The sequence below is a fragment of the Curtobacterium subtropicum genome, assembly GCF_030362975.1.
In the GTDB taxonomy this organism is placed as follows: Bacteria; Actinomycetota; Actinomycetes; order Actinomycetales; family Microbacteriaceae; genus Curtobacterium; species Curtobacterium subtropicum.
In genome coordinates this window covers 343417-454517 of sequence record NZ_JAUCMM010000002.1, presented here as the reverse complement: position 1 = coordinate 454517, position 111101 = coordinate 343417, and the positions used below count along the sequence as shown (strand labels likewise).

Sequence of the window (111101 nt, the reverse complement as noted above, 5' to 3'; positions counted from 1 at the left end):
GCCGCGCGTCAGCGCGCCGCGCGGGCGCGCGCCGCGCGGCGCGCGTCAGCGCGCGGCGGCCGCCAGGCCGTGCGCGGCGGCGACGGCCTCGTTCACGACCTGGCCGGCGTGCACGTTCACGCCCTTCGCGAGCGCCGGGTCCGCCGCGGTCGCCTGCTCCCACCCCTGGTCGGCGATCGCGATGGCGTAGGGCAGCGTCGCGTTCGTCAGCGAGATCGTGCTGGTGCGCGGTACCGCTCCCGGCATGTTCGCGACGCAGTAGTAGACGGCGTCGTGCACGAGGAACGTCGGGGCGTCGTGGGTGGTCGGCCGCGAGCCCTCGAAGCAGCCGCCCTGGTCGATGGCGATGTCGACGAGCACCGACCCCTGCCGCATGTCCGCGACCATGGCGTCGGTCACGAGCTTCGGCGCCGAGGCACCCGGGATCAACACCGAGCCGATGACGAGGTCCGCGTCACGCAGCGCGTCGGCGATCGCGTGCGAGGACGACCGCAGCGTCGTGATCCGCCCGTCGAACCGGGCGTCGAGCGCGCGCAGCCGCGGCAGGCTGATGTCGAACACCGTGACCTCGGCGCCGAGCCCGAGCGCCATCGTCGCAGCGTGCTCCCCCGCGACCCCGCCGCCGATGACGACGACCCGACCGCGCGGCGTCCCGGGGACACCGCCGAGGAGCAGCCCGCGGCCGCCCTTCGTCCGCATGAGCTGGTCGGCACCGACCTGCACGGACAGCCGGCCGGCGATCTCGGACATCGGCGACAGCAGGGGCAGCGAGCGGTCCGGCAGCTGCACGGTCTCGTACGCGATGGCGGTCGCCCCGGAGGCCACGAGCGCGTCGGTCAGCGGACGGTCGGCCGCCAGGTGCAGGTAGGTGAAGAGCACCTGACCGGGGCGGATCGAGGCGTACTCGGAGGCGACCGGCTCCTTGACCTTGAGGACGAGCTCCGCCTGCTCCCAGACCTCGGCAGCCGTGTCGACGACGGTGGCGCCCGCGGCCCGGTACTCGTCGTCGGAGAAGGACGATCCAGCTCCGGCGCCGGACTGCACCAGCACCTGGTGACCGTGCAGCGCGAGCTCGCCGACCCCCGCCGGCGTGGCCGCGACGCGGTACTCGTTGTTCTTGACTTCGGTGGGGACGCCGATCAGCATCACGGACTCCTTCGTGGGCGGTGCAGGACCCTTCCACGATGCGTCGGGGTTCGTTACACGAGCGTTTCCGCCGAACATCTGCGTGGTCGAAGTGCGTTCGGTTACACGAGATTCGGTCGGAGCCGCTCCCGCAGCCGGCCGATCAGCGCGTTCGGAGCGATTCGCTCGGCAACTCCCCGAAGCGTGCGCGGTAGGTCGCAGAGAACCGGCCGAGGTGCCCGAACCCCCACGCACGGGCGATGTCCGCCACGCTGGTCTCGTCGCGATCACCGCGGACCAGGTCCGCCCGGGCGCCGTCGAGCCGCACGCTGCGCAGCAGGTCGCCCGGCGTCTGGTCGAGGTGCCGTCGGAGCGACTGCTGCAGTCCGCGAGGGCTGAGCCCGGCGGCGGCGGCGATCTCGGCGGTCCCGATGGCGTCCCGCGCATGGGCGTGCACGTACTCCAGCGCCAGCCGCAGTCGGGCGTGCTCCGGACCGTTGCCGGTCACCGTCGACTGCCAGCGCTCGCGGTGCGGGAAGGCCTCGACCGCGGCGGTGGCGAACGCGTCGACGATGCTCCGTCGAGCCGCCGGCGTGAGCGTCTGGTCGGCACCGAGCCAGATCCGGGTGTGCTCGCGGACCGCCGCCTGCCAGACACGCATGCCCTCGGCCGTCGGGCGCCGGAGCGGGTCGAAGGCGAAGGCGTCGTCCCCGACGAGCGCCCGGAGGTGCGCACGGTCGAGCTCGACGAGGTTGACGCCGATGTCCCGGTGGTGCAGCTCGTACCGGTCGGGCAGCACGAGCGGCACCCCGGGTTCGAGGTCGACCGACCGGCCGTCGACCGTCAGCGTGCTGGACCCGGCGCGGAGCCAGGCCACCAGGAACTTGTCGTCCACGGCGCTCTCCGTGCGGAGGTCCACCAGGAAGCGCGACGACCGCAGGGACAGCAGCTCGTCGCCCACCCCCGCGAAGTCCCACATCGGGCGGTTGCCCGTTCGACGGACGCGGGGCGTCCGGAAGTCGTAGTCGGCCGTGAAGAACGCCAGGGCCTCGTCGACGTCGGTGCCCACGATCCGCCGGAAGGACCGACCGTCCGGGGTCGTCGGAGTGGTGCGGTCGGACTCCACCCAGTCGGGGTTCTCGTGAGAAGGCACCATGCACCAGAACCTACGGGGCACCACCGACAAAGTAGGTCGGCAGGTGACACAGGTCCCGCCTCACGGCTGCAGGATCGCCTGCCCGACGCTCTCGTCGAGGATGAGGTCGGTGACCAGTCCGGCGGCGAGCGCACCCCGGAGGGACGCGGCCTTCGACCGGCCGGCCACCACGCAGACCCGCCGTGGCGCCCGCTTGATGGTGTCGAGGTCCGGCGCTCCTGCACGGGCGTTCACCCCGATGTCCTTCCAGGACCCGTCGGCCCGGTAGAACACGGTCGAGACGTCCCCGACGACGCCCGCCTCGGAGAGCTCGTCGCGGTCGGAGGGGTCGAGGTACCCGCCGGAGTACACGTGCGAGGGCACCGGCGCCTGCGGGGCCCCGACACCGAACACGACGAGGTCCATGCGTTCGTGCAGGTCGAGCACCCGGCGGATCGAGCGCTCGCGGAACAGTGCCTCCTTCGTCGCCGGGTCGTCGAAGAACGCCGGCACGGGGAACTGCTGCACGAACGCGCCGTACGCCTCGCCGAAGCGGCGGAGGATCTCCGATGCGTAGACGATGCCCGTGGTCCGGGTGTTGGCGGCACCGTTGATCTGCACCACGGTGGAGCCGTGCGTGGTCTTCGGCACGAGGTAGCGGCTGACGGCGCTGACGGTCGAACCCCACGAGATGCCGATCACCATGTTCGACTCGACGTACTGCGTCAGGATGCGCGCGGCGGACAGCGCCACCCGCTCGAGCCGGTCGACGTCGCTCGTGTGGTCCGGCACCGGGACGACGTGCGCGTGCACCCCGAACCGGGCGCGGATGTTCCGGCTGAGCGCGGCCGCCTGGTCGAGGGGCGAGCGGATCTGGATGTCGACGAGCCCGGTGTCCCTGGCGTACTTCAGCAGCCGCGACACCGAGGACCGCGAGGTCCCGAGCTCGTCGGCGATGGCGTCCATCGTCAGGTCCTGCAGGTAGTAGAGGTGTGCGGCGCGCAGCGCCTGCTGCGTGCGCATCGGCTGAGCCGCATCGCTCATGGTGCTCCGATCGGTAGAACGCCACCATGCACGGACGTGCACGGCCTCTGCAACCCCTGTCGCGCCTCCCGGCCGTCCGTCCCGCCGCCGACGCACCGCGACGACACGTGTGCTGCACGTTCGTGCACGCGAGTTGCCCGCCCTCCCACCCGGGAGCACCATCGAAGGCGTCCCCACGGAACCGACCAAGGAAGCGACGCACCATGTCGAAGAAGACGCAGCCCCGGAAGACGGTCAGCGCGCTCACCGAGCGCCCGAACGCACAGGTCCTCATCGTCGGTGGCGGCATCAACGGCATCGCCACCTTCCGCGACCTCGCCCTGCAGGGCGTCGACGTCGTGCTCGTCGAGCGCGGCGACTACGCCGGCGGCGCCTCGGCCGCGTCGAGCCACATGATCCACGGTGGCATCCGGTACCTCGAGAACGGCGAGTTCCGCCTGGTGCGCGAGAGCGTGCAGGAGCGCAACGGCCTCATCCGCATCGCCCCGCACTACGTCAAGCCGCTGCAGACGACGATGCCGATCTTCTCGACGTTCTCCGGCATCATGAACGCCCCGCTGCGCATGCTCACCCACAAGCAGCGCTCGACCAAGGAGCGTGGCGCGGCCCTCATCAAGATCGGCATGACGATCTACGACTCCTTCTCGCGCGACGGCGGCTCGGTGCCGAAGCACCGCTTCCTGACGAAGAAGGCGGCGCTGGCGGACATGCCGGCGCTGAACAAGGACCTGAAGTACACGGGCACCTACTACGACGCCTCGGTGCACGAGCCGGAGCGCCTCGCGCTCGACGTGCTGAAGGACGGCCTCGCCGCGGCGCAGGGCATCGGCAGCGCCGCGTCCGCGCGGGCGGTCAACTACGTCGAGGCCGCCGGGACCCGCGACGGCGGCGTGGTGCTGCGCGACCGTGAGACCGGCGAGGACTTCGTGTTCACCGCCGACGTCGTCGTGAACGCCTCCGGCCCGTGGACCGACCTGACCAACCAGGCGTTCGGCGGCGAGACGAAGTTCATGGGCGGTACGAAGGGCTCGCACATCGTCGTCAAGAACGACGAGCTGCTCGAGGCGACGAGGGGCCGCGAGCTGTTCTTCGAGAACAACGACGGCCGCATCGTCCTCATCTACCCGCTCAAGGGCCGGGTGCTCATCGGGACGACGGACATCGACGCGGACCCGTCGAAGCCGGTGACCACGACCGACGAGGAGATCGACTACTTCTTCGGCCTGGTGAAGCACGTCTTCCCGCAGATCGAGGTCACCCGCGACCACATCGTCTACAGCTACTCGGGCATCCGCCCGCTCCCCCGCCACGAGGACACCGCCCCGGGCTTCGTCTCCCGCGACTACCGGATCGTCGACACCCCGATCGCCGGGCTGCCCGGCACCACGGTGCTGAGCCTGGTCGGCGGCAAGTGGACGACCTTCCGCGCCCTGGCCGCGCACCTGTCGAGCGACGTCACCACGAAGCTCGGCGTCACCCGGAAGGTCGACACGACGGGCATGCCGATCGGCGGCGGCAAGGACTTCCCGACCACCGACGCGCAGCGTGCGCTGTGGATCAAGTCGCACCGGGACGGTCTCGACGAGCAGCTCGTCGACGGCCTGCTCGAGCGCTACGGCACCCGTGCGGCCGAGGTCGTGGACGTCCTGACCGACGGTCCGGTCGAGCCGCTCGAGTCCGACCCGTCGCTCACCCGTGCCGAGGTCGCGTACTTCGCCGAGCACGAGCAGGCCGTGCACCTGGTCGACGTCGTGCTCCGTCGCACGAACCTGGCCTTCGTCGGCGGGGTCACCATCGACCTGCTCGACGAGCTGGCGGACGTGCTCGCCGACACCCTGGGCTGGAGCACCGAGGAGCGCGCGGACGAGGTCCAGCGCACGCTCGACGTGCTGCGCGAGTCGCACGGCGTGATCGTGCCGCTGCACACGACGGCGCAGCCCGCGTAGTCCACGCGGCCCCTGACGGACGGGAGGCGCGGGGGGCGGGGGGCCCGCGGCCCCCGCGCCTCCCGTCCGTCGTGTGGTTCCGCACCCGTACACCGCACACGTCCCGGCACGCCGGCGTCCCGGCGAGCCACCGCTGTCGCGACGAGACGCCGCCGGTTCCGACGGCGTCTCACTCAGGTGGAGGCGTCTCGCGCCGACGCCGGCGTCTCAGGAAGCGTCCCGACCGTCAGAACGCGTCGCCGGTCGGGTCCGGCGCCGTCCGGTCGATCAGGTCCTCGCCTCCGACGGGCTCGCCCTCCCAGTCGACCAGGCGCCAGCCGTCCTCGAACGACCCCTCGACCTCGACGATCCCGGTGTTCTCGAGGTGCCGCTTCGTGCCGAACTCGTCCGGGGTGTTCTGCGCCGCCGCGCTGGCCCACGTGCGGATCGCCGCGCCGTGGCTGAACGCCGCAGCGACCTCGACGCCCGTGTCGAGGATCTGCCGCACGGCGTCGTCGTAGCGCGCAAAGAACTCCTCGCCGCTCTCGGCCCCGGGCATCCGGCTCGCCCGGTCCCCCGCCGACCAGCCGTGCACGGTCGAGATGTACAGCTGCACCGAGGTCCGGTCGCGCCTGCCCTGCAGGTCCCCGGCCTCGATCTCGCGTAGCCCGGGGAGCACGACGGGTTCCACGCCGAGCGCAGCGGCGAGCGGCGCGGCGGTGACCTGCGTGCGGACCATCGACGAGACGAACAACCGCTCGATCCCGCGGTCGGCCAGGGCGGCGGGCAGGGCATCCGCCTGCTGCTGCCCGAGCTCGGTGAGCCCGGGGCCGGGTACTTCGGCGTCGAGCACGCCGTCCACGTTCGCAGGGGTCTGGCCGTGCCGGATGAGCAGGAGTCGCATGCGCCCCACCCTACGGACGGCCGGTGACCTACCCCTGGCGGGCCTTCCACCGCGGATCCCGCTTGTTGATGACGTACACGCGGCCGCGACGTCGCACGATCTGCGAGCCGGGGATCTTCTTGAGCGCCTTGAGCGAGTTGCGGACCTTCACGGGTCTCCTTCCTGCACCGCCTCCTTGTTGAGAACGGTTGTCATATAGGGTACTCGACATGCGCCCTGCAGCAACCACCCTCGTCACCGCCCTGCACGATGCCGACGCCGTCCGCGTCGCGCGCCGGATCAGCAGCGGCCACCGGATGCACGTCCAGGGCGATGCCCTCGCGGCGGCCAGGGGCATCGCCGCGCGGCGCGACCGGCTCGACCGCGTGTGCGGACCGGACGCCGACCACGACCTCGTCGTCACGCTCGCGCCGGACGTCGACGTCCGTGCGGTCGGGATGCTCCTCGCGAACGCCGCCCGATCGGAGACCGGCGACGACCGGGTCCTGCGCCACGTGGTCGCCGTGCTCCGGGCGGACGACGTCGCCCACCTGCTCTGGTCCGACGTGGACGACGCCTTCGTCGCGGCCGAGCGGGTGGTCTCCCTCGTCGAGTACGCCACGGTGATCGCGCTCGAGCGGGTCGAGCCGCTGTCCGGCCGACGACGCCGCGCCCTCGTGTCCCTCCTCCACCGCATCGCACCGCACGCGGTGATCGTCGCGGCGCCCACCGTGCGCAGCGCCCGCGACCTGCCGGCGTCGAACGGCGGGGCGGCCCGGCTCCTGGCGTCCAGCGCGGGGTGGATGCGCGCCCTGTCGACCGACGCCGCCCGGGCGGACACGGGGCGTGACCCGCAGGACGACCTGGTGACGATGCGGTACCGGGAGCCGCTGCCGTTCCACCCCGGACGACTCGCCGACGTGATCGCGGACGACCTCGCGGCGGGGGCGAACGGCCGGGTCCTGCGCTCGAAGGGGTTCTTCCGACTGGCGTCCCGGCCGGACCACGTCGGCTCGTGGTCGAGCTTCGGCGCGATGCTCGCGCTGGACCCGACCGCGAACCCGTCGTGGGACGAGGACGCACCGGTCGGTCAGGCGATCTGGTTCGTCGGCGAGCGCCTCGACGTGCACGCGATCGAACGCGCACTGGACGGCGCGCTCCTCACGTCGGAGGAGCTGCTCGCCGGGCCGGACGTCTGGCGTCGGTGGCCGGACCCGTTCCCGGTGTGGCCGGCGCTCGACCCCTCGCACGAGCACCGGCGCGACTGACCGGTGCGCGACGACGCACGCGTCGATCGACGCGTGCGTCGTCGCAGACCGCGCGCCGCGCCCCGCGCCCCGGACGACCGACGCCCCGCGCGCCGTGCCCCGGACGACCGGCGCTGCACGCCCTCAGCGCCGGGCGGTCTCCGCGATCCCGTCGTGCGCCGCGAAGGGCAGGTCGCCCAGGTCGAGGTTCGGGTTCGTGTCCTGCGTGAGCACGAGCTCGCGCGCCTCGGCCTCGGACTCCACCGCGGGCATCGACCCCGGGAGCGGCCGCTGCGACGACTCCCGCATGCAGAACACGCCGATCGCCCCGACGATGCTCATCGCCACGAGGAAGTACGCGGGCGCGAGCTGGTCGCCGGTCGCGGTCAGGAGCGCCTGCACGATGAGCGGCGTCGTCCCGCCGAACACCGCGATGGCGATGTTGTAGGCGAAACCCATGCCGCCGTACCGGGTCGACGTCGGGAAGAGCGCGGGCAGCGAGGCCGCCTGGTTCGACACCCACAGCGCGGTCATCAGCGCCAGCAGCCCGAGTCCGGCCAGGGTCGACCACTGCGCACCGTGGCCGATGAGCAGGAAGGCCGGGACGGCGAGCACGACCGTGGTGCCGGCGCCGATCCACATCACGGTGCGACGACCGATCCGGTCGGAGACGCGACCGGCGACGGGCAGCATCACCGCGAGCAGCACGAGCACGGGGATGGTGAGGAGCGTGCCGTCGATCGCCGAGTACCCGAGCGAGTCGGTCAGGTACGTCGGCATGTACGAGGTCAGCGCGTAGCCGACCGTGTTCGAGGCACCGACGAGCATGATCGCGATGACGATGGGGCGCCAGTGGTCCCGCACCATCGCGAGCACGTTGGCGGGGCGACCACCCTCGGCGGCCTCGCGGTCCGAGGTGGCGGCCTCCTGTGCGGCCTGCGTCGCCTGGAAGACCGGCGACTCCTCGATGCGCAGGCGGAACCAGATCGCGACCACGCCGATCACACCGGCGAGCAGGAACGGCAGCCGCCAACCCCACGCGGTCATGGTCTCCTCGCCGAGCGTCACCTGCAGCACGGTCACCACGGTGGCGCCGAGCGCGAAGCCCATGTAGCTGCCGAAGTCGAGGATGCTCGCGAAGAAGCCGCGTCGACGGTCGGGTGCGTACTCGGTCACGAAGGTGGTGGCACCGGCGTACTCGCCACCGGTCGAGAAGCCCTGCGCGAGCTTCAGCACGACGAGCACGACCGGGGCGACCGCGCCGATGGTCGACCATGCCGGCAGCACCCCGATCAGGAACGTCGACGACGCCATCAGGATCAGCGTCGTGGCGAGCACCTTCTGCCGTCCCAGCCGGTCGCCCAGCCGCCCGAACACGATGCCGCCCAGGGGTCGCGCGACGTAGGTCGCCGCGAACACCCCGAGGCTGAAGAGGATCTGCACCGACGGTTCGGCCGTGGGCAGGAACACCTTGCCCATCGTGACCGCCAGGTAGCCGTAGACCCCGACGTCGTACCACTCCATCGTGTTGCCGACGACCATCCCGCTGACGGCCCGGCGCATCATGCTCTTGTCGACCACCGTGACGTCGCTGACCCGCAGACGTCGGGGCGGTCGGGTGGTGGTACTGCTGGGGTCGGAACCCATACGCGATCTCCTCGTGGTGGGGACGGGCCGATCGGTACCGGCCCGGAACAGCCAGCAACGGTACCGAGCGACCGACATGTCACTGGCCGGGGATTCACAGGTACCGGCGTGTCACCCGGACGGGGGTCACGCCCGATCCGCACGACGATGCCGATCGGCCCGGAGGTCACGACGCGGTAACGTCTGCCCCGTGGCGATCGAACCGGACACGAAGAACTGGACCTGGGTGATCGGGACCGCATGCCCCGACTGCGGCTTCGATGGGGCGACCCTGGCGTTCCGCGACGTCCCGTCGGTCATCGCCGAGAACGCTGCCGCCTGGCCGGAACAGCTCGCCCGTCCGGACGTCCGGAAGCGCCCCGACGACCGCACTTGGTCGCCACTGGAGTACGGCGCGCACGTCCGCGACGTCCACCGGAAGATGACGGAACGGCTCCGGCTCGTGCTCGCCGAGGACGACCCGGCCTTCCCGAACTGGGACCAGGACGCCACCGCCGTCCAGGACCGCTACGGCGAGCAGGACCCCGCGGTCGTCGCCCGGGAGCTCACCGATGCGGCCCGTGACGCGGCGGCCGCGTTCGCCGCCGTCCCCGACGGCGCCGTCGGACGGACGGGGCGGCGCTCGGACGGCAGCGCCTTCACGGTCACGACCCTCGCGACCTACTACGCGCACGACCCGGTGCACCACCTGTGGGACGTGCGCCGAACCGCCCTCCGCACGGGGTGACGGACGGGAGGCGCGGTGCCGGCCCGCACCGCGCCTCCCGTCCGCCCCTGGTCGCCTCGCGACTCAGGCGAGTGCGTCGAGCAGGGCGCGCGCGGTCGCGGCGTCGGTCACCAATTCGTTGATCATGCCGGCACGGACGGCACCGATGATGCTCGGCACCTTCGCCGATCCGACGGCGACGCCGACCGCGTGCGGGACACCGGCGAGGACCTCGCGGGAGGTCCGGACCATGCGCTCACTGCCGGGGAACTCGATCGGGGACCCGTCGGCGGCGAAGAAGTTGAGGCAGACGTCACCGGCGGCCTGGTCGAACACGGCGTCCTCGACCGGGATCCCCCGCGCGAGGGCATCGCGTGTGGGGGTCGGTGCGCCGACGCCGAGGATCGCACCCTTCGCCCGCCCCCACAGGCCGATGACGTGCTGGAAGGCGGGGTCCTCGTCGAGCGAGGCCCGCATCGCGGCCGACGGCAGGGCCTGCGCGAACAGGAACGCCGGGATCGCGCCGGAGTGCTCCGCGGCCGTGCGGGTGATCTCGTTCGTCTGGAACCAGGGCATCGGGTCCGCCTGCCCGCCGACGGTGGGGACGAGCTGCACGCCCGCGAGCGGCGGCATCCCCGTCTGCGCGACGTCGTAGACCGTCCGCCCGGACGACACCAGGACCGCGTCGCCCGGGGTGAGCCCCATCCCCTCGACCGCGGTCGCGATCGGGGCGGCCAGGTCGGCGCCGAGCGTCGCCTGGTGCGTCACGGCCGCCAGGTGCACGGCGCGCAGCCCGAGCACGACCTGCAGCCGTTCGGCGAGCGCGACGGTCTCGTCCTGGAAGGGGTCCACGACGTCGATCCGGACGAGGCCGGCGCGGCGCGCCTCGGCGACCAGTCGGCTCACCGTGGGTCGGGAGACCCCGAGGCGGGAGGCGATCTCGACCTGCGTGGCGTCCTCGAGGTAGTACATCCGGGCCGCCTGGTAGACGGTGTCCAGCGGGAAACGGGCCCGCGACCCCTCGGTGCCGGTGGTGCTCTCGGAGGACATGCTGCGGCACCCTTCGGATCGGTCGGACACTCGGATCGTAGTCCGACCGAGGGTCACCGGATCGTGAACCCGCCGTCCACGCGGAGGTCGGCGCCGTTCACCATCGCGGCACCGTCGCTCGCCAGGAACAGCACCGCGGCAGCGATCTCGGCGGGGGTCGCGAAGCGGCCGGTCGGGATCTCGTCCTGGTGCCGGATGCCCGCCTCGTTCGCCCAGGCCGCACGACCCAGGTCGGTGAGCACGACCGTCGGCGAGACGGTGTTGACCGTGACACCGCGACCGCCCCACTCGAGCGCGAGCACGCGGGTCAGGCCGAGGACGCCGGCCTTCGACGCACAGTAGGCGGCGTGCCGGTCGAGGCCGACGTGGGCCGCCTGCGACGCGATGTTCACGATGCGTCCGGTGCCGGCGGCGAGCATGTGCCGCCCGACGGCCTGCGCGAGGCGGAAGGTCCCGGTCAGGTTGACGTCGAGGGTGCGCGCCCACGCCCCGGCGTCGAGGTCCTCGGCGGCGTCGAGCGCGACGATGCCCGCGCAGTTCACGAGCACCTCGATCGACCCCGCGGCGTCGACGACCTGCTGGACCGCGGCCGCGACGGAGCCGTCGTCGGTGACGTCGCACGCGAGGCCGAGGTGCTCCCCGGCCGTGACGGCGGGCAGCTCGGCGGCGGCCGCCGCCGAGGGGTCCGCACGGACGTCGACGATGGCGACGCGGGCACCGCGGGAGGCGAAGGCGTGCGCGATGGCGTTCCCGATGCCGGACGCGCCGCCCGTCACGACCGCGGTCCGGCCGGTCAGGTCGTTCGTCAGGTCGACGGTCCCGGGCCCCGGACGCAGTGCCGCGGCGAAGTCGGGGACGTCGGCGGTCCCGGTTCCGGTGGCGGTGGCGCTGTCGACGGCGTCGGTCATGGTCGCTCCCTTGCGATGGATCGAGGTGGTGTCGGAACGATAGCAGAAATTGTGTTCTGGACATCTGTTCCGACAGGTGTACAGTCGTCGCCGAACCATCGGAACGGGCGCCCCGCCCGGCTGACCAACGGAGGACCAGCACATGTCGACGACGACGACCGAGACCCCGGCGCAGGGTGACGCGCACCTCGAGATCCCGACCACGATGCGCGCCGTCGTGGTGCACGGGCCCGGTGACTACCGGCTCGAGGAACGCCCGGTGCCGCAGCCCGGCCCTGGCGAACTGCTGCTCCGCACCGACGCCGTCGGCATCTGCGCGAGCGACCTGAAGTGCTACCACGGCGCCGCGAAGTTCTGGGGCGACGAGAACCGGCCGGCGTGGGCGGAGGCCGATCGGATCCCCGGCCACGAGTTCGTCGGGACGATCGTCGCGGGTGACGACGCCGCGCTCGCGAAGCGCGGTGTGATGCTCGGCGACCGGATCGCGTGCGAGCAGATCGTCCCGTGCTGGGAGTGCCGCTACTGCCTCGAGGGCGCCTACTGGATGTGCGCCGTCCACGACATGTTCGGGTTCAAGGGCTTCGACGGTGCGATGGCCGAGTACGTGCTCGTCCCGGCGAAGGCCCTGACGCACCCGGTCGACCGCGCGTTGCCGGGCCAGGTCGCCGCCTTCGCCGAGCCGCTCTCCTGCGCCTTCCACGCCGTCGAGCGCGGCGAGATCAGGTTCGGCGACACCGTGGTGATCGCCGGCGCCGGCCCGATCGGCCTGTCCGCCATCGCCGGTGCCCGTCAGAAGAACCCGCTGCGGATCATCGCGCTCGACGTCGTCGACGACAAGCTCGCGCTCGCCCGCAAGGTCGGTGCAGACCTGACGATCAACATCGCGCAGGAGGACGCCGTCGCCCGGGTCAAGGAGCTCACCGACGGCTACGGCGCCGACGTCTACATCGAGGCCACCGGACACCCCTCCGCGGTGCCCCAGGGCCTGAACCTGCTCCGCAAGCTCGGCAGGTTCGTGGAGTACTCGGTCTTCAAGGACGCCGTCTCGGTCGACTGGTCGATCATCTCCGACGACAAGGAGCTCGACGTCCGCGGCGCCCACCTCGGCCCGCACACCTGGCCGGCGGCGATCAAGCTGCTCGAGTCCGGCACGCTGCCGATGGACGAGATCTGCACGCACCAGTTCCCGCTCGAGGACTTCCAGCAGGCCCTCGACCTGGTCGGCGACTCCGCCGGTGCGTCGGTGAAGGTGTCGATCATCCCGTCGCTCTCGACGCCCACCACGTCCGCCCCGACCGCGTCCGCCACGCGGGCCTGAGCGCCGAGGAGTCCCGCGATGTCGACGACGACCGCGCGCACCACGACCGCGCCCACGACCACCGCCGCCCGCCCCGAGGGCCGACTCGACCGGATGGGCATCCCCCGCCCGCTCGCCCTCGGCTTCGTCGCCGTGCTCGTCTTCATGACCGGCAACGGCGTCGAGTCGAACTTCATCACGCCGCACATGGTCGCGGTCCTCGGCAGCCCCGAGGCCACCGTCGCCACGATCGTGACGTTCTACAGCCTCGCCGCACTCATCGGCAGCTACGTGTCCGGCGCCCTCTCCGACCTGGTCGGGCCGCGCCGGGTGATGATCCTCGGGTTCGCCGTCTGGGTGGTCTTCGAGGTGCTGTTCCTGCTGGCGCTGAACGTCGAGAGCGTGCCCTTCGCCGCCGTCGCCTACGCCCTGCGCGGCTTCGGCTACCCGCTCTTCGCGTTCGCCTTCCTGGTGTGGGTGAACATCACCACGCCCGTCGAGCGCAACGGCGCGGCGGTCGGCTGGTTCTACGTCGCCTTCACCGGTGGCCTGCCGACGCTCGGCTCCCTGTTCGCCATCGGGGCGATCCCGGTGTTCGGTGGCGGGACGATCGGTGAGACGGGCGCGATGATCGCCTCGATCGGCCTCGTGGTCGCCGGGTTCCTCATCATGCTGTTCGGTGTCCGCCTGCCCAACGGGTTCTCGCGGATCGCGCCGGACGGCGAGAGCGCCTGGCGGGTCCTGACGAGCGGCATCCGGCTCACCGCCACGCGACCGAAGATCCTGATGGGTTTCCTCGTCCGCCTGATCAACACCGCACCCGAGTTCGGCATGTTCGTCGTGCTGCCCGCCGTGATCGCGAACGACCGCGGCTGGGGCCAGAGCCGCTGGCTGCTCATGACCGTCTGCGTCTACGCGACGAACATCCTGGTGAACGCGCTGTTCGGCTGGGTCGGCGACCGCATCGGCTGGCAGCGCACCGTCAAGTGGTTCGGCATCGTCGGCTCCGCGACCGGGCTCGTGGCCTGGTGGTACGTGCCGCAGCTGGTGCCCGCCGGGTCCGACTGGGGCTACGTGCTCTCGGTCGTCGCCGGCTGCGTGTTCGGGTGCCTGCTCGCGGGCTTCGTCCCGATGGGCGCGATCATGCCGGCGCTCGCCCCGGAGCACAAGGGTGCTGCGATGGCGATGTACACCACGGCCGCCGGGGGCGCAGCGTTCCTCGGCACCGGCGTCGTCGCCGCGGTCTTCGCACTCGGCGGTGGCGGCCAGGCGGTCACGTGGACGTTCGTCGGCCTCTACGCCTGCGCGTTCGTGATGATCCACTTCCTCGACGTGCCGCAGGGGCGCCCGCACCGCGGCACCCGCTGACGCACGTCGACCCGACTCCGGGCGGCGGTGGCCGTCCCACCGCCGCCCGGTCCCCCGACACGACCCGACCGCAGCACCCGACCGACGCACCCGGTCGTCCGACCCGATCCTGACCCCATCCACCGGACCCCGGTCCACCGCACGACAGGAACGAACCCCATGACCACCATCCACGACGACCCCGAGGACTTCGCCGAGGACCAGCTCGCCGGCTGGCTCGCCCTGTACGCCGACCGCGTCCGCGGTGTGCACGGCGGCGTCGTCGCACTCCCGACGGAGGGCGCCGAGCGCCAGGTCGCCGTCGTCGTCGGCGGCGGCTCCGGCCACTACCCCGCGTTCTGCGGCGTCGTCGGTCCGGGCTTCGCCACCGGAGCCGTCGTCGGCAACGTCTTCACCTCGCCCTCGGCGGCGCAGGTCTACTCGGTCGCCAAGGCCGCCGACCAGGGCCGCGGTGTCGTGCTGTCCTTCGGCAACTACGCCGGCGACACCATGAACTTCGGACTCGCCGCCGAGCGGCTCCGCGCCGAGGGCATCGACACCCGGATCGTCGTCGTGACCGACGACGTCGCGAGCGCGGACGAGGTCACGAAGCGTCGCGGCATCGCCGGCGACTTCTCGGTCTTCAAGGCGATGGGTGCCGCTGCTGCCGCCGGCGCCGACCTGGACGAGGTCGAGCGCGTCGGCACCGCCGCGAACGCCGTCACCCGCACGATCGGCGTCGCGTTCTCCGGCTGCACCATGCCCGGCGCCACCGAGCCGCTCTTCTCGGTCCCCGACCGCCACCTCGGGCTCGGGCTCGGCATCCACGGCGAACCCGGCATCCAGGACGTCCCGGTGCTGCCGGCGCGGGAGCTCGCCGCGCTGCTCGTCGAGCGTCTGCTGACCGAACGACCCGAGGGCGCCGGACCGCGGGTCGCGCCGATCCTCAACGGCCTGGGCGACACGAAGTACGAGGAGCTCTTCCTGCTCTGGGGCCGGGTGCTGCCCCTCCTCGAGGACGCGGGGCTCGAGGTCGTCGAGCCCGAGGTCGGCGAACTGGTCACGAGCCTCGACATGGGCGGGTGCTCGCTGACGCTGCAGTTCCTCGACGACGAGCTCGAACGCCACTGGCGCGCCGATGCCTACACGCCGGCGTACCGCAAGGTCGCCGCACCGGTCGCCGCGCTCGTGCCGGCCACGGCCGTCACCGAGGCCGCCGCGGAGGCGACGGTCGTGCCGGAGGCGACCGGCGCCTCCCGGCGGGCCGCCGAGACCGCGCGCGCCGCCGTCGAGGCGATGGACGTCCTGCTCCGCGAGCAGGAGGAGACGCTGGGCCGCATCGACGCGGTCGCCGGTGACGGCGACCACGGCCGCGGCATGGTGAAGGGCATCGGTGCGGCCCGTCGCGCCGTCGAGCAGACCGACCGGGAGGCCGGGGTCGCCTTCGTCCTCGGCCGTGCCGGCGAGGCGTGGGCCGCGTCGGCCGGCGGCACCTCCGGTGTGCTGTGGGGTGCGGCGATGGAGGCGTTCGGCCGTGCGCTCGGCGACGACACCGAGCACGTGGACGCGCCCGACGTCGTCGCGGCCGCCCAGGCCTTCGCGGACTCGATCGTCCACCTCGGCGGTGCGTCCCGCGGTGACAAGACCCTGCTCGACGCCCTGCTGCCGTTCGTCGACGAGCTGCGGTCCCGGATCGACGAGGGCGCCGACACGGCGGACGCCTGGCGGGCGGCGGCCGAGGTCGCGGTCGAGCAGGCGGCGGCCACGGCGGACCTGCGGCCGAGGGTCGGGCGTGCCCGGCCGCTGGCCGAGAAGAGCGTGGGGACGCCCGACGCGGGCGCCACCTCGATGGGGATGGTCCTCACGCGGATCGGCGAGGTGCTCGCGGTCCGCGCACGACGCGAAGGAGTGGACGCATGACGTTCCGGTTGGTGGTGGGCTCGGACGACGCGGGCTTCGACTACAAGGAGGTCATCAAGCGTGACCTCGAGGCGGACGACCGCGTGGCGAGCATCGTCGACGTCGGGGTGGACGCCGACGGCCACACGGCGTACCCGCACGTGGCGGTGGACGCGGCGCGGATGGTCGCGGACGGCGAGGCCGACCGGGCGATCCTGGTCTGCGGCACCGGGCTCGGGGTGGCGATCAGCGCGAACAAGGTCCCGGGCATCCGGGCGGTCACCGCGCACGACTCGTTCAGCGTCGAGCGCTCGGTCCTGTCGAACGACGCGCAGGTGCTCTGCATGGGGCAGCGCGTGATCGGGCTCGAGCTCGCACGGCGGCTCGCGAAGGAGTGGCTCGGGTACGAGTTCGACTCGACGAGCGCGAGCGCCGAGAAGGTCGCGGCGATCTGCGGCTACGACGGCTCGGTGCCGGTCGGCACCGACGCCGCGGGGGCACGCGGCCGCTGAGTCCGCGGATCCCCAGCGCGCTGCCGGGTCCGCGGATCCCCAGCGCGTTGTCGGGTGCGCGACGTACGGTGCTCGCGCACCCGACGCTCCACGGTGACGCCGCTCGTGCACCCACCGCACCACCGAAGGGGACCCGATGAAGAAGTCAGCCTGGCTGCCCGCCGCGATCGCCCCGGTCGTCGTGGCCGGAGCGATCGCCGCGCCCGTCATCGCGAACGCGGCGGCCGACCCGGTCGCCGGCACGGACCCGAGCGCGGCGGACGTGCTCGCGAGCATCGCCTCGTCGCGGGACGCGCAGTACTCGGGCACGCTCTCGCAGACGAGCGACCTCGGCCTGCCGGAACTCCCCTCGGGCAGCGGTGGGTCCTCGCTCGAGGGCGATGCGTCCGACGTCCTCGGACTGCTCACCGCGTCGCACACCGCACGCCTGTACGTCGGCGGCGAGGACGAACAGCGCTTCCAGCTGACGCAGCAGCTCGCCGAGCAGGACGTCGTCCGCAACGGGTCCGACGTGTGGACGTGGGACTCGGAGGAGCGCACGGCCGTGCACCTGACGCTCCCGGCCGGTCCGGACGCTCCCACGGCAGGCGCGACCACGCCGGCGCAGGCCGCCGAGCGCGCGGTCGCGGCGATCACGCCGAGCACCCGGGTCTCCGAGCCGACGACGGTCCGTGTCGCCGGTCACGACGCGTGGCAGGTCACCCTGAAGCCGAGGTCCGACGACACCCTGGTCGGCAGCGTCCGGCTCGCGGTGGACCAGCAGACCGGGCTCCCGCTCCGCGTCACCGTGACGGCGGCCGGGCAGGACGACCCGGCGTTCCAGGTCGGCTTCACGAGCCTCGACTACGGCGCACCCGACCCCCGACTGTTCGACTTCACGCCGCCGGCCGGGGCGGACGTCACGACGAAGGACCTCTCCGATGCCCGGCCGCACACGCAAGGCGGTCGCGCGCACGGCGGCGACGGGACCGGTGTCCGGCCGACCGTGACCGGGTCCGGCTGGGACACCGTCGTCGAGCTGCCGACGGGTGACACCGGTCGCGCCACCCAGGACACCGACGCATCAGCACTCCTCGACCAGCTGACGAAGCCGGTCGACGGTGGCCGCGCGCTGCAGACGTCGCTCGTGTCGGTGTACCTGACGGACGACGGACGGGTGCTCGCCGGTGCCGTGCCGGTGTCCGCACTGGTCGCCGCCGCGAAGTGACGGGAGCACCGCAGCCGGGCGAGGCAGCACGGCAGTCGGCCGAGGCAGCACCGCAGCCGGGCGCGGCGACGCGGCAGCCGGCCGACGCCGCGCCGGAGCTCGCGGTCCGCACCGAGGGGCTCGTCAAGGTGTTCCGGAAGCAGCGGGCCGTTGACGGCATCGACCTGGCCGTGCCGCGCGGGTCGGTCTTCGGGTTCCTCGGCCCCAACGGCTCGGGCAAGACCACCACGATCCGCATGCTCCTCGGGCTGTCCTCGGCGACGAGCGGCACGATCGAGGTGCTCGGCCGGCCCGTCCCCGGCGCCCTGCAGGAGGTCCTGCCCCGTGTCGGCGCGCTCGTCGAGGGCCCGGCTGCGTACCCGTACCTGTCCGGACGCGCGAACCTGCAGCGGTTCGACGCCGCCGACCCGAGCTCCGACCCGCGCACCCGTCGTGACCGCGTCGCGGCCGCCCTCGAACGCGTGGGACTCACCCATGCTGCGGACAAGAAGGCACACGCCTACTCACTCGGCATGAAGCAGCGACTGGGGCTGGCGAACGCCCTGCTCGCGCCGCGCGACCTGCTCGTGCTCGACGAGCCGACGAACGGCCTCGACCCGCAGGGCACGCGCGAGGTCCGGAACCTCATCCGCTCGCTCACCGACGACGGCACCACGGTGTTCGTGTCGAGCCACCTGCTCGCCGAGATCGAGCAGGTCTGCACGCACGCCGCCGTGATGCGGAGCGGACGCCTCGTGGCGCAGGGGTCCCTCGACGACCTGCGAGCAACCGGTGGCCGGACCGTCACCGTGCGGACCCCGGACGTCGGCGAGGCCTCCGCGGTCCTCGTCCGGATCGGGCTCTCCCCCCGGCGCGACGCCGGTTCGGACGCCCTCGTCGCGGACCTGCCCGCCGACCTCGAGCCCGAGACCGTGACGGCGGCGCTCGTCCGTGCCGACGTCCGCGTCCGCGGCATCGCGCTCGGTGGTGGCACCCTCGAGGACCTGTTCGTCGCGCTCACCGGGGAGGGCTTCGATGTCGCAGCCTGACACCGCGCGCCGACGGACGCGGCCCTTCGCCCTGCTCGGCTCCGAACTCGCCCTGCTGTTCCGCCGTCGACGGACGTGGGCGATGCTCGGGGCGCTCGCCCTGGTGCCGGTGCTCATCGCGGTCGCCGTCCGCCTGACGACCGACGGCAGCTCGGGCGGCCCGGCGTTCCTCGGCGACATCACGAACAACGGCCTCTTCGTCGCCTTCACCGCACTGACCGTGTCGATCCCGCTGTTCCTGCCGCTCACGGTGGGTGTGGTGTCCGGTGACACCGTCGCGGGCGAGGCGTCACACGGCACGATCCGCTACCTGCTGGTGGCGCCCACCGGGCGGCTGCGCTTCGTGCTCGTCAAGTACGCGGGCGCCGTCGCGTTCTGCCTGGCCGCGACGCTCCTCGTCGTGCTCGTCGGGGCGGCGGTCGGCGCGTTGCTCTTCCCGATCGGGCCGGTCACCCTGTTGTCGGGGACGCAGGTCGGTGGCTGGTCGTACGCCGGCCGCGCCGTGCTCCTGGCGCTGTACGTGACCCTGTCGATGCTCGGACTGGCCGCGATCGGGCTGTTCGCCTCGACGCTGACCACGGTGCCGGTCGGGGCGATGGCCGCGACGGTCGTGCTCGCCGGGGTGTCGCAGGTGCTCGACCAGCTCCCGCAGCTCGACTGGCTGCACCCGTTCCTGTTCTCGCACCGCTGGCTCGGGTTCGGGGACCTGCTCCGCGACCCGATCTCGTTCGACTCGTTCGGGTCGAACGCGGTCCTGCAGCTCGGGTACGTCGCCGTGTTCGGTGCGCTGGCGTACGGACGGTTCGCCACCAAGGACGTCCTGAGCTGACCGACCGGCCCCGCGCACGGATCGGGCCCGGCCTCCCGCAGGAGTCCGGGCCCGATCGGTGGGGGCTCAGGCCTTCGGGCTCGCCGACCCGCCCGCCATCGTCTCCGTGTCCGCCCCGCGCTGGTCGGCGTACCGGTCGCGCAGGTCGCGGGCCTTCTCCGACCGGTACCAGTCGAGCCGGGCGCCGGTCTCGACGGTCTGCATGCCGATGACGACCTTGCCGCGGGACCGCATCTCGGCCAGGTCCTCGTACGCGTCGACGATGTACTCGAACGGGTAGAAGCCCGAGATGAGCACCTGCACGCGACGGTCCTGGACGGCCTTCGCGAGCAGCATCAGCAGGTCGCGGGCCTCCTCGTCGTCGGCCGGGGCGCGCAGGAACCGGATCTCGACGTCGCGGCGGTGCTCGGAGGTCACGAGTCGCTCGGCCGGCACACCGAGCCGCGCAGCCAGGTCCGCCGCACCGCCACCACCGTGGTTGTCGATGAACGCGGTGATCGGCCGACCGGCCGCCATCTCGCGGATGCGGTCCTCCTCGCCGTCGCCGTACGCGACGGGCAGGGTGCCGATCTGCCGCAGGTAGTCGTGGTTGCGCGGGCTGCCGAGCGCGATCACGGTCGCACCGGCGTCGTGCGCGAGCTGGCACTCGATGTGCCCGACGCCGCCGGCCGCGGCCGAGATGACGACGGTGTCGTCCGGTCCGAGGCGCAGGTTCCGCACGATGGTCGCGGCGGTCGCGCCGGCCAGGTACAGGCCACCCGCGACCTCCCACCCGACGTGCTCCGGCTTCTTCACGACGGCGCCGCGGGGCACGCGGACCCACGTCGCGTGGGCACCGCCCTCCGGGGCGTGTCCCATGACCTCGTCGCCGACCTTGAGGTCACGGACCTCGGCGCCGCGAGCGCGGACGATCCCCGCGAAGTCGACGCCCTGGTGCGCGGGGAACTCGAGGTCGATGTGGTCGCGCAGCTTCCCCTCGCGGAGGAACCGCTCGACGTGGTTGAGACCGGCGGCGACGACCTCGACGACGACGTCGCCGGGGCCGGGTTCGGGACGTTCCTGCGGGACGAGGTCGACGACGTCGAACCCGCCGTACCGGTCGTACTGCACGGCACTACCGATGCGCATGACTGACTCCTTCCGTGGTCATGGCTCCGGTGTACTCGCGCCGACGGAGCGGTGTCCGTGAGCGAGGGGTACCGGCCGGTCGGCTGCGCGCGGCGCGGCGCGCTGCTGGCGCGGTGACGCGTCGAACCACGGAGGCGACATCGAACCAGCCCCGGCACCTGGTTCGGTGTCGGGAACGTGGTTCCACGGACGGGACGCGTGCCGTCGTCGGACGGGAGGCGCGGAGCGAGCGGGCGGCGTGCCTCCCGTCCGGCGGTCGGTGCGTCCACCGCACCGGGCGGTGCAGCGCGACCGTGCGGACCGACCCGGGGTCGCGCGCCGTCAGCGCGCGGGTCCCGCCTGCTCCGCGATCCGCGCGACCGTCTCGGCGTCGAGCGCGAAGGCGAGCACGTCGCGGTCCGGGTCCGGCACGCGCACCGGCGTCGACCAGACCGAGCCGTCCGCACCGACGTCGACGATGAGCGCGCCGTGCGCGACGTGTGCCGACTCCTCGTCGTACGGGCCGACCACGTCGGTGTCGTTCGCGACCCCGGGGGCGACGAGCACCGGGACCCCGGCCAGCGACCCGACGGCGTGGTGGTGCTGGTGCCCGCCGAGGACGACCCGGACGTCGGAGCCGTCGAGCAGCTCCGCGAGGTCCTCGGGGTCCTGCAGGCGGAGGGCCTCGTGCAGGAGCGTCGGCGACGGCACCGGCGGGTGGTGGAGCACGACGACCGTGCCGTGCGCGACGGGCTCGCCGGTCAGCGCCGCGCGGAGCCGGTCGAGCGCGGTCTCGCTGAGCGCGCCGTAGCCCGCGCCGGGGACGCTCGTGTCGACCGTCACGACCCGGAAGCCGGCGACCACCGACTGACCGGAGACCGGCACGGACGGCGGCGTGTACTCCGTCGTGTGCGCGAGCGGGGTGCCGCCCTCGCCCAGGACGTGGCCGTTCGCGAGGACCTGGCGGAACCCCTCGCGGAGGTCGTGGTTGCCGGGCACCAGGACGAGCGCCGCGCCGTGTCGCTCGGCCCAGGCGCCGATGTGCTGGCGTGCGGTGCGGTAGGAATCGGGGCTGCCGTCCTCGGAGACGTCACCGGAGACGACGACCAGGCCGACCCCCGGCACGCCGTCGACGTGCGCCAGCACCGCGTCGAGTGCCGCCGTCGTGTCGACGGATCCCTGGTGCAGGGCACCGTCACCGGTCAGGTGCGTGTCGGAGAGGTGGAGGATGCGGAGGGTCCCGGCTGCTGGCGGCTGCATGCGGCTCACGGTAGCCGCGGTGGTGATCCGGGGTCTGGACGGCGGGTTAGCGTTGCCTGGTGACCGACGCCCCGATCGACCTGCGCTCCGACACCGTCACCCGTCCCACGCCCGCGATGCGCCGGGCGATGGCCGAGGCCGAGGTCGGTGACGACGTCTTCGGCGAGGACCCGGAGACGAACGCCCTCGAGCGCGAGGTCGCCGACCTGCTCGGACACGAGGCCGGGCTCTTCACCCCGACCGGCTCGATGGCGAACCAGCTCGGCCTGCGGCTGCACGTCGGTCCGGGCGAGGAGCTCCTCGCCGACGTCCGCGCACACGTCGTCCGCGCCGAGCTCGGTGCAGCGGCGGTGTTCTCGGGCATCACGACCCGCACCTGGCCCTCGGAGCGCGGACGGCTCGTCGCGGCGGCGGTCGCCGAGGTGGCGGAGCCGAACGCCGGGGCCTACAGCGTCTCGACGACGGCGATCGCGGTCGAGAACACGCACAACTTCGGCGGCGGGACCGTGCAGCCGGTCGACGAGGTCCGCGCCGTGCAGGCCTTCGCGCGGGAGCACGGGATCGCGGTGCACCTCGACGGCGCCCGCCTGTGGAACGCGCACGTGGCGTCGGGTGTGGCGCTCCGCGAGCTCGCAGCCGGGTTCGACACCGTGTCGGTCTGCCTGTCGAAGGGGCTCGGCGCCCCGGTGGGATCGGTGCTCGTCGGCTCCCGCGAGCACGTCGACGCGGCGCGGACCTGGCGGAAGCGGTACGGCGGCGGCATGCGGCAGACGGGCTTCCTGGCCGCCGCCGGCCGGTACGCGCTCCGGAACCACGTCGACCGCCTCGCCGAGGACCACGCGAACGCCCGGGTGCTCGCGGCGGCGCTCGACGTCGACCCGGAGACCGTCGACACGAACATCGTGTTCGCCGACGTGTCCGACCCGGGGGCGTTCGTGCGCGCTGCCGCCGACCGGGGCGTCCGGGTGATGCAGCTCGGACCGCGGAGTGTCCGGCTCGTCACGCACCTGGACGTCAGCGCCGAGCAGGCCGCCCGCGCTGCAGAGGTGCTGGCGTCGCTCCCCCGCTGAGGACGGTCGGACGGCCACGCGCCTGCTTCTGCGCGGAACACGCCGCGGCGTCAGCGATCGATCGGGGTCAGCGGTACACGTCACGACGGTGGCCGATGACCAGCACGAGGACCACCAGACGATCATCGACGATCTCGTAGACGATGCGGTGGTCGCCCACCCGGACCCGGAGCTCCTCCGATCTGCCGACCAACGCGGTCGACCCTGGCGGACGCGGCGTGGTCCGGAGCAGGACCAGGGCAGCGAGCAACCGCCGCTGGACGGTCCGGTCGAGCTTCAGCAGCGCCTTCGCGGCACGCTTGGTCAACTCGACCCGGTACTCGACCGGGGAGGGTTCAGCCAAGCGTGATCCCCAGTTCGCGGGCGACCTGCTTGAGGGGCAACGTCTCCGGGTCGTCTGCGAGCTCCCGTCGGGCCTGGTCCACGGCGGCACGGTCGATCGCGTCCTCGAGCGCCTCGAGCGCCCGATGCGCCAGTTCCGCCTCGAGCACGACGACCTGCTCGCGGCCACGGACCGTGATGGCGACCGGCTCCCGGTGTGCGTGGTCGATGAGGTCCGACCACCGCTGACGCGCTTCGGTTGCAGGCAGGTTGTACATGTACCGATCGTACGACTCGTACGCTCGGATCGGAAGTGCTCCGCGGGTACCGTCCGGCGGTCAGGTCGCGAGGGCGGCGGACTGCGCGGCGGGGAGCGGGAACGCCAGGGGGTCGGCGTGCACGAGGTCGAGCGCGCGGGCGACGGCACCGAGCACGACGACGTCGCCACCGAGCCGGGACGCCACGACCTCGGGCGTCGGGTCGTACTCCCCGTTGGCCAGGCGCTCGCGCGCCCGTTCGATCACCGGCGCTGCGGCGTCCGCGATCGCTCCGGCGACGACGACGCGGTCGATGTCGAGCAGGCTCGCGAGCAGGACGCAGACCCGGGCGAGACGGTCCCCCAGACGGTCGACGACCTCGAGCGCCACCGGGTCGAGCAGGGCCGCGGCGGCGAACACCGCCTCGGCCCCGGGCTCCTCGTCGCCGCCGAGGAGTGACGACGGGTCGATCCGCCCCTCGGCCCTGGCCGCACGGACGAGCTCGCGGGCGGTGCGGCCGATGCCGTTCGACGAGGACACCCCGTCGACCAGGTCGAGCACGCGGAGCTCCCCAGCACCGCCCCGGGCACCGCGGAGCAGCACCCCGTCGACGACCAGACCGGCGCCGAAGCGCTCACCGGACAGCAGGGCTGCGAAGGAGGCATCCCCGGAGGACGGCCGTTCGGCCAGCGCCGCGGCGTTCGCGTCGTTCTCCACGACGACGACCCCGTTCGGCACCACGTCGGCAAAGCCCGGGTTCATGCTGTCCCAGAAGCCGCCGTCACGCGGTGACGACCCGAGCGCATCGACGGGGGCAGGGATGCCCACGACCGTCGCGAGCACGCGCGTCGGGTCGACGTCGGCTGCGGCGAGCGCCGACGCGATCGTCTCCGCCGTCACCCGGAGGCGGACGGGCACGTCGAGCCCCGCGTCCCCCAGCGCGCCCTCGGTCCGGGCGAGCACCGTGCCGCGGAGATCCGCGACGAGTGCCGTGACGCGGTGCTGTCCCGCGTCGACACCGACGACGGCCCCCGCGGCAGCGTCGAGCTCGTAGCGTCGCGCGGGTCGGCCCTTGCGGTACTCCCCCGCCGCGCGGGCATCGTCGAGGTCCCGCAACCAGCCGAGCCGGACGAGTTCCGCGCACGCGGCCAGGACGGTCGACCGGGTCACCCCCGTGGCCTCGATCGCCTCGGTCGCGGTGAAAGCGCCGGACGACAGGTCGAGGGCGTACGCCAGGACCGTCTCGGCGCTGGTCGCGCGCGGAGTCACACGGCGCTGGGGCATGCGCCGACCCTACCGCGGCGACAGTTGCTTGCGCGATTAGATTTTCTGAGTACATTTAGTCACGCGAGCCGACACCGACGCCGGCACGCGAGCCGGAACGGCAGGGACGCCGGGTCCGGACGGACGGAGACGACGTGCAAGCACACGCCACCACCAGGAGCACGGCCGGGGTCACCCGCCGCGGGTTCCTGCTCGGTGCGGGCGGCATCGGCGCGGGGCTGGCACTCGCCGGCTGTGCCCCGCTCGGAGGATCGAGCAGCCGCCCCGAGACGATCACCTTCTACGTGTCGAAGCCCGAGGTCATCGGGTACTTCGACGACGTCATCGCCAAGTTCCACGACAGCCAGTCGAAGATCCGCGTGGTCCGCGACTCGACGTCCAACATGTCCGCGAACTTCGTCCGGAACCGACCGCCGGACCTCGGGTGCCTGAACTACAACTACGCGATGGTGTCGTTCGTGGAGCACGGCGCCCTGACGGACCTGTCCGACCTGCCCGAGAAGGACACGATCAACCCCGACCTGTGGCCGCTGATGCGGCAGACCGCGGACTACCCGGGTCGGAGGAGCGTCCTGCCGTACTCGGTCACCGCCGCGTCCGTCATCTACGACAAGCGGGTCTTCGCACAGCAGGGGCTCGACGTCCCGACCACGTGGACACAGTTCACCGACGTCTGCGAGCGCCTCGTACGAGCCGGCATCACCCCGATGTACGGCACCTACAAGGACAACTGGACGATCGCCCAGGGCATGTTCGACTACTCGGTCGGAGGCATGCTCGACGTGCCGGCGACCTTCGCGGCGCTCGACCGCGAGGGCACCTCGGTCGGCAGGGGCTCCGCAGTCTCGTTCCAGGAGGACTTCGCGGCTCCGGTCGGGCGGATGGTGGACCTGCTGCAGTGGCACCAGGAGGGTGCGGCCAGCCGGGGCTACGGCGACGGCAACCTCGCGTTCGCGCAGGGGAAGGCCGCGATGTACCTGCAGGGCCCGTGGGCGCTCGGTGAGATCGCGAAGACGAACCCCGACATGGACCTCGGCACGTTCCCGTTCCCCGCGACCGACGACCCCGCCGACAACAAGGTGCGCGTCAACGTCGACCTCGGGCTCTGGATCCCGGAGGCCTCCCGCAAGCAGGAGGCCGCCCGCGAGTTCCTGTCCTTCCTGATGAGCCCGGCGATCAGCGACCAGTACAACGCCGACAACAACGGCTTCGGTGTCCGCAAGGACTCGCCGCCGGTGTCGAACCCCGCGCTCCGCGGCATGCAGGACTCGTACGACCGCGCCGCGTTCTACCTGGGCGCCTCGCAGCTCATCCCCGCCGAGATCCCGGTGGCGAACTACCTGCAGTCCATCGCCTTCGGCGGTGCGCCCGAACCGCAACTCCGCACCCTCGACGGCGACTGGGCGCGGCTCGCGCTCCGGTCGGCCGCGTAAGGAGACGACCTTGGCCACCACGACCACCGAATCGATCACGACGGCGGACCGCCGCCGACGGGGCGGCGCCGCACCGCGCCTCCAGGCCGGCAGCCGCGGACGCGGCAAGCGCGTCGACCCGCTCTTCCTCGTGTTCCTCGTCCCCACGCTCGTGCTCTTCACGCTCGCCATCACGCTCCCCGCGGTGATGGGCATCGTGCTGAGCTTCACGAACTCCGTCGGCTTCGGCGAGTTCCGGTTCACCGGCCTGACGAACTACGTCGCGGTGTTCTCCGACCCCGCGATCCTGCAGGCGTACCTGTTCACGATCGGCTTCTCGCTCGTCACCGTGCTCCTGGTGAACGCCGTGGCGTTCCTGCTGGCGATCGCGCTGACGTCGAAGATCCGCGGCAAGATCGCGCTCCGCGCGGTGTTCGTCCTGCCGATGGTGATCTCCGGCATCGTCATCGCCTACGTGTTCTCGTTCCTCTTCGCGAACAGCCTGCCGGCACTCGCGACCGCGCTCGGCTTCGCCCCGCTCGAGCAGAGCATCCTGGCGAACCCCGACCTGGCGTGGGTCGCGATCGTCGTGGTGACCGCGTGGCAGGCGATCCCGTCGACGCTCCTCATCTACATCGCCGGCGTCCTGTCGATCCCCGGTGAGGTCTACGAGGCGGCGTCGCTCGACGGCGCCAGCGCGTGGCGGCAGCTCGTCTCGATCACCGCGCCGCTGACGGCGGGCTACGTCCTCATCAACCTGGTGATCGGGTTCAAGAACTTCCTGAACTCGTACGACATCATCGTCGGCCTGACCGACGGCGGCCCGGGCACCTCGACCACCTCGGTCGCGATGTCGATCTTCAAGGGCTTCAGCGGCGGCGACTACGCGTACCAGATGGCGAACGCGACGATCTTCTTCGTGATCGCCGTGGTCATCGCCGTGATCCAACTGCGGGCGACCCGCGGGAAGGCAGCGCTCTGATGACCATGCAGGCACCCCTCCGTCCAGGCACGACGGCCACCGGCAGCATCCGGTCCGTCGACGCCGACCGCACCGCCGGACGACGCGGCGAGCGGTTCAACTGGCCCGTCACGATCGTCCTCGCGCTGTGCACGCTGTCCGTCCTCGTCCCGCTGTACGTCACCGTGACGATGGCGTTCAAGACGACGTCGCAGGCCGTCGACGGCAACGCGTTCTCGCTGCCGGCGCCGTTCAGCGTCGACGGGTTCGTGCAGGCCTGGGAGCTCACGGACTTCCCGCGGGCGTTCGGCGTCTCCGTGCTCATCGCGGCCATCACGGTCGTCGGCACGATCCTGCTCGCCTCGTTCACCGCGTACGCGATCGCCCGGAACTGGGAGCGCCGGTTCTTCCGCTGGTCGTTCTTCTACCTGCTCGCCGCGATGTTCCTGCCCTTCCCGGTGCTCGCGCTGTCGCAGGTCAAGCTCACCGGACTCGCCGGACTGGACAACCCGATCGGCGTCGCGATCCTGCACGTCATGTTCCAGCTGTCGTTCAGCGTGCTGCTCTTCACCGCGTTCCTGCGCTCGATCCCGGCCGAGCTGGAGGAGAGTGCACGCATCGACGGTGCGAGCACGGGGCAGGTGTTCTGGCGACTGGTGTTCCCGCTCCTCGCACCGATGAGCGCCACCGTCGGCATCTTCGCGTTCCTCGCGTCCTGGAACGACTTCGTGATGCCGTCGCTGATCACCTCCGACCCGGCGCTGCAGACCCTCCCGGTGCTGCAGCAGATGTTCCAGACGCAGTTCAGCAACAACTACAACGTGTCGTTCGCCTCGTACCTCATGGCGATGGCCCCGGCGATCATCGTCTACCTCGTCACCCAGCGATGGGTGATGGCGGGCGTGACGCAGGGCGCGATCAAGTGAGTACCGAGACCACGCACGCCGCAGCGGCCGCAGCGCCCGACACGATCACCACCACCACCACCACCGACAACGAAAGGCCCGACGTGACCGACACGCTCGTCCAGTCCGCTGCCTCCACCGACGCCGAGACCTGGTGGCGCCAGGCGAGCGTCTACCAGGTGTACCCGCGCTCGTTCGCCGACGCGGACGGTGACGGCATCGGCGACCTGCGCGGGGTGACCTCGCGCGTGCCCTACCTGGCGTCGCTCGGGATCGAGGCCGTCTGGCTCAGCCCGTTCTACCCGTCCGCCCTGGCCGACGGAGGCTACGACGTCGACGACTACCGTGACGTCGACCCGCGCCTGGGCACCCTCGCCGACTTCGACGAGATGGTCGAGGCCCTGCACGGCGCCGGCATCCGCGTGATCGTCGACATCGTCCCGAACCACACCAGCGACCGGCACGAGTGGTTCCAGGAGGCGCTGGCGTCCCCGAAGGGCTCCCCGGCTCGAGACCGGTACGTGTTCCGCGACGGCACCGGTCCGTCCGGCGAACAGGCCCCGGCAGACTGGGTGTCGATCTTCGGCGGCCCGGCGTGGACCGCCGTGGGCGACGGCCAGTGGTACCTGCACAACTTCGCGAAGGAGCAGCCCGACCTGAACTGGGCGAACCGCGAGGTCCGCGACGACTTCCTCCACACGCTGCGCTTCTGGTCCGACCGCGGGGTCGACGGCTTCCGCATCGACGTCGCCCACGGTCTGGCGAAGGACCTGCCCGAGGGCACGCTGCCGACGTGGGCCGAGGTCCTCGCCGCGCCGAAGGACGGGTCGCACATCCTCTGGGACCGCGACGACGTGCACGAGATCTACGCCGAGTGGCGGACGGTGTTCGAGGAGTACACCCCGGCGCGCACCGCCGTCGCCGAGGCGTGGGTCGCCGCCGACCGTCGTGCGCGGTACGCCAGCGCCGAGGGACTCGGGCAGGCGTTCAACTTCGACCTGCTCGAGGCCGACTTCGACGCGCAGCAGTTCCGCACGATCATCGAGTTCAACCTCGGCCTCGCCGAGCAGTCCGGTTCGTCGACCACGTGGGTGTTCTCGAACCACGACGTCGTCCGGCACGCCACCCGCTACGCGCTCCCCGCCCGCGACGGCGACGAGCAGAAGCAGGGCGCCGCGTGGCTGCTCGCCGGCGGGGACCAGGCCGCGCTCGACCGTGCGCTCGGCCTCCGACGCGCCAGGGCCGCGACGCTCCTCGAGCTCGCCCTGCCGGGCTCGGCGTACCTGTACCAGGGCGAGGAGCTCGGCCTGCACGAGGTCGGCGACATCGATGACGCGGACCGCCAGGACCCGGCGTTCTTCCGGAACCCCGGGATCGACGTCGGCCGTGACGGCTGCCGCGTCCCGATCCCGTGGACGAGGACCGGCGAGAGCTTCGGGTTCGGCGAGGGCGGCTCGCACCTGCCGCAGCCGGCGTGGTTCGCCGACTCCTCGGTCGAGGCCGAGGACGCCGACCCCGACTCGACGCTGAACCTCTACCGGAAGGCCCTGGGCCTCCGCGGTCAGCTGCAGACCGAGGAGCACCTCGAGTGGCTCGAGACGGGTCGCGACGACGTGCTCGCGTTCCGTCGTCCGAACGGCTGGACGAGCGTCACGGTGTTCGGCGACGAGCCGTACGCACTCCCCGCCGGCGAGCTGCTGCTCGCCTCCGCGCCGGTGGCAGACGGCGCACTGTCGGGTGTGGGGACCGCCTGGTTGCGTTCCTGACGGACCACGTGGCGGTCTGGAGGCGCGGTGCGGGCAGGCACCGCGCCTCCCGTCCGTCACGGGGTCACCCCGCGCGAAGGAGGACGAATCGCTCGTAGGCGGCCCGAAGTTCCGTCCTCCTACGAGCGATTCGTCCTCCCACCGCAAGCACGATGGACTCATTCGTCGCCGGTAGGGTCGGCCCCATGAGCGGTGCGGCCATCAGCGTGCGGGACTTCGTCATGCGCTTCGGCGACCGGGACGTCGTCGACGGGCTGTCGTTCGACGTCGCCCCCGGCGAGACGTTCGGACTGCTCGGCAGCAACGGCTCCGGCAAGACGACCACGATCCGGGCGCTCCTCGGCATCACGACGCCGACCGCCGGCACGCTGCACATCGACGGCGCACCGTACCGCCCGGCCACCGGCGGCATCGGCTACCTGCCCGAGGAACGCGGGCTCTACCGCAAGGAGTCCGTGCTCGACGTCATGACCTACTTCGGCATGCTCCGCGGGCTGCGCCGACCCGAGGCGACCGCGTGGAGCACCGAGTACCTGGCGCGCGTCGGCCTCGCGGACCGCGCCAAGCTCCGGGTCGACAAGCTGTCCGGAGGGCAGCAGCAGAAGGTGCAGCTCGGGATCACGATCATGGACCGCCCGCGCCTGCTGATCCTCGACGAACCGACGAAGGGCCTCGATCCGGTCAACCGCCGACTGCTGCTCGACCTGGTGGACGAGCGCCGGGCGGACGGCGCGACCGTGGTCCTCGTGACGCACCACATGGACGAGGTCGAGCGACTCTGCGACCGGATCCTGCTGCTCAAGGACGGCCGAGCGGCCGCGTACGGCAGCGTCCCCGACGTGCAGGACGCCTTCGGCGGTGCCGTCGCCCGGGTGCAGCTCACCGGTGCGGTCCCCCGCTCCCCGCTGTACCGGCTCGCCCGCCACGAGGGGCACGTCGCGCACCTGGTGCCCACCGAGGACGCGGCGGTCGACGGGTCGGACATCCTGGCCGCGCTGGTGGCCGCGGGCGCGCACGTCACTGCGTTCGAGATGCGCCGCATCCCGCTCGACGAGATCTTCGTCCAGGTCTACGGCCACGACGCCGACGAGGACCGGTTCGCGGACGGCCGCCGCCCGGTCCGGGACACCGCCGACGGGGCAGCGGCGTGAGCCGGCTCGGGACGGTCGTCCGCTTCGAGTTCGTCCGTGCGGTGAAGAAGCCCGCGTTCTGGATCGGCACGCTCGCGCTGCCGATCGTCGTCGTCCTCGTCTCGGTGCTCGTCGGCATCGGGCAGGCCGCCGGCTCCGACTCGATCTCGTCGAGCTCGTCGGCGGCGAAGACGACGTTCCGGTACGTCGACCACTCCGGCCTGGTGTCCGCATCCGTGGCAGCCCGGTCGGGCGGGACACCGTCGCAGGACCCCGCCGCCGACCGCGCCGCCGTGCGGGCCGGGACCCTCACGCTGTTCGTCGAGTACCCGGCGAAGCCGTCTGCCGAACCGATCCGGCTCGACGCGGCCGACCGCGGGCTGTTCGAGAACGGCGGGTACTCGACACTCGCCGAGGGCGTGCTCGAGCGCAGCGTCGCGGACTCGGTCGGCGACGAGGAGGCGGTCGCACTCCTCCGGGCACCGCCGTCCACCGACCTGACGACCTACGCGGACGGCCGGGTCGCCCCGGGCTGGCTGTCGATCGTGCCGCCCCTGCTGTTCCCCCTCGCGTTCTTCGGGATCGTGATCCTGCTCGCGACCCGGATGGTGACGGTGGTGGTCGAGGAGAAGGAGAACCGGATCTCCGAGATGATCCTGACGACCGTGACGGCGGGCGACCTGATCCGGGGCAAGGTCCTCGCCATGCTGCTCGTCGGGCTCGTGCAGGTCGGGGTCGTCGTCGTGCCGGGGCTCGCGGTGGCGCTGGCGGCGCTGCCCCTGGTCGCGTCACGGCTCGGCGGCCTGACGGTGGACCCGTGGCGGATGGTCGTCGGCGCCCTGCTGCTCGTCGGCGGGGTCCTGCTCGCCTGCGGGCTCTTCGTCGCCGTCGGCGCCGCCGTGCCGTCGATCAAGGACGCCTCGACGCTGCAGTCCGCTGCGATCTTCGCCCTGATCATCCCGCTCTACGCGGCGTTCTTCGTGATGACGACGCCCTCGTCACCGGTCGCGGCGTTCTTCACGTGGTTCCCGACCTTCACGCCCATCACGGCCATGGTGCGGAACGCGGTCGGCTCGCTGTCCGTCGTCGAGTCGGTCGTGAGCGTCGTCGAGGTGTTCGCCGTCGCCGCGCTGCTGCTCTGGTTCGCCGAGTACCTGTTCCGCCACTCGGTCGCGCAGTACGGGTCGAAGGTCACCCTGAAGCAGATCGCGGGATGGCGGAAGGGGCGACCCCGGACGCGCTGAACCGCTAGCCGCGGACGAGCGCTGCGTCGAGGTCCCAGGCCACGGGCTCGGGTTCACGCCACCCGTGCCGGAGCGTGTGCACGGCACGGTCGTACTCGACCAGGACGTCCAGGTACGGCCGGACGAGCATCTGCACCTGCAGCCCCTCGTAGACGGCGAGCAGCTGCGTCGCCGCCTGGTGCGCGGGGATGCCGATGACCTCCGTACCCGCGTCGACGTCGCGCTGCAGTCCGACGGTCAACTCCTCGACGTACTCCTCGAACCGCTTCCGGAAGAAGCCGGCGAAGTCGCGTTCCGAGGCGGCGAGGGGCAGGACGCCGGCGAGCAGCCGGACGAGTCCGGGGTCGGCGACGTCCTCGGCGAGGGTCGTCCGCACGTGGTCGAGGGTGCACCGCTGCACGGAGGAACGACGGGAACCACGCAGCTGCAGCCAGCGGTCGTAGACCACCAGCAGCAGGCCGTCCCAGGTCGGGAAGAGCCGGTCGACGACGGCGCGGTCCACGCCGCAGGTCTCGGCGATCGTCGCCGCGTCGACGTCGTGGAAGGGGTGCAACCGGTAGGCGCGGATCGCTCCGCGCACGATCCGCTCGGCCAGCGTCGCGTCGTCGTCGATGCGCGCGCCGTGCATGTCTGCCATCCCGACATCCCACCGCACCGGGACCCGCGGTGTCTCCACCCAGTGCGGGGGTCAGGCGACACCTGTCGAGCGGATCAGCCCACCGTCACCGGAGCGGCCGAGGGCTTGCGTCCCTGCTGCATCCAGACGAAGAACCCGGTCAGGGTGAAGACGCCGTAGAAGACGTACATCAGGCCGGACGCGTAGTACCCGGCCGAGAAGAGCAGCGGCACGCCGACCAGGTCGACGGCGACCCAGATCAGCCAGAACTCGACCCACCCCTTCGCCATGCCGTAGGTCGCCAGCACCGACCCGACGAAGATCCAGGCGTCGCTCCACACCGGCTCGTACGAGCCGAGGGCGCGGAACACCGGGGTCAGGACGGCGGTGCCGCCCACCAGCGCCAGCACCAGCAGACCACGGGTCGGCCAGGAGGCCCACCGCGGCTCGACGACGGTCGTCGCCTCGTCCGCACGGTGCGTCCACCGGTACCACCCGTAGACGCTGACCGCGACGAACATGACCTGTCGGCCGGCCTGGCCGAGCAGGTTCACCGGGTTCGGGGTGTCGAAGAGCGCCCCCATGAAGACCGTGAAGAGCAGGGCGTTCCCGAGGATCCCCACGGGCCACGCCCAGACCCGGCGGCGCATCCCGCCGAGCGCACTGAGCAGCCCGAACACGTTGCCGATCACCTCGCGCCAGAGCACGGTCTGGTCGCCGATGACGAGCTGCGCGTCGAACAGCCACCGCACGATGCCCATGGGCCCTCCTCGTTCCGAGACCGTGCAACCGTACGGGCAGCGAGCGCATTCCACCGGCCAGGAGACCCCGCGTGACGTGCCGGTCTAGGCTCGGGCAGCGTGACGGACGGGGTCGTGCAGGACGCGGTGCAGCGCACGCGTGCCGCCCTCGACGCCGCCGCGGACCGCCTCCGGGGTGCCGCGGTCCGCGACGAGGCACTCGGCGAGTACGTCGAGCCGCGTGCCGTCCTCGGCATCCGACGCGAGCCGACGATCCGATCGCTCGGTCGGGTCTGGCGCGTCGGTGCGCTGCTGCTCGGGTCCTCCCCCGAGACCGCGGGCCGGGTGTGGGCGACCGGGCGCATCACCCGGGTGACCGATCCCGGCCGGCAGCAGTTCGTGTCGGTCTCCGCCGAGGTGCGTCGCGCGTACCGGGCCGCCGCGGCCAAGGGGCACTTCACCGAGGGCGACACCGTCAACCACGGCGCCGTACCGATCCCGCTCGACGACTCGCTCGTCGACGCCGACGGCGTGCTCGCCGTGGTCGACGGTGAACCGGTCGTCCGCTGGTCCCCGACCGCCGGGACGGCCGTGCCGCTCGAGGACTACCTGCGCGACCGGGTCGCCCTGCTCGTCGATCCGCCGCGGGGTGCGACCGACTGAACGGTGTCGCCGGTGCGGTGACGCAGCCCGTCGGCCGTCAGTGTGCGGCCGGCACGGCGACCCACTCGTCGAACGACGGCCCGACGATCTCGGCCTCCGGCCCGGGCAGGAGCGCACCGTCACGGAAGGCCCGCCCGAGCGCCCCGGGGAGGCGCACCGGCACGATGCGCCCGGCCGGGTCCGGTAGCGCCTCGGTCATCGCGCGCAGGGTCGTGACCTGCGGGCCGGCGACCTCGACGCGTCTTCCTGATCGCTTGCCCGTGACCACGTCGCCGACGACCGCGGCCACTGTCTCCAGGGCGACCGGTGCAACGGTCATCCCCGGGACGAGGACGAACCGCCCGACCCGGAACCGTCCAGCGTTCTGCTCCGCGAACTCGTGCCACTGCGTCGACCGCACCACGGACAGCTCGGCACCGGTCGTCGCCGCTGCCCGCTCCTGGGCGGCCTTGCCGGCGAAGTAGCCGTACCCCTGCACCTCCGGCCGCTCGCACCCGACGATCGACAGCAGGACGTGCCGCGCTCCGACCGCCGCGGCAGCAGACCCGACCGCCGTGGTCGACCGGACGAAGAAGTCGGTCGCGCGACGGCGACCCGTCGTGAAGCGCCCCGTCGCCTCGACCACCACGTCGGCCCCGTTGAGCGCGGCCACGACGTCGTCTCGCAGGACGTCGAAGCCCGTCCTCCGGGACGACAGCTGCACCGCCCACCCGCGCGCTGCGATCGCCGCCCCGATCGCTCGACCCGATGCTCCCCCGCCGACGACGACTGCGCGCACGACACCCTCCCGATCGTTCCTCTACAGATGTAGAGAACAGTACGATGTCCGAGCCGGGAGGGGAAGCCATGGGACGACGCGAGGACCTCGCCGACGCAGCGGTCCGCCTCGTGGCGCGCGGGGGCGCACGGTCGCTCACGCACCGCGGGGTCGACACCGAGGCGGGGGTCCCACCCGGGTCGACGACGTACTACGCGTCCACGCGCCGCGCACTGCTCGCGCTGGTCGCCGCACGGATCACCGAGCAGCTGGCGGGGGACGTCGCCGGCCTCCGACTGCCGGAGGATCCGGACGACGCCGCGGTCGTGGCCGTCGCGACCGGGTTCCTCGATGCGCTCGCCGCACGTGGCGATGCGCAGGCCGCCCGGCTCGCGCTCCTCGTCGAACTGCGGGACGACTCCGAGCTCCGCGCTCCGCTGACCGGGGCCGATCCAGTGCGCGACGAGCTCGTCCGAGCGGCGCGGACCCTGCTCGACGGCATCGGCGTCGTCGATCCGGACGCGGCCGCGCGGGATCTCGTCGGGGTCGTCGACGCCCTGCTGCTCTACCGCGTCGGCGCAGTCGGTCCGGTCGACCCCGCCGCGGTGCTCACGACCTACGTCGCCGGGCTCCCGCGCCGCTGAGTCACGCGACGCTCACCCAGCGAGGCGGTCGACCACCGCTGCGCGGGCCACCGCGTCGAGGCCGTCGTCGAGTGCACCACGGCTGACGGACCACAGCGCCGACTCGACCAGCCGCGCCGTGCACCACGCGGCGATCCGGTCCGCGGGCTCACCGGTCACGTCCGCGAGCACGGCGATGCGCTGGCACACGACCTGCGGTGACCCACCGCTGCGGAAGGGGTCGTCGACCTGCACGAGCAACGGGCACAGGTCGTGGGCGGGGTCGCCGACCATCGGCTTCGGGTCGATGACGAGCCACGGCTCCCGCCCGGCCGCGAGCACGTTGCCGGGGTTCGCGTCGCCGTGCACCACCACCGACCGCGAGGCTCCGATCGGCAGGGTGCGGAGCAGGTCGGTCCCGCGGCGCACGAGTCCGGGATCGAACGGTGGTGCGAGCTCGCGCATCCGGTCCTCGGCGAGCGCCGCCCACCCGGTGGTGACCTCGGCGAGCGACGCGAACGGACCGTCCTCGGGGACCCCGGCCGCCCAGAGCCGGGTGAGCAGGCCGCCCGCGGTGCGGAGACGGTCCTCGGCCGGCAGGTCGTCGCGCTCTGCGAGTCGGGTGCCGGGGTCGCAGCGCTCGAGCAACAGGACGAAGGGGTCGTCCGGATCGACGGCGAGCATGCGGACGGCTCCGGCACCGTCCCACCACGCGAGCGCCGCGGCCTCGTGCTCGGCCTCGCGGTGCGGGAGGGACAGCTTGAGGACGGCACCGCCGCCGTCGGGCAACCGCACGGGCACGACGTGCGAGACGCTGCCGCCGGTGTACGGCTCGCCGGGGCGCAGGTCCCAGCGCTCGACCGCGCGGGCGAGCCGGCGCGGGACGGACGCACGCCAGTCCTGCTCGGTCGGCCACATGCGCGCAGCGTACCGACCAGCGGACCGAGCGCGACGAGGCGGCGGTGGGACGAGCCTCCTGGATGACCCCCGAACGGGGTACGCGCTTGTCCACCGCAGCACCGACTGCCGCGGCGTCCGGTCGGGTCTAGCGTCTGTTGCGGGCGGCAACGGGGCCGCCCGACGACGAATCGAGCATCATGCAACGACGGATGAGCACGCTCCTCGCGACGATCACGGCGGTCGGCCTGGTCGGCGCCCTGGCGCCGGCCGTACAGGCACAGGCAGCCGTCCCGACCAGCGACACCCCGGACTTCGGGAGCAACGTCAAGGTATACGACCAGTCCACCCCCGCGTCGACGATCCAGTCCGACGTCGACGCGGCGTTCAACTCGCAACTCCGCAGCAGCACGGCGCAGTTCGGATCGCAGCGGTACGCCTTCCTGTTCAAACCAGGCAGCTACGGCCGGGTCTGGGCGAACCTCGGCTTCTACACGTCGGTGGCGGGCCTCGGCAAGAACCCGGACGACGTGACGATCAACGGTGCGCTCAACGTCGACTCCGGGTGGAACGCCGGCGACGAGAAGAACGCGACCCAGAACTTCTGGCGGTCGGCCGAGAACCTGTCCGTCGTGCCCGAGAGCGGCACGGACCGGTGGGCGGTGTCCCAGGCCGCGCCGATGCGACGCGTCCACATCAAGGGGAACCTGACCATGGGGCCGTCGAACCAGGACGGCGGGCAGGGGTACTCGTCCGGCGGCTACATCGCCGACTCGAAGGTCGACGGCACCGTCACGAGCGGCTCGCAGCAGCAGTGGTACACACGGAACTCCTCGCTCGGCAGCTGGCAGGGCGGCAACTGGAACATGGTGTTCTAGGGGGTGCAGGGCGCCCCGGCGAACGACTTCTCGAAGAGCTGGACGACGCTGTCGACCACCCCGGTCACCCGTGAGAAGCCGTACCTGTACGTCGACTCGTCGAACAAGTACCACGTGTTCGTGCCGTCGCTGCGGACGAACTCCGCCGGGGTGACGTGGCCGAACACGCCGGGGACGGACATCCCGATGCGCAACTTCTACGTCGCGCACGCCGGTGACAGCGCGGCGACGATCAACAGCGCGCTGTCGCAGGGGCTGAACCTGTTCTTCACCCCGGGCACGTACCAGCTGAACGCCGCGCTGAACGTGACGCGCCCGGACACCGTCGTCACGGGCATCGGCTTCCCGACGCTCGTGCCGACCGCCGGCAACGCGGTGCTCACCACCTCCGACGTGTCCGGGGTGAACGTGTCGAACCTGGTCGTGGACGCGGGGACGCAGAACAGTGCGCAGCTCGTCCGACTCGGCACCGGCGGCACGCACGTCGACCACGCCTCGGACCCGCAGAGCATCCAGGACGTGTTCTTCCGCGTCGGGTCGAGCATCCAGGGCAAGGCGTCGACGACACTGCAGGTCAACGCCGACGACACCCTCGTCGACCACATCTGGGCGTGGCGGGCCGACCACGGTGGCGCTGCGACGGGCTGGAACGTCAACACCGGCGCCACCGGCGTCGAGGTGAACGGGGACGACGTCCTCGCCACCGGACTGTTCGTCGAGCACTACCAGAAGTACGAGGTGCTCTGGAACGGCAACCGCGGTCGGACGATCTTCTTCCAGAACGAGATGCCGTACGACGTGCCGGACAACGCCTCGTGGCAGAGCCCGACCGGAGCCGGGTACGCGGCCTACAAGGTCGCGTCGGGTGTGACGAACCACGAGATCTGGGGAGGGGGCGTGTACTGCTTCTTCAACACGAACCCGTCCGTGCACGCCGACCGGGCCTTCGAGACGCCGACCGCGTCGGGCATCCGCGCGCACAGCCTCGTGACGGTGTCGCTCGGAGACACGGGCACGATCTCGAGCGTGATCAACGGCGTCGGCGGAGCGGTGCCGACCCCGGCGGGCAACACCGCACCGAACCGCCTCGGGTCGTACAACTGATGCGCGCCGCACGGTCGACGCGACGACTCGTCGCGCTCACGCTCGCCGGTGCGGCCGCGGTCGCAGTCGGCGTCACCCCGACGCTCGGGACGGCGGCGACCGCGCAGGCGGCCACGGGCGACGTCGTCTGGTCGCAGGACTTCGACGGCGCCGCGGGGAGCGCCCCGGACCGCTCGGTGTGGACGAACGAGACCGGTGGTGGCGGCTGGGGCAACAACGAGCTCGAGACGTACACGGACTCCCGGAGCAACTCCGCGCTCGACGGGCAGGGCAACCTCGTGATCACCGCGAAGCGGAAGGCGGACGGCTCGTACACGAGTGCGCGTCTGACGACCCAGGGGAAGTACACGCCGCAGTACGGCCGGGTCGAGGCGCGCATCCAGATCCCCCGTGGTCAGGGCATCTGGCCCGCGTTCTGGATGCTCGGTGCGGACCTGCCGCAGAGCGGCTGGCCGGGATCCGGAGAGATCGACGTGATGGAGAACGTCGGCAAGGAGCCCGCCACCGTGCACGGGACGGTGCACGGCCCCGGCTACTCCGGCGGGCAGGGCATCTCCACGCCGTACCAGCACCCGCAGGGCTGGTCGTTCGCGGACACGTTCCACACCTTCGCGGTGGACTGGAAGCCCGGTTCGATCACCTGGTCGGTGGACGGCGTGGCCTACCGGACCGTCACCCCGGCGGACACGAACGGGAACCCGTGGGTGTTCGACAAGCCGTTCTTCATCGTGCTGAACCTCGCCGTCGGTGGCAACTGGCCCGGGTACCCGGACGCGTCGACGACGTTCCCGCAGCAGATGAAGGTCGACTTCGTCCGCGTGATCGACAACTCCTAGCGCGGGACCGACCAGGGCCGTCGACGACACCGGTCGTCGACGGCCCTGGTCGTCGGCGGCCCTGGTCGTCGACGGCCCTGGTCGCACGACGTGCCGCCTGCGGACGTTCCGGTCGCACGACATGCCGCCGGCATCGAAGCTGAGCGGCAAGTCCTGCGACGACAACACCGCGGCACCACCGGGGCAACACGACGACACCACCGGGGCACCACCGGGGCACAAGGGCCGTCAGCCGGAGGACACCCGCCGTCGGTACCGTCCGAGCATGGCCCCCGAACGCACCCGGCTCGTCCTCCCCGGGCAGTACGGCCCGCTGTTCGACGACGGCGGCCCCGCGCTCGTGGTCGAGGCGCGCGAGTTCTTCACCGCCCGGCCGATGCACCGGGCGAAGGCGCACCTGTGGCTGAGCGCCCTGCGGCACCGGGTGCGCGAGCTCGGTGACCGGGCCGAGCACGTGCAGGTCGACACCCTGAAGGACGCCCTGGTCGGACGCGACGACCTCGACGTGGTCGATCCGCCCTCCCGCACCCTCCGCGCGCAGGTCCGGCACTGGGGACGCGGCACGGAGGTCCTGCCGAGCCGCGGGTTCATCACCGACGAGGCCGAGTTCGCGGAGTGGGCCGCCGAGCGCACCGGTCGTTTCCGGATGGAGACCCACTACGAGCGGGTCCGCCGCCGCGAGGGCTGGCTGATGCAGTCGGAGAAGCCCGTCGGTGGGAAGTTCAGCCTCGACGACCAGAACCGCGAACAGCCGCCCAAGGGCGCGACGACGCTCGGGCTGCCGGAACCCTGGTGGCCGACCGAGGACGACATCGACGACGAGGTGCGACACGACCTCGACCGCTGGGAACGCGACGGCGAGGTCCGGTTCGTCGGCCGGGACGACACACGCCGCTTCGCCGTCACTGCGGACGAGGCGCGGCAGGCCCTCGACGACTTCGTGCAGGTCCGCCTGGGCGACTTCGGCCCGTTCGAGGACGCCACGCTGACGAACGACTGGACGATGGCGCACTCGCTGCTCAGCGTGCCGATGAACCTCGGCGTGCTCGACCCCTTCGAGGTCGTCGAGGCAGCGCTCACCGCCCACCGCGACCACGACGCCCCGCTCGCGAGCGTGGAGGGCTTCGTCCGCCAGGTCGCCGGCTGGCGGGACTACGTCTGGCACCTCTACTGGTGGTTCGGCGACGACTACGGCGCCGAGGAGAACGCCCTCGACGCGCACGAGCGGCTCCCCCGCTGGTGGCGCGAGCTCGACGCGTCGGCGATCGACGCGGTCTGCCTCTCCACCGCGATGGAGGGCCTGCACGACCACGGCTGGTTGCACCACATCCAGCGGCTCATGGTGCTCGGCAACTGGGCGCTGCAGCGCGGCTACGACCCCGTGCACCTGACCGAGTGGTTCACCGACGTCTTCGTCGACGGCACCGACTGGGTGATGCCGGCGAACATCATCGGGATGTCGCAGCACGCCGACGGCGGCATGGTCGCGACGAAGCCGTACGCGTCCGGCGGCCGCTACATCGACCGGATGTCCGACCACTGCGGCGGGTGCCGGTACGACCCGACGAAGCGACTCGGCGAGGACGCCTGCCCCTTCACCGCCGGCTACTGGGCGTTCCTGTCGCGCACCGAGCCCGCCCTGCGGGACAACAACCGGATGGCGCGGCCGCTGCAGCAGATGCGGAAGCTTGCGGACCTCGACGAGGTGGTGGCGCAGGAGGCGCGACGCGGTACGCCCTGACCGGCCACGGTCCGTCAGGTGACCACACGACGGACGGGAGGCGCGTGGCGGACACGGCCACGCGCCTCCCGTCCGCCATCCCGTCACGGCGTCACCCCGACACCCGGTCACGGCGTCGCCCCACCACACGGTCACCGCGCTGGTCCGCCGTCCGAGGGAGGCCGCCGGGTGGACCACACCGGTAGGGTCGGGCTCGTGGCCAGCAACGATGCGTTCGACGACCGTTACGACCTGCGCGAGTTCGCGCCGACGACCGATGCACAGGGGGCGCCGTCAGCGGAGACGGAGGCGTGGATGCACGCCGTGGAGCTGGGGTTCCACGAGACGCACCCCGATGCCGAGGGCGCTGCGCGGATGGCGTCGCACTTCATCGCCGACCAGGAGACGTTCCTCGGGGCCTACCTGCGCGACCCTCTTCCCGGCTCGGTCGACGAGACCTGGCCGGCCGGGACCTTCACGTGGTTCCGGAAGCGCCTGACGTGGGGCGAGGGCGCCTCGGTCGACACCCAGGCGATCTCCGCCGTGACGGTGCGCCCGACCGAGCGCCGACGCGGGATCCTCCGCCGCATGATGACCCACGCGCTCGAGCGCGGTGTGGCCGAGGGCTACGCCGTCGCGTCGCTCACCGCCTCCGAGGGCACGATCTACCGACGCTTCGGCTTCGGCTGCGCGATCCGCGAGCGCGCGGTGACGGTGCGTCGCGAACGTGCCCTGCCGTTGCTCGCGCCGACCACCGGCACCGTGACGATCGTGACGCCGGAGTGGCTCGCCGAGGGCACCGGCCGCGCCGTGTTCGACCGCTTCGACGCGCGGACGCCGGGGTCCATGGTCCGGAACGCCGGCACCTGGCCGATCGTCCTCGGGCAGCGGAACGGCGACGGCTCCCCCGCGAAGGACGTCCGCGCCGCGGTGCACCGGCCGGAGGGCGCCGGCGTCGACCCGTCCGAGATCGACGGGTACGTGACGTGGCGCGTCAAGGAGGGCCGCGGGGGCGAGGACACCGTGCTCGAGGTCGTCGACCTCGTCTACGCCACCGACGAGGCCTACCTGTCGCTGTGGGAGTTCCTGCTGTCGATCGACCTGAACGACGTCGTGCGGTACAACCGCTCGCGGCTCGACGACCCGATCGTCGCGGCGCTCGGCGACAACCGCGCGTACGACGTCGAGCACGAGGAGGACCACGTCTGGTTGCGGGTGCTCGACGTGCCTGCGGTGCTCGGCAGCCGGCCGTACGCGGTCGACGGGTCGCTGACGCTCGCGGTGTCCGACGCGATGGGGTTCGCAGCGGGGACCTACCGGCTCGACGTCGTCGACGGGCAGGGCACGGTCACGCGACTGTCGGAGGGCGACGACGGCGAGGCCGACCTGCGGCTCGACGTGGCGGACCTCGGCGCGGTGCTCATCGGCTCGGTGTCGCCGGTCACGCTCGCGGCGGCCGGACTCGTGCGGGCGACGGACCCGGCGGCGCCGGCGTTGCTGCGGGCGATGCTCACACCGGCGCGGACGCCGCACGGGATCACGTACTTCTAGGAGCGCGGCGGTTCTCATCGCGGAACGCAACGTCGGCGACTCCTTGCAGCGGTGTACCGCTGCGAGCAGTCGCCGACGTTGCGTCTTGCGGATCCGGGCGGCCCGGAACTCGCCTCACGCCCGGCGCCGCACCCGCGGGTCGACGAACGCGTACACCACGTCCACGATCACGTTCGCGGTGACGATGAGGAGCGCCGAGAACACCGTGAAGCCGACGACCACCTGCAGGTCGAGGGTGTGCACCGCGTCGATGAGCAACGCCCCGAGGCCCTGCATCGAGAACACCTTCTCGGTGATGACCGCACCACCGAGCAGCGACCCGAGGTCGAGCCCGAACAGCGTCACGACGGGCAGGATCGCCGTCCGGAGCCCGTGCCGGACCACGACCTGGCGCTCCCGGAGCCCCTTGGCCCGAGCGGTCCGGACGAAGTCCTGCGACATCGACTCGAGCATCTCGCCACGGGTCAGCCGGGCGTAGATCGCCGCGCTGATGAACGCGAGCACGCACCACGGCAGCACCAGGTGCGTCACCCAGCCGACGGGGTCCTCGACGAACGGCACGTAGCCGCTCGTGGGCAGCCAGCCGAGGGTGAAGCCGAAGAGCAGGATCGCGAGCAGGCCGATCAGGTAGGCGGGCGAGGACACCCCGGCGACGGCGACGGTCATGACGGCTCGGTCGGCCAGTGTCCCCCGCTTCAGCGCCGACACGGTACCGCCCGCGACACCGGCGACGAGCCAGAGCACGGCGGCACCGACGGCGATCGACGCGGTGACGGGCAGGCGCGACGCGATGAGGTTCGTGACGCTGTCGTGCAGCTGGAACGAGTAGCCGAAGCAGGGCGCCGCGCACGTGATCGTCGACGCACCGGAGCCGAACGTGCGGCCGGCGAAGATGCCCGCGAGGTATGCCCCGAACTGCGCGAACCAGGGCTTGTCCGTGCCGAGGAAGGCCCGGACGTCCGCCAGTCGTTCCGGCGTGCACGGCTTGTCGCAGATCGCCCGCGCCGGGTTCGTCGGCAGCAGCATGAACAGTGCGTAGGTGATCGCCGCGACGACGAACAGCACGACGACGGCGCCGAGGATCCGGATCGCCAGGAAGCGGAAGGTGGTCACCGGTCGGCTCCTCGCGGGTCGAGGGCGTCGCGCAGGGCGTCACCGAGCACGTTGAAGGCGAGGGTGATGAGGAACAGTGCGGCTCCGGGGAAGACGAGGTACATCGGGTCGGTCTGCACCCAACCGATGGCGTCGCCGATGCTGCGGCCCCACGACGGCGTCGGCGGGTTCACCCCGACGGCCAGGAAGGACAGCGCGGCCTCGGCGCCGATCATCGACGGGATCGAGATGGTCGCGTAGACGGTGATCGTCGCGGCGAGGTTCGGCAGGAGCTGCTTGCGGATGACGTGCCAGCGCCCGGCGCCCATCGCCGTCGAGGCGACGACGTAGTTCCTGCTGACGAGCGAGAGCGTCTGCCCCCGCACGACCCGGGCGACCGAGGGCCAGCCGAAGAACCCGATGACGAGCACGACGAGCAGCGGCTTCGGGAACGACGTCGGCACGACCGCGGTGAGCGCGATCATGAAGACCAGGGACGGGAACCCGAAGATCACGTCGACGACGCGCGACAGCACCCGGTCGTACCACCCGCCGAGGAACCCCGTCGTGACTCCGACGAGGACCCCGATGACGATCGACATGGCGGTCGCGGCGAGGCCGATCCCCAGCGAGGTCCGCGCGCCGTAGGTCACGATGGCGAAGAGGTCGCGACCGGTCAGCGGCTCGACGCCGAACCAGTGCTCGCCGCTCACCCCGCCGGCAGCGCCACGGGGCGCGCCGAAGTCGTTCAGCGCGTCGACGTCGTAGCGGTACGGGTCCCGCCCGGTCACGGCGGCGATCAGCGGTGCGGCGATCGCCACGACGACGAACACGGCGATGACGATCGCAGCGGCCACGGCCCAGCGGTCCCGACGGACCCGGCGCACGACGGCGCGGAAGCCGGTGGTCCGTCCGGCCGACGCGGAGACGGGCCGGTCGACGACGTTCGCGGTCACGAGACCACTCCTTCCCAGGCACGCCAGGCGTCGCGGCGGGCGGCCTGCCGCTCGGGGTCGGCGACCGGAGCCGCCGCGAGCAGCATGCGCGTGTAGTCCTGCTGCGGGTGGTCGAGCACGGCCGAGGTCGTGCCGCGTTCGACGATGCGGCCGTCGTGCAGCACGACGACGTCGTCGGCGAGCTGGCGCACCACGGCCAGGTCGTGGCTGATGAGCAGCATGCCGAAGCCGAACTCGTCCTGCAGGTCCGCGAGCAGGTCGAGCACGGCGGCCTGCACCGTCACGTCGAGGGCGCTGGTCGGCTCGTCGGCGATCACCAACGCGGGCCGCAGCGCCAGGGCCCGCGCGACGGCGACACGCTGCCGCTGCCCGCCCGACAGCTGGTGCGGGAACCGTTCCGTCCACGACGGGTCGAGCTGCACCGCGGTCAGGAGCTCGCGGGCGCGGTCTGCACGCGACGCCGACGTGCCCTCCCCGTGCACGAGCAGTGGTTCGGCGATGCTCCACCCGATGGTCTGTCGCGGGTTCAGTGACGACGCCGGGTCCTGGAAGACGATGCCCACGCGGCTGCGGAGCTCGCGGAGGCGCTTCCCGCGAGCGGTGCGCAGGTCGTGGCCGTCGACCTCGACCGACCCGTCCACGACGGGGACGAGTCCGGCGAGTGCGCGGCCGATGGTGGACTTGCCCGAACCGGACTCCCCCACCAGGCCGAGCGTGCGCCCGGCGGCGAGCTCGAGGTCGATCCCGCGCACGGTGGGGTCGCCGCGACGTGCGTAGCGCACGGCGACGTCGCGCAGCCGCGCGACCACGGCTCCGGGCTCGGCTGCCGACGCGAGACTCGCGCTGGGCGACGTTCCTCGCGCCGCGGAGCCCGAGGACGGTCGCTGGGCACGAGACTCGACCTCGTCGCCGGACGCGGGGCGTGCCTCCAGGGCGGGGACCGCGGCGAGGAGCTCCCGCGTGTAGTCGGCGGCGGGGTGCGCGAAGACCTCGGCGACCGTCCCGTGCTCCACGGGGTCGCCGCGGCGCATGACCAGCACCTCGTCCGCGACGTCCGCCACCACGCCCATGTCGTGGGTGATGAGCAGGACGGCGAGGTCGCGCTCACGACCGAGCCGACGCAGCAGGTCGAGGATCCCGGCCTGCACGGTGACGTCCAGCGCGGTGGTCGGCTCGTCGGCGAACAACGCGACGGGGTCGCCCGCGAGCGCCATCGCGATCATCGCCCGCTGCAGCTGTCCGCCGGACAGCTCGTGCGGGTACGCCTTCCGGATCCGCGCGGGGTCCTGCAGACCCGCGGCGCGGAGCAGTTCGTCCACGCGCGCCGAGACCCCCGCACGGTCCAGGTCGGTCGGGTGCGCCCGGACCGCCTCGGCGATCTGCGTGCCGATCGACAGGACCGGGGTGAACGAGTTCATCGGCTCCTGGAACACGACCCCGATGCCCGCACCCCGGACGGCACGCAACTCGTCCGCGGCGGCACCGACGAGCTCGGTGCCGCGGAACCGGGCGCTGCCCGACACCCGGGCGGCGGACGGCAGGAGTCCGAGCACGCCCATGGCGCTGACGGACTTGCCCGAACCGGACTCGCCGACCAGGGCGAGCACCCGGCCGGGCGTCAGGGAGAAGGAGACGTCACGGACGACGGGCTCCGCGTCGCCGAACGCGACGCGGAGCCCCTCGACCTCGAGCAGCGGTGCACTCACTGCGCGAGCGAGACCTTGAGGTAGTTCGGGTAGGCCGGGAAGTCCGCGATGCGGAAGTTCTCGACGTTCGACCCGGCCAGGAAGGACTGCTTCGCGTAGATCAACGGGACGACGGGAGCGTCCTCCATGATGCGACGGTCCGCCTGCGCCCACAGCTGCTGCGCCTCGGACTGGTCCACGGTGCCGGTCGCCTTCGCGATGAGGGCGTCGACCTCGGGGTTGCTGTACTTCGAGACGTTGTAGCCGCCCCCACCGATCTGCGACGAGTCGTAGAGCGGCTGGATGTTGGCGTTCGCGCTCGGGAAGTCCGGCTGCCAGCTCGACAGCGACAGGTCGAAGTCGGTGCCGTTCGTGGTGGCCTGCGTGAAGGAGTCGTAGTCGAGCGGCTTGAGCGTCACGGTGATGCCGGCGCGCTTGAGCCCGGCCTGCAGGGCCTGCGCCTGCGCCAGGTACGTCGGGTCGTTCTGGGTCACGAGGGTGAGCTCCAGGTCCGTCGCCCCGGCCTCCTGCAGGAGCTGCTTCGCCTTGTCGACGTCGCCGGTCGCGCCGGTCTCGTACAGGTCGTAGTCCTTGCGCCCCGCGATGCCCGGCGTCACGAGGGTCGACGCGTACTCGCCGGCGAGCGCGCCGCCGGCCGCGATGCGGAACGACTTGCGGTCGACCGCGTACTGCAGCGCCTGACGGACCTTCAGGTCCGCGAGCTTCCCGCGCTGCGTGTTGATCGCCATGTACGTGATGGGGCCGGCCTTGCTCGTGGCGAGGCGGTCCTGGGCGGCCGGGTTGGCCCGCACCTGGTTGAGCTCGGCGGCTCCGAGGAACTGTGCGCCGAAGGAGTCCTTCGCGTCGCCGTTGTCGGCGATCAGGCTCTGCGTCGTGGTGGAGGCGTCCTGGCTCTCCTTGAAGACGATCTTCGACGGACCGGCGGTGCGGATGCTGTCGGTCTTCGCGCTCCACTCCTTGTTCCGGACGAGCGTCACCTGCGAGCCCTGCGTGTTCGACTCGATCTGGTAGGGGCCGCTCGACACGGGCTTCGCGTCGTAGGCGCCGGTGTCCGTGCCCTCACCTTCGGGCACCGGGGCGAACGCCGGCATCGAGGCGAGCCACGGCCAGTCGCCGTACGGGGCGTCGAGCGTGAAGACGATGGTCTTGTCGTCCGGGGTCGCGATGCTGTCGAGCGTCTTCCCCTCGAAGGGGCCCTGGTAGTCCGAGCCTCCCACCAGCAGGGACTTGTGGTAGCTCAGGCCACCGGTGAGGTTCGGCGCGAACGACCGCTCGATCCCCCACTTGATGTCCTTCGAGGTGATCGGCGTGCCGTCCTGGAACTTCAGGCCGTCCTTGAGCGTGTACGTCCAGGTCTTGCCGCCGTCGCTGGACGCACCCGTGGTGGTCGCGAGGTCCGGGACGACCTTCGCGGTCTTCCCGGGCTGGACGTCCCACGTGGTGAGGCGCCGGGCGACGAGGCCCATCGAGGTGATGCCGAGGCTCTGGCTCGTCGCGGGGTCCCAGTGCAGCGCGGTCTGGGCCGTCAGGATGTCGAGCGTGCCGCCCTTGCTCGTGCCGGTGGACGCGTCGTCCGACGCGCCGCCACCCGAGCAGCCGGTCAGCACGAGGGCTGCGGCGGCGGCGACGGCCGCGGTGATGGTCAAGCGCTTGGGGCGGTGCATGGTGAACTGCTCCTCGTGGGGGTGGGGTGTCGGGCGGACGACCGGGTACCCGATCGTCGTGCGGCCCGCGTCGTCGTGGTGGACGGGGTCCGTCCCGGTTCGGGTGGCCGGGCGGTCCATGGTGGCACCGGTCGGTCCGCGGGTCCGAACGCCCGCGGGTCCGGACGACATGCAACGCAACATTGCATGACGCAACGTCCCAACGTCTGCGCCCCGAGCGTATTCCCACACCGCGCGGGACGTCGGGATCGCGATGCATCCGCGGACACGTCGGACCGGCCGGGAGGCACGGTGCGGCTCCGTCAGGTCGGGACCGTCGCGCGGGCGGCGCGTCCGGACGCGTGCGGCCCCGTCAGGCCGCGATCGTCGTGCGCGCTGCCTGACCGGACGCGTGCGGCCCCGTCAGGTTGGGATCGTCGTGCGCGCTGCCCGCCCGGCGATCGCGCCGACGCCGAGTGCCGACCCGAGGAACACGACGGCGAGGATCCCCCAACCGACCGTCCCGAGGTCGATGGCCGTCAGGGTCACCACGGTGGGCGCGATCATCGCCGCGACCGCGTAGCCGGTGCCGTACACCCCCTGGTAGGCGCCCACCCGGTCCGCCGGTGCGAGCTCGAAGCTCAGCGCCCACCCGGCGGCACTCGAGGTGATCTCCGCGAGCGAGTGGGCGACGGCCGCGACCACGAGCACGGCCGTGGCGATCGCCGCCGGCACCCAGTCGTCCCCGCGGACCCACCCGGCGGCGGCCCACAGCCCGCACGCCACCGCCATGACCCAGCCCGCGTGCCGCATCACCCGGGCCGCTCCCGCGACGGTGTCGGTCCCGCGGCTCAGCCGGACCTGCAGCAGCACGACGATCACGGTGTTCACCAGCAGCAGCGGCGACACGACCACGTCCGGTGCGACGGTGTGCTGGACGACCCAGATCGGCACGCCCACTTCGAACAGGCCGAACTGCATGCCGAAGAGTCCGGTCAGGGCGGTGACCGCGAGGAACCGCAGGTCACGGTAGGGGCTGCGACCCGAGGGCTCGCGACGCACGATCGTGCCCGTGTCGGTCCGGTCGGCCGGGGCCGCGTCGACCCGCACCGCCGGCAACCCGGCGACCAGGACCGCGGACGCGAGGAACAGCGCGCCCGACAGGACCATCGTCACGCGGTAGGCCTCGCCGGTGCCGATCGCGAGCGGGACCGCGGCGAGCGCCGTGCCGACGCCGATGCCGACGTTCGTGACCGTGCGCATCGTCGCGCGCACCCGGACGCGCTCGGTGCCGGGGAACGCCCGACCGACCGCGGCGCCCCGGACGGAACCGCCGCCCTGCTGCGCCAGCGTCACGACGGACGCCGTCGCGATGAGCGTCGGCAGGTCGTGGACGAGCACGTAGCTGATGAGCGCGAGGCCCTGCACGAGGTGCAGCCAGACGAGCATCCGCCGTGCGCTGAACCGGTCCGCGAGGTGCCCGAACACGAGCGACGACGCCACGCCGACCGCGCCGGCGACGGTGAGCCCGAGGCCGACGGCGACGGCCGGGATCCCGACGATCGTGATGAGGTACAGCGAGGTCAGCGTGAAGAAGGCACCGCGACCGAGGGTGTCCACCAGCGTGACGGTGAGCAGGCGTCGGAGGGTCGCGTCCCGTCGGACGAGGGTGCGGATCGGGACCGGTTGCTCCGTGGTGCTCACGCTCCAGTTCTCGCACCACTGCGGTGGCTCGCCGAACGGATGTAGCGTGGGGCTTCATGATCCGGTACCGCCTCGACCCGTCGGACGTCTCGGCTGTGCGCTTCGGCATCTCGCCGCTGTCGGAGCTGGGCCTCGGACTCCGCGCCTTCCGCGCGCCGGAGCGGTACCCGTTGCAGCGCCCGTGGCTCGAGCGCATCGCCGGTGTGCTGCCCCTCCTCGACCGGTCCGTGCTCGCCGGCCTGGTCGACGAGCGACGATGGGTCGCGGACTTCGTCAACCCCCGACCGGAGTCACCCCTCGGGTCGTTCGACGACGAGCTCCGGAGCCTCGCCAGCATCTCCCCCGCACGACTCCGGACCGACCTGGAGCGGGTGCACGGTGCCGTGCCGGACGTGTTCGTCGGCAGGCACGAGGAGGTCGTCGAGCGCCTCGTCCGGGCACTCGCGACGACGTGGGAGCTCTGCTTCGCGCCGTACTGGCCACGGATGCGTCGTGTGCTGCAGGCGGACGTGACGCACCGCGGCCGGATCGCCGCGCACGAGGGCGTCGGGGCGGTGCTCGGCGGGCTGTCCGAGTCGGTGCGCTTCGACGGGCGGCACGTCGACGTCCGTCTGAACAGCCCGATCGCCCGCGACCGCCCGGTGCAGGGCGAGGGCTTGACGCTCGTCCCCTCGGTGTTCGTCGTGCGCGCGTCGACGCCGATCGACGACGACCTGCCGCCGACGGTGATGTACCCGGCCCGTGGTCAGGGCGCGATGTGGTCGACCGCGTCGCACCCCGACGTCGGTGCCGTCCGGGACCTGCTCGGCGCCACCCGTGCCGCACTCCTCGACGCGCTCGGTGAGCCGGCGTCGTCGACCGACCTCGCGATGCGCTTCGGTGTCTCGACCTCTGCCGTGAACCAGCACCTGCGGGTGATGGAGCGCGGCGGACTGCTCAACCGGACCCGGTACGGGCGTGCGGTGCTGTACTACCGCAGTACGGTCGGCGACGCGCTCGTCCGGCGGGAGTGAGGGCATCGCCGCCGAGCATCAGCGGTCGAAGAGCCCGCCGAGGAAGTCGTTGCCGAGGTTCGACGCCTGCTCGCCCAGACCAGACGCCTGCTCACCCAGACCGGACGCCTGCTCACCGAGTCCGCCGAGGAACTGCTCGCCCTCGGCAGCGAAGCCCTCGATGCCGCCGCCCAGGTCCGCGAGACCGAGGTCACCCATCCCCGATGCGATGCCCTCGAAGTCGACCCCGAGGTCGGCCGCGCCGGCCAGGACCGGAGCCGCCGCTGCGCTGACCACGGCCCCACCGGCGACCGCCACCGCGAGACCGCCGAGGGCCATCGCGCCGGCTCCGACGGCCGCACCACCCGCGAAGGCGCCGCCACGCCCACCGTTGCCACCCGAGCGTCCTGACCCGCCGAGCACGCGGCGGATCAGCCCGGGTCGGGACATCTCGCCGCGGGTCATCGCCCGCGCCATGCCACCGGACGAGTCGTCCCGCAGGTGCTCGTGCGGCGGGAGTTCCGAGTTCAACCGGTCCCGCACCTGCTGGCGCTGCGCCGGGGTGAGCCGCGCGAAGGCGTCGTGGTGCACCTGCTCGATCTGGTCCGGGCTCGCCGTCCGGAGCAGGTAGTCGTACTTCGCCAGGGCGACCTTGTCCGGGTCAGCCTGCCCGTGGTGCTGCTGCTGACCGTGCTGGGGCTGCTGCCCGTACTGCTGCTGCCCGTACTGCGGCTGCTGCCCGTACTGCTGCTGGCCGTACTGCGGCTGCTGCCCGTACTGCTGCGGCGGCTGCTGCCGCGAGCGGTCGTCACCCGTCAGCTTGTCCGCCGCGTTGCGGACGATGTCGCGCCAGTCACTCCCACCCCCGGAGCCGTGCGGGTCCTGCTGGTTGCCCGCGGCGCCGTTCCCCTGCGCGCGCTGCTTCTGCATCTGCTTGTCGATGACCTTCGAGGCCATGCCGAGGATCCGGTTGAGGTTCGCCATGCCCCAACCTTTGTGATCACACATGTGAGCACTCAGCGACGGAGCAGTGCGCCGCCCGCCGATCAGGTCCGAGTGCGCTGTGAGCGTCCGACGCTGACCGCTGCTCCCGCGCATCGAACCAGGAGTCCGACATCGAACCAGCGGCCTCGCCTGGTTCGATGTCGGGAACGTGGTTCGATGCCCCGCAGCCCAGACGCGTCAGGACAGCAGCCGCGCCAGGAAGGCGTTGCGGAACCGCCCGGTCGGGTCGACGTCCCGGGCGAGCGCTGCGAAGTCGTCGAGGCGCGGGTAGGCCTCGTGCAGGCGCGCCACGCTCGCGGCCGAGACCTTCCCCCAGTGCGGCCGGGGGTCGAAGGGCGCGAGGACCTCCTCGATCCGCTCGACCGCGTCGGCGACCGCAGCGGCGTCCCGTCGGAAGGTGAAGTGCAGCCCGACCGACTGCCGGCCGGACGAGGGCGCGAGCCACGCCGAGTCGGCGGCGATCGTCCGGACCTCGGCCGCGATGAGCAGCGGCGCGAACACCGGCTCGAGGGGCCGGAGCGCCTCCAGCGCGGGGACGGCGGACGAGGCCGGGATCAGGTACTCGGCCTGGATCTCCGCCCCGGTGGACGGCTCGAAGGTCGACCGGAAGTGCGGCAGCCGCTCGGACCACGGCCCGGGTACACCGCCCTGCTCGGTGACGCTCGCAGCGTCGTTCTCCCCCGGGTGCACCGGGCCATCGGCACGGCGGGCGCCGAGCGCGACGAGGTCGACCGAGGGATCCGGCTCGTCCACGCGGTGCTTCGTCCAGACCTGTCGGGCCCCGCGGTCGTCGAAGGACGTGAACAACGACACCGAGTAGGCGTCCGACACCACCTCGTCGAAGTGCTCGAGGACGGCGTCCCACGGCAGGTCGAGGTGCACGGTCGTGGCGACCTGGAACGTCGGCTCGATCGCGAGCTCGACCGTGGCGACGACGCCGAGCGCGCCGAGCGCCACCCGGTGGGCGTCGAGGGCACCGTCCGGCGTCGACGTGTCGACGGACACCAGGTCTCCGGGAGCGCGGACGACCTCGAGGCCGACGACCGCCTCCGCGAGCGACGGGCTGCGGACGCCGGAGCCGTGCGTACCGGTGGCGACCGCGCCGGCGACCGAGATGTGGGGCAGGGAGGCGAGGTTCGCGAGGGCCCAGCCACGAGCCTCCAGGCCGGCCGCCACCTGTGCGTGCGTCATGCCGGCGGCGACCCGCACCACCCGTCGGTCGGTGTCGACGTCGAGCACCGGCGGCAGGCCGGCGAGCGTGACCTGGACGGCGTCGGTGTCGGCGATCTCGTTGAACGAGTGCGTCGACCCGAGCGCCGTCAGGCGCGGCGTGGCCGCGACGAGCTGCTGGAGCGCCGCCACCGAGGTGGGGCGTTCCAGCGCGGAGGCACGGTAGGTGACGTTCCCCGCCCAGTTGGTGCGCGTCGTCGCGGCCACGGTCACGGTCCTAGAACCCGCGGTCGAGACGGTGCCACGCCTGCTGCAGGCGGAGCTCGTCCTTGAAGGTGCGGGCCGTGGTGTGCTCGTCGATGACGAGGAACTCGGTGCCGACCATGGTCGCGAAGTCCTCGACGACCTGCAGGCCGACGGCGGTCGTCATGACCGTGTGGTGGGCGGCGCCGGCGGTGAGCCAGGCCTCGGCCGCGACCGGGAAGGACGGGCGCGGCTCCCACACGGCACGGCCGACGGGGAGCTTCGGCAGCGCCTCGGTCGGGGGCACGACGTCGACGACGTTCGCGGTGAGGCGGAAGCCGTCGCGGGTGTCCGACAGGGCGACGACGACGGCCTCGCCCGCGTCGGCGGTGAAGACCAGGCGGACCGGGTCGTCCTTGCCGCCGATGCCGAGCGGGTGGATCTCGAGGGTCGGCGTCGTCGTCGTGAGCGTCGGTGAGACCTCGAGCATGTGGGCGCCGAGGATCTTCTCCGCACCCGGCGTGAGGTCGTACGTGTAGTCCTCCATGAGGCTCGCGCCGCCGGGCAGCCCCGCGCCGGCGACGTTCATCGCGCGGACGAGGACGGCGGTCTTCCAGTCGCCCTCGGCGCCGAAGCCGTAGCCGTCGGCCATGAGCCGCTGCACCGCGAGTCCCGGCAGCTGCTTGAGCGTGCCGAGGTCCTCGAAGTTCGTGGTGAACGCGGCCGAGCCGTTCTGCTCCAGGAGCGTACGGAGGCCGAGCTCGATCGCGGCGCCGTCGCGGAGCGCCTGGTGACGGTCACCGCCGTCGCGCCGCAGCGATGCGTCGACGTCGTAGTCGCGCTCGTAGACGGCGACGAGCTCGTCGACCGCTGCCGTGTCCGCCTCGGCCTCGGCCACCGCTGCGGCCAGCTCGTTGACCGCCCAGGTGTTCACCTGGACGCCGAGCTCGATCTCGGCCTCGGTCTTGTCGCCCTCGGTGACGGCGACGTAGCGCATGTTGTCGCCGAAGCGCGTGAGCTTCAGCTCGCGCACCGCCGCCGCGCCGGCAGCTGCGCGGGACCAGTCGGACACGCGCTGCTGCACGCGCTCGTCGGACACGTGCCCGACCGCGGTCGCGTGCCGGACGCCGAGACGGGCGAGGGCGTAGCCGAACTCGCGGTCGCCGTGCGCGGCCTGGTTGAGGTTCATGAAGTCGAAGTCGATGTCGCCCCACGGCAGCGCGACGTTCGCCTGCGTGTGCAGGTGCAGCAGCGGCTTCGTGAGCGCCTGCAGGCCGCCGATCCACATCTTCGCCGGGCTGAACGTGTGCATCCAGGTCGTCACACCGATGACCCGGTCGTCGGCGCTGGCCTCGATGAGCGCGCGACGGATGCCGTCGGCGTCCTTGAGGACCGGCTTCCAGACCAGCTTCACCGGCACGGTCGGCGCGAGTTCCGCGTGGACGGCGCGCGACTGCTCCTCGACCTGGCGGAGGGTCTCCTCGCCGTACAGGCCCTGCGACCCGGTGAGGAACCAGACCTCGTAGCTGTCGAGGGTGGCCTGGGGGTTCACCTGCGTCATCGCATGGCTCCTTCGGGGTTCTGTCCGTAGACGTTCTGGTAGCGATCGAAGAGTCGATCGACGTCGTCGGCGGCGATGGGCACGAGCTCGCCGCCCTGCTTCGCGATGTGCACGGTGCGTGCGACGTCCTCGCACATCACCGCCGCCTTGACGGCGTCCTTCGCGTCCTTGCCGATCGTGAAGACACCGTGGTTCTGCATGAGCACGGCGCGGCTCCGGTGACCGGCGAGGGTGTCGACGATGCCGCGGCCGATCGAGTCGTCGCCGATGATCGCGAACGGGCCGACCGGGATCGGTCCGCCGAACTCGTCCGCCATCGCCGTGATGACGCACGGGATCTCCTCGGCGCGGGCGGCCCACGCGGTGGCGTACGTCGAGTGGGTGTGCACGACGCCGCCGACCTCGGGCATGTTCCGGTACACGAAGGCGTGCGCCGCGGTGTCGGACGACGGACCGTGCGCGTTGCCCCACCCGTCTGCGGGCACTCCGTCGAGGGTGCAGACGACCTGGTTCTCCGGGGTCAGGTCGTCGCTGGCGACGCCCGACGGCTTGATGACGAACAGGTCCGTACCCGGGACCCGCTGCGAGACGTTGCCGCCGGTCCAGATCACCAGGCCGTAGCGGACGAGCTCGCCGTGCAGGGCGGCGACGCGCTCCCGCGCGGCGGCGACCGCCTGCTTCGTCTCGTCGGTGGGCGCGTCGGTCATCGGGTCGGCTCCTGTTCGGTCTGGAGGCGCGCCTCGACCACGTCGGTCGGCTCGCCCTGGTCGGTCGGTACGTCCGGGTCCGCCTGGTCGGCCTGGTCGGCCTGGTCGGCTGCTGCGCCAGTGCGGGTCGCCGCGGCCTGGTCGGCTGGTGCGCCGGTGCGGGTGGCCGCGGCTGCGACGTCCTGCACGGGCAGGGCCGCCCGGTACCGGGCCAGGTAGTCCTGGAAGCCCCGGACGTCGCGCTCCTCGGGCTCGGCGACGTGCACCGCGTCGCCTCGGAACACCGTGTCGGCGAGGAAGTCCTCGAGCGGCTGGTCGGTGTGCTCGAGGTAGGCCGCGAGCACCGCGATGCCCCAGGCGCCGCCCTCCCCAGCGGTGTCCTCGAGGGCGACCGGGACGCGGAGTGCCGCGGCGAGCAGGCGCTGCGGGGTGCCCGGCGTGCGGAAGAGTCCGCCGTGCGCGGTCATCCGGTCGACGGCGACCTGCTCGCCGTGCAGGACGTCCATGCCGATCGCCAGGGTGGCGAAGCCGCCGTGCACCTCGGACCGAACTAGGTTGCCGAGGGTGAAGCGTGCGCCGGGGGTGCGGAGCAGCAGGGGTCTGCCGTCCTCGACCCGCGTGACGGGTTCGCCCGCCAGGTAGTTGAAGGAGAGCAGTCCGCCGGCGTCCGGGTCGGCGTCGGCGGCCTCGGCCAGCAGGGTCGCGTAGACGTCGTCGACCGCGATCGGTGCGCCGCCGGTCCGCTCGCTCGTGGCATCGGCGAACCGCCCGAAGACGCGGGCCCAGGCCGCGATCTCGCTCGCTCCGTTGTTGCAGTGCACCATCGCGACCGCGTCACCTGCCGGGGTCGTGACGACGTCGAGTTCCTCGTGCGGGGAGCGGAGCGCCCGTTCGAGGACCACCATCGCGAAGATGCTCGTGCCGACGCTGACGTTGCCGGTGCGCGGGGCGACGGCGTTCGTGGCGACCATGCCCGTGCCGGCGTCGCCCTCGGGCGGGCAGAACGGGACGCCGGGCTCCAGCATGCCGGTCGGGTCGAGCCACGCGGCACCCTCGGGGGTGAGCGCCCCGGCGTCCTCGCCGGCGACGAGGACCTCGGGCAGCAGGGCGCGGAGGTCGGGGACGTGCTCGCCGAGCAGGTCCTGCGTGGTGGCGAGCATCGCGGCGTCGTAGTCGCGGCGACCGGGCTCCCCCGGCCCGCTGTCGACCGGCCCGGAGTCGATCGGGAACATGCCGCTGGCGTCGCCGACACCCAGGACGTCGCGGCCCGTGAGCATGCGGTGCACGTACCCGGCGAGGGTCGTGATCCCGGCGAGCTGTGCGACGTGCGGCTCCTCGTCGAGCACGGCCTGCACCAGGTGCGCGATCGACCAGCGCTGCGGCACGTTGAAGTCGAGTGCGGCGCTGAGCCGCTCGGCCGCGGGGCCGGTCGAGGTGTTGCGCCAGGTGCGGAACGGGACGAGGAGCTCGCCGTCCTCGTCGAACGCCAGGTAGCCGTGCATCATCGCCGAGACGCCGGCCGCACGGAACGTCGTCGGGCGGACGCCGAACTGCCGCTCGACGTCGGCGACCAGGTCGGCGTAGGCCGCGCGGACCCCGGTCTCGACGGCGACCAGCGGGTAGGTCCACCTGCCGTCGACGTACTCGTTCTCCCACTCGTGGGAGCCGCTCGCGATCGGGCGGAGCTGCTCGTCGACGAGCACGGCCTTGATGCGGGTGGACCCCAGTTCGATGCCGAGGGTCGTGCGGCCGCCCTCGACCTGCTGTCGGCGGTCGTCGCTCATGTGTCCTCCCGAGACCTCGTCGTCCTGCGTGAGCGCTCACATCCTGGCACGTGAGCGCTCACGCGTGCAACGCACCGGCGCGCCGCCGTCCCCGCCGCCCGTCGACCCCGGCGCCACCCTCGCCGAGCGGGCACGATCTGTCACGCTCGACGCCCCTGGCCGACACGTCTCGCCCGCTCGACGCCCCGCACGCGGCACGTCCTGCCCGTTCGGGATCGTGGCCCATCGCGCTCGCCGGCAACTTCCCGTCGCAGCTCGCCGGCAACTTCCCGTCGCAGGACTTGCCGCTCGACTTCCCCGCAGACGGCATGTCGTGCGACCGGAACATCTCCGGGCGGCATGTCGTGCGACCGGAACATCCCCGGGCGGCAGGTGGTGCGACGGGGACACGCCCGCTCCACTCGGCCTGCTCGTGCGACCGGCCACGCTCGCTTCGCCCGGCCTGCTCGTGCGACCGGCCACGCTCGCTTCGTCCGGCTTGCTCGACATCCGCGCAGGTTCCGGTGCGACGACGCCCCGTGGGCGCGCGTTCCGGTGCCACGACTTGCCGCCGGTGATCGCCCTCGTCGCACGACCTGCCGTTGCAGGCGGAACTGAGCGGCAGGTCGTGCGACGAGAATGCTAGGACAGCCGGGCAGCCGCGCAGCCGGGCTACGCGCCGACGGTGCTCTCGCGGACGACGAGCGACGGGGTCACGGCCGTCGATGCCGGACGCCCGCCCGCCACGAGCTCGAGCAGCGCCCGCCCCGCGATCCGCCCGAGCTCATCGAGCCGCATGTCGACGGTGGTCAGCGGCGGCCGTGATGCGAGCGCCACCACGTCCCAGTCGTCGTACCCGGTCACCGCGACGTCGTCCGGCACCGACCGCCCGGTCTCACGCAGCCGGTCGCACACGCCACGGGCGATCTGGTCGTTGCCGCACAGCACGGCGTCGACCGCCGACGACGACCGGTCGAGCAGGTCGACGGCCTGCCGCCCCCATCGCTCGGACCACTCCCCGTGCACCGGAGCGCCGACCATCCGGTCCCCGAGCGCCACCGCGGCCCCTCGTGCCCGCTCCACGGCGGACCGTGCCTCCTCCGGCCCGGTCACCACCGCGATCCGTCGGCGCCCGAGGCCGAGCAGGTGCGTGGCCGCCGCCGCGGCACCGGCGGCGTCGTCGAGGGTGATCGACACGTCGGACGGGTCGGTCGAGGGCGTCAGCGCGTAGACGACGGGGACCGGCAGCGGCACCTCGATCGACAGCCGGGCATCGGCGGACCGGCCGGTGACGACGATCCCGTCGACGCCACGGGCGACGAGCGAGCGGAGGTAGTGGGCCTCGCGGACGTGGTCGTCGCGGGTGTCACCGACGAGGACCATCATCTCGCCGGCCGACAGGGCGTCCTCGGCCCCGAGCAGCACCGGCATGGTGAACCGTCCGAACGAGTCCGTCGTGATCATCCCCACCGTGAACGTGCGGCCGGACGACAGGGCCCGTGCGCGCGCGTCGCCGACGAAGCCGAGCTTCTCGGCGGCGTCCTTCACCCGACGACGGGTCTCCTCCCGCAGCTGCCCGGTGTCGTTGAGCGCCTTCGAGGCGGTCCCGATCGACACCCCGGCGAGTGCCGCGACGTCGGTGATGCGGACGGACCGGGTGGTGTGCTCGACGGCCACGGCAACGTCCTTTCCGACGGGGTGTTCCCGAGGAGACTACCGCGGCAGGCCCGGCGGGCGGCGCTCGGCAGACCCTTCCGGACGTCTGCCGACTGCCGTACCGTCGCACGCGGAAAGCGCTTTCCGTACGGACGGCCACCAGTCAGACGCAAGGAGGCGCCATGACCACCACGACCGGCACGACCCCGCGGGCCAGCGGCACCGGCGGAGCCCCGCAGGCGGGCGACGCCGGCACGACCCCGCGGGCCAGCGGCACCGATGCCACCGGCGGGACCCCGCAGGCGGGTGCCACCGGCACCACCCCGCCGGCCATCCCGGCGACCGGCAGCCGCCCGCGCACCGCGACCCCGGCCCTCCCGACCGCCGGTGCAGACCTGGTGTTCCGTCCGCTCCCCGCCGGCGACGCCCGGATCACCGGCGGCTCCTGGGCCCTGCGCCAGGACCGCAACGGGCGCGATGCGATCCGGAGCGGCCACGAGCGGCTCGAGGCAGCCGGAAACTTCCGGAACCTCCGGATCGCGGCCGGCGACGAGCAGGGCGAGGTCGTGGGGCCGATCTTCATGGACTCCGACGTGACGAAGTGGCTCGAGGCCGTCGCATGGGAGTACGGCCGCGCTCCCGCCCAGGACCTGCTCGACCTGCAGCGCGAGGTCACCGCCCTCTACGCCCGCGCCCAGGCCGCGGACGGCTACGTCGACTCCGTGCAGCAGGTGCGCGGGAACGGCGAGCGCTACGTCGACCTGAAGTGGAGCCACGAGCTGTACTGCGCCGGGCACCTGTACCAGGCCGCGGTCGCGCAGCACCGGGCGACGGGTGACACCGGCCTGCTCGACGTCGCGACGAGGAACGCCGACCACCTCGTCGCCACCTTCGGGCCGGGCGACGACCACACGCAGGACGTCGACGGTCACCCGGTCGTCGAGTCGGGACTCGTCGAGCTGTACCGCGAGACCGGCACCCGCGCATACCTCGACCTGGCGCACTGGTTCGTCGACGCCCGGGGACACGGGATCATCGAGCGTGCCGGCGGCGAACCGACGTACTTCTCGGACCGGGTCCCGGTCCGCGAGGCGACCACCGTCGAGGGCCACGCCGTCCGCGCGGTCTACCTCGCCGCCGGCGCCGTGGACGTCGCGATCGAGACCGGCGACGCCGAACTCCTGGCTGCGAGCGAACGGCAGTTCGCCGACATGCAGGCGACGAAGGCGTTCATCACGGGTGGCCTCGGCGCACGCTGGGACTGGGAGGCGTTCGGCGACCCGTACGAGCTCCCCACCGACCGCGGCTACGCCGAGACCTGCGCCGCGATCGGTGGCGTCCAGTGGGCGTGGCGCCTGCTGCTCGCGACCGGCAAGCCCGTCTACGCCGACGCGATCGAACGCCTGCTGTACAACGCGTTCCTGCCCGGGGTGAGCCTTGCGGGCACCGAGTACTTCTACGTCAACCCGCTGCAGCACCGCGACGGCGCACACCCGGACGAGAACCGCTCCCCCGCGCACGGTCGCCGCGGTTGGTTCGACTGCGCCTGCTGCCCGCCGAACATCATGCGCACGTTCGCGAGCCTCGACGGGTACCTGGCGACCGTGACCGACGGCGGCCTGCAGGTCCACCAGTACGCGGACGCCGACCTCGGCCCCGTCCGCGTCGACACCGGGTACCCGCACGACGGCCGCGTCGTCGTCACGGTGACCCAGGACGGTCCGCTGGCCCTCGGGTTGCGCATCCCCGCCTGGTCCGACGTCACGACCGTCACCGGTGCCGGCGGCGAGGCGCGCCCCGCCCCCGGCACCCTGCACGTGGTCGAGCGTGACTGGACCGCCGGCGACACCGTCGAGCTCGCCTTCGACACGACACCGCACCGGTACGTCGCCGACCCGCGCATCGACGCGGCCCGCGGGCAGGTCGCCATCGAGCGCGGCCCGCTCGTCTACGCCGTCGAGCAGGCCGACCAGCAGGGCTTCACGGTCGACGACCTGGCGGTCGACCCCGACGCCGAGCTCACCGAGGAGCGCCGTGACGACCTGCTCGACGGGGTCGTCACGCTGCGCGTGCCGGGGTTCGCTCCGGCGCGGCACGAGCAGGCAGCGTGGCCGTACCGTCGACTCGACCGGCCGGGAGGCGCGACCCACCCCGCCGACGCCACCACCGGCACCGGGACGGCCGGCTCCACGGCCGCGGGCAGCTCCGCCGCGGGTGCCACCGTCGCCGACGCAACCACCGTCGCCGACGCGACCACCCCCGCGACCGCAGCGGGCACCGCCGACGCAACCACCGTCGCCGACGCGACCACACCCGCGACCGCAGCCGGTACCGCGGACGCGGCCACGGGCCTCCCGGCCGGCGCGCCCGTCACCGCGATCGCGGTGCCCTACTACGCCTGGGCCAACCGAGGGCCCGACCCGATGCGCGTCTGGCTCCCGCTCGCCCGCTGAGGTCGGCGCCACCCGGGTCGCACGACATGCCGTCAGCAGCCGCGACGGACGGCGCGTCGTGCGACCTGAACGGCAGCACACGGCAGGTCGTGCGACCGCAAGCGAGACGACGGGGAGCCCGACGACCGGGACCGCGACCCGCGCGACCACTCAGGCGGAGCGGCGCACCACGAGCTCGGGCAGCAGCAGCGTCTCGTCGCGGGGCTCCCCCTCGACCACGGCCACGACCGCCTCGAGCACCCGCTGCCCCATCGCCATGAAGTCCTGCCGCACGGTCGTGAGCGGCGGGGTGAAGTGCGCCGCCTCGGGGATGTCGTCGAACCCGACCACGGCGATGTCGTCCGGCACGCGGAGTCCCTCATCGGCGAAGGCGTGGAGCACCCCGAGCGCCATCTGGTCGTTCCCGGCGAAGACGGCGTCGACCGCGTGCACGTCGATCGTCCGCGCCGCCGCGAACCCGCTGGCCGGGGTCCAGTCGCCGTCGAGCACGACGGGCTCGAGCCCCGCCTCGCGCATGATCCGGGCGTAGGTCTCACGACGCACCTCGGACTCCTGCGACACCGCGGGTCCGGCGATGTGCACCACCCGACGGTGCCCGCGGGCGAACAGGTGCTCCATGACGAGCGTGGTACCGGCAGCCTGGTCGATCGCGACGGCGGCGACGCTGCGCGCTGCGGGGGTCCGGACCGCATCGCGCTGCACGGCGTTCGCGACGACCACGGGGACGGTGACCGGGATCGTCAGCGATGCGAGGGCGTCGAGCACGCGGTTGTCGGCCGCGACCAGCACGATCGCTGCGACGTCCTGGGCGAGCAGCGTGGTGAGCGCGCCGGACAGGTCCACGGGTCGCGGGTCGTCCGGCAGCGTCGAGAGCAGCACGTGGTACCCGGCCGACCGGGCGGCCCGCTCGAACCCGACCGCGGTGCTCGACGGTCCGTAGAGCGCGTCGCCCGCGGTGATGATGCCGAGCGCACGACTCCGCCCACCGGCCAGGGCCCTGGCGGCCGCACGGGGCCGGTACCCGAGCTCCGCCACGGCGTCCGTGACCTGCGATCGGTAGGCGTCGCGGACGGTGGGGTCGCCGTTGATCACCCGGGAGACGGTCTGGTGCGAGACGCCCGCGCGCTCGGCGACGTCGAAGATCGTCGGGGCCTTGCGGCGTCTGCCGCCGGGCCCCCCGAGCGCGGTCGTCGTGGTCACCTGGCCGAGCGTAGCGCCAGGTCCGCTCGGCGCAACAACATCTCGGAACGGTCACGACGAGTTGACACCCCGGAACGGAACCCTCAGTATGTGAGCGCTCACACGAGCGAATCCCACGGGGCACAGCAGCCCCAGCACCCGAGCGCGTCGAGGACGACGCGAGAGGAACAGAGGTACTTCGATGATGAAGCGCAAGGTCATCGCGGGGGTCGCGGCCCTCGGCATCGCGTTCTCCCTGGCAGCCTGCTCGGCCGGCGGCCGTGCAGCGACCACCGGCGGCGGCGACACCGCGGACGGCAACAAGGGCGCCCTGGTCGGCGTCGCGATGCCGACCAAGGTCTCCGAGCGGTGGATCAAGGACGGCGACGCCGTCAAGAGCGACCTCGAGAAGGCCGGCTACAAGGTCGACCTCGAGTACGGCGACAACAAGGTCCAGCAGCAGGCCCAGCAGGTCAGCAACATGATCACCAAGGGCGCGAAGGTCCTGATCATCGCGTCGATCGACGGTGGGGCACTGTCCGACCAGCTCGACCAGGCGGCGAAGGCCGGCATCAAGGTCATCTCCTACGACCGCCTGCTCACCGGCAACAAGAACGTCGACTACTACGTGTCGTTCGACAACTACAAGGTCGGCGTCGACCAGGCCACGTCGCTGCTCACGGGCCTCGGCGTGCTCGACGACAAGGGCGAGAAGACCGGCAAGAAGGGCCCCTTCAACATCGAGGTCTTCGCCGGCTCGCTCGACGACAACAACGCCGGGTTCTTCTTCAACGGCGCGATGGACACCCTCAAGCCGTACCTCGAGGACGGCACGCTGAAGATCGGCTCCGGCCAGGACCAGCTCTCGCAGGCCGCCACGCAGCAGTGGGACCCGGCGACCGCCAAGGCCCGCATGCAGAACCTCGTCGCGTCGACGTACTCCGGCGGCACGAAGCTCGACGGCGTGCTCTCGCCCTACGACGGCATGTCGATCGGCATCATCTCGGCCCTGCAGGGCGCCGGCTACGGCTCGGGTGACCGCCCGCTGCCGATCGTGACCGGTCAGGACGCCGAGGCCGCCTCGGTCAAGTCGATCATCGCGGGTCAGCAGTACTCCACCATCTACAAGGACACGCGCAAGCTCGCGAAGCAGTCCGTGACGATGGCCGAGGACCTGCTCTCCGGCAAGACCCCCGAGGTCAACGACACCAAGAGCTACGACAACAAGGTCAAGGTCGTCCCGACCTACCTGTTCCAGCCCACGGTGGTGACGAAGGCCAACTACAAGGAGGTCCTCGTCGACAGCGGGTACTACACCGAAGCCGACCTCAAGTAGGTCCCCCGACCCGCGGCCGGCGCACGCCGGCCGCGGGAGCGACACGGTCGCAACCACTCACAGGACTGGAGGCGCGGTGCACCCGGCGCACCGCGCCTCCAGTCCGTCTCCACCCGCGCCCAGGCGCGCAACGACGGAAAGGCGGTCCACATGGCGGACACCATCCTCGAGATGCGGGACATCACCAAGACCTTCCCCGGTGTGAAGGCGCTGCAGGGCGTCTCGATCGAGGTCGAGCGCGGGCAGGTCCACGCGATCTGCGGCGAGAACGGCGCCGGCAAGTCGACCCTGATGAAGGTGCTGTCGGGCGTCTACCCGCACGGCTCCTTCGACGGCGAGATCCTGCTCGACGGCAAGCCGGTGCAGTTCGGTGACATCAACGACTCCGAGAAGGCGGGCGTGGTGATCATCCACCAGGAGCTCGCACTCAGCCCGTTCCTGTCCATCGCCGAGAACATCTTCCTCGGCAACGAGCGCGTCAAGGGCGGGCTCATCGACTGGAACCAGACGAACCTCGAGGCGGCGGCGCTGCTCAAGCGCGTCGGGCTCAAGGACAACCCGGTCACCAAGGTCACCGACATCGGTGTCGGCAAGCAGCAGCTCGTCGAGATCGCGAAGGCGCTGTCGAAGGAGGTCCGGCTCCTCATCCTCGACGAGCCGACCGCCGCACTGAACGACGACGACTCGGAGCACCTGCTCGACCTCATCCGCTCGCTGCAGGCCGAGGGCATGACGGCGATCATCATCAGCCACAAGCTGAACGAGATCAAGGCGATCGCGGACAAGGTCACGATCATCCGCGACGGCAAGACCATCGAGACGCTCGACATGCACGCCGACGACGTCTCCGAGGACCGGATCATCCGCGGCATGGTCGGGCGCGACCTGTCCAGCCGCTACCCGGAGCGCGAGCCGAAGATCGGCGAGGAGCTCCTGCGCATCGAGGACTGGACCGTCCACCACCCGCTCGACGGCTCCCGCGAGATCATCCACCAGGTCAACCTCAACGTCCGCGCGGGCGAGGTCGTCGGCATCGCCGGCCTGATGGGCGCCGGCCGCACCGAACTCGCGATGAGCGTCTTCGGGCACTCGTACGGCACCGGCATCTCCGGCACCGTCTACAAGCGCGGCGTGCCCATCAAGACGAACACGGTGACGCGGGCGATCGACAACGGCATCGCGTACGCCACCGAGGACCGCAAGCGGTACGGCCTCAACCTCATCGACGACATCAAGCGGAACATCTCCGGCTCGGCGCTCGGCAAGCTCGCCGACTGGGGCTTCGTGAACGCGTCGAAGGAGACCACCGTCGCCGGCGGCTTCCTGAAGAGCATGAACATCAAGGCGCCGAACGTCGACGCCGTCACGGGCAAGCTCTCCGGCGGCAACCAGCAGAAGGTCGTCCTGTCGAAGTGGATGTACGCCGACCCGGACGTGCTCATCCTCGACGAGCCGACCCGCGGCATCGACGTCGGCGCGAAGTACGAGATCTACACGCTCATCAACGACCTGGCGGGCCAGGGCAAGGGCGTCATCGTGATCTCGTCCGAGCTGCCCGAGCTGCTCGGCATCTGCGACCGCATCTACACACTCTCCGAGGGCACGATCACGGCCGACGTGCCCCGCTCCGAGGCCACCCCAGAGGTCCTCATGCAGTACATGACCCAGGAACGGGAGACCCCTGTCAATGAACGCGCTTAAGTCCGCCGTCGGCTACCTCACCGGGCAGCTCCGACAGATCGGCCTGTTCATCGCGCTGATCGTCATCGTCATCTTCTTCCAGGTGGCGACGAGCGGCATCACCCTGGCCCCGATCAACGTCTCGAACTTGATCGTCCAGAACAGCTACATCCTCATCCTCGCCATCGGCATGGTGATGGTCATCATCGCCGGCCACATCGACCTCTCCGTCGGGTCGGTCGTCGCCTTCAGCGGCGCGATGGCCGGTGTGATGATCACGCAGTGGGGACTCCCCTGGCCCGTCGCGGCGGTCCTCTGCCTGGTCGTCGGTGCCCTCGTCGGCGCCTGGCAGGGCTTCTGGATCGCGTACTTCGGGATCCCGGCGTTCATCGTGACGCTCGCGGGCATGCTCGCCTTCCGCGGTGCCACCCAGATCGTGCTGCAGAACCAGCAGATCTCGCCGTTCCCGGAGGGCTTCCGCTCGCTCGGCTCCGGCTTCCTGCCGTCGTTCGGCACCACGGGCTACGAGCCGCTCACGATGATCCTCGGCATCGCGGCCGCCGCCGTCATGGTGATCACTGCGTTCCGCGGCCGGATCACGCGTCGCAAGTACCAGCTCGAGAGCGAGCCGTTCGCCTGGTTCATCGTGAAGACGGCCTTCGGTGCCGCCCTCGTGATCTACGTGGCGCTGCTCCTCGCCAGCTACAACGGCACCCCGATCGTGCTCGTCGTGCTCGGTCTGCTCGTGGTCATCTACTCGGTGGTCATGCGCAGCTCGGTGTTCGGTCGCCACGTCTACGCGATCGGCGGCAACGCCCTCGCCGCGCAGCTGTCCGGCGTGAAGACGAAGCGCGTCACGTTCCTGCTCTTCGTGAACATGGGCGTCATCGCGGCCCTGGCGGGCGTGGTCTTCACCGGCCAGCTCAACCTGGCCGCCCCGGGTGCCGGCAACGGCTTCGAGCTCGACGCCATCGCGGCCGTGTTCATCGGTGGCGCCGCGGTCACCGGCGGCATCGGTACGGTGCCGGGCGCGATCGTCGGTGGTCTCATCATCGGCATCCTGAACAACGGCATGTCGATCCTCGGTGTCGGCACCGAGTACCAGTCGCTCATCAAGGGCCTGGTGCTGCTCGCCGCCGTCGCGTTCGACGTGTTCAACAAGCGCCGGGCGGCGTCCGCGCGCAAGTAGGACTGGCTCTCCTGCCCCGAGACTCGGGCTGAGCGACACATCTCGCGCCGATCGGTGCGAGAACGGTCACCCAGCCCGAGTCTCGTTCTGTACGTGGGAGCGTCAGGCCGTCAGGACGGCCCACCCGGCGGCCGGGAGGCGCAGGGTCCCGTCCCGCAGGTCGCCACCGCCCGCCTCGACCCGCGTCGCGTCGGCCGCGGGCACCTCGACCGGGTCGTCCGCCAGGTTCAGGGCGGTCACCACCGCCGCGTCCGCCGTCGCCGTCCGCAGCACCACCGCGGTGTTGGTCAGGTGCACCACGTCGGTGTGCGCGCGGTGCAGCCAGGGGTTCCGCCGCCGCAGGGCGATCAGGGCCTCGTGCACGTGGGTCAGACCGGTCGGCGCGGGCGGGGCCGCCGGGAGCTCCGGGCGGACGGCGTCGTCGCCGCCCTCGCGCTCCTCCTTGACCGCCGTCCAGCCGTACTCGTCGCCCGCGTACACGACCGGCGTCCCCGCGACGGTGAACAGCACCGCTGCGGCGTGGCCGGCGAACCGCTCCCCCACCGCGCTCGCGATGCGGGTGACGTCGTGGTTGCCGACGAAGGTCGTGGGCACGAACGCGGGGAGCAGGGCGTCGTGGCGCTCGACGGCGTGGGCGAGCTCGAAGCAGTTCCGGTCGGCGATGCCGTGCCAGACGGCCTGCCACAGCTCGTACTGCGTGGTCGAGTCCATCGTCGACGCCTGCACGATCGCGGCAGCGTCCCCGTGGATGACCTCACCGCTCCACCATGCGTCCGGGAAGCGCTCGCGCACCCGGGGCAGCACCCGTGCCCAGAACGACGGTGGTACGGCGTAGGCCGCGTCGAGCCGCCACCCGTCGATCCCACGGTCGAGCCAGTACGTCATCACCTCGACGACCAGGTCCTCCGCTGCCCGACCGTCGTGGTCGAGGGCGACGAGGATGTCGTGCCCCTCGAAGTCACGCACCGGCACGGGGTCACCGGCCTGCCACCCGGACCGCTCCACCGCGAACAGCTCGGCGGTCGGGGCACCGGGCCCCTGCTCCTCGAGGGCTCGGAACGCCGGGTGCTCGCGTCCGACGTGGTTGAAGACCCCGTCGAGCACCACGCGGATCCCGCGCTCGTGCGCCGCGGACACGAGCGCGGCGAGGTCGGACTCGTCGCCGAGCCGCGGATCGATCCGGAAGTGGTCCACCGTGTCGTAGCCGTGCGTCGAGGATGCGAAGACCGGACCGAGCAGCAGCCCGTTCAGCCCGAGGTCCACCACGTGGTCGAGCCACGGTACGAGCCGCTGGAGGCGGTGTTCGACCGGGCGGTCGTCGACCGGGGTCGACGGACGGACCTCGGCACCGACCGCGCCGAGCGGGTACACGTGCCACCACATCGCGTGCTCGACCCACGCGGGTTCGGCGGGACGGACGGGGGTGGTGTCGTCGTCGTTCACCGCTCCGATCGTGCCAGCCGAGCCTGGGCTGTGGGTCGTGTCGGAACGCAGGACGAGGATGGTGCCCATGGGACGAGCGATCCGGACCGCCGCAGACGCCTCGGCGTCGGAACTGACACACGCGGAACGCACCTGCGCGTCGTGCGGTCGGCGGATGCCGTCGTCGGCCTCCCCCGACGCGAAGTGGTGCTCGGCAGCCTGCCGGAAGCACGGCGTGGACGCCACGGACCGCGCCCTCGAACAGCGGATCGACGAACTGCTCGCCGCGCGCTCGCGGTCCTCGAGCATCTGCCCGTCCGAGGTCGCACGGTCCCTCGAACCCGACGACTGGCGGCCCCTGATGGAACCCGCACGACGGGCAGCGCGTCGCATGGTCGCCCGGGGCGAGGTCGAGATCACCCAGAACGGGAACGTCGTCGACCCGTCGACCGCGAAGGGCCCGATCCGGATCCGCCGCCCCCGGTAGGGAACACGTGTCGCGCGTGTACGTTGCACCACCACGATGACGAACACCACCGAACCGACCCCTGCCCGCCCCGGAGCCCTCGTCGTGGGGGCCAGCGGCATCACCGGCTCCGCCCTCGTCGACCACCTGCTCGCGCTCGGGTGGGACGTGACCGCGCTCTCCCGGCGTCCGCTCGCCCGCGACGGTGTGCGCACCGTCGCTGCCGACCTCCGCGACCCGGGCTCCCTGACCACCGCGCTCGCGGACGAACGGCCGACACACGTGTTCTTCACCGCGTGGCAGCGGCAGGAGACCGAGGCCGAGAACATCCGCGTCAACGGCGGGATGGTGCGCGACCTGCTCGCCGCCCTTGCCCACGCGCCGCTGGAGCACGTCGCCCTGGTCACCGGCCTGAAGCACTACCTCGGCCCGTTCGAGGCGTACGCCGCGGGCGAGATGCCGGACACGCCCTTCCACGAGGAGGAGCCGCGCCTCGACACCCCGAACTTCTACTACGCGCAGGAGGACGAGCTCTTCGCCGCTGCCGAGCGCCAGGGGTTCACCTGGTCGGTGCACCGCTCGCACACGGTGATCGGCCACGCGGTCGGCAACGCCATGAACATGGGCCTCACCATCGCCGTGCAGGCCACCCTGGCGAAGGAGCTCGGCCTCGACTTCGTGTTCCCGGGCAGCGAGGCGCAGTGGAACGGCCTGACGGACATGACCGACGCCGGCATCCTCGCCGAGCACATGGTCTGGGCGGCCACCAACCCCGAGGGCGCCGACGAGCCCTTCAACGTGGTGAACGGCGACGTCTTCCGGTGGCGGTGGATGTGGCCGCGGCTCGCCGCGCACCTGGGCGTCGACCCGGCTCGGGTGGTGGGCTACCAGGACCGCCCGCGGCCGCTCGAGGAGCAGATGACCCCGCACGAGGGTGCGTGGGCCGGCATCGCCGAGCGGTACGGACTGGTCGAGTCGGACATCACGCGACTGGCGTCGTGGTGGCACACCGACGCCGACCTCGGTCGCGCCATGGAGGTCGTCACCGACATGGGCAAGAGCCGTGACGCCGGGTTCACCGCGTTCCGACGGACCGAGCGGGCGTTCACCGACCTGTTCGACCGGTACCGCGCCGAGCGGCTCGTCCCGTAGTCGTACCCCGGTCGACCCGGTCGGGGTACACGAACCTCCGACCGGGCCGCGAGCCTGCCGAAGCGGCGTGGTTGTCTCGGTTCCACAGGCGCCGGGGACCCTCGGCGGTTCCCGGAGGAAGGAAGACACCATGTCGCTCGGAGACAAGGCCAAGGACGTCACGCAGAAGGTCGTCGGCAAGGTCGAGGAGGCCGTCGGCAAGAAGACCGACGATGCGGAGCTCACCCACCAGGGCCAGAAGGACCAGGTCATGGGCGAGGGTCGCCTCGACAAGGAGAAGGCCAAGGACGCGTTCGACGGCAAGTGATCGTCGACCACCGCTGACGCCCGTACCGCTCGTCGGTGCGGGCGTTCGCTGTGTCCGGCGCGGTCGTGCGCGCCGCATCCGCTCGGCCGAGGCGGTTCAGAAGGCGTAGCGGATGCGGCAGGACGGCAGGTGCTCGGCCACGAGCTCGCGGAACCGCTCGACCAGCTGTCCCTTCATGCCGGACCGGTAGCGCACGTTGACGGCGCCGTTCTGCGAGACCTTCTGCTCCTGCAGGTCCGGGCGCCAGAGCAGGTCCTCGGCCTTCGGGTGCCAGCCGAGGTTGACCTCGTGCAGCGGCTGGTTGTGGGTCAGGAAGATCACCTCGGCCGCGAGCTGCGCCTTGGCCGCGGGTGACAGCACGTCGTCGACCTGCCGCAGCAGCTCGGCCCAGTCGGACTCCCACGTCGGCGTGAGGATGACCGGCGAGAAGTTGAGGTGCACCTCGTACCCCGCGTCGACGAAGTCGTTCACTGCGGCGATGCGCTCGGCGATCGGGCTCGTGCGGATGTCGGTGACCTTCGCGGTCTCGTGGGGCATGAGCGAGAACCGGATGCGCGTGCGACCCATCGGGTCCCAGTCGAGCAGGTCGCGATTGACGTACTTCGTCGCGAAGGACGCCTTGGCCGTGGGCGTCATCCGGAAGAGGTCGCAGAGGTCGCGCACGTTGTCGCTGATCATCGCATCGACGGAGCAGTCGCTGTTCTCGCCGATGTCGTAGACCCAGGCGTCCGGGTCGCACTGGTTCGGCTCGGTCTTCGGTCCCTGCTTCGCGATGTTCCGCGCGACGTGCTTGGTGATCTGCTCGATGTTCGCGAAGACCGTCACCGGGTTCGAGTAGCCCTTGCGCCGTGGCACGTAGCAGTAGGCGCACGCCATCGCGCAGCCGTTCGCGGTCGAGGGGGCGATGAAGTCCGCGGAGCGCCCGTTCGGTCGGGTGACGAGCGACTTCTTCACGCCGAGCACCAGCGCTTCGGTCTTGATCCGGACCCAGCGCTGCACGTTCCGCTCGTCACCGTGCACCTCGGGGATGTTCCAGTGCGACGCCACCGGCACGATCTCGGCGTCGGGCCACCGCCCGAGCACCTCCTGTCCACGAGGGAGCTCGAGGGCGGCGTCCTCGGCGTAGATCCGCTTGACGTCGAGCATGGGGCGCACGCGTGGTTCCGTCATCGGCACCTGTCTACCGCCGACCACCGACGCTACGGGCTCCGCCGCCCACCCAGCGCAGCACGGAGCAGGGGCAGGAGCGCATGTCCGTCGCGACCGCGGACGACGGGGACGCCGGCGACGTCGGTCGCGTCGTCGACCACCGGGGCGTCGGGTGCGACCTGGCGCAGCGCGATCGCGTCGACCGACGCCGGGTGGGCGCGGGCGAACGCCTCGTAGAGCTCCGGGTCGTGCTCGCCGTCGTCGCCGACGAGGACCCAGGACACCTCGGGCAGGTCCTCGTGCAGGCGCACGAGCGAAGACCGCTTGTGCGCCCGGCCGTCCCGGAACCAGCGGGTCGGCTCGACGCCCCAGTCGGTCATCAGCACGGCGCCCGCCGGGAAGCCCTTCTTCCGCAGGAAGCGTGTCACGACCCCGGCGAAGTTCCAGGGACCGTTGCTGAGGTACACGACGGCGGCCCCCCGCTGACTCCGTGCCGCCTCGTGGACGAGAGCCGCCATGCCGGGCACCGCTTCGCGGGTCGAGCTCGTGCCGAACAGTGTTCGCCGTGCCGCCTGCAGCGGGTGGCCGATCCCGGTCACCCACACGGTGTCGTCGATGTCGCACACGACGCCGTGCCCTCCGGTGACGACGTGGACCGGGACGCGGACGGCGACGCGACGGCCGACGGACAGCCTCGCGTCCACCGGACCGTCGCCGAGTGGTGCGTGCACGGGCACCGTGACGTCCACCAGGCCTGCCGGGTCGCTCGCCACGACCGTGGTCGTGCCGGCGAACTCGACACGGACCTCGGTGTCCGGGCACTCCAGGGTCAGCAGGCGCCGCCACGCAGCGATGCCACGACGGGCGGCGGGGTCGACCCCGGCCGGTGCGAGCACGACGCGGGCGAGGACTCGGGCACCCTCGGGGCTCGCGTACCCGGAGTACGGCAGGAGCGCCGGGCGCCACCCGACGCGCTCGGCCACCGCGGAGAGTGCCCGACGGAGCGTCGTCTCCGCCCCGTACGCGATCGAGACGGCCCCCTGTCGGACCGGGCGCGGGACGCGGAGGAAGGGAGCCACCGATCCACCCTACGCACGGTCGACGGTGCAGACTCGGTGCCATGACCGCCGAGCCCGACGACCACTTCTTCGTCGTCGACGGCCGACGGTGGCGCCGCACCGACCCCGCGCTGCCCGAGGAGCTCGCCGCCGCCCTCCGCTCGCACCTGGGCCGCGGACGCAACGCCGTGCGGACCGCGAAGCGCGTGGGCGACGACGAGGCCCTCGCGGCGGCACGGCAGCGCAACGGCCTGGCGAAGCACGGCCTCGGCGAGCGCGGGCCCGAGTGGTGGACCCGACCCGAGGCCGACCGCATCGCCGACGCGCGCCGTGCCCTGGACGACCTCGACGCCCTCGACGCCTGACGCCGCGCCTGACCCTCCGCGCTCCCCCGCGAGGCCCGGCTCCGCGGCGTCACCCCGACGGGAACTCCGCGAGAGCGACAGTCTCCGCCCGATGTTCGGCGTGAGACTGTCGCTTCGGCGGAACGGACGCGGGGCGGGACGGCCGAGTGCGAGACGGACCAGCGCTCGGACGACGGCCGGCCGCCCCCGCTACGCCTCGGTGTGGCCCAGGTCGGGCCCGAGGAGCATGCACACCGAGCGGGACGCCGACGCGTGCAGTTCGAACACGACGACCTCGTTCCGACCGCTCCGGAGCACCGGCCCCGGCACGGCCAGGGTCTTCTGGGGTCCCCGCGACCAGTACCGCCCGAGGCAGAACCCGTTCACCCACGCGACGCCCTTGCGGAAGCCGTCGAGCGACAGGTACCGGTCCTCGGTGGACGACAGGTCGAACGACCCCGCGGCGAGCACCGGGCCGGCGAGCACGTCGCCGTCGGACGTCGCCAGCGCGGCGAGCTGGTCGAGCGCAGCGGGTGCGATCGGGTCGAGCGCGAGCGGGGACGCCGACCACCGGGCGAGCGGCACACCGTCGACCGCCACTCCCCCGATCAGCCCCTTCGGCTCGCCGATGCGCGGCCCGTAGTCGACGCGCCCCTGGTCCTCGACGAGGAGCTCCAGCGTGCCGGTCACCGGCGGGAGCGCGATCGCACGGTCGTGGTGCTCGCGCTCCAGGACGCCGACGACGACGCCGTCCACGGACACGACCGCCCGGTCGCGGACCTCGGTGCCGACGGTCAGGACGCCGCCGTCCGGCAGGTCGACCTCGGTCCGGTACAGCACGAAGCCGCTGGCTGCGCCGAGGGTGTCGAAGGTCGGCGGCTCGTCGTGCGTGGACCACGCCGCGAGCGCAGGCAGCAGGGTGCGCAGGGGCGCGACGCGGTCGAGCCGGACGGCGACGTCCGCGGCGGACGCGGGACGAGCCTCCAAGCCGCCACCCGACACGACGGACGCACCCGACGTGACGGACGAACCCGGCCCCACGGACGCACCCGGCTCGCCCAGCACGCCCGACCCACCGGGCTCCATCGACGCCGGCAGCGGCGGGACGGGGGCGTACCGCTCGATCACCGACCGGAAGGCGTGGAACTTCGGCGTGGGCCGACCGGCCTCGTCGAGCGGCGCGTCGTAGTCGTACGACGTCGCGATCGGTCGGTACACACCCTTGTCGTTGGCGCCGTTCGTGAAGCCGAAGTTCGTGCCGCCGTGGAACATGTAGATGTTCACCGAGCCGCCGGCGGCGAGCAGGTCGTCGAGGTCCGTCGCCGAGGCCGCAGCGGGTGTGGTGTGGTGGTGCTCGCCCCAGCTGTCGAACCAGCCGTCCCAGAACTCCGAGCACATCAGCGGTCCGGTCGGCTGTGCCCGGCGGAGTCGCTCGAGCCGTTCCGTGGACCGCGACCCGAAGGAGCCGGTCTTGTGCAACGAGGGCAGCGACCCGTCCTCGAGCATGGTGCCCATCGGCTGGTCGACGCTCGTGAACGGGACGGTCAGCCCGATGTCGCGGTGCATCTGCTCGAGCGCACGCAGGTAGGACGCGTCCGAGCCGTACGCGCCGTACTCGTTCTCGACCTGCACGAGCACGATCGGCCCGCCCTGGTCGATCTGCCGCGGCACGAGGACCGGCGCGAGCTGCTCGAGGTAGTCGCGCACGGCGGCCAGGAACCCGGGCTCGTTCCGCCGGACCCCGACGGTGCCGTCGGCGAAGAGCCAGTACGGCAGGCCGCCGTTCGACCACTCGGCGCAGATGTAGGGCCCGGGGCGGACGATGGCGTGCATGCCCTCGGCGGCGACGAGGTCGAGGAAGCGGCCGAGGTCGAGTCCGCCCTCGAGGCTGAAGGTCCCCGGCTGGGGCGCGTGCGCGTTCCAGGCGACGTAGGTCTCGATGGTGTTGAGGCCCATCAGCCGCGCCTTGCGGATGCGGTCCTGCCAGAGGTCCGGGTGCACGCGGAAGTAGTGGATCGCGCCGGACAGGACCCGGTGCGGCTCGCCGTCGAGCAGGAAGTCGGAGTCGCCGATGGCGAAGCGCATGGTGTGTCTCTCTCGTACGACGGGGCCGTGCGGACGTGGTGTCCGCACGGCCCCGGGGTGTGGGGAACGCGGGTGTTACTTGCTCTCGACCGTGAAGCCCTGGTCCTTGCCGTACTTCACGAGGACCTTCTGCCAGGCCTCGAGACCGCTCTCGAGCGAGGTGCCGTTCTGGTACGCCTGGCCGACGGTGTCGGCGTAGACGCTGTTCGCGTACACCTGGTACGGCAGGTAGGTGAAGTCGTTCGCCGAGGTCTTCGAGGCGTCGACGAGGACCTTGTTGATGTCCTGGCCGCCGAAGTACTCCGGCGTCTCGTTCAGGAACGAGCTCGAGTCGAGGTCGGCGGTGGTCGACGGGAAGCCGCCGGACTGCATGAAGACCTTCGTGGACTCCTCAGACGAGTTCAGCCACTTGAGGAAGCCGGCGGCCAGGGCCGGGTTCTTCGACTGCTTCATGACGACCTCGGAGCTGCCGCCGTTGCTGGCAGTCTGGGCCTTGCCGCCGTCGTAGGTCGGCATCGGGGCGACGCGCCAGTCACCCTTGGCGTCCGGCACGCTGGCCATCAGGTTGCCGGGCATCCAGGCGCCGGTGACCATCGTGGCGATCTCGCCGTTGCCGAGCTGCTTGTACCAGTCGTCGGTCCAGCCGGTGGTCTTCGACAGCAGGCCCTGCTCGACGAGCTGGTCCCAGGTCTTCGCCCACTTCTGCGAGCCGGCGTCGTGCAGGTCGATGGTGATCTTGTCGCCGTCGGTCGTGAACGGGGTGCCACCGGCCTGGGCGATCATGCTCGTGGTGAAGCCGGCGTCACCGGAGTCCGCCGCGATGTACTTCGACGGGTCGGCCTCGTGCAGCTTCTTGGCCGCCGCGATGTACTCGTCCCACGTCGACGGCACCTCGATGCCGTACTCGTCGAAGACCTTCTTGTTGTAGAACAGCGCCATGGGGCCCGAGTCCTGCGGCAGCCCGTAGACCTTGCCGTCCATGGCGACGTTGCTCCAGGTGCCCTTCGAGAACTTGCTCTCGAGGTCGCCGAACCCGTACGACGACAGATCGACGAGCGAGTCGGACAGGGCGAACTGCGGCAGCGCGTAGTACTCGACCTGGGCGACGTCGGGCGCACCCGAGCCGGCCTTGATCGTGTTCTGCAGCTTCGTGTACTGGTCGGCGCCGGTGCCGGCGTTGACGAGCTTGACCGTCACCTTCGGGTACTGCTTCTCGAAGGCGGCGACCTGCTCCTTGGCGGAGGGGGTCCAGGACCAGTAGGTCAGCGTGCCGCCGTCCTTCAGGGCCTTGTCGATGTCGTCGGCCGAGCCGCCGGCGGAGCTGCCGGAGGCGCAGGCGGTCATCGCGATGGCGGCGGTGACGCCGATGGCGAGGGCGCTGAGCCCGCGCCGGAGACGCTTGTTCATGGATTGCCTTCCACTTCTTCGTGATCTGGGGCTGGGTGGTGCTGCTGTGTGCCGGTCGGGAGGCGCGTGGCGGGCTGCCGTGTGCCTCCTGTCCGTTGGGTCAGGCCTTGACGGACCCGGCCGCGAGGCCGGACTGCCAGAAGCGCTGGAGGAAGAGGAACGCGACCACGATCGGGATGATCGTGAGGAGCGATCCGGTGACGACGAGGTTGTAGATCGGCTGTGCGCCGGAGCCGGTGGCCTGCGCGTTCCACTGGTTGAGGCCGACCGTGAGGGGGTACCACTTCGGGTCGCTGAGCATGATGAGCGGCAGGAAGTAGTTGTTCCAGGTGGCGACGACCGCGAAGAGCAGGACGGTGACGACGCCGGGGGTGAGGAGCTTCAGCGCGATGGTGAAGAAGATCCGGAACTCGCCGGCGCCGTCCATGCGGGCGGCCTCGATGAGCTCGGTCGGGATCGCGTCGATCGCGTAGGTCCAGATGAGGTACATGCCGAACGGGCTGATGAGCGACGGCAGGATGATCGCCCACGGGGTGTTCGTCAGGCCGAACTGCGAGAAGAGCAGGAAGGTCGGGACGGCGAGGGCGGTGCCGGGGACGGCGATCGCGCCGAGGACGACCGCGAAGACCGCGCGGCGGCCGGGGAACTGGAACTTCGCCATGCCGTAGCCGGCGACCGTGGCGAGCAGGGTCGCGCCGCCGGCCCCGACGACCACGTACAGCAGCGTGTTGCCGAGCCACTGCATGAAGATGCCGTCGTTGTAGGTGAGCGTGTCGACGATGTTCTGCCACAGGTTGAAGTCGCCGCCGAACCACAGACCGAACGTCGACAGCAGGGACGCCTGGGTCTTCGTGCTGTTCACCAGCAGGTAGAACAGCGGGGCGAACGAGTACACGACGAAGACGACCATCACGGCGGTCAGGAGACCGGAGCGCTTCACCTTGCGCCCGTCGACGGGCTTGCCCGCGCGGAGCGGCCGGGAGGCACGGGTCGCGCGGTCGCGCGGGTCGCGCTGGGTGGTGGTCGCCTCGGTGACCGTGGCCGGTCCGGTCCCGCCGGCGGGGCCGGTCGCGGGGTGCTGCAGGGTGCTCATCGGTTCTCCTGGCGGGTTCCGCGGACCTGGACGACGTAGGCGATCACGGCGGTGATGACGCCCATGACGATGGCGACGGTGGCGGAGTAGTTGAACTGCTGGCCGCTGAAGGACAGCGAGTAGGCGTACATGTTCGGGGTGAAGGCGCTTCCGATGACGTTCGGGGCGAGGGTCTTCAGCAGGTTCGGCTCGTTGAAGAGCTGGAAGCTGCCGATGATCGAGAAGATCGTGGCGATGACCATCGGGCCGCGCAGGGCGGGCAGCTTGATCGAGAAGACCGTGCGCAGCGGGCCGGCGCCGTCGAGCTCGGCGGCCTCGTAGAGCTCACCGGGGACGACGCGGAGGGCCGCGTAGAAGATCAGCATGTTGTAGCCGAGGAACTCCCACGTGACCACGTTGCCGATGGACGTGAGGACCCAGGTCGGGCTGAACGGCTGGAGCAGGTCGATGCCGAGCGCGCTGTTCGCGGCGCCGGTGAGACCGAACTGGTTGCCGTAGATGAAGCCCCAGATCAGGGCAGCGACGACGCCGGGCACCGCGTAGGGCAGGAACACCGCGATGCGGAAGAACCCGGTGCCCCAGAGCCGAGCGCTGTCGAGCGCGAGTGCTGCGACGAGGGCGAGGCCGAGCATGATCGGGACCTGCACGACGAGGAACAGTGCGACGCGGCCGAGGCCCGACCAGAACTGCGCGTCCTGGAACAGCTGCACGTAGTTGGCGAACCAGACGAACTGGTTGCCGCCGATGAGCTGGTCGCGGAACAGGCTGAGCCAGAGCGCGTAGCCGATCGGCACGATGAGCATCGCCACGAGGACGACGACGAAGGGGCCGACGAACAGCCAGCCGGTGTACCGCCCCCGGACCTTCGGGCGGCGAGCGGACGGCCGCGCGGGCGGTGCCGCCTCGGCCGGGCGCGCTGCGAGCGTGCTCATGTGACTCCCTTGTCTGCTGCGTTCGGGTTCCGGACCGTGCACCTGTCGGTGCGATCGGGTCGTGCCCTGCCTGCGCTGGCACCGATCCGGAGGACGTCGATGTTGACGTCAACATCGAACGACGCCACCGTAGCATGGCAACGTCAACATGCACTAGCGTTCGAGGACGCCGAACGGAGGGAACAGCGTTGTCGACCGACCTGACCGCACCGCGCCGCGCACCGTCGATGGCCGCCGTGGCCGATGCCGCCGGCGTCTCGATGCAGACCGTGTCGCGGGTCGCGCGGGGGTTCGACAACGTCAGCCCGGACACCCGCGACCGGGTCCAGCGCGCCATGGACGACCTCGGCTACCGCCCGAACCGCGCGGCGCGGGCACTGCGGTCCGGTCGCTTCCGGACCATCGGCGTGATCATGTTCACGCTCGCCTCGTTCGGCAACATGCGCACGCTCGAGGCCATCTCCGCCGCGGCGGCTGCGGCGGACTTCACCATCACCCTGCTGCCGATGGCGTCGCGCACCGGCGAGGGTGTCCGCACCGCACTCTCGCGGCTGCACGAGCAGGCGGTCGACGGCGTCGTGATCGTCATCGAGTCGCACATCATCGACACGGCCGAGGTCGTGCTGCCGAGCGGTGTCCCGCTCGTGGTGGTCGACTCGACGGGCACGACCGACCGTCCGTCGATCGACATCGACCAGGCCGAGGGTGCGCGGCTCGCCACACAGCACCTGCTCGACCTCGGGCACGAGACCGTCTGGCACGTCGCCGGGCCCTCGGCCTCGTACTCCGCCGAACGCCGACTGTCCGCGTGGCGGGAGACGCTGGAGCGCGCGGGTCGTGCCGTCCCACCGGTCTTCCCCGGCGGCTGGTCCACGGCCGACGGGCACCGCGCCGGACTGGAGATCGCGGCGCGCCCCGAGATCACCGCCGTCTTCGCGGTGAACGACCAGACCGCGCTCGGGGTGCTCCGGGCCGCGCACGAGGCCGGTCGGGCCGTGCCGGAGAGCCTGAGCGTCGTGGGCTTCGACGACTTCCCCGAGTCGGAGTCGTTCTGGCCGCCGCTCACCACCGTGCACCAGTCCTTCGACGAGGTCGGGCGCCGAGCGGTCGCGACGCTGCTCGCGCAGATCGAGGGAACGGCCGTCCGGACCTCGACGGACCTGGTGCCGGTCAGCCTGGTCGAGCGGGCGAGCACCGCACCCCCGCCGCGGGCCTGAGCGCTCCCGGCGGGCCTGGACGCTCGCGGCGGATCAGGCGGCCACCCGTGCGCTCCCGTGACGCAGGAGCAGACTGACCGCATGACCACCTTCAGCGCAGTGACCGTGCTCGGCGCCGGCGTCCTCGGCACCCAGATCGCCCTCCAGACCGCTCGACACGGCGTCCCCGTCGTCGTGTACGACATCAGCGAGGACGCGGTCGCCGCCGGTCGTGAGCGGCTCACCGGCATCGTCGAGCAGTACCTCGGCGACGTCGGGCAGGACGCCCGCCCGGACGCCGACGCGGCCGTCGCGCGGATCACCTTCGACACCGACCTCGCGCACGCCGTCGCCGCGGCGGACCTGGTCGTCGAGGCGGTGCCCGAGCGACTCGACCTGAAGCGCGACGTGTACGCACGCCTCGCCGAGGTCGCGCCGGAGCACACGGTCTTCGCGACCAACTCGTCGACCCTGCTGCCGAGTGCGATCGCCGACGCGACCGGACGCCCGGACCGCTTCCTCGCCCTGCACTTCGCGAACCACGTCTGGCGGCAGAACACCGCCGAGGTGATGGGCACCGAGCAGACCGACCCCGAGGTGTCCGAGCGGGTGGCGGCGTTCGCCGAAGCGATCGGGATGGTGCCGATCCGCCTGCACAAGGAGCAGCCGGGATACGTGCTCAACTCGCTGCTCGTACCGTTCCTCGACGCCGCCGCGGGCCTGGTGCTCCGCGGGGTCGCCGATCCGGAGACGGTCGACACGACCTGGCGGATCGGCACCGGTTCCCCGGTCGGCCCGTTCCAGATCTACGACGTCGTCGGACTGCGGACCGCGCACGCGATCGCGAGCGCCTCCCCGGAGCCGGGCGCGCAGGCGTGGGCGGCGTACCTGCAGTCCGAGTACCTCGACCACGGCAAGTACGGCGTCGAGTCGGGTGAGGGCTTCTACCGCTACCGCTGACGCGAGCACGCCGCCGACCTGAGCACCGACCTGAGCACCCCTAGGATCTCGGGATGGAACTCGTCGCCCCCTCCCCCGAGTACTTCCCGTCCTTCCGTCGCGCCCTGCAGGAGTGGGGTGGCGCCCACCAGGACGGTGCCGGCATCCGCGACGCCGCTGCGCTGCAGGACCGGGCGGGCTTCGAGCACTGGGTCGAGCAGCTGCTCGCCGAGGAGACCGTCCCCGCCAGCCCCGGACACGTCACCTGCACCTACCGCTGGATCGTCGAGGGCGACGAGTACCTCGGCAGCATCGCCCTCCGGCACGAGCTGAACGACTTCCTCCGCGCGTACGGCGGGCACGTCGGGTACGGCGTCCGTCCGTCGGCCCGAGGGCGGGGCCTGGCGTCCGCTGCCCTCGCCCAGGTCGTCGAGCTCGCGGCCGAGCGTGGGCTGCCCGAGGTGATGCTGACCTGCGACGCGACGAACCCCGCGTCGCGTCGGGTCATCGAGCACGCCGGCGGCCGGTACGAGCGCAGCGTGGTCGACCCGGACGGGCACACCCTGCTCCACCACTGGATCCGCACCAATGCGCACGCACACCCCGACGTCACCGAGGTGGACATCGTCGGCGGCCCCGAACCGCTGACCGTCGGGCTCCAGGACCACGATCCCGCCTGGTCCGCCCGCTACGAGGAGCACCGTGCACGGATCGCCCGCGCCCTGGACGGCCAGCACGTCACGATCGAGCACATCGGGTCGACGTCCGTGCCGGGACTCGCCGCGAAGCCGATCGTCGACGTCGCGGTCGCCGTGGCGGACGTCACCGACGAGGCCGCGTACCTCGCCCCGCTGCTCGACGCCGGGTACGAGCTCCGGGTACGCGAACCCGGACACCGACTCGTCCGGACACCCGAGCGGGACGCACACGTGCACGTCTACGAGCACGGCGCCCCCGAGCTCGACGACTACCTGCTGCTCCGCGACCAGCTCCGCCGCGACGACACCGACCGGCAGCGGTACGAGGACACCAAGCGGGCGCTCATGGAGCAGTCGTGGGAGGACACGAACGCGTACGCCGACGCCAAGTCGGCGGTGATCGCGGCGATCAAGGACCGTGCACGTGCCGCGGCGGTGCGGGTCCGTCCGGTCCGGTCGACGGACGCGGAGGCCTGGCAGGACCTGTACGCCGGCTACCGCACGTTCTACCGCCTGCCCGAGGACCCCGCGGCCGTCCGGACCACCTGGGACTGGGTGTCGACCGGTGCGCACGGGCTGAGCGGCCTGGTCGCCGAGGACGCCGACGGCCACCTGCTCGGGTTCGCCGACCTCCGGCGGTTCGCCCGCCCGTCGTCGGCCACGACCGGGCTGTACCTCGACGACCTGTTCACGGCACCCGACGCCCGGGGCCGCGGCGTCGCGACCGCGCTGCTCCACGAGGCCGCCACCACCGCTGCTGCCGAGGGAGCGAGCGTCGTCCGGTGGATCACCGCCGAGGACAACGCGACCGCGCGGGCGGTCTACGACCGGGTCGCCGCGGCGACGCCCTGGGTCACCTACGACATGCGGCCGTCCGCGGACTGACCCACCGGCGGACGGGAGGCGTGCGACCGGCCCGTGCCGCGCCTCCCGTCCGGTGCGTCCCGGGTCGGGAGGGGCACTGCCGGGCAACCGGGCGCCTCCCGTCCGGTGACGGCCGCCGGACGCCGTCACGGTCCGGACACGAGCGAAGGGCACCGGTCCGCTCGCGCGGGCCGGTGCCCTCCGTGCTCACTCGACGCTCACCGGAGCGCTCGCCGAGGCGTTCGTGCGCCGGCCGGAGCCGGCGGCGGCTCAGCCGATCGAGACCGCGGTCCAGGAGACCGGGGGCAGCTCGATCGTGATCGTGTCGCCCTCGCGGCGGACGGTCTCGTTCGTGCGGAGACCGACGCGCTCGCGGTCCGCGAGGTCGTTGACGGCATGCACGTCGTCGTCCCAGATGCCCTCGGCGCGGACGTCGCCGTCGGCCCCGATGCCCGCAAGGTCGATCGTCACGGTGGTGGTCTCGGTCTGGTGGCGGTTCACCAGGAACACCGCGGCCTTGCCGTCCTCGACCGTGGCGGCCGAGTCGACGACCGGCACCTCGCCGTACTTGCCGCCGTCGACCGTGTCGCCGGAGGCCTTGACCTGCAGCGACGTGCCGTTCGCGAGCGTCGAGGTGACCGAGAACGGGAAGAACGTCGTCTGGCGCCACGCCGGACCGCCCGGCTCGGTCATGATCGGGCCGATGACGTTGACGAGCTGCGCGATGCTCGCCGAGGCCACCCGGTCCGCGTGGCGCAGCAGCGCGATGAGCAGCCCGCCCACGACGACGGCGTCCGCCACCGTGTAGACGTCCTCGAGCAGCCGCGGCGCCACCGGCCAGTCGTGCAGCTCGAAGGTCTTCTGCTGCTCGTTCCACTTGCTGAGCGACCAGACGTTCCACTCGTCGAACGAGATGTCGATCCGCTTGTCCGACTTCTTGTGCGCCTTGACGTGGTCGGCGGCGGTGGTGACGGTGTCGATGAAGTGGTCCATGTTCACGCCCGAGGCGAGGAACGAGGCCAGGTCGCCCTCCTCCTCGTAGTACGCGTGGGCGGAGATGTAGTCGACGTCGTCGTAGGCGTGCTCGAGGACGGTGCGCTCCCACTCGCCGAACGTCGGCATCGAGGCGCCGGACGAACCGCACGCGACGAGCTCGAGGTCAGGCTGGATCTGGCGCATGGCCTTCGCGGTCATCGCGGCGAGCTTGCCGTAGTCCTCGGCGTTCTTGTGGCCGAGCTGCCACGGGCCGTCCATCTCGTTGCCGAGGCACCACATCTTGATGGCGAAGGGCTCCTGGCGGCCGTTCGAGCGGCGGTACTCGCTGAGCGCGGTGCCGGCGTCGATGTTCGCGTACTCGAGGAGCTCGATGGCCTCCTGCGTGCCGCGGGTACCGAGGTTCACGGCGAGCATGAGCTCGGAGTCGACCGCGTCGAGCCAGTGCTGGAACTCGTGCAGGCCGACCTCGTTGGTCTCGGTCGAGTGCCAGGCGAGGTCGAGGCGACGCGGGCGCTGCTCGACCGGCCCGACGCCGTCCTCCCACTTGTAGCCGGAGACGAAGTTGCCGCCCGGGTAGCGGATCGCCGAGACGTTCAGCTCCTTGACGAGGTCGATGACGTCCTTGCGGAAGCCGTGCTCGTCGGCGGTCTCGTGGGCGGGCTCGTGGATGCCGTCGTAGACGTGGCGTCCGAGGTGCTCGACGAACCCACCGAACAGGCGACGGCGCACCGGCCCCACGGTGAACGCGGCGTCGAGGACGAGGTGTGTGCGGGGCATGGATCTCCTTTGATCGACGGAGGGGCTCGTGGTGCGGCGTGATCGACCCGGTAAGAAAGTGAGCGCTCACGTCTCGATGAACGCTAGCGGGTCCGGCCCGGATGCGGAAGCGGCGGCGCGCCCGCGTCGTGACGTTCACGAAAGGGGTGGCGCACCCCCGACCGTGCCGCTACTGTGAGCGCTCACGGAGCAACGACCCGCTCCGCTCGGCCCGTCCCGATGGAGTGATGCCATGCCGATCCGACCAGCCGTACCCACCCCGCAGTCCCGCGGCGGTGCCTTCACCCGCAGGACCCTGCTCGCCGGTGCAGCCGCCGGCGCCGCGGTCCTCCCCCTCGCGGCGTGCTCGAGCCCGCTCGCCGCCGGTGTCGCCGGTGCCCCGCTCAACCCCGAGACCCTCGTCTTCTGGAACCTGTTCGGCGGTGGTGACGGCGTCCGCATGCAGACGATGGAGGCCGGCTACGCGAAGCAGCACGGCGGCCCGTCCTCGCTACAGGCGACGACCTTCGCCTGGGGCAACCCGTACTACTCGAAGGTCACGCTGGCCACCGTCGGGAACAAGCCGCCGGACGTCGCGATCGCCCACCTGACCCGCGCGAAGCCGCTCTGGGACGGCGACCTGCTCGACCCGATCACCGAGGACGACCTGGCGAGCGTCGGCCTGAGTGCGAGCGACTTCAACCAGAAGGCGTGGACCGCGCAGAAGACCGACGGCAAGAACATCTGCATCCCGCTCGACACGCACCCCTTCGTGCTCTTCTACAACGTTGAGGTGTGCCAGAAGGCGGGGCTGATCGACGCCGACGGCACGCTCAAGGACCTCAACGGCCTCGAGAACTTCGAAGCCGCCCTCGCCGCGGTCGCGAAGGTCACCGGCGGCACCGCGCTCAACGTCGCGAACGTCAGCGAGGTCGCGACCCCGTGGCGCTTCTTCTGGACGATGTACAACCAGATCAACGGGGCGACGCCGTTCATCAGCGACGGCGGCGCGAAGCTCACCGTGAACGAGGACGCCTACGGCAAGGTCACCGAGATGACCCAGAAGTGGGTGCAGAACGGCTGGCTGAACAAGGGCCTCGACTACGCGACCGCGCAGACGCTGATGTTCACCGGCAAGGCGGGCTTCTTCATGCAGGGCGAGTGGGAGATCAGCACCGCGCAGTCCATCAAGGGGCTGCAGTTCGGCATGGTCCCCGTCCCGCAGCTGTTCGACAAGCCGGCGACGCAGGCCGACTCGCACACGTTCATCCTGCCGCGGAAGGACCGGACGCCCGAGCAGCGCAAGGCGCACATGCTCTTCATCAAGCAGATGCTCGAGCAGAGCCTGACCTGGGCCGAGGGCGGACACGTCCCCGCGTACATGCCCACCTTCGACAGCACCGCGTTCAAGGACCTGAAGCCGCAGTCGAACTACGCCTCGGCAGCGGAGACCGCGGTCTTCGACGACCCGGCCTGGTACGGCGGGTCCGGCTCCACGTTCGAGAACACCGTCGGCGCCCAGCTCGCACTGGTGCAGCAGGGCAGCAGCTCCCCCGCCCAGGCGCTCTCGGCGATCAAGGACCAGCTGTCGACCTACCTCAACACCCCGAGCCCGCTGTGACCGGGCACGCCTCCCCGACGACCGACGTGAACACCGCGCGAAAGGCACGATGACGTGACCGCTGCACCAGTTCTCACCCGACCCACGGACGCCGCCGCGATCACCCGCGGCACGCGCCCCCGCGTGAACTCCACCAACCGGGGGCAGGGCCGCTCCGGCTGGCTCTTCCTCGCGCCCTTCGGCCTGTTCTACGTGGCCTTCCTGCTCGGCCCGACGGTCTGGATGCTCGTCACGAGCTTCTTCAACACCTCGACCGTCCGCACCGGCCTCGGCAGCTTCGCGGGCTTCGCGAACTACGCGGAGATGCTCGGACGCGCCGACTTCTGGTCGTCGCTCTGGCACACCCTGCAGTTCACGCTCTACACGACCCCGCCGCTGGTCATCCTGGCGTTCGTGTTCGCCGTGCTGACGAACCGGATGAACCGCGGGCAGTGGTTCTTCCGCCTGGCGTTCTTCCTGCCGTTCATCCTGCCGTCGGCGACGATCTCGCTCATCTGGGTGTTCATCTTCACGCCGGCGACCGGTCTCTTCGCGTCGATCCAGCAGGCGATCGGCCTCACCCCCGGGGCCGGCGTGCTGGCGAGCCCGAACACGGCCATGATCGGTGTCGCGATCGCCACCGTGTGGTGGACCCTCGGCTTCAACTTCGTGCTCTACCTGGCCGGCCTGCAGGAGATCCCCCGCGAGCTCTACGAGGCCGCGGCCGTCGACGGCGCGTCGAACTGGCAGCAGATCAAGTCGATCACGCTCCCGCTGCTCGGCCGCACGACCACCCTGGTGATCCTGCTGCAGATCATCGCCTCGCTGAAGATCTTCGACCAGGTGTACCTGATGACGAACGGCGGCCCGGGCATCTCGACCCAGGTCTCGCTGCAGCTCATCACCGGCGTCGGCTTCACCGACAACCGGCTCGGCGCAGCGTCCGCCGCGTCGGTGCTCCTGTTCATCGTGATCGTCGCGATCGCGGTCATCCGGCAGCTCGTCGAGCGCGCTGCCGCCAAGCGAGAGATCGGGGCCTGACATGACCGCCACCGAGAGCATCACCACGTCGCGCCCGCGGAAGCTGCGTCCGGGCGTCTCGGCCGCCGCTCCCGCCAACGCCGCGAAGATCGGCGTCTCCGGCAAGGGTTTCAACATCGCCGCCGCGATCATCCTCACGGTCTTCGCGATCATCTGGTTGATCCCGAGCCTGTTCGCCCTGAAGACGTCGCTGTCCGACAACGGCGTCGCGGCGCTCGGCGCGAACGCGATCCTGTCGAACTGGAACCCGACGCTGTACTCCTACTCGACCCTGTTCCGGTCGGGCGACATCTGGAACTGGTACCTGGCGAGCGGTGTGACGAGCCTCGTCACCACGGCGCTGACGGTGCTGTTCGCGTCGATGGCGGCCTTCGCGCTGTCCCGCCTGGCGTTCCGCGGTCGGAACGTCGCGTTCCTGCTCATCATCCTCGGCATCATGATCCCGACGCAGGTCCTGATCATCCCGATCTTCCAGGAGCTCAACGCGGTCAACCTGCTGAACACCTACTGGTCGGTGATCTTCCCGCAGGTGCCGGCCGTGATCGCGGTGTTCATCTTCAAGCAGTTCTTCGACGGCATCCCGAAGGAGCTCGAGGAGGCCGCACGCATCGACGGCGCGGGCATGTGGAAGATCTACTGGTCGGTCATCCTGCCGCTGTCCCGTCCGGTGATCGCCGCCGTCGCGATCCTGACCTTCGTCGGTGTCTGGAACAACCTGCTCCTGCCGCTGTTCGTGCTGTCGAACCCGGACCTCATGACGATCCCGGTCGGGCTCGCCACGGTGCAGGGCAGCTTCGGACAGCGCTACGCCGACATCCAGGCCGGCGCGATCCTCGCGGCGCTGCCGCTGATCATCCTCTACCTGATCTTCCAGCGGCAGATCGTGGAGGGCGTGACGGGCTCGGGCCTCAAGGGCTGACCCCACCCCGAGGCGGACGGGAGGCACGGTGCCGGCTGGCAGCGTGCCTCCCGTCCGTCGTCCGCCTGGCCGGACCGGGCGCAGCGACCCTTCCGCGCTTGGGTGACCCTTCCGCGCTTGGGTGACGCTTCCGCGCGTGGGAGGCCAGAAGGAACGTCCGGCCACGCGCGGAAGCGCTTCCTACTGCACGCGCGATGGGTCGTTCCGTCGCGCGGGGCACCGAGGTCAGAGCGGGTCGAGCCGCGTCCGGAGCAGGCAGAACTCGTTGCCCTCGGGGTCTTGCAGCACGTGCCAGGACTCCTCGCCGGTCTGCCCGACGTCCGCAGGTCGGGCGCCGAGCGCGAGCAGACGGTCGAGTTCGGCGTCCTGGTCCTGGTCGACCGGGGACACGTCGATGTGCAACCGCAGGGTCTGGGTCGGCGCGTGGTCGACCCGGTTCAGGATGATCGTCGGGGTCGCACCGCCGAAGCCGGACGCGGGTCCGATCTCGACGCCGTCCTCGTCCTTGCCGAGTTCGACGTAGTCCAGCACCGCGCACCAGAAGCGCGACAGTGCCTCGGGATCGCGGCAGTTCAGCACGAGTTCGCTCAGTCGGACGCTCATGCCGGCACGCTACCCGGCCGGGCTCAGGCGAGGACGGCCTGCCGAGCCTCGTGCTTCCAGAAGCCCGAGAAGGTGATGCGCGACTTCGGGACCCCGGCCCGGTGCAGGTGCCGCCGGCCGGCCGTGGCCAGTCGCGACTCCCCCACGACGAAGGCGTAGACGCGGTCGTCACACGGCACGTGGCGCTCGAGCTCGGCGAGCGCCGCACGCCCGGGGACCTCGTGCGGGCCGACGTGCTCGCGGACGATCCAGGTCACCTCGACGCCGACCGGGGCATCGAGCACGCGGACGTCGGCGGCGGTCGGGACCTCCTGGATGATGCGACCCACGGCGTCGCGGGGCAGCGATGCCGCGATGCCGACGACGGCGGGCAGACCGGTCTCCTCGGCCGCCACCAGGACCTGGCTGACGTCGTCCGGGCAGTCGAAGATGCGGCCCTGGTCGAGCACCGCGAGCTGGTCGCCCGGCTGTGCCGCGCAGGCCCAGATCGCGGCTCCGCCCTCGAGCGCGCCGTGGTCGTCGGTGTGGACGATGAAGTCGACGTCCATCTCGGCCGTGCCGTCGGGCAGGTGCCGGAAGCCGGCGACCGTGTAGTTCGCCAGGTGCGGGCGCTCGTCCTGCGGGATGGCGAGGTACTGCGGGTACCAGCGGGTGCCGTCGATCTCGGGCAGCGTGAAGGTCTGCTGGTGCGGGAGCTGCAGGAACAGCCGGAACCAGTGGTCGTAGCCGGCGAAGGGGAACTCGTGCAGGTCGTCGCCGGTGACGGTCACCCGCTGCACCGACGGGGTGTACCGGACCGAGCGGAGCACCCGGGCGCGGAAGAGCCGGGGTGCCTCGGGCATGAGCCGCGGGATCTTCGCCATGAAGGGAAGGCTACCCTAAGCTGGTCCGCGTGCCATCCCCCGAGACCGTCCTGACGCCCATGCGCGCAGACCGGACCGACGCGACCCCGCGTGCCGACAGCGTGCACCGCCGGGCGGTCCGTCGCCGACTGCTGGTGGTGGCGGTCCTGGTCGTCGTGCTCGTCGTCGCCGCGGTCGCGAGCATGCTCCTCGGGAGCAACCGGCTCGGCGTCGACCAGGTGCTCGCGGGGCTGACACGGTCCGGGTCGAGCACCGCCGAGGCCGTCGTGTGGGGCTCGCGCATCCCGCGCACCCTCATCGGCGCCGCCGTCGGAGCGGCCCTCGGCATCGCCGGGCTCCTCATGCAGGGCCACACCCGGAACCCGCTCGCCGACCCCGGACTGTTCGGGGTCTCCTCCGGCGCGGGACTCGCCGTGGTGCTCGGGGTGTACGTCTTCGGCGTCACGAGCACCGGTGCCACGGTGTGCTTCGCCCTGGTCGGCGCGGTCGTGGCGAGCGTCGTCGTCTTCTCGGTGACCGTCGCCGGCAGCGAGACCGCGAGTCCGGTGCCCCTCGCCCTGGCCGGCGCCGCCGTGTCCGCCCTGCTCGGCGCGATCACGTCCTTCATCGTGCTGACCGACCAGGACTCCCTCGACGCCTACCGGCTCTGGGTCGTCGGATCGCTCGCCGCCCGGCAGCTCGACGTGCTCGCGGCCGCGGCCCCGTTCCTGCTCGTCGGCGCCGTGCTCGCGGTGTGGAACACCCGCGCGCTCGACGCCCTCGGACTCGGCGCGGAGCTGGCGAAGGGCCTCGGCGAGAACGTGCTGGTCGCCCGGCTCGTCGGACTCGGCGGCATCACGCTCCTGGCCGCCGGTGCGACCGCGGCAGCCGGGCCGATCGGCTTCGTCGGCCTGACCGTGCCCCACGTCGCCCGGGCGCTGGTCGGCACCGGACACCGCTGGACGCTGCCCGTCTCGGCACTCGTCGGGGCGGCGCTCGTGCTCGTCGCCGACGTGGTGGGACGACTCGTCGGCGGGTTCTCCGAGGTCGAGGTCGGCATCGTGCTCGCCGTGCTCGGCGGACCGGTGTTCGTCGCCGTCGCCCGTCGTCGATCGCTGGTGTCGCTGTGAGCGCCGCGACCGGTACGACCGGCACGCGGCGTGACCCGGAGCAGCCGAGCGCCGGCAAGCACGCGGGCCGTGCGCCCGCCGGTCGTCGCGGCGTCCGCGTCGGCCCGGTCGGGCTCGCCTGGCGTCCGCGGGTGCTCGGTTGGACGGTCGGCGCGATCGCCGTCACACTGGTGCTCGTGGTGCTCGGCGTCGCCGTCGGCAGCACGTTCATCGCCCCGGGCACCGTCGTCCGTGCGCTGCTCGGTGCCGAGGACGGCCCGGACGGCTTCATCGTCACGACCCTCCGGCTCCCCCGCGTCCTGACCGGCGCGCTCGTCGGCCTGGTGCTCGGGACCGCGGGCGCGCTGACGCAGACGGTCACCAGGAACCCCCTCGGCACGCCAGACATCATCGGCGTGACCTCCGGCGCGAGCGTCGGCGCAGTCGCCGCGATCGTGCTCGGCGGCGGCACCTACTCGGTCTCCTCGGTCGTCCTGAGCGGCGGGATCCCGGTCGCGGCGACGATCGGGGCACTCGTCGCCGCGGCTGCCGTGTACGGCCTCGGCTGGCGAGGCGGGGTGCAGAGCTACCGGCTCGTCCTCGTCGGCATCGGGGTGAGCGCCACGCTCGACGCCGTGACGAGCTACCTGCTCGTCCGCGCGAAGATCACCGTCGCCACCGCGGCGTCGCAGTGGCTCGTCGGCAGTCTGTCGAGCACCTCCTGGACGACCGTGTGGCCGCTCCTGATCGTCGCCGCGGTGTGCGTGCCGATCGCCCTGGCCACCAGTGCCGCGCTCGGCATCGGGCAGCTCGGCGACGAGGTCGCGACCGGCGTCGGGCTCGGCGTCCAGCGGCACCGGCTGCTCGTCCTGGCACTCGCCGTCGTCCTGACCGCAGCCGCCGTCGCCGCCGCCGGACCGATCGGCTTCGTCGCGTTCGTCGTCCCCCAGGTCGCCCTGCGCCTGGCGGGCACGAACCGACCGCCACTGCTGCTCGCCGGAGCGCTCGGAGCGGTCCTCGTCCTCGGCGCCGACCTGCTCGCCCGCTCCGCGTTCCCCTGGCAGGTGCCCGTCGGCATCGTCACGACCGTCGTCGGAGCCCCGTACCTGATCTGGCTCCTCGTCCGCCACCGCAAGGAGATGTCCCGATGACCGCGACCACCGCGCACACCGCCACCACAGCGCGCACCGCACGGACGTACCGGGCCGACGGTGTCGACGCGACCGGCACCGAGCCTCCCGTCCTGGAGGCCCGCGGCCTGTCCGTCGGCTACGACCGCGACCCCGTCCTCCGCGACCTCGACCTGCGGATCGAACGGGGCACCGTGACGACGTTCCTCGGGGCGAACGGCTGCGGCAAGTCGACCCTGCTGAAGGCCTTCGGCCGCGTGCTCAAGCCGCAGTCGGGCGAGGTCCTGCTGGACGGTTCCCCCATCCGGAAGGAGCCGAACCGCGCCGTGGCCCGGCGACTCGCGATCCTGCCGCAGACCCCGGTGGCCCCGGCGGGCACGAGCGTGCTCGACCTGGTGATGCGCGGACGCAACCCGCACCAGTCGTGGGCGAAGCCCTGGACCGCGGACGACGCCGACGTCGCCGAGCAGGCCATCGCGGCGACCGGCCTGACCGAGGTGGCGCACCGTGACGTCGCGAGCCTGTCCGGCGGCCAGCGGCAGCGGGCGTGGATCGCGCTCGTCGTGGCGCAGCAGGCGGAGACCCTGCTGCTCGACGAACCGACCACCTACCTGGACCTCGCGCACCAGCTCGACGTGCTCCGACTCGTCCGGCGGTTGAACCGCGAGCAGGGGTCGACCGTCGTGATGGTGCTGCACGACCTGACGCTCGCCGCGCGGTACTCGGACCGACTGGTCGTCCTGCACGACGGCGGGGTGGTCGCGGACGGCGCGCCGGACGCCGTGCTCACCCCCGCGGTGCTCGAGACCGCCTTCGGTCTGCACGCCCGCGTGGTGCCGGACCCGGTGACGGGCGCGCCGATGATCGTGCCCGAGGCCGACGAGCACGACGCCTCGCCCGCCTGAGCGCCACGGGACGCTGATCACGGGTCGGTGTCACATGCTGGCGGTCCTCACAGAGTTAGGTTAGGCTCTCCTAACGTGAAGATCCCCCGCCGCGGCTCCCTGCGCGCCGCCCTCGTGACGTCCGTGGCCGTCCCGGCCCTCCTGCTCGCCGGTTGCTCCGGAGCGAACGGCTCCGACGACACCGCCCGATCCGGGGACACCGCCGGCAACGCCTCGACCGCCTCCGGCCCCTGGTCGTACAAGGACGCGACCGGTGCGACCGTGCGGACCGACAGCACGCCGAAGCGCGTCGTCGTCCTCAACGACATCGCGATCTCGTTCATCGAGTACGGTCTGCGCCCGGTCGGCACCTTCGGGCAGCTCACCATGGCGAAGGACGCCCGCTTCGACGACCTCGACAAGGACGGCATCACCCAGCTCGGCCAGGCGTACGGGGACATCGACCTCGAGCAGCTCGCTGCGCTCAAGCCGGACCTCGTCGTCACGTCGGTGTACCCGACGGACGAGAAGGGCACCCTCGACGAGACCCAGCCCGGCTACGGCTTCAAGGACAAGGAGCAGCAGGAGCAGGTCGAGGCCATCGCTCCGGTCGTCCAGGTCGAGTGGGGCGGCAAGGGCGAGGACGTGATCGAGAAGATCGCCGGCCTGGCCGAGTCGCTGGGCGCACCCGAGTCGAAGATCGAGGCAGCCGAGGACCGCTTCGACGAGGCCGAGGACACCCTCGAGCAGGCCGCGAAGCAGAGCGACGTCTCGGTCGTCTCGATGTACGCGGACGGCGATGGCGCCTACGTGACCCGCCCGTCCGACGAGCCGACACTGCAGATGTACTCGTCGTTCGGCGTCGACTTCGTGGACCCGGAGCCGAAGGGCTTCTACTGGGGCATCTACTCGTGGGAGAACGCCGGACAGATCAAGGGTGACGTGATCCTGCTCTCGCAGCAGGGCTACCAGGTCGCGGACCTCGAGAAGCAGCCGACGTTCGCCGACGACGCGGCGCTCAAGGCGGGCCAGGTCCACAGCTGGACCTTCCCCGCGCTCGACTACGCGTCGCAGGCGGACTACATGACGAAGCTCGCGGGCTGGCTCGAGGACAGCAAGAAGGTCTCGTAGCCGCGATCGAGACGGACTGGAGGCGCGGTGCCGGCTGGCACCGCGCCTCCAGTCCGTCTCGGCTCGGTCAGCCGACGGGCAGCGCCGCGTTCACCGCCGTCTGCGCCTGCCGCCACACGTCCGCACGTGACCCGGCGTAGGTGCCGCCCTGCCCGCTCCCGACGGACCGCAGGTTCGTCTTCCCACCGTCGGTGTTGCCCTGCCAGTACGCCGTCACCGCACGCGAGGTCCCACCGACGAGCCAGATCTGGTCCGCCGCGTCCGTCGTCCCGGTCTTGCCGAACAGCGTCGCCCCGTCGCGCGTCTGCCCGCCGGACGCCGTGCCGCCGCGGAACGCGCCCTGCATCACCGCGAAGGCCTGCGACGCGACCGCGGGCGACACCGCCTGTGTGCAGGAGCGCGGCTGCCCACCGAGCGCCGTGCCGTCCGGGCCCGTGACCTGGTCGACGACGACCGGCGCGCAGGTCACGCCGCCGTTCGCGATCCCGGCGTACGCGGCCGCCATCGTCAGCGGGGCGATGCTCGTCGTCCCGAGGATCGCCGCCGGGTTCGCGGGGAGCTCGCCGCCGGTCGCCGGGTGCACACCCAGTCGCGCGGCGGTGTCACGGATGTCGCAGAGGTCGAGCCGGGATGCCATGTCCGCGTACGCCGCGTTCACCGACTGCGCCGTCGCCGCGCGGACGGAGTACGGCCCGGTCTGCCCCGGCGAGTCGTTCTTCGGGTCGTACGGGGTGTCGAGCGTGATCCGCTGCCCGCACTGCGTCCACGTGCTCCGGGCCTTCCGCGTGCCGTCCACGACGGTGTCGGGGCTCCGTCCGGACTCGAGCCACTGCAGCAGCGTGAACATCTTGTAGGTCGACCCGACCTGGAAGCCCTTCGAGCCGCCGTTCGACTCGTCGGTGGCGTAGTTGAGCGAGGTCGCCGTCGCCGGGGCGTCCGCGGAACGGTCGAAGTCCTTGTTCTGCGCCATGGTCAGCACGCGGCCGGTGCCCGCCTCGACGGTGTCGAGCGTCGCACCGAGGGCCAGGCGGCTCTCGGTCGCGGGGTCGTGCCGGGCGAGCAGGTCCTTCTGCTGCGTGTTGAGGTCGAGGTCGAGCGTGGTCTGCACCCGGTACCCGCCCGTGCGCCAGGCAGCGGCGCGTGCGGCGGGGTCGGCGCCGAGCTGCGGCAGGTCCTGCGCCACCTGTTCGGCGTACGCGCAGAAGAACTCGGCGCCGCGCACCGCCGACTCGCACCCCTGCTGCGGTGCCGTGAGGCGGACGTAGTCAGCCGGACGCGACGCGAGTGCCGTCGCGAGGTCGGCGTCGCTCAGGTGCCCCTGGTCGTGCATCGAGCGCAGGATGACGTCCCGCCGGGCCTGGTTGTCGGCGTGGTGCTCGGGTGTCGACAGGTCGCGGCGCTCCGGCCACTGCACGATGGCGACGAGCGACGCGGCCTCGGCCGGGGTCAGGTCAGCGGCGTCCTTGCCGTAGTACCGCTGCGAGGCGGCCTGCACGCCGTAGGTCTGGTCGCCGAAGTAGGCGATGTTCAGGTACGCGGCGAGGATCTCGTCCTTCGAGTACTCCTTCGCGAGCCCGATCGCCAGCTTCACCTCGGCGAGCTTCCGCTGCGGGGTCTTCGCGATCGCGTCGCGGTACCCGGCCTCGCGCTCCTCGGCGGTGGGGAGCTCGCTCGCCTGCTGGATCTTGATGTTCCGCACGAGCTGCATCGTGATCGTCGACCCACCGGACCCGCCCTGCCCGCCGGAGGCGACGACGCTCGCGACCGACCGCACCAGGCTCGTCGGGTCGACGCCACCGGTCGCGCGGAAGCGCTTGTCCTCGCCGTCGATCGCGGCGTGCTCGAGGGTGTCGCTGATCTGGTCGAGCGACAGCTCCTGCCGGTTCTGGTCCCACACGTCGACCAGGTGCACGGGCTGTCCGCCCTGGTACGCCCAGATCTCGTTGCGCTCGGGCAGGTCGCCGATCTCGATGTACTCCGGCATCGAGTCGAACAGGTCGATCGCCGAGGTCGTCCCCACCCCGGCCACCGCGAGCACCGGCGTCACGCCGACCCCGACCAGCAGGCCCGCCAGCACGCTGCCGCCGACGAAGCCCAGGGCCGCCCCGGTCGCACGTCGCATCGTCATGTCTCCCCCTCGTGGTCCCGCCCCCGTCGTCCGGAGGCGTCGCGCGACCCTCCCAGCGCTGGTCGGGCGTCCACCCGGCGTTCCCCGGGGAGAACCGGCGCGACCGCTGGGAAAGGACCGAGTCGGTACGGATCGTTACCGGAGGGGCACCCACCGTCACCGTCCCGTGACCCCACCGTGACCCGGTCGTGACCGCAGGGTCGCGCGGACGACTCACCGCGACGATGCGCCGACCGACTGCACCGCCACCCGCGTCGCCGCGGCCACGAGCGCGTCCGAGGGCTCGGCGTCCGCACCGGCACCGTCCCGTGTGGTGAACACCACGAGCACGATCGGGTCCCGCCCCGGAGGCTGCACCACGGCGATGTCGTTCCGCACCCCGTAGGACGCCGTCCCGGTCTTGTCCGCCACCGACCAACCGTCCGGCACACCGGCGCGGATCGTGCCGTCGCCGGTGGTGGTCCCCGCCATCGCGGACCGGAGCAGCGCCCGGTCGTCGGGGTCGAGTGCGTCGCCGAGCAGGACCGCACGCAGGTCGGCCGCCGACTGCGCCGGGGTCGTCGTGTCACGCTGATCACCGGGGACCGCCGTGTTCAGGTCGGGCTCGACGCGGTCCACGCGGGTCACGTCGTCCCCGATCGCGCGCAGCCACCGGGACACCCCGCCGACGCCGCCGAGCCGCTCCACGAGCAGGTTCGCGGCGGTGTTGTCGCTCTGCCGGAGGGCCGCGTCCACCAGCGCGCGGACGGTCATGCCCTCGTCGACGTGCTGGCTCGTCACCGGGGCGTAGGAGAGCAGGTCGCTCCGGTCGTAGTGCACGACGACGTCCAGGTCGTCGCTGCTCGACCGGGCGAGGACCGCCGCCGCGATGAACGCCTTGTTCGTCGACGCGAACGCGAACCGCTCGTCGGCGCGGTACCCGGTGCTGCTGCCGTCCGCCGTGTCGATCGCGACGACGCCGACCCGCGCGCCGTACTGCTCCTCGAGCGCCGCGAACGCGCGGGACGTGGTCGCGTCCGCCGTCGGCCGCGGCGTCGGTGGCGGTGTCGGGGCCGCGGTCGTGCTCGCCGTCGGGCCGCCGCTCGCGCCGGGACCGGCACCGCTGCCGCTGCAGCCGGTGAGCGTCAGCGCGGCGACCGCCGCGATCGTGGTCAGGGTCGTCCTCGTCGTCCGCACGCCGACGAGCATGCCGGGCCCGCCCGCGCCCCACCTGGGCGACGCAGGTCCGGCCGGACGGGAGGCGCGGGTCGGCGCCGCCGCGCGCCTCCAGGCCGTCGGGTCCGGACGGGAGGCGCGGGTCGGTGCCGCCACGTGCCTCCAGGCCGTCACGTCCGGACGGGAGGGGCAGCGCACCGCCGCCACGCGCCTCCCGTCCCCGCGTCGAACCGTCGGGCCCGGCGGTGCGTCAGGACCGCGACAGGCGGGTGACGGTCGCGTGCGCGCCCTCGTCGAGCAGCCCGTCGAGCGCGTCGCGGTACGCCGCGACGAACCGCTCGTCGTCGACCAGGTCGCCGAACACCTGCCGGTCCCGCAGGAACGCGAGCCGGTCCTCGCGCTGCTGCTGGGCCGCGGCGGTGAGCCGGTCGGCGAGGCGGTCGACGACCTGGATCGGCTGCCCGTCCTCGTCGGTGCCCTCGGCGTACCGCGCCCACGAGGCGACGATGCCGGCCGACAGGGTGACCGGACCGCCCGACGCCAGGTTCGCGCGGACGACCGGCAGCAGCCACTTCGGGATGCGGTCGCTCGACTCCGCGCACAGGCGGGCGAGGGTGTCGCGGACCTCGGGGTTCCGGAACCGCTCGATCAGCGTCGCCTTGTAGTCGTCGAGGTCGATGCCCGGCACGGCGTGGAGCGTGGGGGTCGCCTCCTCGTCCATGTACCGGCGGAGGAAGGTCGCGATCGCGTCGTCCTGCGTGGCCTCGTGCGCGTACCGGTACCCGGACAGGTACCCGAAGTAGCAGAGCCCTTGGTGGCTGGCGTTGAGCAGTCGGAGCTTCATGAGTTCGTACGGTTCGACGTCCTCGACGAGCTGGACGTCGGCGTCCTCGTACCGGGGACGGCCTGCGGGGTGGTCGTCCTCGAGCACCCACTGGAAGAAGGGCTCGGCGACGACCGGCCAGGCGTCCTCGATGCCGAGCTCGTCGCGGACCCATGCCCGGTCCTCGTCGGTCGTGACCGGCGTGATCCGGTCGACCATCGAGTTCGGGAAGGACACGTGCTCGTCCATCCAGTCCGCGAACGCCGGGTCCTGCAGCCGCGCGTAGCTCGTGAACATCTGCCGGGCGACGTGCCCGTTGCCCTGGATGTTGTCGCAGGACATCACGGTGAACGGCTCGAGACCCCGGTCGCGACGACGTCGGAGCGCCTCGACCACGAGGCCGAACACCGTTCGCGGCGGGGCGTCCCCCCGGAGGTCCGCCGTGACGCCCGGCTCGTCCGCGACGAACTCCCCCGTGACGTGGTCGAAGTTGTAGCCACCCTCGGTGATGGTGAGGCTGACGATCCGGGTGTCCGGGTGCGCCATCTTCTCGACCACGGCGTCCGGGTCGTCGACTGCGAGCAGGTACTCGACGATGCTGCCGACGACGCGCGACTCGCGGGTGCCGTCCGGGTGCTTGAGCACGAGCGTGTACAGGCCGCCCTGCTCGTCCATCGCCGCGGCCATCCGACGGTCCTGCTCGAGGACGCCGACGCCGCAGATGCCGTACTCGCGTGCCTCACCCCGCTGCAGGAGCCGGTCGAGCACCATTGCCTGGTGGGCGCGGTGGAAGCCGCCGACGCCGAAGTGCACGATCCCGGTGGTGATGCCGTCGCGGTCGTAGGTGGGGACCGCGACACCGCTCTCGGCGATCTGGTCGAGGGTCTCCGGGCTCAGTCGGACGGGCATGGGTACTCCTTCGTACGGCGGTCGCGAGCCCCCAGTCTGTCAGCCTGGGCCGGTGGACGGAACCGGTGTGCAGAACCGGTGTTCCGAGGTCGCGCCCAGCGTCCCCTCCGCGGGCGGGGGACGAACCTGAGGGGTCGCTCGGAGAAGGTGCACCGAGTGCATCGATGCACCTAGTGTTGTCAGACGTGACCACCACCGACCGTCGTGCCGCCCTCAAGGCGAAGCACCGTGCCGCGATCCTGCAGGCCGCGCGCGACCTCGTCGACGAGCGCGGCGGACGCGGCTTCAGCGTCGACGACCTGGCGTCCCGAGCCGACATCGCGCGACGCACGGTCTTCAACCACTTCGCCTCGCTCGACGAGGTCCTGCTCGCGGTGTGCGAGCAGGAGCTGTCGGTGATCATCGACCGGTTCCTCGCCGACATGGCCCGGACCCCGGTCGGCGACGGCAGCAGGGCATCGATGTTCGAGGAGCTCGAGTCCGCCGCACGTGGCGCCGACCTGGCCCCGGCGATCTCCGGCATGTACCGGATCATCGGCGAGCCGGCGAAGGAGGACCCGAAGGCCGCGGTCCTCACCCAGACGGCCTTCTCGCGGGTCACCGAGCGGCTGCGCGACGAGGTCGCCCGGCGGCACCCGGGTGCCGACCCGCTCGACACCGCCCTGCTGGTCGACTCGCTCATGAGCGGCATCGTCGTCATCGCCGACCACTGGCTCACCCACGACGGTCCCGACCTCACCCCGGCATCACTGACCGCCTGGGACGCCCTGCTGAGCAGACTCGTGCACAGCGTCCGCTCCGGCTACATGCCGACCTCCTGACCACTCTCCCCGGGGTCCACCGGCGCACCCCGCACCACCACAGCACCTGACACGAAAGGACGGGGCAACCGCATGGCCGGTCTCCTCTACCGTCTCGGACGGTTCTCCGCACGACGCCACTGGCTGGTGATCATCGCCTGGATCGTCATCATGGGCATCGCAGGGCTCACCTACAGCCTGTTCGCCGGCACGATCTCCTCGTCGATCACGATCCCGAACACCAAGACGAGCCAGGTGCAGGACGAGCTGGCGGAGAAGTTCCCGTCGGCGAACGGCGGCAACGGCACGCTCGTGTTCGAGACGACCGACGGCAAGGCGTTCACGGCGGCGCAGAAGGCCGACGTCAAGGACTTCCTCGACGGCATCGCCGACCTCGACGGGGTGAAGGAGGTCCGCGACGGCTTCACCACGCAGGACCAGCTCGACGAACAGCGGCAGAAGATCGACGACGGTCGCCAGCAGATCCAGGACGGCCAGGCGCAGATCGACCAGCAGAAGGCGCAGCTGGAGTCCGGCAAGCAGCAGATCGAGCAGGCGCAGACGCAGCTCGACCAGCAGAAGGCCCAGGCCGAGGCGCAGGCACAGGCCGCCGGAGCCGCCGCCGCGAACAGTGCGGCCGCGCAGGCAGGTCAGCAGCAGCTCGCCCAGGCACAGGCGCAGATCGACGCGCAGCAGCAGCAGATCACCTCGGGTCAGGAGCAGCTCGAGCAGGCCCAGCAGAAGCTGGACGACCAGCAGCGGCAGCTCGAGCAGGGGTCCGACCTGCTCGACCTGTCGAAGGACATCCGCTTCGTGTCCTCGAACGGCGCGGCCTCGATCGGCACCGTGCAGTTCACGAAGTCCACGTTCGAGGTGCCGCAGGAGACCAAGCAGGAGATCTCCGACCGCGCCGAGAGCGCGAAGATCGACGGCGTCGAGGTGTACGTCTCCAACGACATCGCGCAGGGCGTCCCGTCCATCCTCGGCCCGGGCGAGATCGTCGGCGTGATCATCGCCGCACTCGTGCTCTTCCTGATGCTCCGCACCGTCATCGGCGCCGCGATCCCGCTGCTGTCCGCCGTGCTCGGCGTCGGTGTCGCCTCGCTCGCCGCCCTGTCGTTCTCGAGCCTGGTCGAGTTCATCTCGGTCACGCCGGTCCTGGGGGTGATGCTCGGCCTGGCGGTCGGCATCGACTACTCGCTCTTCATCCTCAACCGCCACCGGACCCAGCTCAAGGCCGGCATGGGCGTCCACGAGTCCATCGGTCTCGCCAACGGCACCTCGGGCAACGCCGTGGTGTTCGCGGGCACGACCGTGATCGTGGCGCTGCTCGCGCTGAACATCACCGGCATCCCGTTCCTCGGGCTGATGGGCACCGTCGGCGCGGTCGCCGTGCTGTTCGCGATCCTCATCGCGACCTCGTTCACCCCGGCACTGCTGTCCCTGCTCGGCATGCGCATCCTGCGGAAGAAGGAGCGGCAGCAGATCGGGCACACCGGCTCCGTGCAGGTGCCGAACAAGCCGATGTCGACCTGGCGCGCGGTGATCACGCTCGTCGCCGGCGTCGCGGTGCTCGGCACGATCGCCCTGCCCGCCACCCAGATGCGCCTCGGCCTGCCGACGGGTGCGTCCGAAGCCACGGACTCCTCCCAGTACAAGGCGTACAAGGCGCTCGAGGACGAGTTCGGCGCCGGCCAGAACGGCCCGCTGCTCGTCGTGGCCGACCTGCCGAAGGCGATCGCGGAGGACGACGTCACGGCGACCGAGGTCACCATCGGCCAGGCGCTCGCGAAGAACGACGACGTCGAGGCCGTGCTGCCGATCGGCGCCTCGTCCGACCGTGACATCATCGCCTTCCAGGTCAAGCCCGCTGGCGGCCCGGACAGCGTCTCGACCGAGACCCTGGTCAAGGACCTGCGCGAGCAGACCGTGACGACCGACGACGGCACGGTGACGCTCGGCGTCGCCGGCAACGCGAGCGCGAACATCGACGTGTCGGAGAAGCTCGCGAACGTGCTGCCGCTCTACCTCGTGGTGGTCGTCGGCCTGTCGCTGATCATCCTCATCGTCGTGTTCCGGTCGTTCCTCGTGCCGATCACCGCGACGGCCGGGTTCATCCTGTCCGTGCTCGCGTCCTTCGGTGGCCTGACCGCGATCTACCAGTTCGGCTGGCTCGGCTCGGTCTTCGGCGTGCACGACCCGGCACCGATCCTGAGCTTCCTGCCGATCATCGAGATCGGCATCCTGTTCGGGCTCGCGATGGACTACCAGCTGTTCCTGGTGTCGGGCATGCGCGAGGCGTACGCCCACGGCGCCTCGGCGAAGGTCGCGGTCCAGCGCGGTCTGCACGCCGGGCGAGCGGTGGTCACGGCAGCGGCGATCATCATGATCTCGGTGTTCGCGGGCTTCATCTTCTCGGAGTCCTCGACCATCAAGCCGATCGGGTTCGGGCTCGCGTTCGGTGTCCTCGTCGACGCCTTCGTCGTCCGGATGCTGCTCATCCCGGCGGTCATGCACCTGCTCGGCAGGAGCGCGTGGTGGATCCCGAAGTGGCTCGACCGGATCCTGCCGGACGTCGACGTCGAGGGCGCCAAGCTCGAGCGCTCGCACCCGGGTGACGACCGCGGCCACCGCGCCGAGCCCGCCGTCGCCGGTGCTGCAGCCGGAGCCGGGGCCGGGGCCGGGGCCGGGGCCGGGGAGCACCGCGGCTCGCACGCCGCCGACGTCGAGCCCGACGCGAACCCGCACGAGGGGCACACCCCGACGCACCGCGCGTAGGCGCCAGCCCCGCAGCACCACCTGGAGGCCCGGTGCCGGTCCGCGTGACCGGCACCGGGCCTCCCGGCCGTTCGTGGACGAAGTACCGTGGTCGCATGACCGCGACCGACGTCGACCCCCTCGCCCTCGACCGCCAGCTCTGCTTCGCCCTGGCCGCGACGAGCCGCAGCGTCATCGGGCTGTACCGCGACCTGCTCGACCCGATGGGCCTGACGCACCCGCAGTACCTCGTCATGCTCGCCCTGTGGGAGCACGACCCGCGCTCGGTGCGCGAGATCGCCGCGGAGCTCCGGCTCGACTCGGCCACGCTGAGCCCGCTGCTCAAGCGTCTCGAGGCCTCCGGCTACGTCCGACGCCAGCGCAGCACCGCCGACGAGCGCCAGCTCGAGGTGTCGCTCACGACCGCCGGTCGAGCGCTCCGCGACCGGGCGCGCGCGGTCCCCGTCGCCGTGGCCGATCGACTCGGTTGGCCGCTCGAACGGCTCGAGCGGCTGAAGGACGACCTGACGGATCTGCTCGGACGTGTCGACGCCCTCGACTGAACGAGCGCTTCGTGGCAGAATGGTTCGTGCACGAACGAAAGGACGGGCCGTGGGTCGCTTCGGCAGCTGGTACGACCGCTGGAACCGCACGCTCATCGAGAAGATGGGCCCGTCGCAGATCGGCGCCGGGCACGCCGAGGGCGTGGACGACCGCACCGTGGACCGCCCCTGCCCGATCTGCCGGCAGCCGCTCTCGCAGCACACCGTGATCCGCCCCGAGGGCCAGGTCCGTTCGAGCACCCTGGTGTGCCCCGGTCGCTGAACATCTGCCGCGGAGTCGGAATTGCCGACCACAACACGTGGTTCAACGGAGGCGTGAAGCTCTTCGAAGCCGCCGACCTCGGCGCACTCCACCTCCGCAACCGCATCGTCATGGCACCCCTCACCCGGACGCGCGCCGGTGAGCAGGGCATCCCGAACGACCTCCTCGTCGAGCACTACGCGCAGCGCGCCGGCCTCGGCATGATCATCACCGAGGGCACCTGGCCCGTGCAGGAGGGCCGCTCCTACCCCGGGCAGCCCGGCATCGAGACCGACGAGCAGGTCGCCGGCTGGCGTCGCGTGACCGACGCCGTGCACGAGCGCGGCGGCACGATCGTCATGCAGCTCATGCACGGCGGTCGGGTCTCGCACACCGACATCTCGCAGACCCCGCGCATCGTCGGCCCCTCGGCGATCGCCGCGCCCGGCCAGACGCACCTGGCCGACGGCTCGAAGGCCGACATGCCCGTGCCGCACGAGCTCACCACCGACGAGGTCCGCGAGGCCGTCCAGGGCTTCGTGCAGGCCGCCCGCAACGCGATCGCCGCCGGACTCGACGGGGTCGAGGTGCACGGCGCGAACGGGTACCTGGTGCACGAGTTCCTCTCCCCCGTGTCGAACACGCGCACCGACGAGTACGGCGGCTCCCCGGAGAACCGCGCACGCTTCGCCGTCGAGGTCACCACGGCGATTGCCGAGGCCATCGGCGCCGACCGCGTGGGCATCCGCCTGTCGCCGCAGCACAACATCCAGGGCGTGCTCGAGGAGGACGACGCCGACGTCCGTGCGACCTACACCGCCGTCGCCGAGGGGCTCGCCCCGCTCGGACTGGCCTTCGTGGACGTCCTGCACGCCGAGCCGGGCAGCGACCTCGTCCAGCACGTCCGCCGCACGGCCGGCGCCCCGTTCATCGCGAACTCGGGCTTCTCGTCGATGACGACCCGCGACGAGGCGATCACGCTGCTCGACGGCGGTCTCGCCGACGCCGTCGCCGTGGGCCGCGCCGCCATCGCGAACCCGGACCTCGCCGACCGCTGGGAGCAGGACGCGCCGCTCAACGAGCCGCGCCCGGAGCTCTTCTACGGCGCGAGCGCCGAGGGCTACACCGACTACCCGACGCTCGACCAGGTCCGCGAGCCCGTCGCGTAGTCGACGCACCACCCGCGGTCGGGAGGCGCGGTGCCGGCCGACACCGCGCCTCCCGACCGTCCCGGGGTCGTCGGGTCGCATCGCACGTCGGGTGCCGATCCGCGCACAGCGTGCCGATCCGCTCGTAGGAGACACGGCAGAACGTCCTTCGATGCGCGGATCGGCTTCCTACTCCACGCGCGATGGGTCGGAACGATCCGGACGGTCGCGATCGGCACCGTCCCACAGGTCCGCGCAGTCGACACCGACGACGCCGGCACCCCGGAGCCAGGCACCGGCCACGCGGTCCGTCGGGTCGGACGTGACCGCGTCCACGAGTGCGGCGCGGTGAGCCGGACCGACGAGCACCGGGTGGCCCGGACGGTCACCGAAGACCGCGCGGCACAGCACGTCCGAGTCGCCGGCCCGTGCCACGAGCCGCCGGACCACCGCGACCGGCAGCGTCGGCAGGTCGACGAGCGAGACGCACGCCACGGTGTCCCCGTCGAGCGCCCGGAGCCCGGCCGCGAGCGAGGCACCGGGGCCGGCGGCCCAGTCCGGTGCGACGATGCTCCGCACCTCCGCGTGGTCCGGCACGAACTCCTGAGCCGTCCCGGCCGCGGCGCCGAGGACCACCACGACCTCGCGACACCCGCCGTCGAGCAGCGCGCGGGTGCCCAGCTCGACCCACGGGGTCCCGTCGTGACCGCGCACCAGCGCCTTCGGCGTCCCCATCCGCCGCCCGGCGCCCGCGGCCAGCAGGACGCCGGACACCGGGAGCGGCACGAGTGGACCCGCGATCAGACGAACGCCGGCACCGACGCCCATGCCGCAGGCGCCTCGGCGACGCCGTCGCGGACGACCGTGCCGGAGATCAGGCCGTAGGGACGGTCCGCGGCGAAGAAGACCTCGCCCGGGTTCTCGAGGCCGAACGGCGACAGGTCGACCAGGAAGTGGTGCTTGTTCGGCATCGAGAAGCGGACCTCGGCGATCTCTGGGAACGCCTCGATCGCCGTCCGGCCCATCGCGAACAGGGTCTGCTGCAGGGCGAGCGAGTGCAGCTCGGCGAAGGTCGCGAGCATCCGGTCGAGCACGCCCGCGTACACGGCGTCGTAGTCGATCCCGGCTGCGACCGCCTCGGGCGTGTAGCGCCAGCGCGCCGTGACCGACGTCGCGAGGATCCGGTCGTCGGTCTCGGCGAGGGTCGTGTAGCCGTCGCGGGGGAAGCCGTGGAACTCGCTGCCCGTCGACTTCAGGAGGGTCAGGTCGGTCACGCCGGCGAGCACGTGCACGTCGTCGCCGTCGACCTGCACCACCGCGGTGCGGGTGCCCCGACCGGAGCGGACGAAGGAGTGGTCGTGCTCCCGACCGTCGACCGCGATGCGCTCCCACGCGTGCTGCTCGGCGGAGAGCGTGGACCCGTCGTACCAGTCGAACGCGGTCGCGAAGTGCCGACCGAGGCGGAGCAGGAACTCCTCGGGCGACCCGACGCCGTGCTCCTTCGCGAAGGCGTACACGGTGTTCTTCTGCGTGTCCGTCGCGACGACCTTGGCGTTGTCGCCCTCGGTGTAGGACTCGGCGAGCGCCGCCCCCCGCAGCTGGGTCGTGACCGTCAGGTCCTCGATCTCGTGGCGGTCGGTGTCGCGGGTGACGCGCACGAGCCGGACCTCGGCCTTGCCGTACTGGTTCGCACCGAGACGGACCGAGGTGGTGACGGGGGCGGTGGTGTCCTGCACGGTGGGGGCTGCGGTGGTGTCCATGCGGCGACGATGACACCCGCGTGTTTCGGCGGTGCGTCGAACAGGTCACGAGCTGCGTCCACGGCGGCGGTCCGGTCGTGACGCGGGCGTCGCTCCCCCGTAACGACGCTGAAACACCGGTTCCCTAGCGTTGCGGCCACGAACCGATCCGACCGAGGAGGCACCGTGGCGCACAGCACCGCACCCCGGGCGTCCTCGGCGTGGAACCGCGGGATGATCGCGCACGGCCGACGACCGGGCGACGCCGTCGTCCCCCGCCCCGCCACCCCGATCGGACCCATGCATGGACCTCGTCACCGTCCGCACCCTGCGGACACCGTCGCACCGCGACGACCTCGCGCTCGCACCCGGTGAGCAGCCGCTCGCCGGAGGCACCTGGCTGTACTCCGAGGAGCAACCAGGGACCACCGGCCTCGTCGACCTGACCGGTCTGGCCTGGCCGGACGTCGAGCGGACCCCGGACGGCGTGCGGCTCGGGGCGACCTGCACGCTCGCGGCGCTGGTGCGGCTCGACCCCGAGCCCGGATGGTGTGCGTGGCCGCTCGTCGAGCAGTGCGCGAACGCCCTGCTGGCGTCGTTCAAGGTGTGGAACGCGGCAACGGTCGGCGGCAACGTCGCGACCGCGCTGCCGGCGGGCGCGATCACGGCGCTGCTGGTGACCCTCGACGCGACCGCGGTCGTCTGGACGCCGAACGGCGGGGAGCGCCGCCTGCCCGTCGCCGACCTCGTCACCGGGGTCCGCACCACCGCCCTCGGTACGGGCGAGGTGATCCGGGCGTTCGACCTGCCCGCATCCGCGCTCACGAGCACCACCGGGTTCCGCCGGGTGTCGCTCAGCCCGCACGGCCGGACCGGGACGCTCGTCACCGCACGGTGGGACGCCGACGGCTTCGTGCTCGTCGTCACCGGCGGGACCCCGCGACCGCTCGTGCTGCGGTGGGACGCGGTGCCGACGGCCGCCGAGGCCGACGCGGTGCTCGCAGCCCACGACGACTGGTACGACGACCCGCACGGCTCCCCCGGATGGCGCCGCGCGGTGTCCCGCCGCTTCGCCGCCGAGCTCGTAGCCGAGGCCGGCGGCCCGGATGCCGAGGCCGGCGGGCCGGGTGCCGAGGCCGGCGGACCGGATGCCGAGGCCGGCTGCTCCGGCTCCGCTGCTCCGGACGGGGGCGCACGATGAGGACCACGGTCGACGGCACGCCCCTCGAGACGGACCCACAACCGGGCCAGGTCCTCCGCACGCTGCTCCGCGAGCACGGCGTCACGAGCGTCAAGAAGGGCTGCGACGCCGGCGACTGCGGCGCGTGCTCGGTCCTGCTCGACGGCACGCCCGTGCACTCCTGCATCACGCCGGCGCACCGCGCGGCCGGTCGCACGGTGACCACCGCCGCGGGACTCGGCACCCCCGAGGACCCGCACCCCGTGCAGCGCGCCTTCGCCGAGGCCCCGGGCTTCCAGTGCGGCTTCTGCACGGCCGGTTACGTCGTCACCGCCTCCACCCTCGACGACGACCAGCTCGCCGACCGGCACCGTGCGCTCAAGGGCAACATCTGCCGGTGCACGGGGTACCGGGCGATCGAGGACGCCCTGGACGGCGTGCGCAACACCGCGTGCGCGAGCGCCGGCGAGGCCGTCGGCACCTCCGTCGCCGCACCCGCCGCGATGCGGATCGTCACCGGCAACGAGGAGTACACGCTCGACGTCCGCCGGACCGAGGCGCTCCTGCACCTCGCGGTCCTCGGCAGCCCGCACCCCCACGCCCGCATCGTGTCGATCGACACGAGCGCGGCCGAGGCGATGCCCGGCGTGCACCTCGTGCTCACCCACCACGACGACCCCGGCGTGCTCTTCTCGACCGGCCGCCACGACTCCCGGCTCGACGACCCCGACGACACCCGGGTCCTCGACCGCGTCCTGCGCTTCCGCGGACAGCGCGTCGCGGCCGTCGTCGCCGACAGCGTCCGGACCGCCGAGCAGGCCTGTGCGCTGCTGCGGGTCGAGTACGAGGTGCTGCCGAGCGTCCACGACGTCGATGCCGCGCGAGCGCCCGGCGCTCCCCTGCTGCACGGCGACAAGACGACCGAGGAACACCGCATCGCGGAGCCCGACCGGAACGTGGTCGCGGCCCTGCACGGCGAGACCGGGGACGTCGAGGCCGCACTGGCCGCCGCCGCGGCCACGGTCGACGGCACCTGGACCACCGGTCGCGTCTCGCACGCGGCGCTCGAGACGCATGCCACCCGCGGTTCGCTGGACCGGGACGGGAGGCTCGTCCTGCGGACCGCCACGCAGGTCCCGTTCCTGGTCCGCGACGAGATCGCCCACGTCTTCGGTCTCGACCCGTCGCGCGTGCGCGTGGTCGCCAAGCGCGTCGGCGGGGGCTTCGGCGGCAAGCAGGAGATGCTCACCGAGGACCTCGTCACCCTCGCCGTGCTGCGCACCGGCCGGAGCGTGCAGTACGAGTTCAGCCGGCGGGACGAGTTCACGATCGCCCCCACCCGACACCCGATGCGCGTGCGGGTCCGGCTCGGCGCGGACGCGTCCGGGCACCTGACGGCGATGCACGTCGACCAGGTGATGGAGACGGGCGCGTACGGGAACCACGGCGTCGGCGTCATGTTCCACTCGGTCAGCGAGTCGGTGGCCGTCTACCGCTGCCCGTCGAAGCGCGTCGACGCCGAGTCCGTCTACACGAACAACCTGCCGTCCGGGGCGTTCCGCGGGTACGGCCTCGGTCAGGTCGTGTTCGCGATCGAGTCCGCGATGGACGAGCTCGCACGCCGACTCGACATCGACCCGTTCGCGCTCCGTCGGCGGAACGTCGTCGTGCCGGGCGACCCCCTCGTCGTGACCGACCCCGACGAGCAGGACGACCTCCGGTGGGAGGGCAGCTACGGCCTCGACCAGTGCCTCGACCTGGTCGAGGAGGCCCTGCGCGCGCCACTGCCCGAGGTCCCGGCGATGGACGGTCCAGCGCTCGACCTGCCGACGGCGGACGGCACGGGCGACCGGTCCGTCGACACGGGCGACTGGGCACTCGGCACCGGCATCGCCCTCGCCGCCATCGCGACGATGCCGCCGCGGGGACACCACGCGCACGCGACCGTCGAGGCCACGGTCGACGGGCGCTACCGCATCGGCGTCGGCACGGCGGAGTTCGGGAACGGCACGACGACCGTGCACACCCAGCTCGTCGCGACCGCGCTGGGGACGACTCCGGACCGGGTCGACGTGCACCAGTCCGACACCGACGCCGCGCAGTACGACACCGGGGCGTTCGGGTCCGCCGGGGTGGTCGTCGCGGGCAAGGCGCTGTTCGCCGCCGCCGAGGACCTCCGCGAGCAGATGACGGCGCGTGCGCTCACGATCGTGGCGCACCGCACGCCCCGGAGCGCCGTCGGCCCGCTCGGCCCCGCGGTCGAGGTCCTGCCGGACGGTGTCCGCGTCGGGGACGAGGTCGTCGGGCACGCCGAACTGCTCGCCGGGGGACCCCTCGTCGCACACGGCAGCCACGACGGCACGCCGCGATCGCTCGCGTTCACGGTGCACGGTGCCCGTGTCGCGGTGCACCGACCGACCGGCGAGGTCCGGGTGCTCCACAGCGTGCAGGCCGTCGACGCCGGCACCGTGCTCAACCCGGAGCAGCTGCGCGGACAGGTCGAGGGCGGCGCCGCACAGGCGATCGGTTCGACGCTGTACGAGGAGGTCGTGCTCGACGACACCGGCCGCGTGACCACCGACGCGTTCCGGTCGTACCGGGTGCCGAAGATCTCGGACGTGCCCCGCACCGAGGTCCGCTTCGCCGTCACCCACGACCCCCTCGGACCACTCGGGGCGAAGTCGATGAGCGAGGCGCCGTACAACCCCGTCGCCCCGGCCGTCGCGAACGCCGTGCGGGACGCGATCGGCGTCCGCCCGTACCGGCTGCCGATGACCCGGGACCGCGTCTGGGCGCTGCTGCAGGACGCGGCGGCCGACGACACCGACGCCGGAGGTGCGTGATGTTCGAACTGGCACCGCGCCTCCTGGCCGTCCTCGACACGGGCGCAACGGTCGTCGTGGCGACGGCCGTGTCGATGACGGGCAGTGCACCGAGCGGCGTCGGGACCTCGATGGCGGTGCTGCCCGGCGGACAGGTGGTCGGCACGATCTCGGGCGGATGCGTCGAGGGGTCGCTGTTCCTCACCGCCGAGCAGGTGCTCGAGACCGGCGGACCGGTGCTCGAGCGGTTCGGCTTCGACGACGACCCGGACGATCCCGACGCCGTGTGGGCACCGGCACTCCGGTGCGGTGGCCGCGTCGAGGTCCTCGTCCACCGGGTGACCGCGGAGGACCACCTGCTCGTGGGTGCCCTCCGCGACGCCGCCGCCGGCCTGCCGACGACGCTCGCCCTCTCGCTCGAGCCGGGGACACTCGGTGCCGTCGTCACCGCTCCGGACGGGTGCCGCGACCGGGTCTTCGTCGAGCGCAGCGACCACCGCCCGCGCTGCGTGGTCGTCGGTGCCGTCGAGACCGCGGTCGCGGTGACGAACGCCGCCGCGGTGCTCGGCTACGCGGTGACCGTGGTCGACCCGCGCCCGGTGTTCCTGACCGACGAGCGGTTCCCGGCCGCGGACGAGCGGATCGTGGGGTGGCCGACGCGCGTGCTCGAGGGGGTGCACGTGGACGGGACGACGGCCGTCGTGGTGCTCTCGCACGACGATCGGTTCGACGCCGCGGTCATCGACCAGGCCCTCCGCCGTGGGGCCGGGTACGTCGGCGCGATGGGCTCCCGGGCCACCCACGAACGGCGACTCGCGGAACTGCACGCGCTCGGGACGCCGGACCTCGACCGGCTCCGGTCCCCGATCGGTCTCGACATCGGCGCGCGGACCCCGGCCGAGACGGCGCTGTCGATCATGGCCGAGGTCGTCGCCGTCCGGACGGGCTCCTCGGGTGGGGCGCTGACCGGCGGCTCCGGCCCGATCCACCGCGTCCCCGTCCGGGTATCCTGACGCTCGGTGCGCGTCGAACCAGGTTCCCGACATCGAACCAGGTCTCACGCCTGGTTCGGTGTCGGATCCGTGGTTCGACTCAGCCCGGACGCTCGGTCGGCGCCCGCGCGGCACCGCGAGGCCGGCGAGTGAGCACGCTCAGACGGCGGCGGGCGTCCGGGCGAGCCGCTCGGCCAGCCGGGCGGCGATCTCACGCTCGTCGCCGGTGACGAGCCGGGAGTCCCGGACCACCACGCGCCCGCCGACCACCACGTGCCGCGGCCGTCGACCGGGCGACGCCCAGAGGAGCCCCGCGACCGGGTCCGCGACGCCGGCATCAGCCACGCCCGAGACGTCCCACACGCACAGGTCGCCCGCGGTGCCCGCGCCGAGGTGCCCGAGCTGCGGCCGGCCGAGACCCGCGGCCGACCCCTCCGTCATCATCCCGAGCACCTGGCGGGCGGGCAGCTGTGGCCCCACGAGCGCGGACACCTGCATCGCCAACCGCCCGTCCGCGAGCAGGTGCCCGGCGTCGTTGCTGCCCCCGCCGCTCGTGCCCAGGCCGACCGGGATCCCGGCCGCCGCGAGCCTGGCGACCGGGGCGATCCCCCACCCCATCGGCACGTCGCAGCCCGGGGCGTGCGTCGCCGTCACCCCGGCGGTCGCGAGCCGTGCGATCTCGTCGTCGGTCACGTCGCAGAGGTGGGCGATCGTGACGTCCGGTGCGAGCCACCCCCACTCCTCGAGCAGGTCGAGGGGCCGTCGGCCGTACCGCTCGAGCGCGATCGCCGTGTC

Annotated in this window: 96 protein-coding genes (1 of these 96 running past the window's edge); 51 read left to right on the top strand and 45 right to left on the bottom strand. The window is 72.0% G+C overall.

Annotation, left to right across the window (positions count from 1 at the left end):
* Positions 1 to 45: 45 nt before the first annotated feature.
* From ald to QUG98_RS05255, 3 genes are all read right to left on the bottom strand, one after another.
* Complete coding sequence (ald, locus tag QUG98_RS05265) at positions 46 to 1146, bottom strand: alanine dehydrogenase (protein ID WP_289469562.1); 1101 nt, start codon at positions 1144 to 1146, stop codon at positions 46 to 48.
* 142 nt (positions 1147 to 1288) lie between these two features.
* Complete coding sequence (locus QUG98_RS05260; protein WP_289469561.1) at positions 1289 to 2281, bottom strand: helix-turn-helix transcriptional regulator; 993 nt, start codon at positions 2279 to 2281, stop codon at positions 1289 to 1291.
* Between the two features lie 60 nt (positions 2282 to 2341).
* Positions 2342 to 3304 (bottom strand): sugar-binding transcriptional regulator, encoded by a 963-nt coding sequence (locus QUG98_RS05255; protein ID WP_289469560.1) that lies wholly within the window; start codon positions 3302 to 3304, stop codon positions 2342 to 2344.
* A gap of 203 nt (positions 3305 to 3507) precedes the next feature.
* Here QUG98_RS05255 and QUG98_RS05250 point away from each other — a divergent pair, with 203 nt between their 5' ends.
* On the top strand, positions 3508 to 5250 hold the full coding sequence (locus QUG98_RS05250) for a glycerol-3-phosphate dehydrogenase/oxidase (RefSeq protein WP_289469559.1): 1743 nt from the start codon (positions 3508 to 3510) through the stop codon (positions 5248 to 5250).
* 226 nt (positions 5251 to 5476) lie between these two features.
* On the opposite strand, the gene QUG98_RS05245 is transcribed toward QUG98_RS05250, so the two are convergent.
* Together QUG98_RS05245 and ykgO are read right to left on the bottom strand one after the other, a co-directional pair.
* Positions 5477 to 6133: a histidine phosphatase family protein gene (locus QUG98_RS05245; protein WP_289469558.1), complete on the bottom strand. Its 657-nt coding sequence runs from the start codon at positions 6131 to 6133 to the stop codon at positions 5477 to 5479.
* 28 nt (positions 6134 to 6161) lie between these two features.
* Positions 6162 to 6284 carry a type B 50S ribosomal protein L36 gene (gene ykgO / locus QUG98_RS05240; RefSeq protein ID WP_058743312.1) on the bottom strand — a complete coding sequence of 41 codons (123 nt, stop codon included), beginning with the start codon at positions 6282 to 6284 and terminating at the stop codon, positions 6162 to 6164.
* 58 nt (positions 6285 to 6342) lie between these two features.
* On the opposite strand from ykgO, the gene QUG98_RS05235 reads away from it, so the two are divergent.
* The gene (locus tag QUG98_RS05235) at positions 6343 to 7380 is read left to right on the top strand and encodes a GTP-binding protein (RefSeq protein WP_289469557.1); all 1038 of its coding nucleotides are present in this window, start codon (positions 6343 to 6345) and stop codon (positions 7378 to 7380) included.
* 123 nt (positions 7381 to 7503) lie between these two features.
* On the opposite strand, the gene QUG98_RS05230 is transcribed toward QUG98_RS05235, so the two are convergent.
* Entirely contained in the window at positions 7504 to 9006 is a 1503-nt protein-coding gene (locus QUG98_RS05230) for an MFS transporter (RefSeq protein WP_289469556.1), read from the bottom strand.
* 190 nt (positions 9007 to 9196) lie between these two features.
* On the opposite strand from QUG98_RS05230, the gene QUG98_RS05225 reads away from it, so the two are divergent.
* Entirely contained in the window at positions 9197 to 9733 is a 537-nt protein-coding gene (locus QUG98_RS05225; protein ID WP_289469555.1) for a DinB family protein, read from the top strand.
* A 63-nt stretch (positions 9734 to 9796) separates the two neighbouring features.
* Here QUG98_RS05225 and QUG98_RS05220 read toward each other — a convergent pair whose 3' ends face one another.
* Together QUG98_RS05220 and QUG98_RS05215 are read right to left on the bottom strand one after the other, a co-directional pair.
* Positions 9797 to 10762: a sugar-binding transcriptional regulator gene (locus tag QUG98_RS05220; RefSeq protein ID WP_289469554.1), complete on the bottom strand. Its 966-nt coding sequence runs from the start codon at positions 10760 to 10762 to the stop codon at positions 9797 to 9799.
* Between the two features lie 53 nt (positions 10763 to 10815).
* Complete coding sequence (locus tag QUG98_RS05215; protein WP_289469553.1) at positions 10816 to 11670, bottom strand: GolD/DthD family dehydrogenase; 855 nt, start codon at positions 11668 to 11670, stop codon at positions 10816 to 10818.
* A 142-nt stretch (positions 11671 to 11812) separates the two neighbouring features.
* Here QUG98_RS05215 and QUG98_RS05210 point away from each other — a divergent pair, with 142 nt between their 5' ends.
* From QUG98_RS05210 to QUG98_RS05180, 7 genes are all read left to right on the top strand, one after another.
* On the top strand, positions 11813 to 12988 hold the full coding sequence (locus tag QUG98_RS05210; protein WP_289469552.1) for a zinc-binding dehydrogenase: 1176 nt from the start codon (positions 11813 to 11815) through the stop codon (positions 12986 to 12988).
* Positions 12989 to 13006: 18 nt separating this feature from the next.
* Positions 13007 to 14335 carry an MFS transporter gene (locus tag QUG98_RS05205; protein ID WP_289469551.1) on the top strand — a complete coding sequence of 443 codons (1329 nt, stop codon included), beginning with the start codon at positions 13007 to 13009 and terminating at the stop codon, positions 14333 to 14335.
* Between the two features lie 159 nt (positions 14336 to 14494).
* Positions 14495 to 16234 carry a dihydroxyacetone kinase family protein gene (locus tag QUG98_RS05200; protein WP_289469550.1) on the top strand — a complete coding sequence of 580 codons (1740 nt, stop codon included), beginning with the start codon at positions 14495 to 14497 and terminating at the stop codon, positions 16232 to 16234.
* A complete protein-coding gene (locus QUG98_RS05195; protein ID WP_289469549.1) occupies positions 16231 to 16725 on the top strand; it encodes a ribose-5-phosphate isomerase in 495 nt (164 codons plus the stop codon). The genes QUG98_RS05200 and QUG98_RS05195 overlap by 4 nt, the downstream gene beginning before the upstream one ends.
* 136 nt (positions 16726 to 16861) lie before the next feature.
* Positions 16862 to 17932, top strand: a complete 1071-nt coding sequence (locus QUG98_RS05190) for a LolA family protein (protein WP_289469548.1) — start codon at positions 16862 to 16864, stop codon at positions 17930 to 17932.
* Positions 17933 to 18060: 128 nt separating this feature from the next.
* Positions 18061 to 18960 carry an ABC transporter ATP-binding protein gene (locus QUG98_RS05185; protein WP_289469580.1) on the top strand — a complete coding sequence of 300 codons (900 nt, stop codon included), beginning with the start codon at positions 18061 to 18063 and terminating at the stop codon, positions 18958 to 18960.
* Positions 18947 to 19789 (top strand): ABC transporter permease, encoded by an 843-nt coding sequence (locus QUG98_RS05180; protein ID WP_289469547.1) that lies wholly within the window; start codon positions 18947 to 18949, stop codon positions 19787 to 19789. Before QUG98_RS05185 ends, QUG98_RS05180 begins: the two co-directional genes overlap by 14 nt.
* A gap of 66 nt (positions 19790 to 19855) precedes the next feature.
* Here QUG98_RS05180 and QUG98_RS05175 read toward each other — a convergent pair whose 3' ends face one another.
* Positions 19856 to 20917, bottom strand: a complete 1062-nt coding sequence (locus QUG98_RS05175) for an NADP-dependent oxidoreductase (RefSeq protein WP_289469546.1) — start codon at positions 20915 to 20917, stop codon at positions 19856 to 19858.
* Positions 20918 to 21238: 321 nt separating this feature from the next.
* A complete protein-coding gene (locus QUG98_RS05170) occupies positions 21239 to 22156 on the bottom strand; it encodes a metallophosphoesterase (RefSeq protein ID WP_289469545.1) in 918 nt (305 codons plus the stop codon).
* Positions 22157 to 22215: 59 nt separating this feature from the next.
* Between QUG98_RS05170 and QUG98_RS05165 the strand changes: the two genes are divergently transcribed.
* Complete coding sequence (locus tag QUG98_RS05165) at positions 22216 to 23226, top strand: threonine aldolase family protein (RefSeq protein ID WP_289469544.1); 1011 nt, start codon at positions 22216 to 22218, stop codon at positions 23224 to 23226.
* Positions 23227 to 23293: 67 nt separating this feature from the next.
* Here QUG98_RS05165 and QUG98_RS05160 read toward each other — a convergent pair whose 3' ends face one another.
* Genes QUG98_RS05160 through QUG98_RS05150 form a run of 3 tightly spaced genes read right to left on the bottom strand, consistent with a single transcriptional unit; the run spans position 23294 to position 25088 of the window.
* On the bottom strand, positions 23294 to 23569 hold the full coding sequence (locus QUG98_RS05160) for a type II toxin-antitoxin system RelE family toxin (RefSeq protein ID WP_289469543.1): 276 nt from the start codon (positions 23567 to 23569) through the stop codon (positions 23294 to 23296).
* Positions 23562 to 23825, bottom strand: a complete 264-nt coding sequence (locus tag QUG98_RS05155) for a type II toxin-antitoxin system prevent-host-death family antitoxin (protein WP_289469542.1) — start codon at positions 23823 to 23825, stop codon at positions 23562 to 23564. The genes QUG98_RS05160 and QUG98_RS05155 overlap by 8 nt, the downstream gene beginning before the upstream one ends.
* Before the next feature lie 60 nt (positions 23826 to 23885).
* Positions 23886 to 25088, bottom strand: a complete 1203-nt coding sequence (locus QUG98_RS05150; protein ID WP_289469541.1) for an ROK family protein — start codon at positions 25086 to 25088, stop codon at positions 23886 to 23888.
* Between the two features lie 134 nt (positions 25089 to 25222).
* Between QUG98_RS05150 and QUG98_RS05145 the strand changes: the two genes are divergently transcribed.
* The 6 genes from QUG98_RS05145 (at position 25223) to QUG98_RS05120 (ending at position 32506) form a co-directional block, all read left to right on the top strand.
* Positions 25223 to 26521, top strand: coding sequence for an ABC transporter substrate-binding protein (locus QUG98_RS05145; protein ID WP_289469540.1), 1299 nt, complete (start codon positions 25223 to 25225; stop codon positions 26519 to 26521).
* A gap of 10 nt (positions 26522 to 26531) precedes the next feature.
* Positions 26532 to 27482: a carbohydrate ABC transporter permease gene (locus QUG98_RS05140; protein WP_289469539.1), complete on the top strand. Its 951-nt coding sequence runs from the start codon at positions 26532 to 26534 to the stop codon at positions 27480 to 27482.
* Positions 27482 to 28387 carry a carbohydrate ABC transporter permease gene (locus QUG98_RS05135; protein WP_058730057.1) on the top strand — a complete coding sequence of 302 codons (906 nt, stop codon included), beginning with the start codon at positions 27482 to 27484 and terminating at the stop codon, positions 28385 to 28387. The genes QUG98_RS05140 and QUG98_RS05135 overlap by 1 nt, the downstream gene beginning before the upstream one ends.
* 83 nt (positions 28388 to 28470) lie before the next feature.
* Positions 28471 to 30132 carry a glycoside hydrolase family 13 protein gene (locus QUG98_RS05130; RefSeq protein ID WP_289469579.1) on the top strand — a complete coding sequence of 554 codons (1662 nt, stop codon included), beginning with the start codon at positions 28471 to 28473 and terminating at the stop codon, positions 30130 to 30132.
* A gap of 185 nt (positions 30133 to 30317) precedes the next feature.
* Positions 30318 to 31283 (top strand): ABC transporter ATP-binding protein, encoded by a 966-nt coding sequence (locus tag QUG98_RS05125; protein ID WP_289469538.1) that lies wholly within the window; start codon positions 30318 to 30320, stop codon positions 31281 to 31283.
* Entirely contained in the window at positions 31280 to 32506 is a 1227-nt protein-coding gene (locus QUG98_RS05120) for an ABC transporter permease (protein ID WP_289469537.1), read from the top strand. The genes QUG98_RS05125 and QUG98_RS05120 overlap by 4 nt, the downstream gene beginning before the upstream one ends.
* A 4-nt stretch (positions 32507 to 32510) precedes the next feature.
* Here the strand turns inward: QUG98_RS05120 and QUG98_RS05115 are convergent, their stop codons facing one another.
* Together QUG98_RS05115 and pnuC are read right to left on the bottom strand one after the other, a co-directional pair.
* Positions 32511 to 33143, bottom strand: a complete 633-nt coding sequence (locus tag QUG98_RS05115; RefSeq protein WP_289469536.1) for a TetR/AcrR family transcriptional regulator — start codon at positions 33141 to 33143, stop codon at positions 32511 to 32513.
* Between the two features lie 74 nt (positions 33144 to 33217).
* Positions 33218 to 33883 carry a nicotinamide riboside transporter PnuC gene (gene pnuC, locus QUG98_RS05110; RefSeq protein ID WP_289469535.1) on the bottom strand — a complete coding sequence of 222 codons (666 nt, stop codon included), beginning with the start codon at positions 33881 to 33883 and terminating at the stop codon, positions 33218 to 33220.
* Between the two features lie 99 nt (positions 33884 to 33982).
* On the opposite strand from pnuC, the gene QUG98_RS05105 reads away from it, so the two are divergent.
* Positions 33983 to 34525: a hypothetical protein gene (locus tag QUG98_RS05105; protein WP_289469534.1), complete on the top strand. Its 543-nt coding sequence runs from the start codon at positions 33983 to 33985 to the stop codon at positions 34523 to 34525.
* Positions 34526 to 34562: 37 nt separating this feature from the next.
* Here QUG98_RS05105 and QUG98_RS05100 read toward each other — a convergent pair whose 3' ends face one another.
* The gene (locus tag QUG98_RS05100) at positions 34563 to 35303 is read right to left on the bottom strand and encodes an SDR family oxidoreductase (protein WP_289469533.1); all 741 of its coding nucleotides are present in this window, start codon (positions 35301 to 35303) and stop codon (positions 34563 to 34565) included.
* A 68-nt stretch (positions 35304 to 35371) separates the two neighbouring features.
* Here QUG98_RS05100 and QUG98_RS05095 point away from each other — a divergent pair, with 68 nt between their 5' ends.
* A complete protein-coding gene (locus QUG98_RS05095; protein ID WP_289469532.1) occupies positions 35372 to 35926 on the top strand; it encodes a TetR/AcrR family transcriptional regulator in 555 nt (184 codons plus the stop codon).
* 12 nt (positions 35927 to 35938) lie between these two features.
* Here the strand turns inward: QUG98_RS05095 and QUG98_RS05090 are convergent, their stop codons facing one another.
* A complete protein-coding gene (locus QUG98_RS05090) occupies positions 35939 to 36823 on the bottom strand; it encodes an aminoglycoside phosphotransferase family protein (protein WP_289469531.1) in 885 nt (294 codons plus the stop codon).
* A 191-nt stretch (positions 36824 to 37014) separates the two neighbouring features.
* Between QUG98_RS05090 and QUG98_RS05085 the strand changes: the two genes are divergently transcribed.
* The 5 genes from QUG98_RS05085 (at position 37015) to QUG98_RS05065 (ending at position 42891) form a co-directional block, all read left to right on the top strand.
* Positions 37015 to 37680, top strand: a complete 666-nt coding sequence (locus QUG98_RS05085; RefSeq protein WP_289469530.1) for a hypothetical protein — start codon at positions 37015 to 37017, stop codon at positions 37678 to 37680.
* 3 nt (positions 37681 to 37683) lie between these two features.
* Positions 37684 to 38784, top strand: a complete 1101-nt coding sequence (locus QUG98_RS05080; protein ID WP_289469529.1) for a pectate lyase-like domain-containing protein — start codon at positions 37684 to 37686, stop codon at positions 38782 to 38784.
* Positions 38784 to 39620: a glycoside hydrolase family 16 protein gene (locus QUG98_RS05075; protein ID WP_289469528.1), complete on the top strand. Its 837-nt coding sequence runs from the start codon at positions 38784 to 38786 to the stop codon at positions 39618 to 39620. Before QUG98_RS05080 ends, QUG98_RS05075 begins: the two co-directional genes overlap by 1 nt.
* 265 nt (positions 39621 to 39885) lie before the next feature.
* A complete protein-coding gene (locus QUG98_RS05070) occupies positions 39886 to 41361 on the top strand; it encodes a cryptochrome/photolyase family protein (RefSeq protein ID WP_289469527.1) in 1476 nt (491 codons plus the stop codon).
* A 195-nt stretch (positions 41362 to 41556) separates the two neighbouring features.
* The gene (locus tag QUG98_RS05065) at positions 41557 to 42891 is read left to right on the top strand and encodes a GNAT family N-acetyltransferase (RefSeq protein ID WP_289469526.1); all 1335 of its coding nucleotides are present in this window, start codon (positions 41557 to 41559) and stop codon (positions 42889 to 42891) included.
* Between the two features lie 114 nt (positions 42892 to 43005).
* Here QUG98_RS05065 and QUG98_RS05060 read toward each other — a convergent pair whose 3' ends face one another.
* From QUG98_RS05060 to QUG98_RS05040, 5 genes are all read right to left on the bottom strand, one after another.
* Positions 43006 to 44004: an ABC transporter permease gene (locus tag QUG98_RS05060; protein ID WP_289469525.1), complete on the bottom strand. Its 999-nt coding sequence runs from the start codon at positions 44002 to 44004 to the stop codon at positions 43006 to 43008.
* Positions 44001 to 44939: an ABC transporter permease gene (locus QUG98_RS05055; protein WP_289469524.1), complete on the bottom strand. Its 939-nt coding sequence runs from the start codon at positions 44937 to 44939 to the stop codon at positions 44001 to 44003. Before QUG98_RS05055 ends, QUG98_RS05060 begins: the two co-directional genes overlap by 4 nt.
* Entirely contained in the window at positions 44936 to 46645 is a 1710-nt protein-coding gene (locus QUG98_RS05050) for a dipeptide ABC transporter ATP-binding protein (protein ID WP_289469523.1), read from the bottom strand. Before QUG98_RS05050 ends, QUG98_RS05055 begins: the two co-directional genes overlap by 4 nt.
* A complete protein-coding gene (locus tag QUG98_RS05045; RefSeq protein ID WP_289469522.1) occupies positions 46642 to 48429 on the bottom strand; it encodes an ABC transporter substrate-binding protein in 1788 nt (595 codons plus the stop codon). Before QUG98_RS05045 ends, QUG98_RS05050 begins: the two co-directional genes overlap by 4 nt.
* Before the next feature lie 282 nt (positions 48430 to 48711).
* Entirely contained in the window at positions 48712 to 49992 is a 1281-nt protein-coding gene (locus tag QUG98_RS05040; RefSeq protein ID WP_289469521.1) for an MFS transporter, read from the bottom strand.
* 56 nt (positions 49993 to 50048) lie between these two features.
* On the opposite strand from QUG98_RS05040, the gene QUG98_RS05035 reads away from it, so the two are divergent.
* On the top strand, positions 50049 to 51005 hold the full coding sequence (locus tag QUG98_RS05035) for an ArsR/SmtB family transcription factor (RefSeq protein ID WP_289469520.1): 957 nt from the start codon (positions 50049 to 50051) through the stop codon (positions 51003 to 51005).
* An 18-nt stretch (positions 51006 to 51023) separates the two neighbouring features.
* On the opposite strand, the gene QUG98_RS05030 is transcribed toward QUG98_RS05035, so the two are convergent.
* The 6 genes from QUG98_RS05030 to QUG98_RS05005 all read right to left on the bottom strand — a co-directional run bounded on the left by QUG98_RS05030 (position 51024) and on the right by QUG98_RS05005 (position 59110).
* Positions 51024 to 51968 (bottom strand): cation-transporting ATPase, encoded by a 945-nt coding sequence (locus QUG98_RS05030; RefSeq protein WP_289469519.1) that lies wholly within the window; start codon positions 51966 to 51968, stop codon positions 51024 to 51026.
* A 198-nt stretch (positions 51969 to 52166) separates the two neighbouring features.
* Positions 52167 to 53426, bottom strand: a complete 1260-nt coding sequence (locus QUG98_RS05025; protein ID WP_289469518.1) for a D-arabinono-1,4-lactone oxidase — start codon at positions 53424 to 53426, stop codon at positions 52167 to 52169.
* 10 nt (positions 53427 to 53436) lie between these two features.
* The gene (gene araA, locus QUG98_RS05020) at positions 53437 to 54963 is read right to left on the bottom strand and encodes an L-arabinose isomerase (protein ID WP_289469517.1); all 1527 of its coding nucleotides are present in this window, start codon (positions 54961 to 54963) and stop codon (positions 53437 to 53439) included.
* Entirely contained in the window at positions 54960 to 55670 is a 711-nt protein-coding gene (locus tag QUG98_RS05015) for an L-ribulose-5-phosphate 4-epimerase (protein ID WP_289469516.1), read from the bottom strand. Before QUG98_RS05015 ends, araA begins: the two co-directional genes overlap by 4 nt.
* The gene (locus tag QUG98_RS05010) at positions 55667 to 57454 is read right to left on the bottom strand and encodes a xylulokinase (protein WP_289469515.1); all 1788 of its coding nucleotides are present in this window, start codon (positions 57452 to 57454) and stop codon (positions 55667 to 55669) included. The genes QUG98_RS05015 and QUG98_RS05010 overlap by 4 nt, the downstream gene beginning before the upstream one ends.
* 651 nt (positions 57455 to 58105) lie before the next feature.
* Positions 58106 to 59110 carry a LacI family DNA-binding transcriptional regulator gene (locus QUG98_RS05005; protein WP_289469514.1) on the bottom strand — a complete coding sequence of 335 codons (1005 nt, stop codon included), beginning with the start codon at positions 59108 to 59110 and terminating at the stop codon, positions 58106 to 58108.
* Positions 59111 to 59271: 161 nt separating this feature from the next.
* Between QUG98_RS05005 and QUG98_RS05000 the strand changes: the two genes are divergently transcribed.
* Positions 59272 to 61542: a glycoside hydrolase family 127 protein gene (locus QUG98_RS05000; protein WP_289469513.1), complete on the top strand. Its 2271-nt coding sequence runs from the start codon at positions 59272 to 59274 to the stop codon at positions 61540 to 61542.
* Positions 61543 to 61692: 150 nt separating this feature from the next.
* On the opposite strand, the gene QUG98_RS04995 is transcribed toward QUG98_RS05000, so the two are convergent.
* Complete coding sequence (locus tag QUG98_RS04995; protein WP_289469512.1) at positions 61693 to 62742, bottom strand: LacI family DNA-binding transcriptional regulator; 1050 nt, start codon at positions 62740 to 62742, stop codon at positions 61693 to 61695.
* Positions 62743 to 62923: 181 nt separating this feature from the next.
* Here QUG98_RS04995 and chvE point away from each other — a divergent pair, with 181 nt between their 5' ends.
* The 3 genes from chvE to mmsB all read left to right on the top strand — a co-directional run bounded on the left by chvE (position 62924) and on the right by mmsB (position 66926).
* The gene (chvE, locus tag QUG98_RS04990; protein ID WP_058730078.1) at positions 62924 to 64057 is read left to right on the top strand and encodes a multiple monosaccharide ABC transporter substrate-binding protein; all 1134 of its coding nucleotides are present in this window, start codon (positions 62924 to 62926) and stop codon (positions 64055 to 64057) included.
* 150 nt (positions 64058 to 64207) lie between these two features.
* On the top strand, positions 64208 to 65758 hold the full coding sequence (mmsA, locus tag QUG98_RS04985; protein ID WP_289469511.1) for a multiple monosaccharide ABC transporter ATP-binding protein: 1551 nt from the start codon (positions 64208 to 64210) through the stop codon (positions 65756 to 65758).
* Entirely contained in the window at positions 65745 to 66926 is a 1182-nt protein-coding gene (mmsB, locus tag QUG98_RS04980) for a multiple monosaccharide ABC transporter permease (RefSeq protein ID WP_289469510.1), read from the top strand. Before mmsA ends, mmsB begins: the two co-directional genes overlap by 14 nt.
* A gap of 102 nt (positions 66927 to 67028) precedes the next feature.
* Here the strand turns inward: mmsB and QUG98_RS04975 are convergent, their stop codons facing one another.
* Positions 67029 to 68309: an alpha-amylase family glycosyl hydrolase gene (locus QUG98_RS04975; protein ID WP_289469578.1), complete on the bottom strand. Its 1281-nt coding sequence runs from the start codon at positions 68307 to 68309 to the stop codon at positions 67029 to 67031.
* A gap of 127 nt (positions 68310 to 68436) precedes the next feature.
* Between QUG98_RS04975 and QUG98_RS04970 the strand changes: the two genes are divergently transcribed.
* From QUG98_RS04970 to QUG98_RS04960, 3 genes are all read left to right on the top strand, one after another.
* Entirely contained in the window at positions 68437 to 68835 is a 399-nt protein-coding gene (locus tag QUG98_RS04970) for a DUF3253 domain-containing protein (protein WP_289469509.1), read from the top strand.
* 36 nt (positions 68836 to 68871) lie between these two features.
* Positions 68872 to 69966 carry an SDR family oxidoreductase gene (locus QUG98_RS04965; RefSeq protein ID WP_289469508.1) on the top strand — a complete coding sequence of 365 codons (1095 nt, stop codon included), beginning with the start codon at positions 68872 to 68874 and terminating at the stop codon, positions 69964 to 69966.
* A 130-nt stretch (positions 69967 to 70096) separates the two neighbouring features.
* Positions 70097 to 70273: a CsbD family protein gene (locus QUG98_RS04960; protein ID WP_152999032.1), complete on the top strand. Its 177-nt coding sequence runs from the start codon at positions 70097 to 70099 to the stop codon at positions 70271 to 70273.
* A gap of 96 nt (positions 70274 to 70369) precedes the next feature.
* Here the strand turns inward: QUG98_RS04960 and QUG98_RS04955 are convergent, their stop codons facing one another.
* Together QUG98_RS04955 and QUG98_RS04950 are read right to left on the bottom strand one after the other, a co-directional pair.
* Positions 70370 to 71443, bottom strand: coding sequence for a spore photoproduct lyase family protein (locus tag QUG98_RS04955; RefSeq protein ID WP_289469507.1), 1074 nt, complete (start codon positions 71441 to 71443; stop codon positions 70370 to 70372).
* Between the two features lie 29 nt (positions 71444 to 71472).
* Positions 71473 to 72501, bottom strand: coding sequence for a phosphatase domain-containing protein (locus QUG98_RS04950; protein WP_289469506.1), 1029 nt, complete (start codon positions 72499 to 72501; stop codon positions 71473 to 71475).
* Positions 72502 to 72542: 41 nt separating this feature from the next.
* On the opposite strand from QUG98_RS04950, the gene QUG98_RS04945 reads away from it, so the two are divergent.
* Entirely contained in the window at positions 72543 to 72845 is a 303-nt protein-coding gene (locus QUG98_RS04945) for a biopolymer transporter Tol (protein ID WP_289469505.1), read from the top strand.
* A gap of 189 nt (positions 72846 to 73034) precedes the next feature.
* On the opposite strand, the gene QUG98_RS04940 is transcribed toward QUG98_RS04945, so the two are convergent.
* From QUG98_RS04940 to QUG98_RS04925, 4 genes are all read right to left on the bottom strand, one after another.
* Positions 73035 to 74909: a glycoside hydrolase family 35 protein gene (locus tag QUG98_RS04940; RefSeq protein WP_289469504.1), complete on the bottom strand. Its 1875-nt coding sequence runs from the start codon at positions 74907 to 74909 to the stop codon at positions 73035 to 73037.
* Positions 74910 to 74984: 75 nt separating this feature from the next.
* Entirely contained in the window at positions 74985 to 76316 is a 1332-nt protein-coding gene (locus QUG98_RS04935) for an ABC transporter substrate-binding protein (protein WP_289469503.1), read from the bottom strand.
* A 100-nt stretch (positions 76317 to 76416) separates the two neighbouring features.
* Positions 76417 to 77409: a carbohydrate ABC transporter permease gene (locus QUG98_RS04930; protein ID WP_289469502.1), complete on the bottom strand. Its 993-nt coding sequence runs from the start codon at positions 77407 to 77409 to the stop codon at positions 76417 to 76419.
* Complete coding sequence (locus tag QUG98_RS04925) at positions 77406 to 78341, bottom strand: carbohydrate ABC transporter permease (RefSeq protein WP_137767941.1); 936 nt, start codon at positions 78339 to 78341, stop codon at positions 77406 to 77408. Before QUG98_RS04925 ends, QUG98_RS04930 begins: the two co-directional genes overlap by 4 nt.
* Positions 78342 to 78568: 227 nt before the next feature.
* Between QUG98_RS04925 and QUG98_RS04920 the strand changes: the two genes are divergently transcribed.
* The 3 genes from QUG98_RS04920 (at position 78569) to QUG98_RS04910 (ending at position 82059) form a co-directional block, all read left to right on the top strand.
* Positions 78569 to 79558 carry a LacI family DNA-binding transcriptional regulator gene (locus QUG98_RS04920; protein WP_289469577.1) on the top strand — a complete coding sequence of 330 codons (990 nt, stop codon included), beginning with the start codon at positions 78569 to 78571 and terminating at the stop codon, positions 79556 to 79558.
* A gap of 81 nt (positions 79559 to 79639) precedes the next feature.
* Complete coding sequence (locus QUG98_RS04915; RefSeq protein ID WP_289469501.1) at positions 79640 to 80497, top strand: 3-hydroxyacyl-CoA dehydrogenase; 858 nt, start codon at positions 79640 to 79642, stop codon at positions 80495 to 80497.
* Positions 80498 to 80550: 53 nt separating this feature from the next.
* A complete protein-coding gene (locus tag QUG98_RS04910) occupies positions 80551 to 82059 on the top strand; it encodes a GNAT family N-acetyltransferase (protein WP_289469500.1) in 1509 nt (502 codons plus the stop codon).
* Between the two features lie 249 nt (positions 82060 to 82308).
* Here QUG98_RS04910 and arfA read toward each other — a convergent pair whose 3' ends face one another.
* The gene (gene arfA, locus QUG98_RS04905) at positions 82309 to 83811 is read right to left on the bottom strand and encodes an arabinosylfuranosidase ArfA (RefSeq protein ID WP_289469499.1); all 1503 of its coding nucleotides are present in this window, start codon (positions 83809 to 83811) and stop codon (positions 82309 to 82311) included.
* A gap of 232 nt (positions 83812 to 84043) precedes the next feature.
* Between arfA and QUG98_RS04900 the strand changes: the two genes are divergently transcribed.
* From QUG98_RS04900 to QUG98_RS04890, 3 genes are read left to right on the top strand one after another with little or no spacing between them, the layout of a single operon-like run.
* Positions 84044 to 85411 (top strand): extracellular solute-binding protein, encoded by a 1368-nt coding sequence (locus tag QUG98_RS04900; protein ID WP_289469498.1) that lies wholly within the window; start codon positions 84044 to 84046, stop codon positions 85409 to 85411.
* 54 nt (positions 85412 to 85465) lie between these two features.
* Positions 85466 to 86431, top strand: coding sequence for a carbohydrate ABC transporter permease (locus QUG98_RS04895; protein ID WP_289469497.1), 966 nt, complete (start codon positions 85466 to 85468; stop codon positions 86429 to 86431).
* Between the two features lies 1 nt (position 86432).
* Positions 86433 to 87350, top strand: a complete 918-nt coding sequence (locus QUG98_RS04890) for a carbohydrate ABC transporter permease (RefSeq protein WP_289469496.1) — start codon at positions 86433 to 86435, stop codon at positions 87348 to 87350.
* Between the two features lie 225 nt (positions 87351 to 87575).
* Here the strand turns inward: QUG98_RS04890 and QUG98_RS04885 are convergent, their stop codons facing one another.
* Both QUG98_RS04885 and QUG98_RS04880 read right to left on the bottom strand, forming a co-directional pair.
* Complete coding sequence (locus QUG98_RS04885) at positions 87576 to 87953, bottom strand: VOC family protein (RefSeq protein ID WP_289469495.1); 378 nt, start codon at positions 87951 to 87953, stop codon at positions 87576 to 87578.
* A gap of 23 nt (positions 87954 to 87976) precedes the next feature.
* Positions 87977 to 88816: a siderophore-interacting protein gene (locus tag QUG98_RS04880; protein WP_289469494.1), complete on the bottom strand. Its 840-nt coding sequence runs from the start codon at positions 88814 to 88816 to the stop codon at positions 87977 to 87979.
* Positions 88817 to 88845: 29 nt separating this feature from the next.
* On the opposite strand from QUG98_RS04880, the gene QUG98_RS04875 reads away from it, so the two are divergent.
* The 4 genes from QUG98_RS04875 (at position 88846) to QUG98_RS04860 (ending at position 93049) form a co-directional block, all read left to right on the top strand.
* A complete protein-coding gene (locus QUG98_RS04875) occupies positions 88846 to 89925 on the top strand; it encodes a FecCD family ABC transporter permease (protein ID WP_289469493.1) in 1080 nt (359 codons plus the stop codon).
* Complete coding sequence (locus QUG98_RS04870) at positions 89922 to 91055, top strand: FecCD family ABC transporter permease (RefSeq protein ID WP_289469492.1); 1134 nt, start codon at positions 89922 to 89924, stop codon at positions 91053 to 91055. Before QUG98_RS04875 ends, QUG98_RS04870 begins: the two co-directional genes overlap by 4 nt.
* On the top strand, positions 91052 to 91939 hold the full coding sequence (locus QUG98_RS04865; RefSeq protein WP_289469491.1) for an ABC transporter ATP-binding protein: 888 nt from the start codon (positions 91052 to 91054) through the stop codon (positions 91937 to 91939). The genes QUG98_RS04870 and QUG98_RS04865 overlap by 4 nt, the downstream gene beginning before the upstream one ends.
* 75 nt (positions 91940 to 92014) lie before the next feature.
* Positions 92015 to 93049, top strand: a complete 1035-nt coding sequence (locus tag QUG98_RS04860; protein WP_289469490.1) for an ABC transporter substrate-binding protein — start codon at positions 92015 to 92017, stop codon at positions 93047 to 93049.
* A 67-nt stretch (positions 93050 to 93116) separates the two neighbouring features.
* Here QUG98_RS04860 and QUG98_RS04855 read toward each other — a convergent pair whose 3' ends face one another.
* The 3 genes from QUG98_RS04855 to QUG98_RS04845 form a co-directional block, all read right to left on the bottom strand.
* A complete protein-coding gene (locus tag QUG98_RS04855; RefSeq protein ID WP_289469489.1) occupies positions 93117 to 95177 on the bottom strand; it encodes a transglycosylase domain-containing protein in 2061 nt (686 codons plus the stop codon).
* Between the two features lie 213 nt (positions 95178 to 95390).
* On the bottom strand, positions 95391 to 96353 hold the full coding sequence (bla, locus tag QUG98_RS04850; protein ID WP_289469488.1) for a class A beta-lactamase: 963 nt from the start codon (positions 96351 to 96353) through the stop codon (positions 95391 to 95393).
* Between the two features lie 229 nt (positions 96354 to 96582).
* On the bottom strand, positions 96583 to 98064 hold the full coding sequence (locus QUG98_RS04845; protein ID WP_289469486.1) for a mannitol dehydrogenase family protein: 1482 nt from the start codon (positions 98062 to 98064) through the stop codon (positions 96583 to 96585).
* Positions 98065 to 98249: 185 nt separating this feature from the next.
* Here QUG98_RS04845 and QUG98_RS04840 point away from each other — a divergent pair, with 185 nt between their 5' ends.
* The 5 genes from QUG98_RS04840 (at position 98250) to QUG98_RS04820 (ending at position 103594) form a co-directional block, all read left to right on the top strand.
* Complete coding sequence (locus QUG98_RS04840) at positions 98250 to 98885, top strand: TetR/AcrR family transcriptional regulator (RefSeq protein WP_289469485.1); 636 nt, start codon at positions 98250 to 98252, stop codon at positions 98883 to 98885.
* Between the two features lie 72 nt (positions 98886 to 98957).
* Positions 98958 to 101642, top strand: a complete 2685-nt coding sequence (locus tag QUG98_RS04835; RefSeq protein ID WP_289469484.1) for an MMPL family transporter — start codon at positions 98958 to 98960, stop codon at positions 101640 to 101642.
* 95 nt (positions 101643 to 101737) lie between these two features.
* The gene (locus QUG98_RS04830) at positions 101738 to 102184 is read left to right on the top strand and encodes a MarR family winged helix-turn-helix transcriptional regulator (RefSeq protein WP_137767955.1); all 447 of its coding nucleotides are present in this window, start codon (positions 101738 to 101740) and stop codon (positions 102182 to 102184) included.
* 49 nt (positions 102185 to 102233) lie between these two features.
* Complete coding sequence (locus QUG98_RS04825) at positions 102234 to 102446, top strand: hypothetical protein (protein ID WP_058729580.1); 213 nt, start codon at positions 102234 to 102236, stop codon at positions 102444 to 102446.
* 53 nt (positions 102447 to 102499) lie between these two features.
* A complete protein-coding gene (locus QUG98_RS04820; RefSeq protein WP_289469483.1) occupies positions 102500 to 103594 on the top strand; it encodes an alkene reductase in 1095 nt (364 codons plus the stop codon).
* A 168-nt stretch (positions 103595 to 103762) separates the two neighbouring features.
* On the opposite strand, the gene QUG98_RS04815 is transcribed toward QUG98_RS04820, so the two are convergent.
* Together QUG98_RS04815 and pucL are read right to left on the bottom strand one after the other, a co-directional pair.
* Positions 103763 to 104359 carry a nucleotidyltransferase family protein gene (locus tag QUG98_RS04815; RefSeq protein WP_289469482.1) on the bottom strand — a complete coding sequence of 199 codons (597 nt, stop codon included), beginning with the start codon at positions 104357 to 104359 and terminating at the stop codon, positions 103763 to 103765.
* A 14-nt stretch (positions 104360 to 104373) separates the two neighbouring features.
* Entirely contained in the window at positions 104374 to 105333 is a 960-nt protein-coding gene (gene pucL, locus QUG98_RS04810) for a factor-independent urate hydroxylase (protein WP_289469481.1), read from the bottom strand.
* Positions 105334 to 105616: 283 nt separating this feature from the next.
* Here pucL and QUG98_RS04805 point away from each other — a divergent pair, with 283 nt between their 5' ends.
* The 3 genes from QUG98_RS04805 to QUG98_RS04795 are packed head-to-tail and all read left to right on the top strand — an operon-like array spanning position 105617 to position 110327.
* On the top strand, positions 105617 to 106513 hold the full coding sequence (locus QUG98_RS04805) for an FAD binding domain-containing protein (protein WP_289469480.1): 897 nt from the start codon (positions 105617 to 105619) through the stop codon (positions 106511 to 106513).
* Entirely contained in the window at positions 106510 to 109335 is a 2826-nt protein-coding gene (locus QUG98_RS04800; protein ID WP_289469479.1) for a molybdopterin-dependent oxidoreductase, read from the top strand. The genes QUG98_RS04805 and QUG98_RS04800 overlap by 4 nt, the downstream gene beginning before the upstream one ends.
* Entirely contained in the window at positions 109335 to 110327 is a 993-nt protein-coding gene (locus QUG98_RS04795) for an XdhC family protein (RefSeq protein ID WP_289469478.1), read from the top strand. The genes QUG98_RS04800 and QUG98_RS04795 overlap by 1 nt, the downstream gene beginning before the upstream one ends.
* Positions 110328 to 110465: 138 nt before the next feature.
* On the opposite strand, the gene QUG98_RS04790 is transcribed toward QUG98_RS04795, so the two are convergent.
* Positions 110466 to 111101: the end of an amidohydrolase family protein gene (locus tag QUG98_RS04790; RefSeq protein ID WP_289469477.1), read on the bottom strand. Its footprint extends 663 nt past the window's final position; 636 of the gene's 1299 nt are visible here — the last part of the coding sequence; the start codon falls outside the window, past its right edge; its stop codon occupies positions 110466 to 110468.

Excerpts from the sequence above, each read along its gene's own strand:
- ald (WP_289469562.1), bottom strand. The coding sequence starts at position 1,146 with ATGCTGATCGGCGTCCCCACCGAAGTCAAGAACAACGAGTACCGCGTC.
- QUG98_RS05260 (WP_289469561.1), bottom strand. The coding sequence starts at position 2,281 with ATGGTGCCTTCTCACGAGAACCCCGACTGGGTGGAGTCCGACCGCACC.
- QUG98_RS05255 (WP_289469560.1), bottom strand. The coding sequence starts at position 3,304 with ATGAGCGATGCGGCTCAGCCGATGCGCACGCAGCAGGCGCTGCGCGCC.
- QUG98_RS05250 (WP_289469559.1), top strand. The coding sequence starts at position 3,508 with ATGTCGAAGAAGACGCAGCCCCGGAAGACGGTCAGCGCGCTCACCGAG.
- QUG98_RS05245 (WP_289469558.1), bottom strand. The coding sequence starts at position 6,133 with ATGCGACTCCTGCTCATCCGGCACGGCCAGACCCCTGCGAACGTGGAC.
- QUG98_RS05235 (WP_289469557.1), top strand. The coding sequence starts at position 6,343 with ATGCGCCCTGCAGCAACCACCCTCGTCACCGCCCTGCACGATGCCGAC.
- QUG98_RS05230 (WP_289469556.1), bottom strand. The coding sequence starts at position 9,006 with ATGGGTTCCGACCCCAGCAGTACCACCACCCGACCGCCCCGACGTCTG.
- QUG98_RS05220 (WP_289469554.1), bottom strand. The coding sequence starts at position 10,762 with ATGTCCTCCGAGAGCACCACCGGCACCGAGGGGTCGCGGGCCCGTTTC.
- QUG98_RS05215 (WP_289469553.1), bottom strand. The coding sequence starts at position 11,670 with ATGACCGACGCCGTCGACAGCGCCACCGCCACCGGAACCGGGACCGCC.
- QUG98_RS05210 (WP_289469552.1), top strand. The coding sequence starts at position 11,813 with ATGTCGACGACGACGACCGAGACCCCGGCGCAGGGTGACGCGCACCTC.
- QUG98_RS05205 (WP_289469551.1), top strand. The coding sequence starts at position 13,007 with ATGTCGACGACGACCGCGCGCACCACGACCGCGCCCACGACCACCGCC.
- QUG98_RS05200 (WP_289469550.1), top strand. The coding sequence starts at position 14,495 with ATGACCACCATCCACGACGACCCCGAGGACTTCGCCGAGGACCAGCTC.
- QUG98_RS05195 (WP_289469549.1), top strand. The coding sequence starts at position 16,231 with ATGACGTTCCGGTTGGTGGTGGGCTCGGACGACGCGGGCTTCGACTAC.
- QUG98_RS05190 (WP_289469548.1), top strand. The coding sequence starts at position 16,862 with ATGAAGAAGTCAGCCTGGCTGCCCGCCGCGATCGCCCCGGTCGTCGTG.
- QUG98_RS05180 (WP_289469547.1), top strand. The coding sequence starts at position 18,947 with ATGTCGCAGCCTGACACCGCGCGCCGACGGACGCGGCCCTTCGCCCTG.
- QUG98_RS05175 (WP_289469546.1), bottom strand. The coding sequence starts at position 20,917 with ATGCGCATCGGTAGTGCCGTGCAGTACGACCGGTACGGCGGGTTCGAC.
- QUG98_RS05170 (WP_289469545.1), bottom strand. The coding sequence starts at position 22,156 with ATGCAGCCGCCAGCAGCCGGGACCCTCCGCATCCTCCACCTCTCCGAC.
- QUG98_RS05155 (WP_289469542.1), bottom strand. The coding sequence starts at position 23,825 with ATGTACAACCTGCCTGCAACCGAAGCGCGTCAGCGGTGGTCGGACCTC.
- QUG98_RS05150 (WP_289469541.1), bottom strand. The coding sequence starts at position 25,088 with ATGCCCCAGCGCCGTGTGACTCCGCGCGCGACCAGCGCCGAGACGGTC.
- QUG98_RS05135 (WP_058730057.1), top strand. The coding sequence starts at position 27,482 with ATGACCATGCAGGCACCCCTCCGTCCAGGCACGACGGCCACCGGCAGC.
- QUG98_RS05125 (WP_289469538.1), top strand. The coding sequence starts at position 30,318 with ATGAGCGGTGCGGCCATCAGCGTGCGGGACTTCGTCATGCGCTTCGGC.
- QUG98_RS05115 (WP_289469536.1), bottom strand. The coding sequence starts at position 33,143 with ATGGCAGACATGCACGGCGCGCGCATCGACGACGACGCGACGCTGGCC.
- pnuC (WP_289469535.1), bottom strand. The coding sequence starts at position 33,883 with ATGGGCATCGTGCGGTGGCTGTTCGACGCGCAGCTCGTCATCGGCGAC.
- QUG98_RS05095 (WP_289469532.1), top strand. The coding sequence starts at position 35,372 with ATGGGACGACGCGAGGACCTCGCCGACGCAGCGGTCCGCCTCGTGGCG.
- QUG98_RS05090 (WP_289469531.1), bottom strand. The coding sequence starts at position 36,823 with ATGTGGCCGACCGAGCAGGACTGGCGTGCGTCCGTCCCGCGCCGGCTC.
- QUG98_RS05085 (WP_289469530.1), top strand. The coding sequence starts at position 37,015 with ATGAGCACGCTCCTCGCGACGATCACGGCGGTCGGCCTGGTCGGCGCC.
- QUG98_RS05075 (WP_289469528.1), top strand. The coding sequence starts at position 38,784 with ATGCGCGCCGCACGGTCGACGCGACGACTCGTCGCGCTCACGCTCGCC.
- QUG98_RS05070 (WP_289469527.1), top strand. The coding sequence starts at position 39,886 with ATGGCCCCCGAACGCACCCGGCTCGTCCTCCCCGGGCAGTACGGCCCG.
- QUG98_RS05045 (WP_289469522.1), bottom strand. The coding sequence starts at position 48,429 with ATGGACCGCCCGGCCACCCGAACCGGGACGGACCCCGTCCACCACGAC.
- QUG98_RS05035 (WP_289469520.1), top strand. The coding sequence starts at position 50,049 with ATGATCCGGTACCGCCTCGACCCGTCGGACGTCTCGGCTGTGCGCTTC.
- QUG98_RS05030 (WP_289469519.1), bottom strand. The coding sequence starts at position 51,968 with ATGGCGAACCTCAACCGGATCCTCGGCATGGCCTCGAAGGTCATCGAC.
- araA (WP_289469517.1), bottom strand. The coding sequence starts at position 54,963 with ATGACGCAGGTGAACCCCCAGGCCACCCTCGACAGCTACGAGGTCTGG.
- QUG98_RS05015 (WP_289469516.1), bottom strand. The coding sequence starts at position 55,670 with ATGACCGACGCGCCCACCGACGAGACGAAGCAGGCGGTCGCCGCCGCG.
- QUG98_RS05010 (WP_289469515.1), bottom strand. The coding sequence starts at position 57,454 with ATGAGCGACGACCGCCGACAGCAGGTCGAGGGCGGCCGCACGACCCTC.
- QUG98_RS05000 (WP_289469513.1), top strand. The coding sequence starts at position 59,272 with ATGACCACCACGACCGGCACGACCCCGCGGGCCAGCGGCACCGGCGGA.
- chvE (WP_058730078.1), top strand. The coding sequence starts at position 62,924 with ATGATGAAGCGCAAGGTCATCGCGGGGGTCGCGGCCCTCGGCATCGCG.
- mmsA (WP_289469511.1), top strand. The coding sequence starts at position 64,208 with ATGGCGGACACCATCCTCGAGATGCGGGACATCACCAAGACCTTCCCC.
- mmsB (WP_289469510.1), top strand. The coding sequence starts at position 65,745 with ATGAACGCGCTTAAGTCCGCCGTCGGCTACCTCACCGGGCAGCTCCGA.
- QUG98_RS04975 (WP_289469578.1), bottom strand. The coding sequence starts at position 68,309 with ATGTGGTGGCACGTGTACCCGCTCGGCGCGGTCGGTGCCGAGGTCCGT.
- QUG98_RS04970 (WP_289469509.1), top strand. The coding sequence starts at position 68,437 with ATGGGACGAGCGATCCGGACCGCCGCAGACGCCTCGGCGTCGGAACTG.
- QUG98_RS04965 (WP_289469508.1), top strand. The coding sequence starts at position 68,872 with ATGACGAACACCACCGAACCGACCCCTGCCCGCCCCGGAGCCCTCGTC.
- QUG98_RS04960 (WP_152999032.1), top strand. The coding sequence starts at position 70,097 with ATGTCGCTCGGAGACAAGGCCAAGGACGTCACGCAGAAGGTCGTCGGC.
- QUG98_RS04955 (WP_289469507.1), bottom strand. The coding sequence starts at position 71,443 with ATGACGGAACCACGCGTGCGCCCCATGCTCGACGTCAAGCGGATCTAC.
- QUG98_RS04945 (WP_289469505.1), top strand. The coding sequence starts at position 72,543 with ATGACCGCCGAGCCCGACGACCACTTCTTCGTCGTCGACGGCCGACGG.
- QUG98_RS04940 (WP_289469504.1), bottom strand. The coding sequence starts at position 74,909 with ATGCGCTTCGCCATCGGCGACTCCGACTTCCTGCTCGACGGCGAGCCG.
- QUG98_RS04935 (WP_289469503.1), bottom strand. The coding sequence starts at position 76,316 with ATGAACAAGCGTCTCCGGCGCGGGCTCAGCGCCCTCGCCATCGGCGTC.
- QUG98_RS04930 (WP_289469502.1), bottom strand. The coding sequence starts at position 77,409 with ATGAGCACCCTGCAGCACCCCGCGACCGGCCCCGCCGGCGGGACCGGA.
- QUG98_RS04925 (WP_137767941.1), bottom strand. The coding sequence starts at position 78,341 with ATGAGCACGCTCGCAGCGCGCCCGGCCGAGGCGGCACCGCCCGCGCGG.
- QUG98_RS04920 (WP_289469577.1), top strand. The coding sequence starts at position 78,569 with ATGGCCGCCGTGGCCGATGCCGCCGGCGTCTCGATGCAGACCGTGTCG.
- QUG98_RS04915 (WP_289469501.1), top strand. The coding sequence starts at position 79,640 with ATGACCACCTTCAGCGCAGTGACCGTGCTCGGCGCCGGCGTCCTCGGC.
- QUG98_RS04910 (WP_289469500.1), top strand. The coding sequence starts at position 80,551 with ATGGAACTCGTCGCCCCCTCCCCCGAGTACTTCCCGTCCTTCCGTCGC.
- arfA (WP_289469499.1), bottom strand. The coding sequence starts at position 83,811 with ATGCCCCGCACACACCTCGTCCTCGACGCCGCGTTCACCGTGGGGCCG.
- QUG98_RS04900 (WP_289469498.1), top strand. The coding sequence starts at position 84,044 with ATGCCGATCCGACCAGCCGTACCCACCCCGCAGTCCCGCGGCGGTGCC.
- QUG98_RS04890 (WP_289469496.1), top strand. The coding sequence starts at position 86,433 with ATGACCGCCACCGAGAGCATCACCACGTCGCGCCCGCGGAAGCTGCGT.
- QUG98_RS04885 (WP_289469495.1), bottom strand. The coding sequence starts at position 87,953 with ATGAGCGTCCGACTGAGCGAACTCGTGCTGAACTGCCGCGATCCCGAG.
- QUG98_RS04880 (WP_289469494.1), bottom strand. The coding sequence starts at position 88,816 with ATGGCGAAGATCCCGCGGCTCATGCCCGAGGCACCCCGGCTCTTCCGC.
- QUG98_RS04865 (WP_289469491.1), top strand. The coding sequence starts at position 91,052 with ATGACCGCGACCACCGCGCACACCGCCACCACAGCGCGCACCGCACGG.
- QUG98_RS04855 (WP_289469489.1), bottom strand. The coding sequence starts at position 95,177 with ATGACGATGCGACGTGCGACCGGGGCGGCCCTGGGCTTCGTCGGCGGC.
- QUG98_RS04845 (WP_289469486.1), bottom strand. The coding sequence starts at position 98,064 with ATGCCCGTCCGACTGAGCCCGGAGACCCTCGACCAGATCGCCGAGAGC.
- QUG98_RS04835 (WP_289469484.1), top strand. The coding sequence starts at position 98,958 with ATGGCCGGTCTCCTCTACCGTCTCGGACGGTTCTCCGCACGACGCCAC.
- QUG98_RS04830 (WP_137767955.1), top strand. The coding sequence starts at position 101,738 with ATGACCGCGACCGACGTCGACCCCCTCGCCCTCGACCGCCAGCTCTGC.
- pucL (WP_289469481.1), bottom strand. The coding sequence starts at position 105,333 with ATGGACACCACCGCAGCCCCCACCGTGCAGGACACCACCGCCCCCGTC.
- QUG98_RS04805 (WP_289469480.1), top strand. The coding sequence starts at position 105,617 with ATGGACCTCGTCACCGTCCGCACCCTGCGGACACCGTCGCACCGCGAC.
- QUG98_RS04800 (WP_289469479.1), top strand. The coding sequence starts at position 106,510 with ATGAGGACCACGGTCGACGGCACGCCCCTCGAGACGGACCCACAACCG.
- QUG98_RS04795 (WP_289469478.1), top strand. The coding sequence starts at position 109,335 with ATGTTCGAACTGGCACCGCGCCTCCTGGCCGTCCTCGACACGGGCGCA.